The organism is Streptomyces mashuensis, assembly GCF_014654785.1.
GTDB classification, from domain to species: Bacteria; Actinomycetota; Actinomycetes; order Streptomycetales; family Streptomycetaceae; genus Streptomyces; species Streptomyces mashuensis.
In genome coordinates this window covers 57,672-170,431 of the sequence record NZ_BNBD01000012.1, presented here as the reverse complement: position 1 = coordinate 170,431, position 112,760 = coordinate 57,672, and the positions used below count along the sequence as shown (strand labels likewise).

Annotated in this window: 105 protein-coding genes, 1 tRNA gene and 1 pseudogene (1 of these 107 only partly in view); 37 read left to right on the top strand and 70 right to left on the bottom strand. The window is 73.2% G+C overall.

Annotated elements, in window-relative coordinates; all coding sequences use genetic code 11:
• Positions 1-280, bottom strand: partial view of a Ppx/GppA family phosphatase gene (locus tag IE305_RS25365; protein ID WP_190132059.1) — the beginning only. It extends 653 nt beyond the left edge of the window; only the first 280 of its 933 coding nucleotides appear in the window; it begins with the start codon at positions 278-280; its stop codon lies beyond the left edge, outside the window.
• A 45-nt stretch (positions 281-325) separates the two neighbouring features.
• Here IE305_RS25365 and IE305_RS25360 point away from each other — a divergent pair, with 45 nt between their 5' ends.
• Entirely contained in the window at positions 326-1,168 is an 843-nt protein-coding gene (locus tag IE305_RS25360; protein ID WP_190132058.1) for a DUF3109 family protein, read from the top strand.
• A gap of 19 nt (positions 1,169-1,187) precedes the next feature.
• On the opposite strand, the gene IE305_RS25355 is transcribed toward IE305_RS25360, so the two are convergent.
• Positions 1,188-3,206 carry a BACON domain-containing protein gene (locus IE305_RS25355; protein WP_190132057.1) on the bottom strand — a complete coding sequence of 673 codons (2,019 nt, stop codon included), beginning with the start codon at positions 3,204-3,206 and terminating at the stop codon, positions 1,188-1,190.
• 239 nt (positions 3,207-3,445) lie between these two features.
• Between IE305_RS25355 and radA the strand changes: the two genes are divergently transcribed.
• The gene (gene radA, locus IE305_RS25350; RefSeq protein ID WP_190132056.1) at positions 3,446-4,876 is read left to right on the top strand and encodes a DNA repair protein RadA; all 1,431 of its coding nucleotides are present in this window, start codon (positions 3,446-3,448) and stop codon (positions 4,874-4,876) included.
• A gap of 148 nt (positions 4,877-5,024) precedes the next feature.
• Complete coding sequence (disA, locus tag IE305_RS25345; RefSeq protein ID WP_190132055.1) at positions 5,025-6,149, top strand: DNA integrity scanning diadenylate cyclase DisA; 1,125 nt, start codon at positions 5,025-5,027, stop codon at positions 6,147-6,149.
• Between the two features lie 72 nt (positions 6,150-6,221).
• Here disA and IE305_RS25340 read toward each other — a convergent pair whose 3' ends face one another.
• On the bottom strand, positions 6,222-7,052 hold the full coding sequence (locus IE305_RS25340; protein ID WP_190132054.1) for a hypothetical protein: 831 nt from the start codon (positions 7,050-7,052) through the stop codon (positions 6,222-6,224).
• A gap of 94 nt (positions 7,053-7,146) precedes the next feature.
• Positions 7,147-7,707 carry a pyridoxamine 5'-phosphate oxidase family protein gene (locus IE305_RS25335; RefSeq protein WP_190132053.1) on the bottom strand — a complete coding sequence of 187 codons (561 nt, stop codon included), beginning with the start codon at positions 7,705-7,707 and terminating at the stop codon, positions 7,147-7,149.
• An 86-nt stretch (positions 7,708-7,793) separates the two neighbouring features.
• Here IE305_RS25335 and IE305_RS25330 point away from each other — a divergent pair, with 86 nt between their 5' ends.
• The 5 genes from IE305_RS25330 (at position 7,794) to cseC (ending at position 12,196) form a co-directional block, all read left to right on the top strand.
• Positions 7,794-8,696 carry an iron-sulfur binding domain-containing protein gene (locus IE305_RS25330; protein ID WP_190132052.1) on the top strand — a complete coding sequence of 301 codons (903 nt, stop codon included), beginning with the start codon at positions 7,794-7,796 and terminating at the stop codon, positions 8,694-8,696.
• A gap of 220 nt (positions 8,697-8,916) precedes the next feature.
• Positions 8,917-9,471, top strand: a complete 555-nt coding sequence (locus IE305_RS25325) for a SigE family RNA polymerase sigma factor (protein WP_190132080.1) — start codon at positions 8,917-8,919, stop codon at positions 9,469-9,471.
• Entirely contained in the window at positions 9,459-10,136 is a 678-nt protein-coding gene (locus IE305_RS25320) for an LppP/LprE family lipoprotein (RefSeq protein WP_229891517.1), read from the top strand. The genes IE305_RS25325 and IE305_RS25320 overlap by 13 nt, the downstream gene beginning before the upstream one ends.
• A gap of 6 nt (positions 10,137-10,142) precedes the next feature.
• Positions 10,143-10,853 (top strand): two-component system response regulator CseB, encoded by a 711-nt coding sequence (gene cseB / locus IE305_RS25315; protein ID WP_190132051.1) that lies wholly within the window; start codon positions 10,143-10,145, stop codon positions 10,851-10,853.
• 41 nt (positions 10,854-10,894) lie between these two features.
• Positions 10,895-12,196: a two-component system sensor histidine kinase CseC gene (gene cseC / locus IE305_RS25310; protein ID WP_190132050.1), complete on the top strand. Its 1,302-nt coding sequence runs from the start codon at positions 10,895-10,897 to the stop codon at positions 12,194-12,196.
• 30 nt (positions 12,197-12,226) lie between these two features.
• On the opposite strand, the gene IE305_RS25305 is transcribed toward cseC, so the two are convergent.
• Positions 12,227-12,961 (bottom strand): M23 family metallopeptidase, encoded by a 735-nt coding sequence (locus IE305_RS25305; RefSeq protein WP_190132049.1) that lies wholly within the window; start codon positions 12,959-12,961, stop codon positions 12,227-12,229.
• Between the two features lie 316 nt (positions 12,962-13,277).
• Between IE305_RS25305 and IE305_RS25300 the strand changes: the two genes are divergently transcribed.
• A complete protein-coding gene (locus tag IE305_RS25300; RefSeq protein ID WP_190132048.1) occupies positions 13,278-13,592 on the top strand; it encodes a trypco2 family protein in 315 nt (104 codons plus the stop codon).
• Between the two features lie 3 nt (positions 13,593-13,595).
• Entirely contained in the window at positions 13,596-16,877 is a 3,282-nt protein-coding gene (locus tag IE305_RS25295; protein ID WP_190132047.1) for an NACHT domain-containing protein, read from the top strand.
• Positions 16,878-16,969: 92 nt separating this feature from the next.
• On the opposite strand, the gene IE305_RS25290 is transcribed toward IE305_RS25295, so the two are convergent.
• Positions 16,970-19,495, bottom strand: a complete 2,526-nt coding sequence (locus IE305_RS25290; RefSeq protein ID WP_190132046.1) for an ATP-dependent Clp protease ATP-binding subunit — start codon at positions 19,493-19,495, stop codon at positions 16,970-16,972.
• A 499-nt stretch (positions 19,496-19,994) separates the two neighbouring features.
• Here IE305_RS25290 and IE305_RS25285 point away from each other — a divergent pair, with 499 nt between their 5' ends.
• Complete coding sequence (locus IE305_RS25285) at positions 19,995-20,720, top strand: SCO3374 family protein (protein ID WP_229891516.1); 726 nt, start codon at positions 19,995-19,997, stop codon at positions 20,718-20,720.
• On the opposite strand, the gene IE305_RS25280 is transcribed toward IE305_RS25285, so the two are convergent.
• The 12 genes from IE305_RS25280 to IE305_RS25225 form a co-directional block, all read right to left on the bottom strand.
• A complete protein-coding gene (locus IE305_RS25280) occupies positions 20,699-21,034 on the bottom strand; it encodes a histone-like nucleoid-structuring protein Lsr2 (RefSeq protein WP_190132044.1) in 336 nt (111 codons plus the stop codon). The two genes, IE305_RS25285 and IE305_RS25280, sit on opposite strands and share 22 nt — an antisense overlap.
• 161 nt (positions 21,035-21,195) lie before the next feature.
• On the bottom strand, positions 21,196-21,714 hold the full coding sequence (locus IE305_RS25275) for an amino-acid N-acetyltransferase (protein WP_190132043.1): 519 nt from the start codon (positions 21,712-21,714) through the stop codon (positions 21,196-21,198).
• A 9-nt stretch (positions 21,715-21,723) separates the two neighbouring features.
• A complete protein-coding gene (locus IE305_RS25270; RefSeq protein ID WP_190132042.1) occupies positions 21,724-22,119 on the bottom strand; it encodes a BlaI/MecI/CopY family transcriptional regulator in 396 nt (131 codons plus the stop codon).
• Positions 22,120-22,242: 123 nt separating this feature from the next.
• On the bottom strand, positions 22,243-22,428 hold the full coding sequence (locus IE305_RS25265; RefSeq protein ID WP_190132041.1) for a hypothetical protein: 186 nt from the start codon (positions 22,426-22,428) through the stop codon (positions 22,243-22,245).
• Positions 22,429-22,605: 177 nt separating this feature from the next.
• A complete protein-coding gene (locus IE305_RS25260; RefSeq protein WP_229891514.1) occupies positions 22,606-23,193 on the bottom strand; it encodes a hypothetical protein in 588 nt (195 codons plus the stop codon).
• A 124-nt stretch (positions 23,194-23,317) separates the two neighbouring features.
• Complete coding sequence (locus tag IE305_RS25255) at positions 23,318-23,674, bottom strand: hypothetical protein (protein ID WP_190132039.1); 357 nt, start codon at positions 23,672-23,674, stop codon at positions 23,318-23,320.
• Positions 23,675-23,832: 158 nt separating this feature from the next.
• A complete protein-coding gene (locus IE305_RS25250; protein WP_190132038.1) occupies positions 23,833-24,630 on the bottom strand; it encodes a type III pantothenate kinase in 798 nt (265 codons plus the stop codon).
• Complete coding sequence (gene nadC, locus IE305_RS25245) at positions 24,630-25,673, bottom strand: carboxylating nicotinate-nucleotide diphosphorylase (protein ID WP_190132037.1); 1,044 nt, start codon at positions 25,671-25,673, stop codon at positions 24,630-24,632. The genes IE305_RS25250 and nadC overlap by 1 nt, the downstream gene beginning before the upstream one ends.
• The gene (locus tag IE305_RS25240; RefSeq protein ID WP_190132036.1) at positions 25,670-27,415 is read right to left on the bottom strand and encodes an L-aspartate oxidase; all 1,746 of its coding nucleotides are present in this window, start codon (positions 27,413-27,415) and stop codon (positions 25,670-25,672) included. The genes nadC and IE305_RS25240 overlap by 4 nt, the downstream gene beginning before the upstream one ends.
• Positions 27,412-28,329 (bottom strand): pantoate--beta-alanine ligase, encoded by a 918-nt coding sequence (gene panC / locus IE305_RS25235; protein ID WP_190132035.1) that lies wholly within the window; start codon positions 28,327-28,329, stop codon positions 27,412-27,414. The genes IE305_RS25240 and panC overlap by 4 nt, the downstream gene beginning before the upstream one ends.
• The gene (locus IE305_RS25230) at positions 28,326-29,246 is read right to left on the bottom strand and encodes a Rossmann-like and DUF2520 domain-containing protein (RefSeq protein ID WP_229891512.1); all 921 of its coding nucleotides are present in this window, start codon (positions 29,244-29,246) and stop codon (positions 28,326-28,328) included. The genes panC and IE305_RS25230 overlap by 4 nt, the downstream gene beginning before the upstream one ends.
• A gap of 57 nt (positions 29,247-29,303) precedes the next feature.
• Positions 29,304-29,513, bottom strand: coding sequence for a hypothetical protein (locus tag IE305_RS25225; RefSeq protein WP_190132034.1), 210 nt, complete (start codon positions 29,511-29,513; stop codon positions 29,304-29,306).
• A 105-nt stretch (positions 29,514-29,618) separates the two neighbouring features.
• Here IE305_RS25225 and IE305_RS25220 point away from each other — a divergent pair, with 105 nt between their 5' ends.
• A complete protein-coding gene (locus IE305_RS25220) occupies positions 29,619-30,731 on the top strand; it encodes a DUF5937 family protein (protein WP_190132077.1) in 1,113 nt (370 codons plus the stop codon).
• An 18-nt stretch (positions 30,732-30,749) separates the two neighbouring features.
• Here IE305_RS25220 and IE305_RS25215 read toward each other — a convergent pair whose 3' ends face one another.
• Together IE305_RS25215 and IE305_RS25210 are read right to left on the bottom strand one after the other, a co-directional pair.
• On the bottom strand, positions 30,750-31,424 hold the full coding sequence (locus tag IE305_RS25215) for a response regulator transcription factor (RefSeq protein ID WP_190132033.1): 675 nt from the start codon (positions 31,422-31,424) through the stop codon (positions 30,750-30,752).
• Positions 31,425-31,486: 62 nt separating this feature from the next.
• Positions 31,487-32,683 (bottom strand): sensor histidine kinase, encoded by a 1,197-nt coding sequence (locus IE305_RS25210; protein WP_190132076.1) that lies wholly within the window; start codon positions 32,681-32,683, stop codon positions 31,487-31,489.
• 134 nt (positions 32,684-32,817) lie between these two features.
• Between IE305_RS25210 and IE305_RS25205 the strand changes: the two genes are divergently transcribed.
• Positions 32,818-33,858 (top strand): SAM-dependent methyltransferase, encoded by a 1,041-nt coding sequence (locus IE305_RS25205; RefSeq protein WP_190132032.1) that lies wholly within the window; start codon positions 32,818-32,820, stop codon positions 33,856-33,858.
• Positions 33,855-34,997, top strand: coding sequence for an NADH-quinone oxidoreductase subunit D (locus tag IE305_RS25200; RefSeq protein ID WP_190132031.1), 1,143 nt, complete (start codon positions 33,855-33,857; stop codon positions 34,995-34,997). The genes IE305_RS25205 and IE305_RS25200 overlap by 4 nt, the downstream gene beginning before the upstream one ends.
• 81 nt (positions 34,998-35,078) lie before the next feature.
• Here the strand turns inward: IE305_RS25200 and IE305_RS25195 are convergent, their stop codons facing one another.
• The 4 genes from IE305_RS25195 to IE305_RS25180 all read right to left on the bottom strand — a co-directional run bounded on the left by IE305_RS25195 (position 35,079) and on the right by IE305_RS25180 (position 38,591).
• Positions 35,079-36,098, bottom strand: a complete 1,020-nt coding sequence (locus tag IE305_RS25195; protein ID WP_190132030.1) for a hypothetical protein — start codon at positions 36,096-36,098, stop codon at positions 35,079-35,081.
• Positions 36,099-36,205: 107 nt separating this feature from the next.
• A complete protein-coding gene (locus IE305_RS25190; RefSeq protein ID WP_190132029.1) occupies positions 36,206-37,171 on the bottom strand; it encodes an ABC transporter substrate-binding protein in 966 nt (321 codons plus the stop codon).
• Complete coding sequence (locus IE305_RS25185; protein WP_190132028.1) at positions 37,168-37,866, bottom strand: ABC transporter permease; 699 nt, start codon at positions 37,864-37,866, stop codon at positions 37,168-37,170. The genes IE305_RS25190 and IE305_RS25185 overlap by 4 nt, the downstream gene beginning before the upstream one ends.
• Positions 37,866-38,591: an ABC transporter permease gene (locus IE305_RS25180; RefSeq protein WP_190132027.1), complete on the bottom strand. Its 726-nt coding sequence runs from the start codon at positions 38,589-38,591 to the stop codon at positions 37,866-37,868. The genes IE305_RS25185 and IE305_RS25180 overlap by 1 nt, the downstream gene beginning before the upstream one ends.
• Positions 38,592-38,743: 152 nt before the next feature.
• Here IE305_RS25180 and IE305_RS25175 point away from each other — a divergent pair, with 152 nt between their 5' ends.
• Positions 38,744-39,901 (top strand): ABC transporter ATP-binding protein, encoded by a 1,158-nt coding sequence (locus IE305_RS25175; RefSeq protein ID WP_190132026.1) that lies wholly within the window; start codon positions 38,744-38,746, stop codon positions 39,899-39,901.
• 9 nt (positions 39,902-39,910) lie between these two features.
• Here IE305_RS25175 and IE305_RS25170 read toward each other — a convergent pair whose 3' ends face one another.
• The 6 genes from IE305_RS25170 to IE305_RS25145 form a co-directional block, all read right to left on the bottom strand.
• Entirely contained in the window at positions 39,911-40,402 is a 492-nt protein-coding gene (locus tag IE305_RS25170; protein WP_190132075.1) for a DUF3180 domain-containing protein, read from the bottom strand.
• A 78-nt stretch (positions 40,403-40,480) separates the two neighbouring features.
• Positions 40,481-41,074, bottom strand: a complete 594-nt coding sequence (gene folK, locus IE305_RS25165) for a 2-amino-4-hydroxy-6-hydroxymethyldihydropteridine diphosphokinase (protein ID WP_190132025.1) — start codon at positions 41,072-41,074, stop codon at positions 40,481-40,483.
• Positions 41,071-41,430 (bottom strand): dihydroneopterin aldolase, encoded by a 360-nt coding sequence (gene folB / locus IE305_RS25160; RefSeq protein ID WP_229891511.1) that lies wholly within the window; start codon positions 41,428-41,430, stop codon positions 41,071-41,073. The genes folK and folB overlap by 4 nt, the downstream gene beginning before the upstream one ends.
• 248 nt (positions 41,431-41,678) lie before the next feature.
• Complete coding sequence (locus IE305_RS25155) at positions 41,679-42,179, bottom strand: nuclear transport factor 2 family protein (RefSeq protein WP_190132023.1); 501 nt, start codon at positions 42,177-42,179, stop codon at positions 41,679-41,681.
• The gene (gene folP, locus IE305_RS25150; RefSeq protein ID WP_190132022.1) at positions 42,176-43,072 is read right to left on the bottom strand and encodes a dihydropteroate synthase; all 897 of its coding nucleotides are present in this window, start codon (positions 43,070-43,072) and stop codon (positions 42,176-42,178) included. The genes IE305_RS25155 and folP overlap by 4 nt, the downstream gene beginning before the upstream one ends.
• A 149-nt stretch (positions 43,073-43,221) precedes the next feature.
• A complete protein-coding gene (locus IE305_RS25145) occupies positions 43,222-45,075 on the bottom strand; it encodes a phosphatidylglycerol lysyltransferase domain-containing protein (protein WP_190132021.1) in 1,854 nt (617 codons plus the stop codon).
• 169 nt (positions 45,076-45,244) lie between these two features.
• Here IE305_RS25145 and IE305_RS25140 point away from each other — a divergent pair, with 169 nt between their 5' ends.
• Entirely contained in the window at positions 45,245-46,357 is a 1,113-nt protein-coding gene (locus IE305_RS25140; RefSeq protein WP_190132020.1) for an alpha/beta hydrolase, read from the top strand.
• A gap of 119 nt (positions 46,358-46,476) precedes the next feature.
• On the opposite strand, the gene folE is transcribed toward IE305_RS25140, so the two are convergent.
• From folE to dacB, 6 genes are all read right to left on the bottom strand, one after another.
• The gene (folE, locus tag IE305_RS25135) at positions 46,477-47,082 is read right to left on the bottom strand and encodes a GTP cyclohydrolase I FolE (RefSeq protein ID WP_190132019.1); all 606 of its coding nucleotides are present in this window, start codon (positions 47,080-47,082) and stop codon (positions 46,477-46,479) included.
• A 141-nt stretch (positions 47,083-47,223) separates the two neighbouring features.
• The gene (ftsH, locus tag IE305_RS25130; RefSeq protein ID WP_190132018.1) at positions 47,224-49,251 is read right to left on the bottom strand and encodes an ATP-dependent zinc metalloprotease FtsH; all 2,028 of its coding nucleotides are present in this window, start codon (positions 49,249-49,251) and stop codon (positions 47,224-47,226) included.
• A gap of 288 nt (positions 49,252-49,539) precedes the next feature.
• Entirely contained in the window at positions 49,540-50,079 is a 540-nt protein-coding gene (gene hpt, locus IE305_RS25125) for a hypoxanthine phosphoribosyltransferase (RefSeq protein ID WP_190132074.1), read from the bottom strand.
• Between the two features lie 75 nt (positions 50,080-50,154).
• On the bottom strand, positions 50,155-51,234 hold the full coding sequence (gene tilS, locus IE305_RS25120) for a tRNA lysidine(34) synthetase TilS (protein WP_190132017.1): 1,080 nt from the start codon (positions 51,232-51,234) through the stop codon (positions 50,155-50,157).
• Between the two features lie 228 nt (positions 51,235-51,462).
• Entirely contained in the window at positions 51,463-52,593 is a 1,131-nt protein-coding gene (locus IE305_RS25115; protein ID WP_190132016.1) for an Rv3626c family coenzyme F420 biosynthesis-associated protein, read from the bottom strand.
• 149 nt (positions 52,594-52,742) lie between these two features.
• The gene (gene dacB / locus IE305_RS25110) at positions 52,743-54,206 is read right to left on the bottom strand and encodes a D-alanyl-D-alanine carboxypeptidase/D-alanyl-D-alanine endopeptidase (RefSeq protein WP_229891510.1); all 1,464 of its coding nucleotides are present in this window, start codon (positions 54,204-54,206) and stop codon (positions 52,743-52,745) included.
• Between the two features lie 83 nt (positions 54,207-54,289).
• On the opposite strand from dacB, the gene IE305_RS25105 reads away from it, so the two are divergent.
• Entirely contained in the window at positions 54,290-54,787 is a 498-nt protein-coding gene (locus IE305_RS25105) for an inorganic diphosphatase (protein ID WP_190132073.1), read from the top strand.
• 84 nt (positions 54,788-54,871) lie between these two features.
• On the opposite strand, the gene IE305_RS25100 is transcribed toward IE305_RS25105, so the two are convergent.
• Together IE305_RS25100 and IE305_RS25095 are read right to left on the bottom strand one after the other, a co-directional pair.
• On the bottom strand, positions 54,872-56,536 hold the full coding sequence (locus IE305_RS25100) for a threonine/serine exporter family protein (protein ID WP_373311742.1): 1,665 nt from the start codon (positions 56,534-56,536) through the stop codon (positions 54,872-54,874).
• Between the two features lie 115 nt (positions 56,537-56,651).
• Positions 56,652-57,878 carry a DedA family protein gene (locus IE305_RS25095; RefSeq protein ID WP_190132072.1) on the bottom strand — a complete coding sequence of 409 codons (1,227 nt, stop codon included), beginning with the start codon at positions 57,876-57,878 and terminating at the stop codon, positions 56,652-56,654.
• Between the two features lie 257 nt (positions 57,879-58,135).
• On the opposite strand from IE305_RS25095, the gene IE305_RS25090 reads away from it, so the two are divergent.
• Positions 58,136-58,504, top strand: a complete 369-nt coding sequence (locus tag IE305_RS25090; RefSeq protein ID WP_190132013.1) for a YbjQ family protein — start codon at positions 58,136-58,138, stop codon at positions 58,502-58,504.
• An 8-nt stretch (positions 58,505-58,512) separates the two neighbouring features.
• On the opposite strand, the gene IE305_RS25085 is transcribed toward IE305_RS25090, so the two are convergent.
• Positions 58,513-59,271 carry a MerR family transcriptional regulator gene (locus tag IE305_RS25085; RefSeq protein ID WP_190132012.1) on the bottom strand — a complete coding sequence of 253 codons (759 nt, stop codon included), beginning with the start codon at positions 59,269-59,271 and terminating at the stop codon, positions 58,513-58,515.
• 113 nt (positions 59,272-59,384) lie between these two features.
• Between IE305_RS25085 and IE305_RS25080 the strand changes: the two genes are divergently transcribed.
• Positions 59,385-59,912 carry a GNAT family N-acetyltransferase gene (locus tag IE305_RS25080; RefSeq protein ID WP_190132011.1) on the top strand — a complete coding sequence of 176 codons (528 nt, stop codon included), beginning with the start codon at positions 59,385-59,387 and terminating at the stop codon, positions 59,910-59,912.
• Positions 59,906-60,241 carry a YnfA family protein gene (locus IE305_RS25075; protein ID WP_190132010.1) on the top strand — a complete coding sequence of 112 codons (336 nt, stop codon included), beginning with the start codon at positions 59,906-59,908 and terminating at the stop codon, positions 60,239-60,241. Before IE305_RS25080 ends, IE305_RS25075 begins: the two co-directional genes overlap by 7 nt.
• A gap of 13 nt (positions 60,242-60,254) precedes the next feature.
• On the opposite strand, the gene IE305_RS25070 is transcribed toward IE305_RS25075, so the two are convergent.
• The 4 genes from IE305_RS25070 to IE305_RS25055 all read right to left on the bottom strand — a co-directional run bounded on the left by IE305_RS25070 (position 60,255) and on the right by IE305_RS25055 (position 64,080).
• Positions 60,255-60,851 carry a PadR family transcriptional regulator gene (locus tag IE305_RS25070; protein ID WP_190132071.1) on the bottom strand — a complete coding sequence of 199 codons (597 nt, stop codon included), beginning with the start codon at positions 60,849-60,851 and terminating at the stop codon, positions 60,255-60,257.
• A 75-nt stretch (positions 60,852-60,926) separates the two neighbouring features.
• Positions 60,927-61,487, bottom strand: a complete 561-nt coding sequence (locus IE305_RS25065) for a DinB family protein (RefSeq protein ID WP_190132009.1) — start codon at positions 61,485-61,487, stop codon at positions 60,927-60,929.
• A gap of 163 nt (positions 61,488-61,650) precedes the next feature.
• Complete coding sequence (locus tag IE305_RS25060; RefSeq protein ID WP_190132008.1) at positions 61,651-63,108, bottom strand: aldehyde dehydrogenase family protein; 1,458 nt, start codon at positions 63,106-63,108, stop codon at positions 61,651-61,653.
• Between the two features lie 108 nt (positions 63,109-63,216).
• Positions 63,217-64,080 (bottom strand): Sco1979 family transcriptional regulator, encoded by an 864-nt coding sequence (locus tag IE305_RS25055; RefSeq protein WP_190132007.1) that lies wholly within the window; start codon positions 64,078-64,080, stop codon positions 63,217-63,219.
• A gap of 317 nt (positions 64,081-64,397) precedes the next feature.
• Between IE305_RS25055 and IE305_RS25050 the strand changes: the two genes are divergently transcribed.
• A complete protein-coding gene (locus IE305_RS25050) occupies positions 64,398-64,895 on the top strand; it encodes an ATP-binding protein (protein ID WP_190132006.1) in 498 nt (165 codons plus the stop codon).
• Between the two features lie 9 nt (positions 64,896-64,904).
• On the opposite strand, the gene IE305_RS25045 is transcribed toward IE305_RS25050, so the two are convergent.
• The 4 genes from IE305_RS25045 to rpmG all read right to left on the bottom strand — a co-directional run bounded on the left by IE305_RS25045 (position 64,905) and on the right by rpmG (position 67,052).
• A complete protein-coding gene (locus IE305_RS25045) occupies positions 64,905-65,144 on the bottom strand; it encodes a DUF397 domain-containing protein (protein WP_190132005.1) in 240 nt (79 codons plus the stop codon).
• Between the two features lie 188 nt (positions 65,145-65,332).
• Positions 65,333-65,605 carry a 30S ribosomal protein S18 gene (rpsR, locus tag IE305_RS25040; protein ID WP_190132004.1) on the bottom strand — a complete coding sequence of 91 codons (273 nt, stop codon included), beginning with the start codon at positions 65,603-65,605 and terminating at the stop codon, positions 65,333-65,335.
• Positions 65,606-65,697: 92 nt separating this feature from the next.
• Positions 65,698-66,882 (bottom strand): CobW family GTP-binding protein, encoded by a 1,185-nt coding sequence (locus IE305_RS25035; protein WP_229891506.1) that lies wholly within the window; start codon positions 66,880-66,882, stop codon positions 65,698-65,700.
• 5 nt (positions 66,883-66,887) lie between these two features.
• Complete coding sequence (gene rpmG, locus IE305_RS25030) at positions 66,888-67,052, bottom strand: 50S ribosomal protein L33 (protein ID WP_190132003.1); 165 nt, start codon at positions 67,050-67,052, stop codon at positions 66,888-66,890.
• A 62-nt stretch (positions 67,053-67,114) separates the two neighbouring features.
• Between rpmG and rpmB the strand changes: the two genes are divergently transcribed.
• The 4 genes from rpmB to IE305_RS25010 all read left to right on the top strand — a co-directional run bounded on the left by rpmB (position 67,115) and on the right by IE305_RS25010 (position 69,588).
• Positions 67,115-67,351, top strand: a complete 237-nt coding sequence (rpmB, locus tag IE305_RS25025) for a 50S ribosomal protein L28 (RefSeq protein ID WP_190132002.1) — start codon at positions 67,115-67,117, stop codon at positions 67,349-67,351.
• Positions 67,351-67,653, top strand: a complete 303-nt coding sequence (rpsN, locus tag IE305_RS25020) for a 30S ribosomal protein S14 (protein WP_190132001.1) — start codon at positions 67,351-67,353, stop codon at positions 67,651-67,653. Before rpmB ends, rpsN begins: the two co-directional genes overlap by 1 nt.
• 311 nt (positions 67,654-67,964) lie before the next feature.
• Positions 67,965-68,993 carry a rod shape-determining protein gene (locus tag IE305_RS25015; RefSeq protein WP_190132000.1) on the top strand — a complete coding sequence of 343 codons (1,029 nt, stop codon included), beginning with the start codon at positions 67,965-67,967 and terminating at the stop codon, positions 68,991-68,993.
• Between the two features lie 139 nt (positions 68,994-69,132).
• The gene (locus tag IE305_RS25010; RefSeq protein ID WP_190131999.1) at positions 69,133-69,588 is read left to right on the top strand and encodes a tellurite resistance TerB family protein; all 456 of its coding nucleotides are present in this window, start codon (positions 69,133-69,135) and stop codon (positions 69,586-69,588) included.
• 126 nt (positions 69,589-69,714) lie between these two features.
• Here IE305_RS25010 and IE305_RS25005 read toward each other — a convergent pair whose 3' ends face one another.
• A complete protein-coding gene (locus tag IE305_RS25005; RefSeq protein WP_190131998.1) occupies positions 69,715-70,812 on the bottom strand; it encodes a type III polyketide synthase in 1,098 nt (365 codons plus the stop codon).
• A 233-nt stretch (positions 70,813-71,045) separates the two neighbouring features.
• On the opposite strand from IE305_RS25005, the gene IE305_RS25000 reads away from it, so the two are divergent.
• The 3 genes from IE305_RS25000 (at position 71,046) to IE305_RS24990 (ending at position 73,434) form a co-directional block, all read left to right on the top strand.
• Entirely contained in the window at positions 71,046-71,855 is an 810-nt protein-coding gene (locus IE305_RS25000) for a thioesterase II family protein (protein ID WP_229891504.1), read from the top strand.
• A gap of 68 nt (positions 71,856-71,923) precedes the next feature.
• Positions 71,924-72,694 (top strand): glucose 1-dehydrogenase, encoded by a 771-nt coding sequence (locus tag IE305_RS24995; protein WP_190131996.1) that lies wholly within the window; start codon positions 71,924-71,926, stop codon positions 72,692-72,694.
• A gap of 113 nt (positions 72,695-72,807) precedes the next feature.
• Entirely contained in the window at positions 72,808-73,434 is a 627-nt protein-coding gene (locus IE305_RS24990; protein WP_190131995.1) for a ScbR family autoregulator-binding transcription factor, read from the top strand.
• Between the two features lie 75 nt (positions 73,435-73,509).
• Here IE305_RS24990 and IE305_RS24985 read toward each other — a convergent pair.
• The 10 genes from IE305_RS24985 to IE305_RS24940 all read right to left on the bottom strand — a co-directional run bounded on the left by IE305_RS24985 (position 73,510) and on the right by IE305_RS24940 (position 89,819).
• A tRNA-Thr gene (locus IE305_RS24985) sits at positions 73,510-73,583 on the bottom strand.
• Between the two features lie 105 nt (positions 73,584-73,688).
• On the bottom strand, positions 73,689-75,290 hold the full coding sequence (locus IE305_RS24980) for an alpha/beta hydrolase (protein WP_190131994.1): 1,602 nt from the start codon (positions 75,288-75,290) through the stop codon (positions 73,689-73,691).
• A gap of 309 nt (positions 75,291-75,599) precedes the next feature.
• Complete coding sequence (locus IE305_RS24975; RefSeq protein WP_190131993.1) at positions 75,600-76,811, bottom strand: DNA polymerase III subunit delta'; 1,212 nt, start codon at positions 76,809-76,811, stop codon at positions 75,600-75,602.
• Between the two features lie 108 nt (positions 76,812-76,919).
• Positions 76,920-80,153 carry a dTMP kinase gene (tmk, locus tag IE305_RS24970; RefSeq protein WP_190131992.1) on the bottom strand — a complete coding sequence of 1,078 codons (3,234 nt, stop codon included), beginning with the start codon at positions 80,151-80,153 and terminating at the stop codon, positions 76,920-76,922.
• Positions 80,154-80,318: 165 nt separating this feature from the next.
• On the bottom strand, positions 80,319-83,177 hold the full coding sequence (gene topA, locus IE305_RS24965) for a type I DNA topoisomerase (RefSeq protein WP_190131991.1): 2,859 nt from the start codon (positions 83,175-83,177) through the stop codon (positions 80,319-80,321).
• A gap of 361 nt (positions 83,178-83,538) precedes the next feature.
• Entirely contained in the window at positions 83,539-85,083 is a 1,545-nt protein-coding gene (locus tag IE305_RS24960) for a DUF7059 domain-containing protein (RefSeq protein WP_190131990.1), read from the bottom strand.
• A 130-nt stretch (positions 85,084-85,213) separates the two neighbouring features.
• Entirely contained in the window at positions 85,214-85,798 is a 585-nt protein-coding gene (locus IE305_RS24955; RefSeq protein ID WP_190131989.1) for a small secreted protein, read from the bottom strand.
• 291 nt (positions 85,799-86,089) lie between these two features.
• Positions 86,090-88,510: a sodium-translocating pyrophosphatase gene (locus IE305_RS24950; protein WP_190131988.1), complete on the bottom strand. Its 2,421-nt coding sequence runs from the start codon at positions 88,508-88,510 to the stop codon at positions 86,090-86,092.
• A gap of 340 nt (positions 88,511-88,850) precedes the next feature.
• Entirely contained in the window at positions 88,851-89,321 is a 471-nt protein-coding gene (locus IE305_RS24945) for an ATP-binding protein (RefSeq protein ID WP_190131987.1), read from the bottom strand.
• Positions 89,322-89,477: 156 nt separating this feature from the next.
• Positions 89,478-89,819, bottom strand: a complete 342-nt coding sequence (locus IE305_RS24940; RefSeq protein ID WP_190131986.1) for an STAS domain-containing protein — start codon at positions 89,817-89,819, stop codon at positions 89,478-89,480.
• A 54-nt stretch (positions 89,820-89,873) separates the two neighbouring features.
• Between IE305_RS24940 and sftH the strand changes: the two genes are divergently transcribed.
• Positions 89,874-92,330 carry a DEAD/DEAH box helicase gene (gene sftH / locus IE305_RS24935; protein WP_190131985.1) on the top strand — a complete coding sequence of 819 codons (2,457 nt, stop codon included), beginning with the start codon at positions 89,874-89,876 and terminating at the stop codon, positions 92,328-92,330.
• Here the strand turns inward: sftH and IE305_RS24930 are convergent.
• From IE305_RS24930 to ssd, 7 genes are all read right to left on the bottom strand, one after another.
• The gene (locus IE305_RS24930; protein ID WP_190131984.1) at positions 92,327-92,695 is read right to left on the bottom strand and encodes an Rv3654c family TadE-like protein; all 369 of its coding nucleotides are present in this window, start codon (positions 92,693-92,695) and stop codon (positions 92,327-92,329) included. The two genes, sftH and IE305_RS24930, sit on opposite strands and share 4 nt — an antisense overlap.
• Positions 92,673-93,026, bottom strand: a complete 354-nt coding sequence (locus IE305_RS24925) for a TadE family type IV pilus minor pilin (RefSeq protein WP_190131983.1) — start codon at positions 93,024-93,026, stop codon at positions 92,673-92,675. The genes IE305_RS24930 and IE305_RS24925 overlap by 23 nt, the downstream gene beginning before the upstream one ends.
• Complete coding sequence (locus tag IE305_RS24920) at positions 93,013-93,249, bottom strand: DUF4244 domain-containing protein (protein WP_190131982.1); 237 nt, start codon at positions 93,247-93,249, stop codon at positions 93,013-93,015. Before IE305_RS24920 ends, IE305_RS24925 begins: the two co-directional genes overlap by 14 nt.
• 120 nt (positions 93,250-93,369) lie before the next feature.
• The gene (locus IE305_RS24915; protein ID WP_190131981.1) at positions 93,370-94,200 is read right to left on the bottom strand and encodes a type II secretion system F family protein; all 831 of its coding nucleotides are present in this window, start codon (positions 94,198-94,200) and stop codon (positions 93,370-93,372) included.
• Between the two features lie 23 nt (positions 94,201-94,223).
• Positions 94,224-95,207: a type II secretion system F family protein gene (locus tag IE305_RS24910; protein WP_229891500.1), complete on the bottom strand. Its 984-nt coding sequence runs from the start codon at positions 95,205-95,207 to the stop codon at positions 94,224-94,226.
• Positions 95,204-96,361 (bottom strand): TadA family conjugal transfer-associated ATPase, encoded by a 1,158-nt coding sequence (locus IE305_RS24905; RefSeq protein ID WP_190131980.1) that lies wholly within the window; start codon positions 96,359-96,361, stop codon positions 95,204-95,206. The genes IE305_RS24910 and IE305_RS24905 overlap by 4 nt, the downstream gene beginning before the upstream one ends.
• On the bottom strand, positions 96,358-97,470 hold the full coding sequence (gene ssd / locus IE305_RS24900; RefSeq protein ID WP_229891498.1) for a septum site-determining protein Ssd: 1,113 nt from the start codon (positions 97,468-97,470) through the stop codon (positions 96,358-96,360). Before ssd ends, IE305_RS24905 begins: the two co-directional genes overlap by 4 nt.
• Positions 97,471-97,922: 452 nt before the next feature.
• Here ssd and IE305_RS24895 point away from each other — a divergent pair, with 452 nt between their 5' ends.
• Positions 97,923-98,819 (top strand): HAD family hydrolase, encoded by an 897-nt coding sequence (locus IE305_RS24895; RefSeq protein WP_190131978.1) that lies wholly within the window; start codon positions 97,923-97,925, stop codon positions 98,817-98,819.
• A 307-nt stretch (positions 98,820-99,126) separates the two neighbouring features.
• On the opposite strand, the gene IE305_RS24890 is transcribed toward IE305_RS24895, so the two are convergent.
• On the bottom strand, positions 99,127-99,963 hold the full coding sequence (locus IE305_RS24890) for a Fic family protein (protein ID WP_190131977.1): 837 nt from the start codon (positions 99,961-99,963) through the stop codon (positions 99,127-99,129).
• Positions 99,964-100,064: 101 nt separating this feature from the next.
• On the opposite strand from IE305_RS24890, the gene IE305_RS24885 reads away from it, so the two are divergent.
• Positions 100,065-101,057, top strand: coding sequence for an ATP-binding protein (locus tag IE305_RS24885; RefSeq protein WP_190131976.1), 993 nt, complete (start codon positions 100,065-100,067; stop codon positions 101,055-101,057).
• Here the strand turns inward: IE305_RS24885 and IE305_RS24880 are convergent.
• On the bottom strand, positions 100,945-102,261 hold the full coding sequence (locus tag IE305_RS24880) for a polysaccharide deacetylase family protein (RefSeq protein WP_229891496.1): 1,317 nt from the start codon (positions 102,259-102,261) through the stop codon (positions 100,945-100,947). The two genes, IE305_RS24885 and IE305_RS24880, sit on opposite strands and share 113 nt — an antisense overlap.
• Before the next feature lie 664 nt (positions 102,262-102,925).
• Here IE305_RS24880 and IE305_RS24875 point away from each other — a divergent pair.
• The 6 genes and pseudogenes from IE305_RS24875 to IE305_RS24850 form a co-directional block, all read left to right on the top strand.
• Positions 102,926-103,735 (top strand): annotated as a pseudogene (locus IE305_RS24875) (carbonic anhydrase); the annotation flags it as partial.
• A 212-nt stretch (positions 103,736-103,947) separates the two neighbouring features.
• Positions 103,948-105,921 carry an acetate--CoA ligase gene (gene acs / locus IE305_RS24870; protein WP_190131975.1) on the top strand — a complete coding sequence of 658 codons (1,974 nt, stop codon included), beginning with the start codon at positions 103,948-103,950 and terminating at the stop codon, positions 105,919-105,921.
• Positions 105,922-106,182: 261 nt separating this feature from the next.
• The gene (nhaA, locus tag IE305_RS24865; protein ID WP_190131974.1) at positions 106,183-107,580 is read left to right on the top strand and encodes a Na+/H+ antiporter NhaA; all 1,398 of its coding nucleotides are present in this window, start codon (positions 106,183-106,185) and stop codon (positions 107,578-107,580) included.
• A gap of 104 nt (positions 107,581-107,684) precedes the next feature.
• Positions 107,685-108,143, top strand: coding sequence for a phage holin family protein (locus IE305_RS24860; protein WP_190131973.1), 459 nt, complete (start codon positions 107,685-107,687; stop codon positions 108,141-108,143).
• On the top strand, positions 108,140-109,150 hold the full coding sequence (locus tag IE305_RS24855) for an alpha/beta fold hydrolase (protein ID WP_190131972.1): 1,011 nt from the start codon (positions 108,140-108,142) through the stop codon (positions 109,148-109,150). Before IE305_RS24860 ends, IE305_RS24855 begins: the two co-directional genes overlap by 4 nt.
• 168 nt (positions 109,151-109,318) lie before the next feature.
• Positions 109,319-109,528, top strand: coding sequence for a hypothetical protein (locus IE305_RS24850; protein WP_190131971.1), 210 nt, complete (start codon positions 109,319-109,321; stop codon positions 109,526-109,528).
• Positions 109,529-109,589: 61 nt separating this feature from the next.
• Here the strand turns inward: IE305_RS24850 and IE305_RS24845 are convergent, their stop codons facing one another.
• The 3 genes from IE305_RS24845 to nth all read right to left on the bottom strand — a co-directional run bounded on the left by IE305_RS24845 (position 109,590) and on the right by nth (position 112,669).
• Positions 109,590-110,795, bottom strand: a complete 1,206-nt coding sequence (locus IE305_RS24845; RefSeq protein WP_190131970.1) for a MarP family serine protease — start codon at positions 110,793-110,795, stop codon at positions 109,590-109,592.
• Positions 110,796-110,864: 69 nt separating this feature from the next.
• Positions 110,865-111,743, bottom strand: coding sequence for an NUDIX hydrolase (locus IE305_RS24840; protein WP_373311740.1), 879 nt, complete (start codon positions 111,741-111,743; stop codon positions 110,865-110,867).
• Positions 111,744-111,808: 65 nt separating this feature from the next.
• Entirely contained in the window at positions 111,809-112,669 is an 861-nt protein-coding gene (gene nth, locus IE305_RS24835) for an endonuclease III (RefSeq protein ID WP_373311739.1), read from the bottom strand.
• Positions 112,670-112,760: the final 91 nt, after the last annotated feature.

The window sequence follows — 112,760 nt, the reverse complement described above, 5'->3', positions numbered from 1 at the left end:
CGAGCAGCGCGTCGGCGTTGGACGCCTCGCGGACGGCGGAGGTGGCGAAGGGCAGGACCTCCTCGACGCCCTTGTCCTCGGCGGCGCGCAGGGCGTCGCCGAGCACGCCGATCAGGCGCTCTATGCCGGTGTCGCTGATCGCCCCGTCGTCGTCGAGGAGCTCCGCGAGGCGCAGTTCGGCCTTGTGGGAATGGGCGGGCAGCGGCCGGGCACCGGGGTGGGCGTCGACCACCAGCAGGTGCACCGTGTTCGAGCCCACGTCGAGGACACCGAGTCTCATGGCCTGAACGCTACTGCGACGGGTGCGGCCACTTAGGCTTGAGGGGTGGCGAAGACGAAGAAGGCCAAGCAGGACAAGTCCGGCATCAAGGCCGGCAAGAAGGGCACGCAGCCGGCGGACGCGCCGGGCGCGCCGGGCGTTCCCGACGAAGTCGGGCTCGACTTCGCCCGCGCCTGGGTGGAGTTCCCCGACCCGGCGGACGACGAGCAGGTCTTCCGCTGCGACCTGACGTGGCTGACCTCCCGCTGGACGTGCGTGTTCGGCAGCGGCTGCCAGGGCATCAAGGCGGGCCGGGCCGACGACGGCTGCTGCACGCTGGGCGCGCACTTCTCCGACGAGGAGGACGAGCAGCGGGTGGCGGGGCACGTGGCCCGGCTCACGCCGGACGTGTGGCAGTTCCACGACGTCGGCACGGACTCGGGCTGGACACAGCTCGACGAGGACGACGGCGAGCGGCAGACGCGCCGCTGGAAGGGCTCCTGCATCTTCCAGAACCGGCCGGGCTTCGCGGGTGGCGCCGGCTGCGCGCTGCACATCCTGGCGCTCAAGGAGGGCCGCGAGCCGCTGGAGACCAAGCCGGACGTCTGCTGGCAGCTGCCGGTGCGGCGCACGTACGACTGGATCGACCGGCCGGACGACACCCAGGTGCTGCAGATCAGCATCGGCGAGTACGACCGCCGGGGCTGGGGCCCGGGCGGCCACGACCTGCACTGGTGGTGCACGTCGGCGCGGTCGGCGCACGGCGCCGGGAAGCCGGTGTACGAGTCGTACCGGGCGGAGCTGATCGAGCTGATGGGCCCCGCAGCCTACGACCGGCTGGTGGAGCTCTGCCAGGAGCGCATGGCGTCGCTGCTGCCGATGGCGCCGCACCCGGCCGACCCCCGCTGAACGCCCGCGTCAGCCGCCCTCAGCCGGCCGGCGGTGCCGAGGAGGGCGGCGGCGTCTGCGGCGGCAGGGCGGCGGCGGACGGCGTAGGGGCGGGGGAAGGAGCGGTGCGGGGGCCGGCGCCCCGGCCCTCGATCGTCACCACGGTGCCGCCCGGCGCGATGGCCACGCGCGCGCTCCACGGCCCGGCCGGTTCGCAGGAGCGGTCGACGCTGACGGTGACGGTCACGGACTGACCCGGGCGCAGTACGCCGCCGGGCTGGCTGATCCGCAGCCACGGCACGCCGGCCGACATCGACCAGCTGACGGGCTCGCCGCCGCTCGCGCTGAGCGTGATGACGGTGTCCGGGCCGCTGGGCTGTGCCTCGACGGTCAGCCGGCCGGGACCGCGGCCGGGCGGTGCGGCCGGCGGCATGGTCGTGGCGCCGGGCGCCGGGGCCGCGCCGGGGGCGCCGCGCACCGGTACGGGTCTGCCGTCGGGGCCGAGCACGGCGACGGACAGCTCGGGCGGGTGGTGGCCGAGGGCGGCGCCGGAGCCGGGGGCCGGCGGCCCGCCCAGAGTGGGGCGCCGGCCGCCGCCCGGCTCCCCGTAGTACGGCCCGTAGGGATCGGCGTACGGGTCCGCGTGCGGGTCGGGGTACGCGCCCTGGGGGTGGCCGGCCTCATGGGGGCTGCCGCCGAGGCTGTCGGGATCGGTGGCCGACATGGGGGCGCCCTCGTGGCCCTCGCCGAACGGCAGGCCGCGGTACGCGGCCCACAGGGCCAGGACGGGCGCGGCGACGACGGTGGCGACGACTGTGGTCGTCAGGGCGCGGCTGCGCAGGAGCCCGCGGCGTGCGCCGCGGTCCTTGGGAGCGACGGGGAAGCCGGTGCGGTCGAAGCGCGGGGTGGCGCGTGCCGGGCTCCCGCGCCGGCGCGCGGGGCGCGGGCCCAGGGCGGACAGCATGGCGGCGTGCACGGCGCCGCGGGGGGCGCGCAGTACGGGCAGGGCCGCGGTGGACGCGGTGGTGCCCGGCCACGGCTCGCCGGCGGTGGTGCGCTCGGCGGTGCGGCGGCAGTCGGCGCAGTCGTCGACGTGGCGGACGAGTTCCCGGCGCAGGGTGGCGCCGAGCAGCACCTGTTTGTCGCCGGCGAAGCGGCCCACGACCGGGCAGCGGCCGGACTCTACGACGGCGAGGGCGATGCGGGTGCGCTCGACCTCGCAGGCGGCGCTGGAGAGCAGGGCGCGGGTGGCGTCGGGGTCGAGGCGGAGGACGGCGGCGACCTCGTGCGGGGCGAGACCGTGGCGGACGGCGAGTTCCAGGGACTCGCGCTGCTCCGGGGTGGTGCCGGCGGCCTCCGGCCAGGCGAGGAGGGCGAGGGCGGCACCGGAGTCGGAGCCGGCGACGGGGTCCTTACCGGTACCGCGGCGCGCTGGTGGGCCGTCGCCTTCCGGACCGCCCTCCGGACCGCCCTCGGGCTCATCCTCGGGGCCGGGACCGGGGTCCGTGCCGCTGCGGGTGCGGGTGCGGCCTTTGCCGCGCGCCGGTGGTGCGGCAAGGCGTCGTAGGCATTCCCAGCGCGCGAGGGCGTACAACCAGGCGCGCAGGTTCTCCTCGGCCGCGGGGGCGCGCTCGGCGCGCCGCTCGGCGAGGGCGAGCGCCTCGCCCAGGGCGGCGACGGCGGCGTCGTGGTCGCGCAGGACGGACAGGCAGTACGTGAAGAGGCCGTCCAGGTGGGCCTCGTAGGGCGCGGACGGGGTCTGCACGAGTGTGTCGTCGACGAGCGTCCCGTGGTCGTCGTCGTGGTCGGCGGAGCCCGGGTGCGCGACCTCGGCGGCGAAGGCGACGGTGTCGGCGAGCGCGGCCCCCACCGCCTGCGTACGGGAGGCGTCCGTATGCGGCGGGTGGAGGGAGTGGTGGTCGGGTTCGTCGGCGGCTTCGGCGGTGGGGGCGGGGGCGGCGGGGTCGACGACCGGGGGGCGGGCCGCGCTCGGCGCACTGCTGGGTGCGCGGTGCGCGCCGGTGGCATGCGTGGGGGGCTCGGGCCTGCTCGTCATCATCCCGGCGAAGGTAAGCGGGCTGTAGGAGCCCGTTCGCCCTGCCCTCGTAGCTTTAGCCCATACGGGTGAAGCTGTCCCTCGAAGGGGGACAGGAACCGGTCGCTCCGCAGCGTTGTCGCGCAATGGGCGCCGAGTCGTCACGGAGTTGCCGCGCAGTTGCCACGGAGTCGTCCACGGCGAGGGCCGGCCCGGCCGCCGGGGCCGGACGCGTTGTCGGACCCCACCGCTACGGTGTCCGCATGGCTGCTGCCCGTACCTCCCGCTCGTCCGCCAAGGACCGGCCCTCCTACCGCTGCACCGAGTGCGGCTGGACCACCGCCAAGTGGCTCGGCCGCTGCCCCGAGTGCCAGGCGTGGGGAACGGTCGAGGAGCACGGCGTGCCCGCGGTCCGTACGACCACGCCCGGCCGCGTCACCAACGCCGCGCTGCCCATCGGGCAGGTCGACGGCCGGCAGGCGGCCGCGCGCTCGACGGGCGTGCCCGAGCTGGACCGGGTGCTGGGCGGCGGCCTCGTGCCCGGCGCCGTGGTGCTGCTGGCCGGCGAGCCGGGCGTCGGCAAGTCCACGCTGCTGCTGGACGTGGCCGCCCGCGCCGCCACCGACGAGCACCGCACCCTGTACGTCACGGGCGAGGAGTCGGCGAGCCAGGTGCGGCTGCGCGCGGACCGCATCGGCGCGCTCTCCGAGCACCTGTACCTCGCCGCCGAGACCGACCTGTCCGCCGTCCTCGGGCATCTGGACGCGGTCAAGCCGTCGCTGCTGATCCTCGACTCGGTGCAGACCGTCGCCTCCCCCGAGATCGACGGCGCGCCCGGCGGCATGGCCCAGGTGCGGGAGGTCGCCGGCGCGCTGATCCGCGCCTCCAAGGAGCGCGGCATGTCCACGCTGCTGGTCGGGCACGTCACCAAGGACGGCGCGATCGCCGGCCCCCGCCTGCTGGAGCACCTGGTCGACGTCGTGCTGCACTTCGAGGGCGACCGGCACGCGCGCCTGCGCCTGGTGCGCGGCGTGAAGAACCGCTACGGCGCCACCGACGAGGTCGGCTGCTTCGAGCTGCACGACGAGGGCATCACCGGTCTCGCCGACCCCAGCGGCCTGTTCCTCACGCGCCGCTCCGAGCCCGTCCCCGGCACGTGCCTGACGGTCACCCTGGAGGGCCGCAGACCGCTGGTGGCCGAGGTGCAGGCGCTCACCGTCGACTCGCAGATCCCCTCGCCGCGCCGCACCACCTCCGGCCTGGAGACGTCGCGCGTGTCGATGATGCTGGCCGTGCTGGAGCAGCGCGGCCGGATCAGCGCCCTGGGCAAGCGCGACATCTACAGCGCGACGGTGGGCGGCGTGAAGCTGTCCGAGCCGGCGGCCGACCTGGCCGTCGCGCTCGCCCTGGCCAGCGCGGCGAGCGACACTCCGCTGCCGAAGAACCTGGTGGCCATCGGCGAGGTGGGGCTGGCCGGCGAGGTGCGGCGCGTGACGGGCGTGCAGCGGCGGCTGGCCGAGGCCGCGCGCCTGGGCTTCACGCACGCCCTGGTGCCCACCGACCCGGGCAAGGTGCCCGACGGCATGCGGGTGCTGGAGGTGGCCGACGTGGGCGATGCGCTGCGGGTCCTGCCGCGGCGGCCGCGGCGCGAGAGCCGGGGCGAGGAGGCCGGAGCGTCGAGGACAGCCCCCTAATAGGCTGGGCGCCAGTAGACTTTGCCCTGGTCCCGCCCGTCCGTACGCACCGACGCACACGAAACGCGCCAGCTGGACGTCGTGCGCGACGGAGCGCGGGTCGGCCGGACGGCCCGCGGCACCATGACCTTGCGACCGGAGGAGTGCAGTGGCAGCCAACGACCGGGCATCGGGCCCGGGCAGGGCCGGAGGCAGCTCCGGTGCCGACAGCCTGATGCGCGCCTCGCTGAGCGCCGTCGCCCCCGGCACGGCCCTGCGCGACGGCCTGGAGCGCGTCCTGCGCGGCAATACGGGCGGACTGATCGTCCTCGGCATGGACAAGACCGTCGAGTCGATGTGCACGGGCGGCTTCGTCCTGGACGTCGAGTTCACGGCCACGCGCCTGCGCGAGCTGTGCAAGCTCGACGGCGCCCTGATCCTCGACAAGGACATCACCAAGATCGTGCGGGCGGGCGTCCAGCTCTACCCCGACGCGTCCATCCCCACCGAGGAGACCGGCACGCGCCACCGCACCGCGCAGCGCGTCTCCATCCAGTCCGGCTTCCCGGTGGTCTCCGTCAGCCAGTCGATGCGGCTGATCGCGCTCTACGTGGGCGGCGAGCGGCGCGTGCTGGAGGAGTCGGGCGCCATCCTGTCCCGCGCCAACCAGGCCCTGGCGACGCTGGAGCGGTACAAGCTCCGGCTGGACGAGGTCGCCGGCACGCTCTCCGCGCTGGAGATCGAGGACCTGGTGACCGTCCGCGACGTCACCGCCGTCTCGCAGCGGCTGGAGATGGTGCGCCGCATCGCCACGGAGATCGCCGAATACGTGGTCGAGCTGGGCACCGACGGCCGGCTGCTCTCCCTCCAGCTGGACGAGCTGATCGCCGGCGTGGAGCCCGAGCGCGAGCTCGTCGTACGGGACTACGTGCCCGAGCCCACCGCCAAGCGCACCCGCACGGTCGCCGAGGCGCTGTCCGAGCTGGACTCGCTCACCCACGCCGAACTGCTCGAACTGCCCATCGTGGCGCGGGCCCTGGGCTACAGCGGCTCCCCCGAGACGCTCGACTCGGCCGTGTCGCCGCGCGGCTACCGGCTGCTGGCCAAGGTGCCGCGGCTGCCGGGCGCCATCATCGAGCGGCTCGTGGACCACTTCGGCGGGCTGCAGAAGCTGCTGGCCGCCAGCGTGGACGACCTGCAGACGGTCGACGGCGTCGGCGAGGCCCGCGCCCGCTCGGTCCGCGAGGGCCTCTCGCGCCTGGCCGAGTCCTCGATCCTGGAACGGTACGTCTGAGAAGACCTGCCTACGGGTGAGGGGCCCGCGCTGCGCAGCGCGGGCCCCTCACCCGTATCCGTACGGACCGGCTCAGCCCTGTTCCAGGGCGAACTCCGTGCGCTCGGTGACGCCGCCGACCTTCACCTCGACCCGATAGGTGCCCGGCCCGGCGGCCGCGCCCGGCGCCGGCGTGCCGCACTGCGGGGCGCTGCGCCGGCGGTCCCACTCCAGGGTCCGCTTGGTCTCGCCGGAGCCCGGCAGCTCGATGAGGACGGCGCCCCGGCCGCGCGGGCAGTCGTCGGAGGCCCAGACGTGCTCCTCGCCCTTGCTGTCGGTGATCTTCAGCAGGGCGGCGGCGGAGCCGAAGTCGACCTTGCAGGCGCTGCTGCCGGAGTTCTTCACGACGAGCTCGAACCGGGGCTTCTCGTCCGGCTTGTAGGCGTCCTTCACGCTGCGCACGCTGATGCGCACGTCGCCCGGCGAGCAGTCGGGCAGGGTCGAGCGGGCCACCGGGGCACGGCCGTCGCCGGTCACCGCGATGCCCGCTCCCCCGCCGAACCCGATGGCGGCGCTGCCGCCCGCCGTCCCGGCGCCGCCCGCCCCGCCGGAACCGGCACCGCCGCTCCCCGCCTGGGCACCGCCGGAGCCCGCGCCGCCACCGCTCGCGGAATCGCCGCGGCCGCCCGGCCGTTCGCTGATGTGCGGCCCCGAGGGTGTGGGCCCCGGCGTGATGGTGGACTGCGACGGGCCCTTGGCGTCCGTGCTGTCGTCCTCACTGCCGCTCGAGCCCCCGTCACCACCCAGGGTGAGCAGCCACAACACCAGCACCACCAGAAGCACGAGCAGGCCAACCGCAACTGCCCTCCGCCGCCAGTAGATGGAGGAGGGAAGCGGCCCGATCGGATTGCGCAGAGATCCCACGCGAAGACTCTACGAGAGATCGGACGGGGGACCAGCCAGTACCCGCCGTAGGGGTGCCTGGTTTTCCCATCATCTGCCCGGTGCCGGGCACCGGCTACGCGCTCTGCGGTGCCGCCGTGCCCGTCCGTGACCACTCCGACTTGTGGCCGAAACCCCGTCCGTTGTCGACGAGTCGGAGCCAGTCGGGCCGCAGCTCCCACAGGTCGGTGCGTTCGACGGCCTGCCGGAGGCGGTCGTCCGCGGCCACGTAAGGGAAGCGTTCCGTGTAGGCGTGCCAGGCGGATTGACGTTCCGTCCCCTGCAACAGGCGGCAGCGGCCGCGCCCCTGTACGCCCGTCAGTTCCGTCCACTGCTGTCCGTCGCGCTGCACGGTGAAGGCCACGCGCGCGTGCCCGGGGCCCTGCGCCAGGGCGCGGCCGTGCCGGGTCGTGGCGGAGGTGACGAACACCAGGGCGGGCGCCTGCCACACGTTCCGGCCGCCGTCACCCTCCGTGCCGGGGAGTGCGGCGTGGACGGCGTACAGCACCGCGCACGCCTGCGGGCCGTCCTCGTCGGCGTAGGCGAGGGTGAGCGTCGTATGGGCCTCCAAGGCCGCCTGGATGAGGGGCCCGGGGCCGCCGGTCGTTCCGTTGCCGTTGCCGTTGCCGTCCGTCATGGCACCCAGCCTAGGACGGGCCGTCCCGCCCCTTCCTGCCTGCGCGTTTCGCCGGGGCTCGGGGGCCGTGCCAGGATCGGAGCGCCATGACAGTCACCGCCGCCGCCCAGCAGACGTCCGCCCTCCTCCACGCGCCCGTGATCGACTGGTTCGACGCGCACGCGCGCGACCTCCCCTGGCGCCGTCCGGAGACCGGCCCGTGGGGCGTGATGGTCAGCGAGTTCATGCTCCAGCAGACGCCCGTCAGCCGCGTCCTGCCGGTCTACGAGCAGTGGCTGGCGCGCTGGCCCAGCCCCGCCGCCCTGGCGGCCGAGGCGCCGGGCGAGGCGGTGCGCGCCTGGGGCCGGCTCGGCTACCCGCGCCGTGCGCTGCGGCTGCACGCCGCCGCGACGGCGATCACCGAGCGGCACGGCGGCGAGGTGCCCAGCGACCACGGCGCGCTGCTGGCGCTGCCCGGCGTCGGCGAGTACACGGCCGCGGCGGTGGCGTCGTTCGCGTACGGGCAGCGGCACGCCGTCCTCGACACCAATGTGCGCCGGGTCTTCGCCCGCGCCGTGACGGGTGTGCAGTACCCGCCGAACGCCACGACCGCCGCCGAGCGCCGGCTGGCGCGCGAACTGCTGCCCCAGCGCGAGCCGGTGGCCGCGCGCTGGGCGGCGGCCACGATGGAGCTGGGCGCACTGGTGTGCACGGCTCGTACGCCCGCGTGCGGAAGCTGCCCGATCGCCGACCGGTGTGCCTGGCGCGCCGCCGGTTCGCCGGCCCACGACGGTCCGCCGCGCCGCGGCCAGACGTACGCGGGCACGGACCGCCAGGTGCGCGGCAAGCTGCTGGCCGTGCTGCGCGAGGCGGTCGCGCCGGTGCCGCAGGCCGCACTGGACGCGGTGTGGGACGAGCCGGTGCAGCGCGCCCGCGCGCTGGACGGACTCGTGGCCGACGGGCTGGTGGAGCCGCTGGACGACGGCACCTATCGACTGCCACTGACGTAGGGCCGGGGGCCGTTCCGCCTCTGATACGAAACGGACAGACCCCTCTTGACCGATCTTTCCCACCGGTATCGCCGCCGCTGTTACACAACCTATGGACAGCTGTGCACCAGCCGACGGGCTGATGCACATCACGTCGCAACAGCGTCTCCGTAGCGTCCTCCCCGTGCTGGAGGACCACCAGCGTGGCACGGGGAGCGCAAGCGGAATGGAGGCTGCGAGTATGGCCAGCAGCGGCAAGGTTCTGGACTTCGAGGAGTACGTTCGCAACCGTCAGGACGCCCTGCTGCGCAGCGCCCGGCGCCTGGTTCCGGACCCCATCGACGCCCAGGACCTCCTCCAGACCGCCCTGGTCCGCACCTACGGCCGCTGGGAAGGCATAGCGGACAAGTCGCTGGCCGACGCCTACCTGCGCCGTGTCATGATCAACACGCGCACGGAGTGGTGGCGTGCGCGCAAGCTGGACGAGGTCCCCACCGAGCAGCTGCCCGACGCCAGCGTGGAGGACGGCACCGAGCAGCACGCCGACCGCGCGCTGCTGATGGACATCCTCGGTGTGCTCGCGCCCAAGCAGCGCAGCGTCGTCGTCCTGCGACACTGGGAGCAGATGAGCACGGAGGAGACCGCGGAGGCGCTCGGCATGTCCACCGGCACGGTCAAGAGCACCCTGCACCGGGCCCTGGCCCGGCTGCGGCAGGAGCTGGAGAGCCGTGACCTCGACTTCCACGCCCTCGAGCGCGTCGACCGGGGGCGGGAGCGGGAACGGTGCGCGGCCTGAAGGACGCCGCCGGCCTACGGCCGGCGCTGATCACCGGTGGCGCGGTCACTGCGATGGCCGCTGCCGCCGGTCTTCTGCTTGCCGGGTGCGGGGCGAGCAGCGAGGGCGTGCGCAAGGAGGGCCCCGCGCAGACCCAGTCCGCGGCCAAGTCGCCGAGCCGGGCGCCGTCCGCGAGCGCCACGCCGGTGCAGGTGAAGATCGACGCGATCAAGCTGATCAAGTCGGACCCCAAGGTCAGCGACCAGATCAAGAAGAACCTCAAGCCGTGCGTCAAGGACCAGTACCCGGTCGACGTCACCTACGGGCAGCTCACCGGCTCGTCCCGGCCCGACGTCGTGGTGAACGTGCTGACGTGCGGCGACTCGTTCGGCATCGGCTCCTACGTGTACCGTCCCCGGGAGAACGCCCAGGGGGACGGCCCCCAGGCGTACGAGAATGTGTTCACGGCCGAGCAGTCGCCCGTCTACGCGGACATCGACCGCAAGGAACTGACGATCACCCGGCAGGTCTACGGGCCCGGTGACGCCGTCTGCTGTCCGTCGGGCGAGGACGTCGTGACCTACGAGTGGTCCGGCGACACGTTCAAGGAGACGGGCCGTACGCACACCGACTACAACAAGGTCGGCAACACCGGCAAGGTACCGAGCGAGGGAACGGAGGGCTGAGGGCGCGTGGCCGATACGCATGTGCTCTTCGTCGAGGACGACGACGTCATCCGCGAGGCGACCCAGCTCGCGCTGGAGCGCGACGGCTTCGTCGTGACGGCGGTGCCGGACGGCCTGGCGGGGCTGGAGAGCTTCCGCGCCAAGCGGCCGGACATCGCGCTGCTCGACGTCATGGTGCCGGGCCTGGACGGCGTGAGCCTGTGCCGCCGCATCCGTGACGAGTCCACCGTCCCCGTGATCATGCTGTCGGCGCGGGCCGACTCCATCGACGTCGTGCTCGGCCTGGAGGCCGGCGCGGACGACTACGTGACCAAGCCCTTCGACGGCGCCGTGCTCGTCGCCCGTATCCGCGCCGTGCTGCGCCGCTTCGGGCACGCCAGCGGGCCGAACGGCGCGGCCCCGGCCGCCGAGCAGCCGGAGGCCATCGGCGCCGGCGTGCTGCGCTTCGGCGACCTGGAGGTCGACACCGAGGGCATGGAGGTCCGCAAGGGCGGCCGGCCCGTCGCCCTCACCCCCACCGAGATGCGGCTGCTGCTGGAGTTCTCCGCCGCACCCGGCACCGTCCTCTCCCGCGACCGGCTGCTGGAGCGGGTCTGGGACTACGGCTGGGGCGGCGACACGCGCGTCGTCGACGTGCACGTGCAACGGCTCCGCGGAAAGATCGGCCAGGACCGCATCGAGACGGTCCGCGGCTTCGGCTACAAGCTCCGGGGCTGATCCGCAGCTCATGATCATGGTCGTGTCGTGGTGATCGCCCCGTGGTGAAGCTCGCTCTCCGCAGTGGCCTGCGCTGGAAGGTCAGCCTGGCGATCGCGGGCGTGGGCGCACTCGTCGCGGTCGCCCTCAGCCTCGTCGTGCACAACGCGGCACGCGTGTCGATGCTCAACAGCAGCCGCGACCAGATGGACGACCGGGTGCAGATCGCCCAGCGGTACTACGAATCCACCGGCGGCAAGCTCATGCTGCGCGCCAAGGTGGACGACCCGGCCCTGCCCAAGCCCCTGCGCGAGGCCGCCGACCTGGGCCTGCGCGCCACGTACCTCCAGGACAGCGGCAACGGCGCCCCCGAGGTGTGGGCGTCCACGCCGCTGCGCAACGGCAAGATCCTCTCGATCCACACGCGGTTCAAGGACCGCTACGACATCCTCAACGACCTCGACCGCGCCCTGATCATCGGCTCGGTGTCCGTGGTGCTCGGCGGCACCGCGCTCGGCATCCTCGTCGGCGGCCAGCTCTCCCGGCGGCTCCGCAAGGCCGCCATGGCGGCCCGCAAGCTCGCCGACGGCGACCCGGACGTCCGCGTGCGCGACGCCATCGGCGGACGCGTACGGGACGAGACGGACGACCTGGCGCGCGCCGTCGACGGCATGGCGGAGGCGCTGCGCGACCGGCTGGAGGCCGAGCGGCGCGTCACCGCCGACATCGCGCACGAGCTGCGGACGCCCGTCACGGGCCTGGTCACGGCGGCCGAGCTGCTGCCCCCCGGCCGCCCCAGCGAGCTGGTCCGCGACCGCGCGCAGGCCATGCGCACCCTGGTCGAGGACGTCCTGGAGGTCGCCCGGCTCGACGGCTTCGCCGAGCGCGCGGAAATGCAGGACATCGAGCTGGGCGAGTTCGTACAGCGCCGGGTGCGCACGGTGGCGCCGGAGGCGCGCATCACGGTCGCGCGCGACGCGTACGTGTCGACGGACCCGCGCCGGCTGGAGCGCATCCTCATGAACCTGCTGGCCAACGCCGCCAAGCACGGCCGCGGGCCGGTGGACGTGACGGTGGAGGGCCGGGTCGTACGGGTCCGTGACCACGGCCCCGGCTTCCCCGAGGAACTGCTGCGCGAGGGCCCCAGCCGCTTCCGCACGGGCAGCAAGGACCGCGCGGGCAAGGGCCACGGCCTGGGCCTGACGATCGCGGTCGGCCAGGCCCGCGTCCTGGGCGCACGGCTCACGTTCCGCAACGCCGACCCGGAGACCGAGGGCGGCACGGGCGCGGTGGCGGTGCTGTGGCTGCCCGAGTCGTCACCGACGAGCACGGGCAGCTTCCCGATCATCCAGGTGCCGGACTAGGCACCGGGCGGGCCTTTGCGGGACTGGTGGTCAGAGGTTCTGGCCGTGGTCCTTCATGAAGCCCATGGGCTCGACGGCGGTGCCGTAGTTCGGGGTGGTGCGGATCTCGAAGTGCAGGTGGGGACCGCTGGAGTTGCCGGTGGAGCCCGACAGGGCGATCTCCTGGCCAGTGGTCACGGTCTGGCCGACGGTGACGTTCACCTGCGACAGGTGCGCGTACTGCGAGTACGTGTTGTCGTCGTGCTTGATCACGACGGCGTTGCCGTAGGCCGGGCCGTCGCCACCACCGTTGGGACCGGCCTTCACGACAGTGCCGCCGTGGACGGCCATGACCGGCGTACCGGAGTTCACGACCAGGTCCTGGCCGCTGTGCTTGTTGATCCACATGTTGCCGGACTTGCCGAACGGCTGACCGACGGCATACCCGGCGACCGGCGCCACCCAGGCGTCGGCACGGCTGCGCGACGCCTCGGCCTTCGCCCGGGCCTCCTCGGCCCGCTTGGCGGCCTCGGCACGCGCCTTCTCGGCAGCAGCCTGCTTCTCCTTCTCGGCCGCCTTCAGCTGCGTCTCGGCCTGCGCCTTGACCGTGTCGCCGAGCACGGCGTGCGGCGCGATCGCGGCCAGGGAAGACGGTGCAGCGACGTCCGCGGCGAGCGCGACCCCGGAACCCAGCACGACCGACGCCCCGACCCCGACGGCCGCGAGGGCGGCGACACGGGTACGGGTGGTCTTGCTCGGCTCACGGAAAGCGGTGCGCATCGTCATTCGGAAAAACCTCCAGGCATGAACAGGCCCCGGCTGCGCGCCGGGGTCGCCATTCCTTGGTACCGAGTGGTGGGAGGGGTGTCGAGAAGGGGAATTACGAGGGGGGTTAGTAACGATCTAAGGCCGTTCGGGTCGGTGACTTCTCCTATTCGCTGCGGCAAAGGGCGCCATGGGGAGGAAGGGGGATGAACTATCGGTGGTCGTAGCGGCGGAAACCCCTGTGGGCGGTGTCACGCGATACGGCCCGGAGGGCCGGGGCTCGGCGGTACGCTCCGTGCAGCGCACGCGCACGGTGCGTGCAGGAGGGGGCTGGGGGATGTTCGACGACATCGAGCTGTCGGAGGCGGTCCGGGCGATCCGCGACGGGCTGACGAGCGCGGCGGCCGCGGGGGCGGAAGAAGCTTTGAGCTTCGAGGTCGGGGAGATCTCGATGGAGTTCACGGTCGAGCTGCGCCGGGACGCGAAGGCCAACGGCGGCGTGAAGGCATGGGTGATCGACGCGGGCACGGAGGGCTCCCGGGGGTCGACGCGCACGCACAAGGTGGCGTTCACGCTGACGCCGAAGGACCGGCGGACGGGAGAGGGCTGGAAGGTCGGCAACGACCGGCCGGCGGGGATCTCGGGGTTCTGAGCGGTGGCGTCGCCACTGTCGGTGGAGGACCGGGTCGTCGCGGTGCTCGGGGAGCAGCAGGGCAGTGGGGTGCTGCTGACGCCGCGGCTGGTGCTGACGAGCGCGCATGTGGTCGGCGGGAGGCCGACGGCCGAAGTCGCCCGCCCAGGCGGCGAGGGGCTGACGGAATGCGAGGTCGTCTGGCGATACCAGGGCCACGAATACTTCTTACCGGGTGTTGACGGCGCCCTGCTCCGAGCCGAGGAGAGCCTTCTTCCCGACGAATCTCTCGCCACCATGCGCTGGGGGCGAGCCGGGAGCGAGCCGATACGCGGTTGCCAGGTGCTGGGTTTCCCCCAGGTACAGCGGTACGCCGGCGATCAGCTGGAAGCCGTGCAGATCACCGGGACGCTGACGCCCTTCTCCGGCAAGATTCGAGACCGCTACGTGCTACGCCTCGATCATCAGCCGCCCGAGCCGATAGGAGGGCGGTCCCCCTGGGCGGGGCTGTCCGGCGGGCCTCTCTTCGCCGGGGAGGTGCTGCTCGGGACAGTCGTCTCGGACGCCGCAGGGTGGAACCACTCCGCGATCGAGGCAAGCCCGCTGAGCACTCTCCAGCAGCATCCCGGCTTCATACTGGCCATCGGGCGGAAGGTCCCCCTGCTGGACACGGTCCGTTCCGTCCACCCCGCCGACCGCCCCTACGAGGCCCAGTACGCCAAGGCCCTCACCTCCCACTACAGCCGCATGGAGATCTTCGGCCTGGACGAACTCGGCGCGAACGAGAACGACTGGGACCTCGACACCGCGTACTTGAGCCTGGAGGCCCGGTCCGCCGAGGACGACGACCCGCCTCACCACCGCACCCAGCGGATCGAGGACCTCCTCGCCTCCCGCCCGCGGACGCTCCTACGCGGCGAGGCGGGCGCCGGCAAGACGACGCTGGTGTGGTGGCTCGCCTCGCATGCCGCCCGCGGCACCCTGCCAGAGGCGCTGGAGCCGCTGAACGGCCTGGTTCCCTTCGTCGTACCGATGCGCAGCCTTGCTGCTCAGGGCATCACCGCTCCCACGCCGGCCCAGCTGCCGACGGTCGCGCAGCTGCCGCTGGACGCGCCGCCTGACGGCTGGGCGGGACGGGTGCTGGAGGACGGCCGGGCACTGCTGCTCGTCGACGGCATGGACGAACTGCCGCAGCGCGACCGCGCCCCGGCGCGGAAGTGGCTGACCGGCCTGCTGCGCATGTACCCGGACACGCGGTGCCTGGTGACGGTACGGCCCCAGGCCGTCGAGCAGAACTGGCTGGGGGCGGAGCGCTTCGAGGAGCTACGGCTGCTGCCGATGAGCGACGTGGACATCCAGGCGTTCGTTGCCGCCTGGCACGAGGCGGCGCGCCTGGAGTACGCCGGCATGCGCGACCGGCAGCGGGCGAAACGCGAGCAGGCCCGCCTGACGGCACTGGAGATGGAGCTCGGCCAGGAGTTCCACCGCAACGCCGTCCTGCGCGACCTGGCCCGTACGCCGCTCCTCTGCGCCGTCATCTGCGCGCTGCACCGCCGCCGCAGCGGCTTACTGCCGCGCACGCGCCACCAGCTGTACGAGGCGGCCCTGTCGATGCTGCTGGGCGACCGGGACGCGCACCGCCGTATCCAAGCGCCGGAGGGCATCGAGCTGACCGTCGAGGAGGGGCAACAGCTGCTCCAGCGCATCGCCGTCTGGCTGGTGCGCAACGGACGCGCCGAGCTGTCGCGGCAGCAGGCCTTGCGGCAGGTCGGCCTCGCCATGAAGGGGCTGCGGAAGGTGCGCGAACAGGGTGCGCCCGAGGCCGTGCTCACACATTTGCTGAACCGAAGCGGGCTGCTTCAGGAACGCACGACGGGCTCGCTGCAATTCATTCACCGCACCTTCCAGGACTTCCTCGCCGCGAAGGAATTCAAGGACAGTGATTCGCTGGGCGAATTGCTGAGCCATGCGGGCAACGAGCAATGGCAGGACGTCATTCGCCTGGTGATCGGGCACTGCGGCCGGCGTGAGGCCCAAGGGGTCGTCGACGATCTGATGGCTGCGGCGGACAAGGCGCCCGGCCGCGAGGAAGAGTGGCCCCTGCGGGTCCTGGCCGCAGAGTGCGCGCAGGCCGCGCCATACGTCGACGAGGAGCAGCACGACGCCGTCTGGGGCGGGCTCAGGGCCCTCTGCCCGCCGCTGAGCGACGAGGAGGCGGGTTACCTGGCGTCGCTGGGCCCGGACGTCCTGCCGGTCCTGCCGGGCCCCGAGGACGTGTCGGCGCCGTGGTCAGCCCTGCTGACCGTTCGCGTCCTCGGGAGGCTCGGGGACCCAGCCGTACCGCTGCTCCGGCGCTATGGGCAGCATCCGGAGCCGGGAGTGCGCCACGAGGTGGTGGAGCAGTGGGCGGCGATGGACCTGGAGACGTACGCCCGCGACGTCCTGGCCGGCATACGGCTCGACGACATCGAGGTACTCGTACCGTGCCGGGCAGCGCTCGCCCATCTGCCTCTTCTCGGTCCGACGCCGGACGTGGTACTCCGCGAGAACCAGACCTCCGACGACATTCGCCGGGGTCTTCGGGGCCGGGCACTGGTATCGCTGTCGCTGCTGTACAACGCCGACCTCACCGATCTGGAGTTCCTGCGCGACCACCCCGAACTGCAGATGCTGAGGATTCTCTTCTCGTCCGAGGTGCTCGATGCATCGGCCATGACCGTGCCGACGTTGCGCCATCTGCACATCTCCCTCGAAAGCTTTTCGGCGGGCGCGCTCCATGTCCTTCCTGCCCTGCGGCACCTCACGCGGCTCAGCGTGATCCCGCGCGCCGACGGAAAACTTCCGCCGGCCCATCCGGGCGTGGAGGAGCTGGTCGTCGAGAACGGATTCGACCCGGTGGAGCTCGACGGCATCGACGAATGGCGGGGGCTTCGGCAAGTACGCCTCGATTCGCCCTTGGCGTCCTCGGACGATCTCGGGGTCTTGGCCGCACTTCCCGCACTGCGCGTACTGCGGTTCCCACTCATGGACGTCCGCGACCTGGAAACGGCCGACGGCTTTCCTGGCGTCCGGCACCTCGCTGTGCAAATCGCCGGTAGCACGGGGGTCCTGGACGAAAGGCTGTTCCGTGCCTTCCCCGGATTGCGCGAGCTCGGGCTCGCGGCCGTCGGTCGCGCCAAGATCGTGCTCGACCTGACTCGCCACCCCGACCCGTCCGCCCGGCTCGACGTGACCGTCCCGTCGTTGTTCGACTTCACCGTCCTCGGCGCCGACCGTTTCGGCGACCGCCTCACCATCAAGCGCTGAACCCGGACCGCCGAAAAACAAAGCCGGCCCCGGAATCGTCTCCCAACGATTCCGGGGCCGGCCCGTACTGCTCAGTCCCTACCGACTACCGCTCACGCGTCCTTGGACAGGTTGGGCCCCGCCCCACCCGCCGCGGACTCGACCGGCGGGGTGTCCGGCAGAGCGGACTTCTCCTCGCCGCGGAAGGTGAACTTCTTCTCCTCGCCTTCGCCCTCCGTGCCGACGACCACGATGTGGCCCGGGCGGAGCTCGCCGAAGAGGATCTTCTCGGACAGGACGTCCTCGATCTCGCGCTGGATGGTCCGGCGGAGCGGGCGGGCGCCCAGGATCGGGTCGTAGCCCTTCTTCGCCAGGAGCGCCTTCGCGTCGCCGCTGAGCTCGATGCCCATGTCGCGGTCCTTCAGGCGCTCGTCCACCTTGGCGATCATCAGGTCGACGATCTGGATGATGTCGTCCTGCGACAGCTGGTGGAAGACCACCGTGTCGTCGACACGGTTGAGGAACTCCGGCCGGAAGTGCTGCTTGAGCTCTTCGTTGACCTTCGCCTTCATCCGCTCGTACCCGGTCTTGACGTCGCCCTGGGCGGCGAAGCCCAGGTTGAAGCCCTTGGAGATGTCCCGGGTGCCGAGGTTCGTCGTCATGATGATGACGGTGTTCTTGAAGTCGACCACACGGCCCTGGGAGTCGGTCAGGCGACCGTCCTCCAGGATCTGGAGCAGCGAGTTGAAGATGTCCGGGTGGGCCTTCTCGACCTCGTCGAAGAGGACGACGGAGAACGGCTTGCGGCGCACCTTCTCGGTGAGCTGGCCGCCCTCCTCGTAGCCCACGTAGCCGGGCGGGGAGCCGAACAGACGCGAGACGGTGTGCTTCTCGCTGAACTCCGACATGTCGAGGGAGATCAGCGCGTCCTCGTCGCCGAAGAGGAACTCGGCGAGCGTCTTGGACAGCTCGGTCTTACCGACGCCGGACGGGCCGGCGAAGATGAACGATCCGCCGGGGCGCTTGGGGTCCTTCAGGCCCGCACGCGTGCGCCGGATGGCCTGGGAGAGCGCCTTGATGGCGTCCTTCTGGCCGATGACGCGCTTGTGCAGCTCGTCCTCCATGCGCAGCAGGCGGGAGGACTCCTCCTCCGTCAGCTTGAAGACCGGGATGCCGGTGGCGGTGGCGAGGACCTCGGCGATCAGGTCGCCGTCGACCTCGGCGACGACGTCCATGTCGCCGGCCTTCCACTCCTTCTCCCGCTTGGCCTTCGCGGCGAGCAGCTGCTTCTCCTTGTCGCGGAGGGAGGCTGCCTTCTCGAAGTCCTGGGAGTCGATCGCGGACTCCTTCTCCCGGCGGACGTCGGCGATCTTCTCGTCGAACTCGCGGAGGTCCGGCGGCGCGGTCATGCGGCGGATGCGCATCCGGGAGCCGGCCTCGTCGATGAGGTCGATGGCCTTGTCGGGCAGGAAGCGGTCGGAGATGTAGCGGTCGGCCAGGGTGGCGGCCTGGACGAGGGCCTCGTCCGTGATGGAGACCCGGTGGTGGGCCTCGTAGCGGTCGCGCAGACCCTTGAGGATCTCGATCGTGTGCGGCAGCGACGGCTCGGCGACCTGGATGGGCTGGAAGCGGCGCTCGAGGGCGGCGTCCTTCTCCAGGTGCTTGCGGTACTCGTCGAGCGTGGTGGCGCCGATGGTCTGGAGCTCGCCGCGCGCCAGCATCGGCTTGAGGATCGACGCGGCGTCGATCGCGCCCTCGGCGGCGCCCGCACCGACCAGCGTGTGCAGCTCGTCGATGAACAGGATGATGTCGCCGCGGGTGCGGATCTCCTTGAGGACCTTCTTCAGGCGCTCCTCGAAGTCACCGCGGTAGCGGGAGCCGGCGACCAGGGCACCCAGGTCGAGGGTGTAGAGGTGCTTGTCCTTGAGGGTCTCGGGCACCTCGCCCTTGACGATGGCCTGGGCCAGGCCCTCGACGACGGCGGTCTTGCCGACACCGGGCTCGCCGATGAGGACCGGGTTGTTCTTGGTACGGCGGGACAGCACCTGCATGACCCGCTCGATCTCCTTCTCGCGCCCGATGACCGGGTCGAGCTTGGACTCACGGGCGGCCTGGGTCAGGTTGCGGCCGAACTGGTCCAGGACGAGCGAGGTCGAGGGCGTGCCCTCGGCCGGGCCGCCGGCCGTGGCGGCCTCCTTGCCCTGGTAGCCGGAGAGCAGCTGGATGACCTGCTGCCGCACCCGGTTCAGGTCGGCGCCCAGCTTGACCAGGACCTGGGCGGCGACGCCCTCGCCCTCACGGATCAGGCCGAGCAGGATGTGCTCGGTGCCGATGTAGTTGTGGCCGAGCTGGAGGGCCTCGCGGAGCGACAGCTCCAGGACCTTCTTGGCACGGGGGGTGAAGGGGATGTGGCCGGACGGGGCCTGCTGGCCCTGGCCGATGATCTCCTCCACCTGCTGGCGGACCGCCTCGAGCGAAATCCCGAGGCTCTCCAGGGCCTTAGCGGCGACACCCTCACCCTCGTGGATCAGGCCCAGGAGGATGTGCTCGGTGCCGATGTAGTTGTGGTTGAGCATCCGGGCTTCTTCCTGAGCCAGGACGACAACCCGCCGCGCACGGTCGGTGAACCTCTCGAACATCGTTAATCGCTCCTCAGAGCGGTCAGGCAGTAAGGGGTCGGTCCCCTCCCTGTCCTTCCGCATGCTAGTCCCGCAGGACGGGACAGCTCATTCCAACTGCCGACATCCGTCCGGATCACCCCCGCGCCGGCGGGGAAATCTGCTGCCGAACAGCCGACATCTCCTCCAACCCGATGGTGGGAGACGATGTTCCCGCAGGCCAGGCAGATACGCGCACCACCACTACGCCGATGGCGAACGCCCGCTTGACCCGGCACGCGACCCCCCGGCTCCGCCACCACCCCGGTGACGTGCCGATTGCCGCGCTGCACCGCCTCTTCTCACGGGGAATGTCCTACCCGTGGGCACCGACACTCCATGCGGTGCGGGCCCCGCGCCTCCGCTACGGGCGAACACCGTCGCGCCGTACGGAGCGTCCGTGCGCCCCGGCGTCCTATACGCAGCGTGCCCAACTATCCACAATGCGTAACCTCTTGGGCCTTCCGCAGTTGCACCGTTCATGACGGTAGTCCTCCCGCGCCCGGCCCGCCCCTTGGACGACCCGCCCACCGGGCCTCCCGTACCGCCGCCGTCCCCGCCGGCGGCGGGTTGTCCGCACCGCCGGCGCGCGTGGCGCCAGTGGTACGAATGTGTGCTCGGCTGGCCGACCGGGCCCACGGCCGGCGGGCGGCCGCTGGAGCTGCTCACCGGGGTGCGCTTCGACGCCCTGGGGTTGCCCGCCGGAGCGGGCTTCGCGGTGCTCCGGCGCGTCCGGGCGACGGGCCCGGTCGCCCTGGACCGGCGCCGTCGCGAGCTGTGGTTCCTGACCGCCGTGGGCACGGCGGAGGAGGTTCCCGAGCTGCTCGGCTGGCTCGACTGGGGCGGGGTGGCGCTGGAGCTGACGGTGCTGGGGCCGGGCGGCCGGATCGTGGCGCCGGCGCCCGTCACGGACGGTCCGGGGCCACGGGAGCCGTACGGCCCCGTGCGGGCCGCGGAGGCCGTGTGGGTACGGCCTCCCTGGCCGGGGGACGACCTGGAGCCGACGCTGCCGGTGACGGGCCTCGGAGGCGGCCGGGGCGCCCCCGACCTCGTACGGCTCGTGGGCGCGGCGGCCACCGAGTGCCACCGGGCACGGCTGCTGCGCGCCGCGGGGGCGCGCAGGGGTCAGCTGCCGGGAGGGCTTCCGCGGGGCCGTCCGTCAGGACGCCCGGGAAGAGCCGGTGATCAGGCGTTGGCCTTCTCGTAGGCTTCCTTGATCTCGGCGGGGACCCGGCCACGGTCGTTGACGTTGTAGCCGTTCTCCTTGGCCCAGGCACGGATCTTGGCGGTGTCCGGGCTGGAGGCGGTGGCGCGGGGGGCCTTGCCGCCACGGGTCGTGGCGCGGCCACCGGTGCGACGAGCGGCCTTCACGTAGTCCTGGAGCGACGCGCGCAGCTTGTCCGCATTCTTCGTGTTGAGGTCGATCTCGTACGACTTGCCGTCCAGAGCGAACGTCACCGTCTCGTCGGCCTCGCCGCCGTCGAGGTCGTCGACAAGAAGGACCTGAACCTTCTGCGCCACGGGGGATTCCTTTCATCGGCGAAAAGGGATTACGGAGGAATAGCAAACCGCCTTTCCCGGAAAAACACAAACCCCCCGGAAGGTTCAGCCCGCCTTCCGCCTGGGAACGATGGCTTCCGGGCGCGCCCGATAGGGGCGCGATTCGGACATAGGGACCGCGGTCACAGATGTAGAAGCATCCGGCTGTTGCCAAGGGTGTTCGGCTTCACTCGTTCGAGGCCCAGGAACTCGGCAACGCCCTCGTCATAGGAACGCAGCAGCTCGCCGTAGACATCACTGTCCACCGGGGTCTCTCCGATCTCGACGAAGCCGTGCTTGGCGAAGAAGTCGACTTCGAAGGTGAGGCAGAAAATGCGCCGTACGCCGAGCCAGCGCGCCGTGCGCAGCAGCTTGTCGAGGAGCAGGTGGCCGACACCGGCACCGCGGACCGCCGGGTCGACGGCCAGGGTCCGGACCTCGGCCAGGTCTTCCCACATCACGTGCAGGGCGCCGCAGCCGACGACGGTGCCGTCCTCGTCCCGTTCGGCCACCCAGAACTCCTGGATGTCCTCGTAAAGCGTCACCGTGGCTTTGTCGAGGAGGATGCGGTCGCGGACGTAGTGGTTGATGAGCCGGCGGAGGGCGGGCACATCGCTGGTCCTGGCCCTGCGGACGGTGACGGCATTACTGAAGGCGGACATGCGGGGACGCTATCGCCCCGGCGCGCCCTGGGTCTCGTCGGGACCGTCGAGTTGCGCGACGCGGATGGCGTCGCGGAGGGCTTCCCGTTGTTCGGCCGACATCATGCCGAAGAAGGCCACGAGTGCGGCGGCGGGGTTGTCGCTGAGCGACCATGCTTCGTTCATCAGTGCGGCCGAGTAGGCGGCGCGGTTCGAGACGGCCTCATATCGATAGGCGCGGCCTTCGGCTTCCCGCCGCAGCCAGCCCTTCTGATACAGGTTGTCCATTACGGTCATCACGGTCGTGTAGGCGATCGACCGTTGCTGCTGAAGGTCTTCCAGGACTTCCCGGACGGTCACCGGCCGGTTCCACTCCCACACACGCGTCATCACCGCGTCTTCCAGGTCACCCAGGCGTCGAACCACACGCGAATAATAGTGGGAGATGTCTTGAATGCCGGTTTATCGGGCAGCCCGGACAGCAAAAAGGGCGTACGTTCCGCGGGAATGCTCCCGGGTCCGTACGCCCCGTCGTCGGCGCGGCCCGCGTCAGGCCGTGGCGCCGCCTTCGGTGGTCTGCTGCCGGGCGGCCTCGGCACGGGCCAGCGCGGCGTCCACGATGGCGTCCTCCTTGGCCTTGTTGGCGCCACCCTGGCTCTTGACGATCGTCACGACCAGCGCGGTGAAGGCCACCGCCATGACCACGGGCGGGACCAGCGCGGCGACATAGTCCATGGCCGTCGGCTCCTTCGGATCGGTTGCACGTCCCGTCCAGCGTACGCGGGCCCGTGCGGCGCGCCGCGGAAGGGCCCGGCCCGGAGGGCGCGTGCCGCCGTCCGGGCGCGCCCGACGTGCGGGCACGGCTCCCGAAGGGTGCCGGACGCCCGCCGGATGCGGGCGCCCTTCCCCGTGCTACCGCGCGCCGGAGGCGCTCACCCCACGCACCCGCCCGGCCGCCGGCGGCGGGGCGGGCTTGCGGCGGGGCGGGAAGACCTCGCCCGGCGTCGGGATCGGCCGGTCGGGGCGCGGGGCCGCGGGCGACGGGGAGGCGGGGGCCGGGGAGGGTGCGGCCGGGGAGGGCGCGGCCGGCTTCTCCGCCGGGGCGGGGCGGGGGTCCGGGCGCGGGGCGGGGCCGGCGGCGCGCGGGGCCGCCACCGCGGCCACCAGGCGTTCGCACCGCCGGAGCAGCGCGCGGCGCCGCTCGGCCTCCGGCTCGCTGCCGGCCACGGTGCACAGGCCGCGGACCGCCGTCAGGTCTTCCGCGGTCGGCCGGAAGCCGTCGTCCAGGGCGTCCTCCAGGCGGCGCAGGTAGCCGGCGTCCGCTCCGGGCAGAGCACGGCGGTAGCGGTCGAGGTCGGCCCGGAGGAAGGCGCGCAGCCTGCCGCCTTCGCGCTCCGCCTCGGCCACGGCCGCGGCGAGGCGACAGCAGTCGCGTGCGTCGCGGGCAGCGATGTCGAGGGCACGGCGCAGCACGCGCAACTCGTCCGCGCTGAACGCCATGCCGCCACAGGGTCCATAGGGCATCGGCATGGGGCGACTTTACGCACAGAACGGACAAAATTCGCTCAGCGACGCATGGAATGCGTCATATGAACTCATATGACGCGCGGAGACCACTCAAGGGTCAGTGCTCCCGCCGACGCGACAGCACGCCCAGCGCGATCACGCCTGCCGCCAGGACCGTGCCGGACGTCGTGGCCAGCAGCAGCGTCCCCGACGCCGCCCGCCCGGCCGTCCCACCCGGCACACCGCCCCCACCGTCACCGCCGTCCCCGTGGCCGACAATCTCCACCTGGACCGGGGCCGTGTCGTTGCCCGCGTCCGGGCCCGGCACCGGACGCTCGTACGCCGGACCGACCACCGGATGCGACGGCTGCGACGCCCGAGGCCACTGCAACGCCTGTGGCCTCTGCGGCGGCTGCGCGGCGGCCGGGCCGGCCGCCGGGCCCAGCCACGCCGCCAGCACGAGCGCAGCCGTCACCGCACGCCACGGCCTCCGCCGCGGTGTCCGCCCGCCGTTCATCCGTCCGCCCCACCCCGGCACCCCGGCCCTCGTACCGACAGTTCTGTCCGTTCCCGCTCGACAGCAGTCAGGACAGCCGGGGTCGCCGGTTGGTTGCCTTCCGGGGTGACGGGCTTTCAGCCACGTCCGACGTTGCGCTCGTAGACCAGGCGCAGGCCGATCAGCGTCAGCCAGGGCTCGTGCGCGTCGATGACCGACGCCTCGCCCAGCACCAGCGGGGCCAGGCCGCCGGTGGCGATGACGGTCACCTCGTCCGGGTCCTCCGCCAGCTCGCGCGCCATGCGGTTGACGACGCCGTCGACCTGGCCCGCGAAGCCGTAGAGGATGCCCGACTGCATGGCCTCCACGGTGTTCTTGCCGATGACGCTGCGCGGCCGGGCCAGCTCGATCTTCCGCAGCTGGGCGCCCTTGACGCCCAGCGCCTCGGTGGAGATCTCGATGCCGGGCGCGATCACGCCGCCCACGTACTCGCCGCGCGCGCTCACGGCGTCGAACGTCGTGGCCGTGCCGAAGTCGACCACCACGCACGGCCCGTCGTACAGCTCGGCGGCCGCGACCGCGTTGATGATGCGGTCCGCACCGACCTCCTTGGGGTTGTCCATGAGGATCGGCACCCCCGTCCGCACGCCCGGCTCGACCAGGATGGCGGGCACGTCGCCGTAGTAGCGGCGGGTCACCTCGCGCATCTCGTGCAGCACCGAGGGCACGGTGGAGCAGATGCAGATGCCGCCGATGCCCTCGCCCAGCTCCTCGCCCAGCAGCGGGTGCCGGCCCATCAGGCCCTGGAGCAGGACGGCCAGTTCGTCGGCCGTGCGGCGCGGGTCGGTGGAGATGCGCCAGTGCTCGACGATCTCCTCGCCGTCGAAGAGGCCCAGGACCGTCTGGGTGTTCCCGACATCGATGGTCAGCAGCATCAGCCGCGTCCTCCCTGCTCGGTCTCCTCGCGCAGGTCCAGCCCGATGTCGAGGATCGGCGAGGAGTGCGTGAGCGCCCCGACCGCCAGGTAGTCGACGCCGGTCTCGGCGTACGCGCGGGCGTTGGCCAGCGTCAGGCGGCCGGACGACTCCAGCACCGCGCGGCCCGCGACGAGCGCCACGGCCTCGCGGGTCTCCTCGGGCGTGAAGTTGTCGAGCATGATCACGTCGGCGCCCTCGGCGAGCACCGGCGGGATCTGGTCGATGCGGTCCACCTCCACCTCGATGGGCAGGTCGGGGAACTCGCGCCGGACGGCGCGGAACGCCTCGGCCACGCCGCCCGCGGCCACCACGTGGTTGTCCTTCACCAGCGCGGCGTCCGACAGCGACATCCGGTGGTTGACGCCACCGCCGCAGCGTACGGCGTACTTCTCCAGGGCGCGCAGTCCCACCGTCGTCTTGCGCGTGTCGCGCACGGCGGCGCCGGTGCCCTCCAGGGCGTCGGCCCACGCGCGCGTGGCGGTGGCGATGCCGGACAGGCGGCACAGCAGGTTGAGCATGCTGCGCTCGGCGGTGAGCAGGTCGCGGGTGCGGGTGCGGACGGTCAGCAGCTTCTGGCCGGCGGTGACCCGGTCGCCGTCCTCGACGTGCCGCTCGACCTCGAAGACGTCGGTGCACACCACCGAGAGGATCGCCTCGGCGACGCGCAGCCCGGCCACCGTGCCGGCCTCGCGGGCGGTGAAGTCGCCGGTGGCCACGGCGTCCTCGGGGATGGTGGCGACCGAGGTGACGTCGACGCCGCCGTCGAGGTCCTCCTCGATGGCCAGGTGGGCGAGGTCCTCGATCTGCAGCGGGTCCAGGCCGGCCTCGGCGAGCAGGCCCGCCAGGTCCGGGTCGAGGCCGCACTCGAACGCGTCGGCCCCGAACTCCCCCTCGGCCGCGCAGCCGCAGGCCTCGCCGCAGCCGGCGGGGGCCTCCGCGCCGGCGGTCTCCTCACCGGCACGGCCGATCTGGTGCACAGGGCGGTCGTCGTGGGTGCTCACGCTGTTCTCCTCGGGGACGCGGCCGGTTCGGCGGCGGGGGTGACGGGCGGGAAGGCGGCCGAGCCGGTGGCGGAGACCGCGAGGCCGCCGTCCCCGTCCAGGGTGACCAGAAGGTGACGGCGCCAGGCGGCGTCGTCGCGCTCGGGGTGGTCCTCGCGCCAGTGGCAGCCGCGGGTCTCCTCGCGGCGCAGCGCGGCGTCGACCAGCGCCCGGGCCACGAGCAGCAGGTTCGTGGTCTCCCACGCCCCGGTGCCCGGCTCGGCGCCGGAGCGGGAGCCGGCCCGGGCCTCGGCCTCCGCGCGGAGCCGGTCGAGCTCGGCGGCGGCCTCCAGCAGGCTCTTCTCGGAGCGCAGCACGCCCGCGCCGTGCGTCATGACGCGCTGGATCGTGATCCGCTCGGCGGGATCGACGAGCGGTACGGAGGGGCCGGCGGCGGCCACCGGGGCGCCGGGCGCGGGGGCGCCGGGCGCGGGCTGCGGCCCGGCGGCGGTGCTGCCCGCGGCGGTGATGTCCGTGGCGATGCGCTCGGCGTAGACCAGGCCCTCCAGCAGCGAGTTGGAGGCGAGCCGGTTGGCGCCGTGCACGCCGGTGCAGGCGACCTCGCCGCACGCGTACAGGCCGGGCACCGTGGTCCGGCCGTGCAGGTCGGTGCGGACGCCGCCGGACGCGTAGTGGGCGGCGGGCGCGACGGGGATGGGCGCGGTCACCGGGTCGATGCCGTGCGCGCGGCAGGCAGCGAGGATCGTGGGGAAGCGCCTGGCCCACTTCTCCGGGCCGAAGTGGCGGGCGTCGAGGTACATGTGCTCGGCGCCCTGCTCGCGCATGCGCCGCATGATGCCCTTGGCGACGATGTCGCGCGGCGCCAGCTCGGCGAGTTCGTGGGCGCCCACCATGAAGCGGTGGCCGCCGGCGTCCACGAGGTGGGCGCCCTCGCCGCGCACCGCCTCGGAGACCAGGGGCTGCTGGCCCTCGGCGTCGGGGCCGAGCCACAGCACGGTGGGGTGGAACTGCACGAACTCCAGGTCGGAGATCTCGGCTCCGGCGCGCAGCGCCAGCGCCACGCCGTCGCCGGTGGAGACGGCCGGGTTGGTGGTGGCGGAGAAGACCTGGCCCATGCCGCCCGTGGCCAGCACGACCGCTCCGGCGCGGACGGCGCCGACGCCGTCCTGCTCGCCCTCGCCCATGACGTGCAGCGAGACGCCGGCGGCCCGGCCGTCGGCGTCCTTGAGCAGGTCGAGCACGAGAGCGTGCTCAATGGTCGAAATCCCGGCGTCCCTCACCGCGTCGACCAGGGCGCGGGATATCTCGGCGCCCGTGGCGTCGCCGCCGGCGTGGGCGATGCGGTTGCGGTGGTGGCCGCCCTCGCGGGTGAGGAGGATCTCGCCGCTGTCGGCGTCGGTGTCGAAGCGGGCGCCGGTGGCGATCAGGCGGCGCACGGCGTCGGGGCCCTCGGTGACCAGGGTCCGTACGGCCTCCTCGTCGCACAGGCCGGCGCCGGCCACGAGGGTGTCGTCCAGGTGCTGTGCAGGGGTGTCGCCCTCGCCGAGGGCGGCGGCGATGCCGCCCTGGGCCCAGCGGGTGGAGCCGTCGTCGAGGAGCGCCTTGGTGACGACGGTGACCTTGGCGCCGGCCGCGGCGCAGCGCAGCGCCACGGTGAGGCCGGCGACTCCGGAGCCGATGACGACGACGTCGGCGTCGACCGTCCAGCCGGGGGCGGGCGCGGTCAGGCGTATGCCGCTCATCGCCGCGCCCCGGTGGTCTCGGCACTGTCCACGTCGTTGTCCGGGGCGTCGGCGGAGCGGCCGAACTCCAGGCGGACGTTGTCGATCAGGCGCGTGGTGCCGACGCGGGCGGCGACGGCCAGGACGGCCTCGCCGCGGTGGCCCTCGGGGACCTCGGTGAAGTCGGACGGGTCGACGAGGGCGAGGTAGTCCAGCTCGACGGGGGGCGTCGCCCCGGCCGCCTCGTGCAGCACGACGTGCGCGGCGTGGCGTACGGCGGCGGGGCCGAGCTCGACCACGTTGTGCCCGGCGAGCAGGGCGCGGGAGAGCTCCAGCGCGGAGGCCCGGTCGGCCGGGGAGAGGTAGCGGTTGCGGCTGGAGAGGGCGAGCCCGTCGGGCTCGCGGACGGTGGGCACGCCGACGATCTCCACCGGGAAGTTGAGGTCCTGCACCATGCGGCGGATCAGGGCGAGCTGCTGCGCGTCCTTCTCGCCGAACAGGGCGACGTCGGGCGCCGTCAGGTGCAGCAGCTTGGCGACGACGGTGAGCACGCCGTCGAAGTGCCCGGGGCGGAAGGCGCCCTCCAGGCGCTCCCCCATGGGGCCGGCCGAGACGCGCACCTGCGGTTCGCCGCCGGGGTAGACCTCCTCGACGGAGGGCGCGAACACGGTGTCCGCGCCGGCCCGCCCGGCGATCTCCAGGTCGGCGTCGAGGGTGCGCGGGTAGCGGTCGAGGTCCTCGCCGGCGCCGAACTGGAGCGGGTTGACGAAGACGGTGACGACGACCTGCCCGTCCGGGCCGGCCAGCTCGCGAGCGGCGCGCACCAGGGTGGCGTGGCCCTCGTGCAGGGCGCCCATGGTCATCACGACGGCACGGCGGCCGGTGCGGGGCAGGTCCCGCAGCTCCTGTGCCGTACGGGTGAGCCGGGTGGTCACGAGTCTCCTCCGTCCGCGAGGACGCCGAGCAGGTCCTCCGCCAGTTCGGGCTTGAGCAGGCCGTGCGCCAGGGCACGGTCCGCGGTGGTGCGGGCCATCGCCAGGTAGCCGGCGACGGCCTGGGGGGCGTGGGCGCGCAGCTCGGCCACGTGGGCCGCGACGGTGCCGGCGTCGCCGCGGGCGACGGGGCCGGTCAGGGCAGCGTCGCCGCTGCGCAGGGCGTTGTCCAGGGCGGCGCCGAGCAGCGGGCCGAGCATGCGCGCGGGGTGGGTGACGCCGGCGGTGGTCAGCAGCTCCATGGCCTGGGCGACGAGGGTGACGAGGTGGTTGGCGCCCAGGGCGAGGGCCGCGTGGTACAGCGGGCGGGCGGACTCCTCGACCCACTCGGGCTCGCCGCCCATCTCGATGACGAGCGCCTCGGCGGCCAGCCGGAGCTCCTCGGGGGCGGTGACGCCGAAGGAGCAGCCGGCCAGGCGCTGGACGTCCACGGGCGTACCGGTGAAGGTCATGGCGGGGTGCAGGGCCAGGGGCAGGGCGCCGGCGCGCGTGGCGGGGTCCAGGACGGCGGTGCCGTGCCGTCCGGAGGTGTGCACGAGCAGCTGGCCGGGGCGGACGGCGCCGGTGCCGGCGAGCCCCGCGACGAGGCCGGGCAGGGCGTCGTCGGGGACGGTCAGCAGGACGAGCTCGGCGTGGGCGAGGACCTCGGCGGGCTCCATGACGGGGACGTCCGGCAGGAGGGCCGCCGCGCGCCGCCGGGAGGCGTCGGAGACGGCGGAGACGGCCACCGGCCGGTGTCCGGCGAGCTGCAGGGAGGCCGCCAGGGCGGGGCCGACACGGCCGGCGCCGACGACGCCGACGGTGAGCCGGGCGGGGCGGTCCTGCGGGCTCGGGTGATCGGGGGACTGCTGTGCGTTCACGCGGCGGGATGCCTTCCGTTCCAGTCCGCGGGGGTACCGGACGATTCACCGGCCATGCTACGCGAGGACGTCGAGGCCCTTCCTGTTCGTCCCGGGGCTGTGGAAAACCTTGGTACCAAGGGCGTTGCGGACGATCCGGCGGAACGCCCACCAGGTGCGGAGCTCCCGTACGAGCCGTATGTCGCCCGTCCCGGGCGCCGGGGGCGCGGGCCGGTCGTGGTGAGCGGCGCGGTACACGTCGAGGAGGTGCTGCTGGGTCGCGGTCATGTCTCCACGGTGCGACCGCCGGCCCGGACCGGCCACATGGATTGACGGGGACCGTCAATCGGCGGCCCGACCTGCATGACAGCACGGCACGATGACCCCATGAGCGTGGACATCGACATCACGGGGCTCCCGCCGGAGCGCATCGTCTTCGCCCCCTCGCCCCTGGCCGAGCTGGGCATGACCCTGCACGCCCTGGCCGAACCGGCACACCACCCCGGTCTGCACGGCTGGGTCACGGCCACCGGGTCGGCGCTCGCCCCCGACCTCGCCGACCGGCTCTGCGAGGCGGACTTCCTGTGGCGGACCACCTTCTCCGACCTGATGATGCCGTACGCCGGGCTGAGCGACTGGTCGGCCCAGCCCTGCGCCACGCTCGCCGAGGAACTCGACCTGCTCGACCGGCTGAACGACGAGGCGTTCGTGAAGGCCGCCCTGGAGTTCACCTGCTCCGCCTACGCCCGGGACGTGTCCCCGCTGACCGACCCCGGCACGCGCGCGTGGGCGCTGGAGATGGCCGCCGCCCGCGGCCCGCGGCAGATGGCGTTCACCAAGCGGCTGCTGGCCGACCCGCCGCACGTCCGGACCTGGCTGCGGCAGCTGTTCGAGGACTGCGACGAGGCGTTCTTCGCCGCAGTCTGGCAGCGCACCCGCGTCGGCCTGGCGGCGGACGCCCGGCACAAGACGGAGCTGCTGCGGCGCAAGGGGCCGGCCGAGGCCCTGACGGCCATATCGCCGGCCGTGACGCTGGAGCAGCACGAGAACAGCACCCGCATCCGCGTCGACAAGATGTCGACCGGCCGCACCACGGCCCTGGACCCGGCCACCGGCCCGGGGCTGACGTGCGTCCCCACCTCCTTCGGCTGGCCGCACCTGATGGTGCTCCACGCGCCCGGCTGGCGGCCGGTCGTCCACTACCCGGTCGCGGGCCCCGAACTGCCGCGGCCCGCCTCCGTCGACCTGCTGAAGCAGCGCTTGGAGGCGCTGTCCCACCCGCTGCGCATGCGGCTGTGCCGCCAGCTCGCGCGGACCCCGCACACCACCGGTGAACTGGCCGACGCCTGCAACGTGAGCGCCCCGGAGGTCTCCCGCCACGTCGCCGTACTGAAGAAGGCGGGCCTGATCACCACCCGCCGGCGCGGCCGCTACGTGCTGCACCAGCTGGACCTCACAACGGTGGCCCGGCTGGGCAGCGACTTCCTGGAGACGGTGCTGCGGTGAGGGCGGCGCAGAAGAGGGTCAGTGGTTGCCGCCGGCGCGCACCAGGCCGCTCTCGTACGCCATCACCACCACCTGCACCCGGTCGCGCAGCCCCAGCTTCGTAAGGATGCGGCCCACGTGCGTCTTCACGGTGGCCTCGGAGAGCACCAGCCGGGCGGCGATCTCGCCGTTGGACAGGCCCTGGGCCACCAGCAGCATCACCTCGCGCTCGCGGTCGGTGAGACGGGCCAGCTCCGCGGTGGGGTGCTCGGCCTTGCTGCTCGGCAGCATCGGCGTGAAACGGTCCAGGAGGCGGCGCGTGGTGCTGGGCGCCACCACGGCGTCGCCGCTGTGCACCGCCCGGATCGCGCCCAGCAGCTCGGCCGGCGGCACGTCCTTCAGCATGAAGCCGCTGGCGCCCGCCTTGAGCGCCGAGAAGGCGTACTCGTCGAGGTCGAAGGTGGTCAGGATGAGCACCTTCGGCGGGTGGGCGGCGGCACAGATGCGGCGGGTCGCCTCCACACCGTCCAGCCGCGGCATGCGGACGTCCATCAGTACGACGTCCACGGGCGTGCCCCCGGCCAGCACCTCCAGGGCCTCCAGGCCGTCCCCGGCCTCGGCGACGACCTCCATGTCGGGCTGGGCCGCGAGCACCATGCGGAAGCCGGTACGGAGCAGGACCTGGTCGTCCACCAGGAGAACGCGAATCGACATGCGGGGTGCCTTTCGGAGGGGAGGGGGAACGGGAATCGGTGGTGCCTCGGGTCCGGCCGGGGTCAGCCGCCGGGCTTGATCGGCAGCAGCACGCTGATGCGGAAGCCGCCGCCCGGCCGCGGCCCGGCGTCCAGGGTGCCGCCGATCATGCCGACCCGCTCCCGCATGCCGATCAGGCCGTGGCCCCGGCCGTCCGCGCCGCCCGACGCGTACAGCTCCTGCCCGGCGCCCCGGCCGTCGTCCTCGACCAGCAGCCCCAGGCCGTCGTCGAAGTACGTCAGGCGCACGCTCGCGCCGACGTCCGGGCCACCGTGCTTACGGGTGTTGGTCAGCGCCTCCTGCACGATGCGGTAGGCGGTCAGCTCCACACCGCTGGGCAGCGGGCGCGGCGCGCCCTCGATCTTGAAGTCCACGGGCAGGCCGGCGCCGCGCACCTGCTCGACCAGGTCGCCGATCTGCTCGACGTCGGGCTGCGGCACGTACTCGCCGCCGCCCTCGGCGCTGTCGTCGGTGCGCAGCACACCCAGCAGGCGGCGCATCTCCGCCAGCGCCTGGCGGCCGGTGCTGGAGATCGTCTGGAGCGCCTGCCGGGCCTGCTCGGGCGAGGCGTCCATCACGTAGGCGGCGCCGTCGGCCTGCACCACCATCACCGAGACGTTGTGCGCGACGACGTCGTGCAGCTCGCGGGCGATCCGGGCGCGCTCGGCCGTCACCGCGATCTGGGCCTGCTGTTCGCGCTCCTTCTCCAGCCGCGCCGCCCGCTCCTCCAGCTGGGCCCAGTACGCGCGGCGGGTGCGCACCGAGTCGCCCAGCACCCAGGCGAGCACGAACGGGACGGTGACGAAGGCCGTGCCCAGCATGCCCTTGCTCAGCGACTCGCCGGGCGTGGGCCAGCGCGCGGCGGCGAGCCACGGCGCCAGCAGCCCGCCGACCAGCGCGAACCGCGAGGACCAGCGGGCCCCGCTGGACGCCACCGTGTAGATGATCACCAGCATGGCGAAGTCGGCCAGGTTCGGCCCGATGCCGGCGGCCAGCTGCACCAGGCCCGTGCCCGCCGAGAGCAGCAGCATCCGCTCCGGCATCCGCCGGCGCAGCGCGATCACCGTGCACTGGGCGAGGGCCACGACCGTCTTGCCCGCCGCCGACCCGGTGCCCGCCCCGTCCGCAATGGTCAGCAGACTCAGCGCCAGCAGCAGGAACGCCCAGAAGGCGTCCACACCGGTGGGGTGTCTGCGGAGGAAGTCGTAGAGGCGCTGCACGTCACCCAGCGTAGGCATGCGGGGTCCGCCCGGGGGTCACCCCGGCGGTCGATCCGGTCGCCGGGCTTCTACTCCCCAAGGTGGAGAGACCGGGTGAGGGGCCCCGTCCCCTCCGCCCGCCTACCGTGGGGCCCATGACGAGCAGCACGAACGGGACCGGCCGCGCGTACGGCACCGGTGCGGCGGACGGCGCGCGGACCTGGCGCGCGGCCGCCCAGGACGCCCTCTACGGCCCCGACGGCTTCTACCGGCGCCCCGAAGGCCCCGCCGGTCACTTCCGCACCTCCGTCCACGCCTCCCCGCTCTACGCCTCCGCGGTGGCCGAGCTGCTGTGCCGGGTGGACGCGGCCCTCGGGCACCCCGCCGAGCTGGCGTTCACCGACATGGGTGCCGGGCGGGGCGAGCTGGTGACGGCCGTCCTGGCCGCCTGCCCGCCTGCCACGGCGGCGCGGCTGCGCCCGTACGCGGTCGAGCTCGCGGACCGGCCCCAGGGCCTGGACGAGCGCGTGACCTGGCTGGACGCTCCCCCGCGCGACGTGACGGGCCTGCTGTTCGCCAACGAGTGGCTCGACAACGTCCCCGTCGACGTCGCCGAGACCGACGGCACCGGCACGCCCCGCCAGGTCCTCGTACGGCCCGACGGCGAAGAACTGCTGGGCGACCCCGTGTCGGGGGCGGACGCCGCCTGGCTGGAGCGCTGGTGGCCGCTGGAGGGCGCGCCGCCCGGCTCGCGCGCCGAGATCGGGCACCCGCGCGACACCGCCTGGGCGGCCGCCGTCGGCGGGCTGCGGGCCGGGCTCGCGGTCGCCGTGGACTACGCCCACGACCGTGCCTCCCGCCCGCCCTTCGGCACCCTCACCGGCTTCCGCGAGGGCCGCGAGGTACGTCCCGTCCCGGACGGCGGCTGCGACATCACCGCGCACGTCGCCCTCGACGCCTGCGCCGGGCCGGGCGCCGTCCTCACCACCCAGCGCCGGGCCCTGCGCGCCCTGGGCGTGGACGGCACCCGGCCGCCCCTGTCCCTGGCCGGCACCGACCCCGCCGCCTACGTACGGGCCCTGTCCTCCGCCGGCGAGGCGGCGGAGCTGACGGCTCCGGCGGGGCTGGGCGGATTCGGGTGGCTGGTGCAGCCCGTCGGCGACGCCTGCGCCGCGGCTGCGAAACTGGTGTCATGACGGAGACGACAGTCGGCATCGGCGGCGCGGCGGAGAGCACCGACATGGTGCTCAACATCGGCCCGCAGCACCCGTCCACCCACGGTGTGCTGCGGCTGCGCCTCGTCCTGGACGGCGAGCGGATCAAGGACGCCGAGCCGGTCGTCGGGTACATGCACCGCGGCGCCGAGAAGCTCTTCGAGGCGCGCGACTACCGCCAGATCGTCATGCTCGCCAACCGGCACGACTGGCTGTCGGCGTTCTCCAACGAGCTCGGCGTCGTCATCGCCGTGGAGCGCATGCTGGGCATGGAGGTGCCCGAGCGCGCGGTGTGGCTGCGCACGCTGCTGGCCGAGCTGAACCGGGTGCTCAACCACCTGATGTTCCTCGGCTCCTACCCGCTGGAGCTCGGCGGCATCACCCCCGTCTTCCACGCCTTCCACGAGCGCGAGCAGCTCCAGACGGTCATGGAGGAGGTCTCCGGCGGCCGGATGCACTACATGTTCAACCGGGTCGGCGGCCTCAAGGAGGACCTGCCGGCCGGCTGGACCGGCCGCGCGCGGGAGGCCGTCGCCTCGGTGCGCTCCCGGATGGACGTCTACGACCGGCTGGTGCTCGGCAACGAGATCTTCCGCGGCCGCACGCGCGGCGTGGGCGTCCTCTCCCGCGAGGCCGTGCACGCCTACGGCGTCAGCGGCCCCATCGCGCGGGCCTCGGGCGTCGACTTCGACCTGCGGCGCGACGAGCCGTACCTGGCGTACGGCGAGCTGGGCGACGTGCTCAAGGTCGTCACCCGCGAGGAGGGCGACTGTCTCGCCCGCTTCGAGTGCCTGCTGGAGCAGACGCACAACGCGCTGGAGCTGGCGGAGGCCTGCCTGGACCGGCTGGCCGACCTGCCGCCGGGCCCGGTCAACCAGCGCCTGCCCAAGGTGCTCAAGGCCCCCGAGGGCGCCACGTACGTCTGGACCGAGAACCCCCTCGGCCTCAACGGCTACTACCTCGTCTCCAAGGGCGACAAGACGCCGTACCGGCTGAAGCTGCGGTCGGCCTCGTTCAACAACATCCAGGTGCTGACGGAGCTGCTGCCGGGGACGCTGGTGGCGGACATGGTGGCGATCCTGGGGTCGATGTTCTTCGTGGTCGGGGACATCGACAAGTAGACGGGCGAGGAACGACGGAGCGCCCGTGGACGGAAGGTTCCGTCCACGGGCGCTCCGTCATCCCGTCAAGCCGTCATGCCGTCACGAGATGGCGCTGCGCAGGTCCGCCACGTCGATCTGCTCGGTCTCGTCGTGCGCGGTGAGGTCTATGACCTCCTCGGCCGGCTCCAGCGCTGCCGCGGCTCCCTCGGCCTTCGCGTCCGCCCGGGCTCCTTTGGCGACGGCCAGCGCCTCCTCGCCGACGACGTCGGCGAGGTCCTGCTCCTCGACAGGGGTGGCCACGGCCTTCTTCTGCTTCTCCTTCTCCTTCGCCTCCTTGGCGGCGTTGCCGAAGAAGTCGAAGGGTCCCTGCGGGACGGCCCGCACCGGGCGCGGCACGGCGGGGGTGACGGGTGCGGCGGGCGCTGCGGCGGTGGCCGGTGCGGAAGCGGGTGCGAGGGCCTTACGCGCGGCGGGAGCGGACGCAGGCACGGGCGCGGCCTTGGCGGCGGGCGCCGGCTTGCTGCCGGGCGCAGGCTCGGCGGCGGCGGCCGCCTGCTCGGCGGCGTTGCGCTCCAGGGCACGCAGGGCGTCGGCCGCCCGGCGGTACGCGTCGCCGCCCAGGCCACCGGCGGCCGCTTCCAGTTCCTTGCCGGTGCCGCCGAGGGCCGCGGCCTTCTCCAGCAGCCGGCGGCGCTCCAGGGCGCTGGCGCGGCCGGTCTCGGCGGCGGCGTAACGGCGCAGCAGGTCGGCGTGCTCGGTGCGCAGGCGGGCGAGCTCGGCGCGCTTGGAGCGCAGCTTGGCCTCCAGACGGGTGCGGGCGAGACGGGTCTCCTCGAGATCCGTCTCCAGCTCCGCGATGCGCTCCTCGGTCTTCCACTCGTCGCGGGTCCGGGCGGCGGTGAGCTGCGCGACGCGCTTGCCGGCGGCGCGGTCCCAGCGGCGCATCATCACGGAGCCGACCACGGTGGCCGCGGCGGCGGCCACGGCGAGCGCGCGGACGACGGCCGGTTCGCCCACCACCAGCGCCCCGGCGGCACTGGCGACGGATGTCGCCGCGACCGCGAGCGGGGGAAGAAGCCGGTGCAGGGGTGCGGAATGGCGGTGGCGTCCTCGTGGCATGGCCTGAAACTTACCGTGCGTTGCCGCGGGCGTGTGACTCCCCCACCAAACTCTTCCGTTGATCTTACTTCTCTTCCCTGTTCTCCTCCCTCTTCTCTCCTCGTTCGTCACTTCGTCAACAACCGCTTCTCCTTGAGGTAGCGCGCGGCGACATCCGCGGGCTTGAGCCGCAGCGCGTCGACCTTCTTGTTGAGTTCCATCAGATCGGCCGTGGTCAGCACCCGGTTGAGCCGTCCGAGGGCCTCGGCGACCCGCCGCGAACCCGCCTTCTTCTCATTCACCACGGGCAGCACGTTGTCGGAGTTCTGGAGCTTCTTGTCGTCCTGCAGAACCACCAGCCCGAACTGCTTCAGCGTGGCGTCCGTGGTCGTGGTCAGCAGCAGCTGCGCCCGGCCGTCCTTGACCGCCTGCTTGGCCTGCGGGCTGCCGACCTCCAGCGGTTCCACCCGGGAGACCGCGATGCCGTACGTCTTCTCCAGACCCGGTTTGCAGAAGGGCCGCACCCTGCATTCGTCACCGGCCGCGAGCGTGACCCGCTGATGGGACTTTCCAAGATCGGAAAGCGTCTTGAGCTGGTGTTTCCTGGCGAACTCGGCGGTAACGGCAAAGGCGTTCTGGTCCACCGCGCGGCCCGGGTCGAGGACCTTCAGCCCACGTGGCCCGGCGAGTTCCCGCAGGGCCTTGACGGTGACCTCGGGGTCGGGCGAAGCGACCTGCGGTGCGTCCTTGCCGTTCTGCTTCTTGTTGAGGAATTCGGCCAGCGTGGCGGCGTACTCCGGCACCACGTCGATCTGCCCCGACTCCAGGGCGGGCTCGTAGAGCTCGCGGGCGTCGACCGTACGGATCGTCGTCGCGTACCCGGCGTCCCGGAGCAGCCCCGCGTACAGCTCCGCGAGCACCTTGGACTCGGTGAAGGCCGCCGAGCCGACGACCACCGACGCCCCGCCCTCGCGCGCGCCGGACTTCTCCAGGCTGTCCCCGGCGCACGCGGTCAGGCCCGCCGCCAGGGCCAGCACGCCGGCCACCGCCCCCGTGGCGCGTACGGTCCGCGCGCGGCGCGGCTTCCCCGTCATCGGCCCCTCCCCGCCCGTATCCCTGCCCGTATGCCTGCCCGCATCGGGTCCAGCAGCCGCTGGAGCAGCACGAACACGCCCTCCACCAGCAGGGCCAGCACGGCCACCAGCAGGGCCCCCGCCACCACCTGCGCGGTGTCGGTGAGCCGGAAACCCGCCGTGATGATGCGGCCCAGCCCGCCGCCGCCGGCCAGGGCGGCCAGCGTGGCCGTGCCCACGACCTGGACGGCGGCCGAGCGTATGCCCGTGGCCAGCAGCGGGAAGGCCAGCGGCAGCTCGACCCGGGCGATCACCTGACCGCCCGTCATCCCCATGCCCCGCGCCGCCTGGACCATGTCCCGGTCCACTTCCCGCATGCCCACGTACGCGTTGGTGAGCAGCGGGGGTATCGCGAAGAGGACGAGGGCGAGCACCGTGGGCAGCGAGCCGTACGAACCGAGCGGGCCGAGCACGAGCAGCACCAGCACCGCGAAGGTCGGCACCGCCCGGCCGGCGTTGGCCAGGTTGACCGCGAGCGCACCGCCCTTGCCCGTGTGGCCGAGGACGACGGCCACCGGCAGCGCCACGGCGCAGGAGATGAGCAGGCACGCGGCGGTCAGGAACAGGTGCTCGCCGAGCCGGTGCCAGACGCCGTCCGGGCCGGACCAGTGCGAGGCCGTGGCCAGCCACTGCCACGTGCGCGAGACGACGTCCATCAGACGGCCACCGCCTTCTCCTCGGCGCGGGCCCGCCCGCGGCGGCCCGCCCGGCCCCGGCCGGCCCGTGTCCACGGCGTCAGCAGCCGCTGCACGAGCAGCAGCGCGAGGTCGGCGAGCACCGCCAGCACCACGCACAGCACCGAGGCGGTGAGCACCTCGGCCTTGAAGTAGCTGTTCTTGCCCTCGAGGATCAGGTTGCCCAGGCCGCCGTAGCCGATGATGGCGCCCACGGTGGTGAGCGAGATGGTGGAGACCGTGGCGATCCGCAGACCCGCCATCAGGGAGGGGAGCGCCAGCGGCAGTTCGACGGCGAACAGCAGCCGCAGCGGCCCGTAGCCCATGCCGCGCGCCGCCTCCCGCGCCTCCTCCGGCACGCCGGCCAGGCCCGCCAGGATGTTCCGCACGAGGATCGTCAGTGCGTAGAGCACCAGGCCCGTGATCACGACGGCCACCGACAGGCCGTACATGGGCACCAGCAGCGAGAACATCGCCAGCGACGGGATCGTGTAGAGCACGGTGGTGGCGCCGAGGACCGGGCCGGCCAGGCCCCGCCACCGGCGGGCCAGCAGCGCCAGCGGGAAGGCGACCAGGACACCGATGGCCACGGACGCGGCCGTGATGCCGATGTGCTGGAGCACGGCGTCCGTGAGCTCCTGGCCGCGGGTGCGCACGTATTCGCCGCAGATCCAGGCATTGCTGATCAGGCAGCTCTCGCCCGCCATCCGTGCCTCCCTCCCCCTTGGCTTCACGGTCGGTCACCAGCGACCCTAACCCGGGGCACTGACATTCGCCTCCGGCGCGTTCGACCGCCACGCCCCGGCCGGCGGCCCCGGCACCGGCACGCGCGCGGCGGCTCCGGCCACAATGGGGAACCATGATCCGATTCGAGCACGTCACCAAGCGCTACGCCGATGGGACCACCGCGGTGGACGACCTGTCCTTCGAGGTGGCGGAGGGCGAGCTGGTCACGCTCGTCGGACCGTCCGGGTGCGGCAAGACCACCACGATGAAGATGGTCAACCGGCTGATCGAGCCGACCGAGGGCCGCATCCTCGTGGACGGCGAGGACATCGCCGCGAGCGACCCCGTCGAGCTGCGCCGCCGCATGGGCTACGTCATCCAGCAAGTCGGGCTCTTCCCGCACAAGACGGTGCTGGAGAACACCGCCACCGTCCCCCACCTGCTGGGCTGGCAGCGCAAGAAGGCCCGTGCGCGGGCGGCCGAGCTGCTGGACCTCGTGGGCCTCGACCCGTCCGTGTACGGCGACCGCTACCCCTCCCAGCTCTCCGGCGGCCAGCGGCAGCGGGTCGGCGTGGCACGGGCGCTCGCCGCGGACCCGCCCGTCCTGCTGATGGACGAGCCCTTCGGCGCCGTCGACCCGGTGGTGCGCGAGCGGCTCCAGACCGAGTTCCTGCGGCTCCAGTCGCAGGTACGCAAGACCGTGCTGTTCGTGACCCACGACATCGAGGAGGCCGTCCGGCTCGGCGACCGCATCGCGGTCTACGGCCAGGGCCGGATCGAACAGTTGGACGCGCCGGCCGTCGTGCTCGGGGCCCCCGCCACCCCGTACGTCGCCGACTTCGTCGGCGCGGACCGCGGCCTGAAGCGGCTGTCGGTCACCCCCGTACGGGCCGAGGACCTGGAGCAGCCGCCGGTGGTCCACCTGGACGACAGCCTCACGGCCGCGGCCCTGGTGCTGGACACGGAGGGGGCGCGCTGGGCCGTCGTCCTGGACGACGCGGACCGCCTGCACGGCTGGGTGTCGGCGGAGGCCGTCGCCTCCGGCACCCCGGCCGGCGGCTCCGGCACCGTACGGGACCACGCGCGGCGCATGGACGCCTGGCTGCGGCCCGGTGCCTCGCTGAAGCAGGCGTTCAGCACGATGCTCCAGCACGACGCCGGGTGGATCGCCGTGCTCGGCGGCGAGGACGCGGACCACTTCCTGGGCGTGCTGACGCCCGGCAAGCTGCACGAGGCGCTGCGGCGCAGCCTCGGGTCGGACGCGGAGGTCCAGTCGGTGGCGGGCGCCTAAAGGGCGGGATCAGGCGCGGGCGGCGCCCGCGCCGTGGTTCTCGTCGTCGTCCTCGGGCAGCTTGCAGACCCGCTCCAGGAACAGGGCGGCCGCTATCACGCCGGCCGCCGCCAGCACCGAGGCGCCGGCGGCGATCGCCTGGTCGCGGTGGGCCGGCACGTCGATGCCGTCGGCCAGCAGGAAGACGGCGACGCCGCCGTACATGCCCGCCACCAGGGCCGCGACCAGCGCACTGGCCTGGCCGAAGACCACCGCGCGGGCGGCCAGCAGCGGGTCGACGCCCTTGGCGCCGGGCCGGCGCTCGCGCTGGGCCCGCAGCCGCGCCCGCAGCGACAGGGCCGTCGCGAAGAGGACGACGGCGATCACCGCCAGCACGATCGGCGCCGCCACCGGCACGCTGGGCAGCGTGCCGAAGGCGTCCCACAGCCGGGCCGCGCCCCACGAGAGCACCCCGGCCGCGGCGAACAGGCCGAGCAGCACCCCGATCCGAAGTTGCTTCACCGAGCCGTCGCCCCTCATCGCCTCATCGTCGTTCGGTCCACATGTCCGTGCCCGCGGGCCCCTCCACGGGGCCAACGGTTACTCCGGCAGTCGCAGTTCCAGGTCGGTGCGCACCGCCACGCCCTCGCGGCCGACCGAGGCCAGCAGCTCGGCCACCGGGCCGCGGCCCGGGACGACGGCGTCCGGGTCCACGTCGTGCCACGGCACGAGGACGAAGGCCCGCTCGTGCGCCCGCGGGTGCGGCAGCGTGAGCCGCGGGTCGTCGGAGACGACGTCCTGGTAGGACACGATGTCCACGTCCAGGGTGCGCGGGCCCCAGCGCTCGTCGCGGACGCGCTCGAACGCCTCCTCGATCGCGTGCCCCCGCTCCAGCAGGGAGTCCGGCGGCAGGGTGGTCTTCACCAGCACCACCGCGTTGTAGTACGAGGGCTGGGAGCCGGGCTCCACGCCCCACGGCTCGGTCTCGTAGACCGGCGAGACGGCCTTCACGCGGAGGCCCGGGGTGTCCTCCAGCGCGTCGATCGCCCCCTGGAGCGTCTCCAGGCGGTTGCCCAGATTGCTGCCGATGGAGATCACGGCGCGCTTGGGGTTGCTCAGGGTGACATCGGCGGCGTCCACGCGCTCCACCACGGAGGCGGGCACCGGCTGCACGGTCGGGTCGCTGCTGCTCATACTCGGCTCCGGGTGATAGTGATCGTCACGTCGTCGAAGGGAACGGTGATCGGGGCGTCGGGCTTGTGGACGGTGACCTCCACCTGCTGCACGGCCTCGTGCTTCAGGCACGCGCCGGCGATCCGCTCGGCCAGCGTCTCGATGAGGTCGACGGGCTCGCCTTGGACGATCTCCACGACCTCCTCCGCGACCACGCCGTAGTGCACCGTCTTCGTGAGGTCGTCGTCCGCCGCGGCCGGCCGGGCGTCGAGGCTCAGCACCAGGTCGACGATGAAGGTCTGGCCCTCCTCGCGCTCCCGCGGGAACACCCCGTGGTGGCCCCGGGCCTTCAGGCCGCGCAGCGCGACACGATCCACACGAATCACTCCAGCTTGTCGTCGGTATGGGGGCGCGCCGGCCGGTGCCGGCGCATCGCCCGCTCCTGCCCTCGGCCGGGTCGCCCGCCTTCGAATCTACCTGCGAGCACCGACAGCGCCCGCCCGCGGGTACCGCGCCGCCTCGCGCCGCGCCTACCCGAAGATCCTCCGGTCCACCCCTACCCGCGGTCCGTGCAGCTCGAACGAGTGGTCCCCCACCCTCACCCCGACGTGTGCAGAACGCGAGGTCAGGCGGTCGCCGAGGGGCCCTCGCCGTCCCCGCCGTACTCGCCGCCGTACTCGTCCTCGTCCTCCTCGTCCTCGGCGGTCAGCACCGGCGATCCGTGGTGGGACCAGACCTTCCACTCGTCCCCGGAGCGGCGGAAGACGTTGGTGGCCACCACCAGCTGGCCCACCAGCGGGCCCAGCTCGCCCTCGGCCTCGGCCGGGCCGCCGCTGAGGATGTTCTCGGTGCAGGTCACCAGCGCCGTGTCGCCCGCCACCGACACCTCGACGTCGGTGAGGAAGAACTGGATGTAGTCGGTGCTGGCCATGATCAGTGCGTACGAGCGCAGGACCTCGCTGCGGCCCCGCAGCACCGGCCAGCCGGGGTGGACGCAGGACACCTCGGAGCCCGGCTCGTTCAGCCACAGCCGCTCCATGGCGGCTGTGTCGCCCTGCTCCATCGCCTCGTAGAGGGCCGTGTTCGCCAGCTCGACCCGCTCGCTGTCCGTCCGGGCGGTGCTCACTCGGCCCCCTCGGCGCCCGCCGCGGCCGCGGCCGCCGCCTCGACGGCCCGGACCACCCGTACGGCGTCGGCGCTGGCCCGCACCTCGTGGACCCGTACCGCCCAGGCGCCCTCGCGGGCGGCCAGCGTGCTCACCGCCGCGGTCGCGGCGTCCCGTTCCCGGGCCGGCGGCGGGTCGCCCTCGGGGCCGGCCAGGACCCGGCCGAGGAAGCGCTTGCGGGAGGCGGCCACCAGCAGCGGCAGCTCCATCGCCCGGCGGAACCGGTCCAGCTGGGCGACCAGGGCCAGGTCGTGGGGGGCGTGCTTGGCGAAGCCCAGGCCGGGGTCGACCACCAGGCGGTCCGGGGCAATGCCCCCGTCGACCACCGCGTCCACCCGCCGGCGCAGCTCGTCGACGACCTCGCCGGTGACATCGGGGCCGTAGACCGCGCGGCTGTTCATGTCGGCGCTGAAGCCGCGCCAGTGCATGACCACGAAGGGGACGCCCGCCGCCGCGACGACGGGGACCATCGCCGGGTCGGCCAGTCCGCCGCTGACGTCGTTGACCAGCGTCGCGCCCGCCGCGACGGCGGCCTCGGCGACCGAGGCCCGCATGGTGTCCACGGACACCACCACGCCCTCGCCGGCCAGCTCGCGGACCACCGGGACGACGCGGCGCAGCTCCTCCTCCTCGTCGACCCGGACGGCGCCCGGCCGGGTGGACTCGCCGCCCACGTCGACCAGGTCGGCACCGGCGGCGGTGAGCTCGAGGCCCCGTTTGACGGCCAGGGCGGTGTCGAACCAGTGGCCGCCGTCGGAGAAGGAGTCGGGCGTGACGTTCACCACACCCATGACCGCGCAGCGGTCCCACTCGGGCAGACCGACCGGCCCCATACGGCCGCGCAACGTACTCATGCTCCCAGCCTAGGGCGTGGGGCGGGGACGGCACCGCCCGCCCGGGAGGGGGCCGCCCGGTGCCGCCCGGGGGCGCGCACCCGGCGCGTACGGGCGGGAAGCGCCCTCGTACCGCGCCGCGCGCCCCTCGGGCGGGCGTGTGCGCCGCGTCAGGCGGCGCGCGTGACCTCGCTGTGCGCCGTCACATTGTCGTCGTCGTGCTCGCACGGCTTCTGCGCGCGGGACCGGCGCAGGCCCAGCCGGGGCAGCGTCAGGAAGCCCTCGGCCTGCATCATCGCGAAGCCGATGCGCGGCAGGTCCCGGTTGTTGGGGAACACGATGAAGCGCGGCTCCCAGCGCGGCCGGAACTTCTCGTTGAACTTGTACAGCGACTCGATCTGGAACCAGCGCGAGAGGAACAGCAGCACCGCGCGCTGCACGCGCACCACCGGGCCGGCGCCCAGCTTGCCGCCGCGCTCCAGGGCGGACCGGAAGAACGCGAAGTTCAGCGACATCCGGGTGATGCCCATGTCCGGCGCGGCCTGGAGGAAGGCGACGATCAGCAGTTCGTTCATGCCCGGGTCGGCGCTGCGGTCGCGCCGCATGAGCTCCAGGGACATGCCGTCCTTGCCCCACGGCACGTAGTGCTGCATGGCCCGCAGGTCGCCGAAGGGCAGGTCCTCGCCCTCCTCCGGGTCCTTGTGGGCGGTGGCGATGATGGCGTCCAGGTCCTTCGGGTCGCCGATCCGGCCGAGCGCCATGGAGAAGCCGCGCTCCTCCTCGGTGTCGCGCCAGGCGTTCGCGGCCTTCTGGACGACCGCCAGCTCCTCGGGGTCCAGCTCGCTGACGCGCCGCACCTTGGTGGTGTAGCCGTTGCGCTCGATGCGCTTGACCATCTGGCGGACGTTGCGCATCGCACGGCCGGACAGGCTGAAGTCGGCCACGTCAACGATGGCCTCGTCGCCCATCTCCAGCGCGTCCAGGCCCGTCTCGCGGGTCCAGACCTCGCCACCGGTCTCGCTGCAACCGGCGACGGCGGGGGTCCAGGAGTGCTTCCTGGCCAGCTCCATGAACTGCTCGATGGCGCCGGGCCAGGCCTCGACGTCACCGATCGGGTCACCGCTGGCCAGCATCACGCCGGAGACCACGCGGTAGGAGACGGCGGCCTTGCCGGACGGCGAGAACACCACGCTCTTGTCGCGGCGCAGCGCGAAGTGGCCCAGCGAGTCGCGCTCGCCGTGCTTGGCCAGCAGCTCGCGCAGCCGGTCCTCGTCCTCCTCGGTGAGGACGGCGGCCGGGTTCTCCGGACGGAAGGCCAGGTAGGCGGTGGTGCCGACGGTCAGCAGGCCCAGCGCGCCCAGCGAGTAGCCGACGACGTAGTCGACGCCGCCCGTGTAGCGGACCGAGCCCTCGAAGCCGAACAGGCCCCACAGGACGTGCTCGATCTGCTCGCGGACCGGCGGGTCACCGATCATCTGGTCGGGGTGGGAACCGACGATCACCCAGCCGAGGGCGAAGCTGATGCCACCCATGATGATGAAGTTCGCCAGCGCCTTCCAGCGGCTGCGCGGGTCCGGCAGCGCGGAGAAGGCGCTCTTGTGCCGCAGCAGGTAGGCGAAGAGCAGCAGCGACAGCACGGCGCCCACGTACGAGTGCCGGTAGATCAGCTGCGCCGCCGCGCCGATGGGCAGCACGAACACGGCGGCGATCCACGCGCGGGTCTTCGCGCGCTTCAGGCCGTGGGCCAGCATGAGCAGCAGGATGCCCATGATGATCGAGCCGGCCGCGGCCAGCTGGGTCACCGTGCCGGGCAGCACCTCTGCCCAGTGGTGCACCTTGCTCCACCGGAAGCGGGGGATGACTCCGGCCGCGATGTCCGCGAGCCCGATGAGCGCCCCGACCGTTCCGACGACGGCGGGGACGCGCTCAGGCTTCGGCCCCTTGGCGATACGCGCAAGCCCCGACAACCACTTGGATCCCGAAGGAACCTCATCGGACTTTTTGCCATCTACCCTGACAGACATCTCTTCCCGTCGTCCTGTCGAGTGGGTCTGCGCCATTCGGCGGCAGCACCCGTGCAATGTGCGCCCTGTAGGACGACGGTTTCGGGATTGAGGTTCCGTGGGGGGCCGAGCCCGGAAAGAAGTAACCATTCCGCGACTCCTCGCCGGGTCGCTCGGCAGAAAGCACCTCATGGGTCTCACCAGCATGCCGGTACTACTGCTCGCCATAGCGGCCGCGGTAGTCCTGTTCGCACTGACCATCTGGCTCTGGCCCCGGCTGGGCAAGAAGAGCGTCGGCTCCCTGCTGGCCCGGGTCGGCATGATGCTGGCCACGCAGCTGGCCCTGTTCGCCGCGATCGGCCTGTGGGCGAACCAGTCGTTCGGCTTCTACGGCTCCTGGGCCGACCTCTTCGGCCAGGTCAAGAACGAGGGCGTGGTCGTGGACCACAGTGCCGGGGCCAAGCGGGTGCAGGTGGTGGGCACCCAGGCCGTGAAAGTGCCCCGCGGCAATGTGCCCCGGGTGGGGGGCAAGATCGAGAAGCTGAACATCATGGGCCCCGAGTCCAAGATCAGCTCCCCGGCGTACGTCTACACCCCGCCGGAGTACTACCAGCCGCAGTACGCGGACAAGAAGTTCCCCGCCTCCGTCGCGCTGACCGGCTACCCGGGCACCGCGGAGGCGCTGATCAAGGGCCTCGACTATCCGGTGCGGGCGCACAAGCTCGCCAAGGAGAAGAAGATGCAGCCCATGATCCTGGTGATGATGCGGCCCACCGTCGCCCCGCCGCGCGACACCGAATGCATGGACATACCCAACGGCCCCCAGACCGAGACGTTCTTCGTCAAGGACCTGCGGAAGGCCATTTCCGAGCAGTACCGCGTCGGCACCGAGGCGAAGAGCTGGGGCATGATCGGCGACTCGACCGGCGGCTACTGCGCCCTGAAGATGGCGATGCGCCACCCCGACGCCTACAGCGCCGCCGCTTCCCTCTCCGGCTACTTCAAGGCCCCGCAGGACCCGACGACCGGCTCCCTGTTCGGCGGCAGCAAGCAGCTCGAGAACGAGAACGACCTGATGTGGCGGGCGAAGAACAAGCCCCTCCCGCCGGTCTCGCTGCTCGTGACCAGCAGCAAGAAGGGCGAGCACAACTACAAGGACACGCTGAGGTTCATCGAGCTGACGGCGAAGCACCCCACCCGGGTCTCCTCGATCATCCTCGACAGCGGCGGTCACAACTTCAACACCTGGCGCCGTGAGCTGAACCCCACCCTCAAGTGGATGGCCGGCCGCCTCTCCGCCTGACGGCGGACCCCGCAGCACCACACGGCAGAGAACTTCCGGGCCCGCCCCTGCGCGGGCCCTACGCATATGCCCCCGGCGTTAACCGGGGGCATTCTTGCGTTCAGCGGCAGCGGTCGGCCTCAGCGCGCCATGATCAGGCTCATGGCCTCGGCCCGGGTGGCCGCGTCGCGCAGCTGGCCGCGGACCGCCGAGGTCAGCGTCTTCGCGCCCGGCTTGCGGATGCCGCGCATGGACATGCACATGTGCTCGCACTCGACGACCACCACGACGCCGCGCGGCTCGAGGATCTCCATCAGCGAGTCGGCTATCTGGGTGGTGAGGCGCTCCTGCACCTGCGGGCGGCGGGCGTAGACGTCCACCAGCCGGGCCAGCTTCGACAGGCCGGTGATCTTGCCGCTGGTGGACGGTATGTAGCCCACGTGCGCCACACCGTGGAACGGCACCAGGTGGTGCTCGCAGGTGCTGTACACCTCGATGTCGCGGACCAGCACCATCTCGTCGTGGCCCAGGTCGAAGGTCGTGGTCAGCACGTCCTCGGGCTGCTGCCAGAGACCGGCGAAGATCTCCCGGTACGCCCGCGCCACCCGGGCCGGGGTCTCGCGCAGCCCCTCGCGGTCGGGGTCCTCGCCCACTGCCAGCAGCAGCTCGCGCACGGCGGCTGCGGCGCGCTGCTCGTCGAATACGCCGATGGTGGGTGCGGCGTCCAGCGTCACCGGGTCGGTCATGGGCTCTGCCTCAGTTCTGTCGTCCTTCGTGGGCGCATCGGCGCGGCGCCGGAAAGCGCAATGCCGCGCCCCCAGGCTAAAACCTGGGCGGCGCGGCATTCATTCCGGGCCTCCCGGGGCCCGAGGGGCCCCGGGGACGGCTCAGCTCTCCGGCGTGCTCGGCGTGTCCTTCGGCAGGTCGACCGTGTCCACGGTGGCCGCGCCGTTGTTGCTCGCGGCGTTGTGGCTCGGGGTGAGCTCCTTGGGCGAGAGCACCGGCGGCCGGCTGGAGGGCGTACGGCGCGAGGAGCCGGTCCACGCGGGGCGGGCCGGGCGCTTCACGACGTGCTTGAAGATCTCGGCGATCTCCTCCTTGTTCAGCGTCTCCTTCTCCAGGAGCGCCAGCACCAGGTTGTCGAGGATGTCGCGGTTCTCGACGAGGATCTCCCACGCCTCGTTGTGGGCGTTCTCGATCAGCTTCTTGACCTCTTCGTCCACCAGCGCGGCGACCTCTTCGGAGTAGTCGCGCTGGTGGGCCATCTCACGGCCCAGGAAGGGCTCGGAGTTGTCGGAGCCGAACTTGATCGCGCCCAGGCGCTCGGTCATGCCGTACTGGGTGACCATCGCACGGGCCGTGGCCGTGGCCTTCTCGATGTCGTTGGCCGCACCGGTGGTCGGGTCGTGGAAGACCAGCTCCTCGGCCGCGCGGCCGCCCAGCATGTAGGCCAGCTGGTCGAGCATCTCGTTGCGCGTGGTCGAGTACTTGTCCTCGTCCGGCAGCACCATCGTGTAGCCCAGGGCACGGCCGCGGGACAGGATGGTGATCTTGTGCACCGGGTCGGAGTTGGGGCAGGCCGCCGCGACCAGGGCGTGTCCGCCCTCGTGGTACGCGGTGATCTTCTTCTCCTTCTCCGACATGATCCGGGTCCGCTTCTGCGGGCCGGCCACGACGCGGTCGATCGCCTCGTCCAGCATGTGGTTGTCGATCAGCTTCCGGTCGCTGCGGGCCGTGAGCAGCGCGGCCTCGTTCAGCACGTTGGACAGATCGGCACCGGTGAAGCCGGGGGTGCGGCGGGCGACGGCGGCCAGGTCGACGTCGGGCGCGACCGGCTTGCCCTTCTGGTGGACCTTGAGGATCTCCAGACGGCCCTGCATGTCCGGGCGGTCGACGGCGATCTGCCGGTCGAAGCGGCCGGGGCGCAGCAGCGCCGGGTCGAGGATGTCGGGCCGGTTGGTGGCCGCGATGAGGATGACGCCGCCCTTGACGTCGAAGCCGTCCATCTCGACGAGCAGCTGGTTCAGGGTCTGCTCGCGCTCGTCGTGACCGCCGCCGAGGCCCGCGCCGCGGTGCCGGCCGACGGCGTCGATCTCGTCGACGAAGACGATGGCGGGGGCGTTGGCCTTGGCCTGCTCGAACAGGTCACGGACCCGGGAGGCACCGACACCGACGAACATCTCGACGAAGTCGGAGCCGGAGATCGAGTAGAACGGCACACCGGCCTCGCCGGCCACGGCGCGGGCCAGCAGCGTCTTGCCCGTACCGGGCGGGCCGTACAGCAGCACGCCCTTGGGGATCTTGGCGCCGACGGCCTGGAACTTCGCCGGCTCCTGCAGGAACTCCTTGATCTCGTGGAGCTCCTCGACGGCCTCGTCCGCACCCGCCACGTCGGCGAAGGTGGTCTTCGGCGTGTCCTTGGTGATCAGCTTGGCCTTGGACTTCCCGAAGTTCATGACCCGGGAGCCGCCGCCCTGCATCTGGTTCATCAGGAACAGGAAGACCACGACGATGAGCACGAAGGGCAGCAGCGACAGCAGGACGCCGATGAACGGGTTCTGCTTCGAGGTCGAGACGTCGTAGCCGTCGGGCAGCGTGCTCGGGTCGTCGTCGTCGGCCTTGGCCTGGAGGTCCTTGGAGATCTCCACGCCCTGGTCGCCGATGTAGTTGGCCTGGACCTTGGAGCTGCCCTTGATCTTGACGCCGCTCTTGAGCTCGACCTTGATCTTGTTCTCGTCGCCGGTCGTCAGCTCGGCCGACTTGACCTGGTTCTTGTCGATCGCGTGGACGACCTGGCTGGTGTCGACCGACTTGTACCCGCCCGACGAGCCGACGACCTGCATCAACACGACCACGGCGAGGACGGCCAGCACGATCCACATGACCGGCCCACGGAAGTAGCGCTTCACGTCCATCCATACGGGGCGAAGTGCGCCCCGTCCCTCCTGCCACAGTGAGGCACGGCCACCCCGGAGGGGGTGCCTGTGCGTGCGGTGTCCTGCTCGACCTTGAAATTGCTAGAAAGGCTGACCTTCGGACGGTACCCCAGCATTGTCACCCGACGACGCCGCGGACGGTCAAAAAACCCGCCCTCTCCCTGCTCCAACGGCGGGACGACGACATCGGTTCCCCGCCGGGGCACGGACCGCGCGCCGGCTCGCGGCACCCGGTCCGCCGCGCGCGGTCCGAAGGGAACGCGCTGCTCAGCCGCCGTAGACGTGCGGCGCGAGCGTGCCCACGAAGGGCAGGTTCCGGTACTTCTCCGCGAAGTCGAGACCATAGCCGACGACGAACTCGTTCGGGATGTCGAACCCGACCCACTTCACGTCGATGTCGACCTTGGCCGCCTCCGGCTTGCGCAGCAGCGTCATCACCTTCAGCGACGCGGGCTCGCGCGAGCCGAGGTTCGACAGCAGCCAGGACAGCGTCAGGCCCGAGTCGATGATGTCCTCGACGATCAGGACGTGCTTGCCCTTGATGTCGGTGTCCAGGTCCTTGAGGATCCGCACCACGCCGGAGGACTGGGTGCCCGCGCCGTAGGACGACACGGCCATCCAGTCCATGGTGACGGGGGTGGACAGCGCGCGCGCCAGGTCCGCCATCACCATCACGGCGCCCTTGAGGACGCCCACGATGAGCAGGTCCTTGCCCGCGTACTCCGCGTCGATCTCCGCGGCCAGCTCGGCCAGCTTCGCGTCGATCTCTTCCTTGGTGATGAGCACCGACTTCAGGTCGGTGCCCATGTCCTTCTCGTCCACCCGCGCCACTCTCGCTCGTTCACGACTCGTCCGGTCTGCGGGGCCGGCGCCCGAACCGCATCAGCCCTGCCGGAGGACCAGTCTGCCACCCTGCCGCCGGACCGCCACGCGCCCGGGCAGGTTGATGGCGCCCTGACCGCGCCAGGAGGTGATCAGCCGGTCGACCTCCTCCAGGTGCCGGGCGAAGAGCGAACCGGCCGGCGAGCCCGCAGCGATGGCGGCGCGGCGCAGCACACGGCGGCGCACGGCGGGCGGGAGGGCGTAGAGCTTGGCGACCTCCAGGTCGCCGGAGTCGTCCCGCACGGAGGGCTCGACGGCGGCGGCCCAGGAGTCGAGCGCGTCGGCGTCGTCGCGGGAGAGCTGGGCCGTCCGGGCGAGGGCCTCGACGACGCCCTTGCCGAGGGCCTTCTCCAGGACCGGCAGGGCTTCGTGCCGGACCCGGGAGCGGGTGTAGGCCGGGTCGGCGTTGTGCGGGTCGTCCCAGACGGGCAGGGACTGGACCAGGCAGGCCTTGCGGGCCGTCTGCCGGTCGAGGCCGAGGAAGGGCCGGCGGTAGCGGCCGCCGGTGCCGGAGGCGGTGGCCATGCCGGAGAGGGACCGGATGCCGGAGCCGCGGGCGAGGCCCAGCAGGACCGTCTCTGCCTGGTCGTCACGGGTGTGGCCGAGCAGGACGGCGGCGGCGCCGTGCCGTTCGGCGGCCGCGTCGAGGGCGGCGTAACGGGCGTCGCGGGCGGCGGCCTCGGGGCCGCCGGCGCGGCCGACCTCGATCCGCACCGACTCGACGGGGTCCAGGCCGAGCGCGCGCATCCGGCTGACGACCTCGGCGGCACGGGTGTCGGACCCCTCCTGGAGGCCGTGGTCGACGGTGATCCCGCCGGCCCGGACGCCGAGCCGGGGGGCTTCGAAGGCGAGGGCGGAGGCGAGCGCCATGGAGTCGGCGCCGCCGGAGCAGGCGACGAGGACGAGCGGGGGGCGGCCCGCGGTGGCGGCGGGGGCCGCGGAGCAGGAGGGGCCGGAGGAGCAGGAGGGGGACGGGGCGGGGGGCGCGGCGGGCGAGGTGGGCGGCGCCATGGTCAGGACGTCGTGGAGGACGCGGCGAACCGCCAGGCGTATCGCCGCGACCGCGGGGTGTGGACCCATGTCCGTGTGTCCAATCGTTCCATCGGGTGGGGGTGGGGGCCGCAGGCTGCCGCAGACGACCCGCGAGCCCGAGCGTCCGTCACGCTCTGTGCGTAGATGGTGACAGAGACGAGCCTTTACCCGAGCATCGCACGCCCACCCTTGGCACACGGTCCCTCGGACGGGTGATTACGGGAGCGTTCATCCGGAACGGGACCCGCCGGGGTCGTCCACGAGTCGCCCCCGGGGTCAGGCACCCGGCTTTCCGTGCACCCGTGCGACCCATTCCGCGGGTTTGGCGATCTCGGCCTTGGTGGGCAGGGTGTTGGGCGACGTCCAGACCCGGTTGAAGCCGTCCATGCCGACCTCGTCGACCACCGCCCGCACGAACCGCTCACCATCACGGTACTGCCGCAGCTTCGCGTCGAGGCCCAGCAGCTTGCGCAGCGCCACGTCCAGGCGGCCGGCGCCGGAGGCGCGCCGCTTCTGGAACTTCTCCCGGATCTCGGCCACGGTCGGGACCACCTGGGGGCCCACCCCGTCCATCACGTAGTCGGCGTGGCCCTCCAGCAGCGACATCACGGCCGTCAGCCGCGCGAGGATCTCCCGCTGCGCGGGCGTCTGGACCAGCTCGACGAGGCTGCGGCCCTCGCCCTCCCCCTGCTGCTCCCCCGTCCGTCCGCCCGCCCACGACTGCACGGCCTCCCGGAGCCGCTCCAGCAGCGTCGCCGGGTCGACCTCCGTCTCGGCGAGGAACGCCCGCACCTCGGACTCCAGGTGGTCGCGCAGCCACGGCACGGCGGTGAACTGCGTGCGGTGCGTCTCCTCGTGCAGGCACACCCACAGCCGGAAGTCGTGCGGCGCCACGTCCAGCTCGCGCTCGACGTGCACGATGTTGGGCGCCACCAGCAGCAGCCGGCCGCCGCCGTTCGCCGAGCCCGGCAGCTCGCGCGTGACCGGCGCGAACGTCTCGTACTGACCCAGGACGCGCGAGGCGAGGAACGACAGCAGCATCCCCAGCTCCACGCCGGTGACCTTGCCGCCGACCGCGCCGAGCACCGCGCCTCCGGGCACCCCGGAGCGGCGGCCCTGCATCTTGTCCAGCAGCGGGCCGAGGACCGTGCGGAACCCGGCCACGTTGGCCCGGATCCAGCCGGGCCGGTCGACCACCAGGATGGGAGTGTCGGCCGTGCCCTCCCCCGGCGTCATCCCCGTGAACGCCCGGACGTGCTCCTCCGACGCCCTGGCGTGCGTCCGCAGCTCCGCGACCACGGCCCGTGCCTCGTCCCGTCCGACCTCGGGGCCCGGGCGCACCAGCCGAGTGGCGGTAGCCACGGCGAGCTTCCAGTCGACCATCTCCGTACCACCGACGCTCGTCATGCCTTCACCGTACGTGCTCCCCCCGCCGCGGGGCCCCCACTTGTGGGCCACGGTCCGGCCGGCCGGACCACGGTCCGGCCGGCCGGGGCACGCGCGGCCGGTGCGGCGGGAGCGCCGCCCGGCGCACGCCGCCGTGCGGCCGTGCGGCCTCAGCGCGGGGCGGTCAGGGCGGAGGCCAGCCGGTCCAGGGCGCCCTGGGCGGCGTCGGGGGACGTGGTGGCCGTGGCGAGGAACGCGAACGCCAGGATCCGGCCGTCCGGCGAGAGGGCCGTGCCGGCCAGGGCGTTGACGCCCGTCAGGGTGCCCGTCTTGGCGCGCACCACCGCGCGGCCGGCCGCGTCGCGCCGGTAGCGGTCCCGGAGCGTGCCCGTGAAGCCGGCCACCGGCAGGCCCGTCAGCACCGGCCGCAGCTGCGGCCGCGCCGGCTCGGCCGCGCGGGCCAGCAGCCGCGCCAGGAACTCGGCGCTGACCTGGTCGGCGCGGTCCAGCCCGCTGCCGTCGGCGATCCGTACACCGTCCATGGGCAGGCCGAGGGCGGCCAGCCGGGCGGTGACGGCCCGTGCGGCGCCCTCGAAGCTCGCGGGCTGCCCGGACGCCAGCGCCGTCTGCCGCGCCAGCGCCTCCGCGATGTCGTTGTCGCTGTTGGTCAGCGCCCGCTCGACCAGGGTGGCCAGGGGCGGCGAGGAGACGGCCGCCAGTGGCCGGGCGGCCGCGTCGGCGCGGCCCTCGGCGGGCTCCCCGTCGACCTGCACCCCGCGCTCCCGCAGCAGGGCCGCGAAGGCGCGCGCGGCGTCCACGGCGGGGTCGGCGGTGCGGTCGGCGGGGCCCTTGGCCGAGTCGTCGAGCCGGCCCTCGTCCACCATGAGGGCGCTGACGGGCGCGATGTTCTCGTTGGGGCCGATCACGTGCAGGGCGGGCCCGGCGTAGCGAGAGGCGTCGTACAGGACGTGGGTGCGGGCCGGCCCGCCGTCGTGCCCGCGCAGGGCCTGCGCCGTGGCATCCGCCAGGTCGCGCAGGGCGGCGGGGCGGGGGCCGGGGCCCTCCTGGGGGCGGGCCGTCAGGGTCGGGTCGCCGCCGCCCACCAGGACGACGCCCCCGTCGGGGCCGGTGACGACCTTCGTCTCGATGCGGTGCTCGGGGCCCAGCGCGGCCAGTGCGGCGGCGGCCGTCGCCAGTTTGACGGTGGACGCGGGCGTCCTCGGAATGCCTTCCTCCGCTCCGTACAGTCGCTCACCCGTCGCCACGTCGACCACGGCGGCCGCGGGCCCGGGCCCCAGCGCAGGGTCGTGCAGGAGCGGCTCCAGGGCCGCTCCCAGGTCCCCCGGCGGCCGGGCGCCGCCGCGCAGCGTCCCCAGGACGGGCGGCGCGGTGACCGCCCCACGCCCCGCGCCGGCACCCCCGCCACCCGCGTGACGTGCGAGGGAGACGGCAGCGGCGTGGTCCCGTTCGGCCTTACGCTGACCTCCGTCCCACGGACCGGCGACCGCCGCCGCACCCGCCGCGAGGGCCACTCCGGCCGCGGTGGACACGGCGACGAACCGCACGGTCCCGCGCCGCGGCGCAGGGGCGTCCCGCCACCAGCCGATCAGCCACCGTCCGGCCTCAGGCACCACGGACCAGCCCCTTTCGCCACCACACAGCTGCGTGGGGGACACTTAATCACCAGACGAATGTGTTGATCATGAAGGAGCCACCCGTGGAGTTCGACGTCACCATCGAGATCCCGAAGGGTTCGCGGAACAAGTACGAGGTGGACCACGAGACCGGTCGCATCCGTCTGGACCGCCGTCTCTTCACGTCCACGAGCTACCCGGCGGACTACGGCTTCGTCGAGAACACCCTGGGCGAGGACGGCGACCCGCTGGACGCCATGGTCATTCTCGACGAGCCGACCTTCCCCGGCTGCCTCATCAAGTGCCGCGCCATCGGCATGTTCCGCATGACGGACGAGGCCGGCGGCGACGACAAGCTGCTGTGCGTCCCGGCGAACGACCCGCGCGTGGAGCACCTCCGCGACATCCACCACGTGTCGGAGTTCGACCGCCTCGAGATCCAGCACTTCTTCGAGGTCTACAAGGACCTCGAGCCGGGCAAGTCCGTCGAGGGCGCCGACTGGGTCGGCCGCGCCGAGGCCGAGGCCGAGATCGAGGCGTCCTTCAAGCGCCTGGAGGCCGCGGGCGGCTCGCACCACTGAGCACCTGAGCGCATCGGTGCACTGAGCACATCGAGTGCACCGAGCGCATGAGAGGCATGACGCGCGGCTTCCGGCCCCACTGGGTCAGAAGCCGCGCGTCCGCTTCGCCGCCCGGCGCAGCGCGCCCTCGCCGGGCACCTTGAGGAACATCCGCGCCATCTCGGACCCCAGGTTCACCCCGATGGCGATGGCCAGCGCCAGGGCGGCCGCCCGGGTGAGGCTGGCCATGCCGGTGTTCATCTCGTTCCGCGCGAAGTTCAGCAGCGCGAAGTACATGGCGCTACCGGGCAGCAGCGGCCCGATCGCCGCCGTGACGTACGGCAGCGCCGACGTGTAGTGGTAGCGCGACAGGAGCTGGCCGAAGAGGCCGACCAGGCCGGCCGCCACGGCCGTCGCCGGTACGGGGTCCAGCCCCGCGGTGTCGGCGAGCGCCCCGTACACCACCCAGGCCACCCCGCCGTTGAGCGTGGCCATCAGCACGGTGTGACGTTCCTGCTGGAGCAGCACCGCGAAGGCGAAGACCAGCAGCATGGCCGCGACGATCTGGACGACCGGCCGCTCCTGGCGCTGCAACGCCGCCTCCGGGGAGAGCGCCCCGCCGCCGACGTGCACGCCCCCGTAGAGGACGATGAGCACGCCGCAGACGATGCCCACGATCAGGTAGACGACCTCCAGCAGCCGGGCCGCCGCCGTGATGTAGAAGCCGGTCAGGCCGTCCTGCACGCCCGCCACGAGGGCCCGCCCGGGGAGCAGGGCGAACAGCCCACCGGTGATGACCGCCGACGCCTGGACGTGCGCGTGGCTGGCGCTCAGCGCCACGCCCATCGCGGCGGGCGGCATCGCCGCCGCCACGAACTGGTAGAACTCCGGCAGTCCCCGCCCGGCCGCCAGCCAGGCCAGCCGGTCGCCCAGCATCGCCCCGGCCGCCGCCGCCAGGAAGACGACGAGGCCGCCCCCGACGAGGAGGCTCGCCCCGCCCGCCAGCAACCCCGACGCCATCGTCAGGGTCCACCCCGGGTAGGGGTGGCGGTTACGGCGTATCTCGGCGAGGCGGCGGTACGCCTCCTCCAGGGTGAGCCCCTGGGTGGTGATGTCGTGGACGAGCCGGAAGACGGCCGACAGCCGGGTGTAGTCGGTGCCGCGCCGCCGCACCGTACGGCTCGCGGTGACGGGGTCCTCGACGAGCGACGGCTGGTAGCTGACCGACAACAGGGTGAAGGTCACGGTCGGCTCGCAGCGCCCCAGGCCGTACGCGTGCGCCACGCCGAACATGGCCGCCTCGACGTCCTCGGCGCCCTCACCGCCCGCGAGCAGCAGCTCGCCGATGCGCAGCGTCAGGTCGAGCACGCGCGGAACGGGCAGCCCCGCCTCCTCCTGCTTCGCCGGGCGCTCCGGCATCGGCCGCTCGGCCAGCGGCATGCGCAGCATCGTGCGCATCCGGTCCTGCCAGGGCGCTTCCTTGGTGAGGCTGACCTGGGGGATGCCGTGGGGCGGCGTGAAAGCGGGATGGACGGCGCCCGACGGCGGGGTGAAGGCCGACCCCTCGGGCTGCGCCTCCTCCGGCCCGGGCCCGATCCCCTCGGGCAGCGCGAACTCGGACGTCGGGTGCTCGTCCTCCGGCGGCGCCGGCAGCGGCACTCCCAGCGGCGGGGTGAAGGCGCTGTGCGCCTCGTCGGACTGCGGCTTCCGGTCCCGGTCCTCGTCCGACTCCGGGTCGTACCTGCCGCCCCGCTGCCGATCCGCCACCACGTGCTCCTCGTTAGCCCCTCGTGCTACGGCCACCATGCCTGATCAGCCGTTCGAGTGCGCAGTGGGGGTACGAGAAACGGAGGGCCCGGCTCCAAGCCGGGCCCTCCGTGTGCGTTCAGCGCCGGGCGTGCCGCCCGCGCGACCCGGGCGGCCGCTCGTCGCCGGGGCCCTCTCCGGGAGCCTCCCCGAACCAGGACCCACCGCCGGCCGGCGCCGCCGGGGACTCCGGCTGCACGTAGGGGGCCTGCGCCTCGGGCGCGGGGGCGGGAGTGGGAGCGGGAGTGGCGGGCGGGGTGCCGTAGTGGCCGTACGCGGCGGGGGGCTGCTGCGCGTAAGGCGCGGCCGGGTACGGCTGCGGGGCGGGCGCGTGGCCCTGGGCCTGACCCTGGCCCTGGCCCTGGCCCTGGCCCTGGTAGTACTGCGGCGGGGTGCCGTTGCCGTAAGGAGCGGGGGGCTGCTGGCCGCCGTAAGGGGCGCCCTGCGCGCCGTAAGGGGCCGGCTGCCCGTAAGGGGCCTGGGGCTGCCCGTAAGGGCCAGGAGCGTACGGCTGCTGCTGCCCGTACGCGGGGGCCGGCTGCGGCTGCGGCTGCGGCTGCGGCTGCGGCTGCGGCTGCGGCTGCGGCCAGTCGAAGTCGAACGGGTCGGGCTCGGCAGCCCCCGCAGCGGCTTCCGCTTCCTCTTCCGCTTCGTACTCCGCCGCCTCTGCCGCGCCCTCCTTCTTCGCCTTGGAACGGGCGCGCAGGAACTCCACCACGATCGGCACCACGGAGACGAGCACGATGGCGATGAGCATCGCCTCGATGTTCTTGCGGACGAACTCGATGCTGCCCAGGGACGCGCCGAGCACCGTGACACCGGCGCCCCACAGCAGACCGCCGACCACGTTGAAGATCAGGAACGACCGGTAGTTCATCCGGCTCACGCCGGCGATGATCGGCGTGAACGTGCGGATGATCGGGACGAACCGGGCGAGGATCAGCGACTTCGGGCCGTGCTTCTCGAAGAATTCATGGGCCTTCTCCACGTTCTCCTGTTTGAAGAGGCGGGAGTCGGGGCGCCGGAACAGCGCCGGCCCCACTTTCCGCCCGAAGAGGTAACCGGCCTGGTCGCCCAGGATCGCCGCGAGCACGATGAGCGTGCACACCACCCACAGCGGATAGTCGTTCAGCTGGCCGGTCGTCACGAGCAGACCGGTCGTGAAGAGCAGGGCGTCACCCGGCAGGAAGAAGCCGATCAGCAGGCCCGACTCGGCGAAGACGATGGCCAGGACGCCGATGAGGCCGAATTTGCCGATCAGGAAGTCGGCGTCCAGCCACTGGGGGCCGAGCGCGAGCGTGGTCAGGGTCACGGAGTGATGGCTCCTGGGTCGAGGGCCAGGCTCGTGTGCGAGGCCCGGGCACAGGCGGAAGAGGCGGCGCGAGGCCCCAAGGTATCCCCCAAGCTACCAACGTCACGGGGGGCCGACCGGTTCCAGAGCGCTCCCGTACGGGCCCGCGACGGCCCCCGCGTCCGTACGCCGGACAGCGCAACCCCGGCGCCCTGGAGTGCGTCCCGGACGGCGAAGGGCAAAACTGCACAGACAAGACGGAGGTGGGTGCAATGGGCATCGAGGAGTTCGGCGGCGGTCAGCACGAGAAGTCGGATGTGCTCGTGGTGACGACCAACGACATCCCCGGCTACCGGGTCGACCGGGTCATCGGCGAGGTCTTCGGGCTGACCGTGCGCTCCCGGCACATCGGCAGCCAGATCGGCGCGGGCCTGAAGTCCCTGATCGGCGGCGAGCTGCGCGGCCTCACCAAGACCCTCGTCGAGACCCGCAACCAGGCCATGGAGCGCCTGGTCGAGCAGGCCCGCGCCCGGGGCGCCAACGCGGTGCTCATGTTCCGCTTCGACGTGACGGAGGCCGCCGACGTCGGTACCGAGGTCTGTGCCTACGGCACCGCCGTCGTCGTCTCCCCGCACGCCTGAGCCGCGGCTCAGGCCCTGCGCACCGCGTTCGCGAGGATCGCGTCCCGCAGGTAGACGGCCAGGCCGGGGCGGACCGCGTCGTACGTCGCGGTGAACCGCTCGTCCGCGACGTACATCTCGGCGAGCCCGGTGTGGGCCTCGTAGGGGCAGTCGTAGCAGAACGCGCCGATCTGCTGCCGGTGCTCCTCGGCGAGGTCCATGGCCTCCTCCGACTCGGGCGGGGCCCCGGAGTCCATCAGCGCGGCCAGCCGCCGGTTCAGCCCGTCGGCGGCCGCCTTGATGCGCAGCCAGTCCTCCTTGCCGTACGCGGCGGTACGGCGCTGCGACTCGGCGTAGGCCTCCGTGCCGCCCCAGCGCCGCTCCGCCTCGGCGGCGTGCGCGTCGGGGTCGAAGTCGCCGAAGACCTCGAACTTCTCCTCCGGCGTGAGGTTGATGCCCATCTTCCGTGCCTCCATGGTGTGTGCGACGGCGGCGGCCATCCGCTGGAGCCGCTCGATCCGGCCGGTCAGCAGCTCGTGCTGCCGACGCAGGTGCGCCACCGGGTCGGCGTCCGGGTCGTCCAGCAGCACCGCCACCTCTTCGAGCGGAAAGCCGAGCTCCCGGTAGAACAGGACCTGCTGCAACCGGTCGAGGTCCGCGTCCTCGTACCGCCGGTGCCCGGCCCGGCTGCGCCCGGACGGCCGGAGCAGGCCGATCTCGTCGTAGTGGTGCAACGTGCGCACGGTCACCCCGGCCACGGCGGCCACCTGCCCGACGGAGTAGCTCATGGCGTTCCGCTCCCTTCCTGTGCACACCCCACGGTGAGGGCTCACGCGGCGTGAGGTGCAAGCCGGCGTAATCCGCTGTCCGCACCCGGCCCGCGAAAGCTAGTCTCCGGCGCATGCCGGACATATGGATCGAGCCGTGGGCCGAGCGCGACCTGGAGCTGCTGCGCCGGGTCAATACGCCGGAGATGAAGCAGCACCTGGGCGGGCCGGAGACGGACGAGCAGGTGCTGGCCCGGCACCAGCGGTACCTGGCCATGCCGGCGGCGGGGACGGGCGTCATGTTCAGCGTCCGGCTGGGGCCGCGGGGCGATGCGGCCGGCACCATCGGCTACTGGGACCGGCTCTGGCAGGACCGGCCGGTGCACGAGACCGGCTGGAGCGTCCTGCCGGAGCACCAGGGGCGCGGCATCGCGGCCGCCGCCGCGCTCGCCGTCGTGGAACGGCTGCGCGGGGAGCGCCGGCTCCGGTATCTGCACGCCTTCCCGTCGGTGGGCAACCCGGCGTCGAACGCGGTCTGCCGCCGGGCCGGGTTCACGCTCGTCGGGGAGTGCGACTTCGAGTACCCGGCGGGCAGTGGTCACCTCCTGCGCAGCAACGATTGGCGTCTCGACCTGGAAGGCGGCACGCTGCCGCCATGCTGATCGCTCGTTCCGTCGCCCTGTTCCTCGTCGCCGCGCTCCTGGAGATCGGGGGCGCGTGGCTGGTGTGGCAGGGGCTGCGGGAGCACCGGGGGTGGGCGTGGGTCGGTGCGGGGGCCGTCGCCCTCGGGCTGTACGGGGCCGTGGCCACCTTCCAGCCGGACGCGCACTTCGGCCGCATCCTGGCGGCCTACGGCGGGATCTTCGTCGCCGGCTCGCTCGTGTGGGGCATGGTCGCCGACGGCTACCGGCCGGACAGGTACGACGTCGTGGGCGCCCTCGTCTGCCTGGCCGGCATGGCCGTCATCATGTACGCGCCGCGCGGCCGCTGAGGGACCCGGCCCGTCACTCCACGTCCGACGTGGCGATCCCCGCCCACGGGTCGCCCTCGCCCGCCATGACGTACGCGCCGCTCTCCAGCCGTTCGATCAGGCCGCGCGTCCACGCGGCGTCGCTGTCGGCCGTGTGCACCCACATGCCCATGATCTCGGCGATGTGGCCCCAGTCCTCGTCCCCGCCGGGCGTCCAGTGGCGGTGGATGTCGGCCCGCCACTCCTCCAGCGCGGCCAGCCGCTCCCGGAGCAGCGCGACCGCCTCGGCGCGCGGGAGGTCGACGACGAAGCCCACGGCCGCCGTCAGCACGTCGACCTTCTGCCCCACCGAGCGGAGCGCGGAGCGCAGCAGCGCGAAGTACTCGTCCTCGCCCGCCTCCGTCAGCTCGTACTCGGTGCGCGGCGGCCCGCCGGCCTCGCTGGGCGCGACGTCGTGCGCGAAGAGCAGGCCCTGGCCGGCCATGGACTTCAGCGCGTGGTAGATCGACCCCGGCTTGGCGCTGGACCACTGGTGCGCGCCCCACAGCTCCAGATCGCCCCGCACCTGGTACCCGTGGGCCCGTCCGTGGCGGCGCACCGCGCCCAGCACCAGCAGCCGGATGGCCGACACCGCCGACATCTCCGCCTCAGTCCCCTCGCGCCCGGTCTCTCCCGACGCGGCCCAGACTAGGGCGTCCCGTGCGCCCTAGGCGTCCCGCGCCTCCCCGGACGCCGCGCGCTCCTCGGCCACCAGCTCGAACGCGGTCTTCCCGTCGAGCGACTCCCGTATGACGTCGGCGTGGCCGGCGTGCCGGGCGACCTCCTCGATCAGGTGGAGCATCACCCACCGCATCGAGACGCGTGAGGACGGCGGGAACCACGGCGCCTCCGGCAGCGCGAACGTGTCCTCCAGGCTGGGCGCCTCCTTGAGGAAGCGCTCGGTCTCCGCCGCGACCTCCTCCCAGCGGGCGAGCAGCACCGGAATGGTCTCGCCCTCGCCCGCCAGGAAGCTCTCGTGCCAGTTGGACTCGTCGCGGGGCACGGCCGGCGGCAGCCCCTGGGCGCGGCGCACCCAGCTCTGCTCCGTCTCGACGACGTGCTTGAGCAGGCCGGAGAGCGACAGCTCGCTGGCGCTCGGCCGGGTGGCCGCCTGCTCGTCGGTCAGGCCGAGGACCGCGCGGCGGAGGCCGCCACGCTGGGCCTCCAGGAAGGCCAGCAGGGTGCCGCGCTCGTCCGAGGGGTCCTGCTCGATCACATGAGTGGGCATGGCGCATGCCTTTCATCGGTCCGGCCGCCCCCGTCCGGCGACCTCATGGCTCCACCGTAGATCGGCATTAGGCCGGATCGCGCCCTAATGAGCCCCTGAAAGCCCCCTGATCGGCCCCCGAGACGACCCCGGCATCAGCCCCGGAGCCCGGCCCGACGCAGCGTCAGAACGGGAACCTGCTCCGCCCGTGCTGAATCGAGATCCACTTCGTCGTCGTGAACGCCTCCAGCATCGACTCGCCGTTCAGCCGCCCCACACCCGAGTGCTTCTCGCCGCCGAACGGGACGATCGGCTCGTCGTGCACCGTCGCGTCGTTGACGTGGATCATTCCGGTCTCGACGCGCTTGGCGAACCGCACCCCCCGCTCCACGCTGCCCGTGTGGACCGCGCCGCTCAGCCCGTAGGGGGTGTCGTTCGCCAGCCGCAGGGCCTCGTCCTCGCCGTCGAAGGGGATGATCAGCGCGACCGGGCCGAAGATCTCCTGCCGGAGGATCGCGGAGTCCGCCGGCACGCCGGTGAGGACCGACGGGCCGACGAGGTTGCCGTCCGTCGCGCCGCGTACGAGCGCCGTGGCGCCGTCCGCGACGGCCTGCTCGACGAGCGTGGTGATCGCCTCCGCCTGCCCGGAGTTGATGAGGGGGCCGATGTGCGTAGCCGGGTCGCCTGGGTCTCCGACCTTCAGGGCCCGCACTCTGGCGGTGAACTTCTCCGTGAACTCGCGCTCCAGGGAGCGGTCGACGAGCACACGGTTGGCGGCCATGCAGACCTGGCCCTGATGGATGAAACGGCTGAAAACCGCCGCGTCGACGGCGTAGTCGACGTCCGCGTCGTCGAGCACGATCAGCGCGCTGTTGCCGCCCAGCTCCAGGATCGTCCGCTTGAAGTGGGACGCGGCGACGGTGGCGACGTGCCGCCCGACCTTGTCCGAACCGGTGAAGGAGATGACCTTCGGCACGGGGTGCTCTATCAGCGCGTCACCTATCTCGGCGATGTCGGTGACGACGACGTTGAGCACACCGGGCGGCAGCCCGGCCTCCTCGAACACGTGCGCCACCAGGCCGCCGCCGCACACCGGTGTGTTCTGGTGCGGCTTGAGCACGACCGCGTTGCCCAGCGCCAGCGCCGGCGCCACCGACTTGACGGACAGCAGGAACGGGAAGTTGAAGGGGCTGATCACCCCCACCACCCCCACCGGCACCCGGTAGAGCCGGTTCTCCCGCGTGTCGTCCGGCGACGGCAGGATGCGGCCCTCCGCGCCCAGCGCCAGGTGGATGGCCTCCCGCAGGAACTCACGGGCCAGGTGCAGCTCGAACGCCGCCTTCAGGGCCGTGCCGCCGCACTCCGCCGTGATCGCGGCGCTCAGCTCCGCCTCGCGCTCGTCGATGATGCGCAGCGCCCGCTCGAAGACGAGCCGCCGCGTGTAGGGGTTCGTGCCCGCCCAGCCCGGCTGGGCCCGCTCGGCGGCACGGTACGCCTCGTCGATCTCCTTGCCGGTGGCCACCGTGATCGAGGCCAGCTTCTCCCCGTCGTACGGGTTGAAGTCGACGATGTCCCACGAGCCGCTGCCGGCCCGCCACTCGCCGTCGATGTACTGGTGGGCCAGCTGGTCGAAGTACGACATGCGCCATCCCTGTCTGCGTGGGGGCCGAGTGGTCTGCGCACGGCGGGGCGTCCGACGGCGCCCGCAACGCTGTGCGTTGCCCTGTCGGGACGTCATCGTACTGATGTGTCACAGGAGTTGAAGGAGACGACCGATGAGGGAGCGACTCTCGGCCGGGGAGAGGCTGTCCGCGTGCAGCCGCTCCATCGCCCGCTCGTACTGGGCCACTTCCTCACCCTTGTCCAGGTACAGCGCCCCCGTGAGCTGCTCCAGGTAGACCACGTCGGACAGGTCCGACTCGGGGAAACGGAGCATGGTGAACGCCCCGCTCTCGCCCGCGTGCCCGCCGTGCGCGAACGGCATGACCTGGAGCGTCACGTTCGGCTGCTCGGAGATGTCGAGGAGGTGCTGGAGCTGGTCCCGCATGACGGCCGCGTCGCCGTACGGGCGGTGCAGCGCCGCCTCGTCCAGGACGGCGTGGAAGCGTGGCGCCCGCTCGGAGAACAGCAGCTTCTGCCGCTCCATGCGCAGCGAGACACGCCGCTCGACCTCCGCCTCGTCCGCCTTCGGCTGGCCGCGCACGACGACGGCGTGGGCGTACCCCTCGGTCTGGAGCAGGCCGTGCACGAACTGCACCTCGTAGATCGAGATGTGCGACGCGGCACCCTCCAGGCCCACGTACGTCTGGAACCAGCTGGGCAGCACGTCGCCGTAACTGTGCCACCAGCCAGCGACGTTGGCCTCCCGGGCCAGGCCGAGCAGCGCCTCGCGCTCGGCGCCGTCGGTGACCCCGTACAGGGTGAGCAGGTCCTCGACGTCGCGCGCCTTGAAACTCACCCGGCCGAGCTCCATCCGGCTGATCTTGGACTCGGAGGCCCGGATCGAGTACCCGGCCGCCTCACGGGTGATGCCGCGCGACTCGCGCAGCCGCCTGAGCTGCGAGCCCAGGAGTATCCGCCGTACCACCGAACCGCTCGACTCGTTCGTGGCCATGGTGCGCCCCTTCCCCTTCCGGTTCCGTTCCGGTCGTACCGCATCCGCACCTTCCTGGGGGCGACCCCCGCTGCCCCTGGCGCCGAAGTCTGCCACCTCCGGGGCCCCCTACGGGAAGGTCCGGAGTCCCGGACCGGCCACGGGTGGAGGTGCTACGGCGCGGGACGTAGGGAGAATTGCCCGCCAACCCGCGTGCGCGCCCCCAAATCCCCCTCGTGCACGTGCATCTGCCCTTGCATCCGCCCCGCGCATTGGGAACCATGGTGCTCGCACACGTGCACGCCACGTCACGCCCTCGATTGCCAGGAGTGCCTCGGATGGGTACCGAAGGATCGACTGTGCTCTCTCCCTTATGGCGAGAGCTTCCTCCGATCGACTCATCCGCCGACTCCCTCTCGGCATCGTGCCTGCTCCCATCGCGGTACGAAGCGGTCGGCGGCGCGCGGAGCTTCATCAGAGCCACACTCGGCCAGTGGGACCTCGGCAACCTCTTCGACGAGGTCGCCCTGGTCGTGTCGGAGCTGGTGACCAACGCCCTGCGCTACGCCGTGCCGGATACCGCCGCAGGACCGGAGCACGAGCCACCGGTACGCCTCCAGCTGATGCGCTGGACGACACGGCTGGTGTGCGCGGTACGCGATCCGAGCGAGGCCGGACCCGTCGCGGGCGAGGCCGGCACCGGGGACGAGTGCGGGCGCGGGCTGTTCCTGGTGGAGCAGTTCAGCGACGCCTGGGGCTGGCACCCCCTGGCGGCCACGGCGGGCCCGGTGCGGGGCAAGGTGGTCTGGGCGCTGTTCCGCCTGCCGCGCGACTAGATCACGGGGTTAGTCGCGTATCAGGTAGTCGAATTCACCGTCTTTGATCCCCAGCAGCATCGCTTCGATCTCTGCGGGGGTGTAGACGAGCGCCGGGCCGTCCGGGTGGCGGGAGTTGCGCACGGCGATCCCGCCACCCGGAAGCTTCGCGAACTCCACGCAGGAACCCTGGGAGTTCGAGTACCGGCTCTTTCGCCATACGACATCGTGGATGTCCGAGGCGGCCATGCCGTTGTACGCCTGGGGCACTGGACCCTCCCGGATCATTGCAGGGGGCACCCTCTTTCCCCGGACTTCTCTGAACAGGGTTTCGAGGATGGCAACTGCACCGGATCATAGCCGCGTTCATGTGCGCATGCATGAGCCGATGCACGTGCACTCAGGGTGTTCCCGCCACTACGAAACGGCGCCCGCGCCCTCTTCGTTCCGTGCGCTTCTCAGCCCTTCCTGCCGGAAGCCGCACGTCCGGCGGCCGGCCCCGCGGAATACGGAAGCAGCGCCATCTCCCGCGCATTCCTGATCGCACGCGCCAGGCGGCGCTGCTGTTGCACCGTGACACCCGTCACGCGACGACTGCGGATCTTCCCCCGGTCAGAAATGAACTTCCGGAGAAGATCGGTGTCCTTGTAGTCGATGTACGTGATTCCGGCGGCGTCGAGGGGATTGCGGCGCGGCTTGCGGTTCTTGCGCCGCGCGGGGTCGGTGGGCACGGGTGGTTCCTTTCCGCGGAGGGGTGGGGAGGGGAGGGAACGGCCGGGAAGACGGCCGGATTCGCGTGGTGGCGGGGACGGGGAGCGGCGGGTCAGGAGACCGGGGCGAGGAGTTCGTCGAAGGCGGGCGGGAGGTGGCGCCAAGCGGCCGGCCCGCCCGCGTACTCGGCATCGGTCAGCAGGCAGGAGCCGAGCAGCTCACGGAGCCCGTCCGTGTCCAGGCCGGGCGCGGTGAACGTGAGGTGCTGCCCGCGGTCGCCGTGCTCGGGGTGCCAGTCCAGGGCGGCGGCCACCCGGCGTTCGGCGGGCACCATCTCCCAGGCGGCCTCGGGCAGCGCCGCGAGCCAGGGACCGGCGTTCTCCACGCACAGCGCGCCGCCGGCGGCGTCCCAGGCCAGCAGCGTGTCCGGCCGGTCGGCCAGCCAGAACCGCCCGCGGCTGCGGGCCGCCGCACAGGTGAGGTCCTCCAGGGCCGCGTACAGCCGGCCGGGGTGGAAGGGCCGGTCCGCGCGCCAGACGAGCGTGGCGACGCCGTGCTCGCGCGCCTCCTGGGGCAACAGGGCGCAGGCCGGGTGCGCGCGGGCGGCGGCGGCCTCGGTGTCGAAGCCCCCGAAGGCGGCTGCGACCAGGTCCACCGAGCCGGCCCGCACCTGGCGTGCGGCGGGGGCCGTCTGGGCGAGCAGGGCGTGGTCGGCGGGTTCCGCGGCCTCCGGGCCGTCGGCGAGGGCGAGCACCGAGACGTACTCCACCTGCCGGGCGAAGGTGTCGCCCACCGTGCGCCGGTCGCTCACCGCGACCGCGAGTCCCGTCTCGGCGAGGTCGTCCCCGCAGGCCAGGTAGGGCAGGACGAACGCGGGGTCGACGGCCGTGAGGACGCCGGTGAGGCGGAAGCCGCTGCCGCCGCCCGCGCCGTGGGCGGCGACGGCCTCCGCCACGCCCCGCGGCTCGACGGAGTCCCACAGCTCCACGACGGCCAGCCGGCAGACGCCGGTGTCCGCCAGACGGCGCAGCTCGGGCAGCAGGTCCTCACGCAGGGCGCAGCAGCCGCAGCCGTTGACCAGGGGGACGTCTGCGGCGCCCAGGGCGCGGAAGCGGTCGCGGACGGTCCGGCGGACCGTTTCGGCGCCCGGTGGCACGGCGAGGTCGTGGTGCAGGGCGAGGCTCCCCGGGACGGTCTCCAGCAGGCGCTGGACGACCGCCGCGCGGGCGTCCGCGTGCAGGCCGCCGACGAGGACGACGGGCAGGGGGCCGCGGCCGGCCGGGCTCACTGCGTTCACGGCACTCAGCGCTCCTCGCGGAAGACGACGTGCCGGCCGGCCACCGGGTCGAACTTGCGGAGTTCCAGCCGTTCGGGGTCATTACGGCGGTTCTTGCGGGTGACGTAGGTGTAGCCGGTCCCGGCGGTGGACCGGAGTTTGACGACGGGGCGTAGTTCGTTGCGGGCCATGGCCGGTACTATACAGAAACGGTTTCCATTTTCATTAACGAGCTTCCGAGGAGGTGCCGACCGTGGCAGCACACTGCCAACTGACGGGCCGGCGGCCGGGCTTCGGCAACACGGTCTCCCACTCGCACCGGCGTACCGCCCGCCGCTTCGACCCCAACGTGCAGCGCAAGCGCTACTGGCTGGCGAGCGAACGGCGCCATGTGCGCCTCACGCTGAGCGCCAAGGGGATCAGGACGGTGGACGCCATCGGCGTCGAAGCGGCGGTCGCACGGATCCGCGCGCGAGGGGGACGGGTCTGATGGCGAAGAAGAGCAAGATCGTGAAGAACGAGGCGCGACGGATCACGGTCGCGCGGTACGCGGCGCGGCGCGCCCTCCTGAAGGCGGTCGTCCGCTGTCCGGGTACGCCGCCGGAGGAGCGCGAGGCGGCGCAGCGCGCGCTGTGCCGGCAACCGCGCGACGCGAGCGCGACGCGTGTACGCAACCGTGACGCGCTGGACGGCCGCCCCCGCGGCTGCCTGCGCGCCTTCGGCCTCTCCCGCATCAACGTCCGCGCGCACGCCCATGCGGGGTTCCTGCCGGGGGTACGGAAGGGAAGCTGAGCGAAGGGGGGCGGGGGCGCCCCCGGCCCCCTCCCCTACCCCCATCCCTACCCCCGCCGCGCCCATGAGGCGCAGGTCAGACCCATTGTCAGACCCCGGTGGCAGACTCACTCGCGTGACGCCGGCCGAGACGGGCGACGGGGGTGTTCGCCTCGGCCGGGCGTCGCGTGTCCCTGACGGGACGTCACCCCCTGCTCCCCCGGGCGGCTCATTTCAGCGGGCACCCCGGCGCGCCGCCTTGCACGATGGCCGCAGGGCCCTCGGCGGCCCGACCACCCGCGCACGACCGCACCACCAGGGCAGGACACCCGATGACCCTCAGCCTCGAACAGTTGCGCCGCTGCACCGTCGCGGTGGACCTCGGCGCCGCCAGGACACGCGTCTACGTCAAGGACGAAGGGCTGGTCGTGGACGAACCCAGCCTCGCCGCCGTGAACACCCGCACCGGCTCCCTCATCGCCGTGGGGACCCTCGCCGGCGGCATGGCCGGCCGCACGCCCGGCCACATCCGCGTCGTCCGCCCCATCTCCGGCGGCACCGTCGTGGACATCGACATGGCCCAGCGCATGCTGCGCTTCCTGGTCAACGACAAGATCCGGCGCGCGTGGCGGCGCAAGCCCATGCTGCGCGCCGCCGTCTGCCTGCCGCACGACGCCGAGCCCATCGCCCGGCGCGCCGCCGTGGAGGTGCTCAGTGCGCTCGGCACGCGCCGCGTGGAGCTGGTGGACACGCTCATCGCGGCCGCCGTCGGCTGCGGCCTGCCCGTCGAGCAGCCGGAGGCGACAATGATCGTCGTCTGCGGCGCGGCCTCCACCCAGGTGGCGGTGCTCTCCCTGGGCTCCATCGTGGCGGCCGAGAAGGTGCAGGTGGGCGGGGACGCCATCGACTACGCCGTGATCCAGCACCTGCGCAGCGAGCACGAGCTGATGCTGCCCTCCCAGGGCCTGCACCCCCTGCACCTGGCGCTCTTCGACCCGGCCCGGATGGGCACGGAGGCGGAGGTGCGCGGCCGGGACGTCGCCACGGGCCTGTCCCGTACGGTCCTGGTCAACACCGCACACGTCCGCGAGGCCATCCACACCCCGCTCACCGCGGTGCTGGACGCCATCGGGCGCGTGCTGCGCGAGTGCCCGCCCGACCTGGTGGCCGACCTCGCCGAGCGCGGCGTGATGCTGGCGGGCGGCAGCGCGATGCTGCCGGGGCTCGACACCATGATCGAACAGGCGACCGGCATGGTCGTGCGCATCGCCGACCAGCCCGACATCTGCTCGGTGCTGGGGCTCGGGGCGATGATGGAGGGACGGATCAGGCCGATGAGCCTGGACGCGCTGTCCGGCTGAAGGCGGTGCTGTTCGGGTGAAGGGGGCTCAGCCGGGAGCTCTCACGCCACTTCTCACCGATTTCATCCACTTGGGAACTTCTTTACCCTCCTGCACCGTTCTCCCCGTGCACCCGAACAGCACGAGGAGAGGGACGCACATGGCGCTCTGGGACCGGCTCAAGGAATCGGCCACGACGATGCAGGGCCAGCTGGTGGCGAAGAAGAACGACCTGAAGAGCGGGGCGTTCCGCGATGCCAGCATGGCGATGTGCGCGCTGGTGGCGGCCGCAGACGGCACCGTGGACGCCTCGGAGCGGCAGCGCGTCGCCTCGCTCATCGCCACCAACGACGTGCTGCGGAACTTCCCCGTCGACGACCTCCAGGCGCGGTTCAACGACTACTGCCAGAAGCTGGCGACGGACTTCGACTTCGGCAAGGTCAGCGTCCTGCAGACCATAGGCAAGGTGCAGAAGAAGCCGACCGAGGCCCGTGCCGTGGTCCAGATCGGCATCGTCATCGGTGGCGCCGACGGCAACTTCGACAAGGACGAGCAGGCGGTGGTCCGCGAGGTCTGCTTCGCGCTGGGCATCAACCCGGCGGAGTTCGACCTCTGACGGTCCGGGTGGCCGGCCGGCCGGCCGCGGGACGCCGGACGCCTCGCCCGGCTCACCCGCCGCCGCGCGCGGGCCGGCGGCCACGGCCCCGTACCCGGGTGCCGTGGCCGCCGGCCGGCCCGCCCGTCACACGGTCTGTGCCGCCGCCTCCCGTCCCATGCGGTCGCCGTCCTCCGCCGCGCCGATCCACGTGCCGAGGGCGATCTCGGCCGTGATGCCCGGGCCGAAGCCCGCGATGATGCCGCGCGCCCGGTCCTCCGCGCCGCCCTCCAAGAAGAGACGTTCCAGCGCGTCGAAGATGACCGCGCTGGCGATGTTGCCGCGCTCGGTGAGCGTGTCCCGGCTGTAGCGGAACGTTTCTGGAGGCAGTCCGAGGTACCGCCCCAGGTCGTCCAGAATGCGCGGCCCGCCGGCGTGGACGATGTAGAAGTCCAGCTCGGAGACGTCCCATTGGTGGGGCTCGGCCATGTCGCGCATGGCGGGCGCGAGCATCGCCATCGTGCCGGGGACCCGCTTGTCCAGGAGGAAGTGGAAACCGGTGTCCCGGACCCCGTAGGAGATCCACGACTCGGTGTCCGGCACCAGGTGCGAGCCGTTGCGCTCGATGCGCACCCCCGCGCCCCCCTCGCCCCGCACCACCGCCGCCGCCAGGGCGTCGCCGAAGAGGCCGTTGGAGAGGAGGTTCCCGACGCCGAGGTCGGTCGGCTGATAGAGCAGCGAACAGAATTCGCACGCCACGATCAGCACGTTCGCCCCCGGGTAGGCACGGCAGAAGTCGTGCGCCCGGTTGATCGCCGCCCCGCCGGCGGCACAGCCCAGCTGGGCGATGGGCAGCTGACGGGTCTCGTTGCGGAAGTCCATCGTGTTGATCAGCCAGGCAGTCATCGAAGGCATCATGAAGCCTGTACAGGACACGTACACGATGAGATCGATGTCACGCGCCGTCAGCTCGGCGTTGGCCAGGGCGCGCCGGACCACGTCCGGCACGCGCGCCTTGGCCTCGCGTTCGTAACGGGCGTTACGCACGGTGAAGCCCGGATGTTTCAGAGTGTCCTCGATGGGCTGCACCAGATGCCGGGTCTGTACCCCGGTATTGCCGATCAGCCGGAGGGCCAGTTCCAGTTGCGGATGATCGGCGTGCAGCGTGCGCGCGAGCTCCAGGGTCTCCTCCCTGGTGATCACGTGCTCGGGGACGGCGATGGCCGGTCTGCACAGTGTCGCCATGACGGCCTCCCAGTCGCGTAGGTCTCGACACCTGCTCAGGGCCGCCAAAATGGCGTGCCAGCTTATGTCCAGTACATGCCGCATTGCGGGGCACGCCACACATATGCGCTGAAAGTTCACTCAAAGGACGGAATTGGACTGTTCTGCGGAACCTCGTCCCCCGTGACCCTTCCGGGACGCCCGCGCCACCACGGAAGATGGTCTTCACCTACGGAGACACGAGGAGACACTCGGTGAGCAGAACATGGTTCCGCCGCTTCGGTACGGGCCGCCGGGACGGCATACGCATCGTCCTCTTCCCGCACGCCGGTGGCTCGGCCAGCGCCTATCTCGCCCTGTCCCGCACCCTCACCCGGACGCCGGCCGGCACCGGCGGCGTCACCGCGGACCCCGCGGACGTACCGGACGTGGTGGCCGTGCAGTACCCGGGGCGGCAGGACCGTCATCACGAGCCCGCCTACGACGACATCGGCGCGCTCGCCGACCGGCTGACCGAGGAGGTCATGCCGCTGACGGACCGTCCGTTCGCCTTTTTCGGCCACAGCATGGGCGCCGTCCTCGCCTACGAGGTCGCACGCCGCCTCGAACAGCGCTCGGCACCCACACCGGAGCGCCTCTTCCTCTCCGCGCGCTCCGCCCCGCGGGCCACGCCCCGCGAACAGGACCAGGTCGGCTCGGACGAGGAGCTGCTGGAACGGATGCGCCGCCTGGGCGGCACGGCCGCCGGCATCTTCGACGAGCCCGAGCTCCTCGCCCTGGCCATGCCCGCGCTCCGCGCCGACTACCGCGCCGTCGGCTCGTACGCCTGGACGCCCGGCGCACCCCTGAACATCCCGTTCACCGTGCTCGTCGGCGACAGCGACCCGGTGGTCACCGTCGAGGGCGCCCGCGCGTGGCAGGGCTTCTCGGCCGCCCGCTGCGAGGTGCGCGTCTTCCCCGGCGGCCACTTCTACCTCGACGACCACACCCCGGAGGTGGCCGAGCTGATCGAGCGCACCCTGGGCGTACCGCGCCGGGAACCCGCGCCCGACCTGCGCGCGTGACCTGCGCCTGACCTGCGCCCGGCCATCCGGCCTCCACACCGGCCGCCCCGGCTGGCAAACTCCCGATCATGACGCAAAATCATCTTCTTTTCGGCAAAGTCGCTTTGGTCACCGGGGCGAGCAGCGGCATAGGCGCGGCGGCCGCCCGGGTCTTCGCGCGCGAGGGCGCGAAGGTCGTGCTGGCCGCCCGCCGCGAGGACCGGCTGGCCGGCCTGGTCGGGGAACTGCGCGAGGCCGGTGCCGAGGCCGCGTACGTGGTCGCGGACGTCGCCCGCGCGGAGGAGGCCGAGGCGGCCGTGGCGTTCGCCGTCGAGCGGTACGGACGGCTGGACGCGGCCTTCAACAACGCGGGCATCGGCGGCGACCGCACACCGCTGCACCTGATGGGCGACGACGTCTTCGACGCCATCATGGACACCAACGTCCGCGGCGTGTGGAACTGCCTCCGCCCCGAGATCGCCGCGATGCTCGAACACGGCGACGGCGGCAGCATCGTCAACAACGCCAGCGTGGGCGGCCTCGTCGCCATCCCGGCCGCCGCGCCGTACGTGGCCTCCAAGCACGCGGTGGTCGGCCTGACCCGGGCCGCCGCCGACGAGTACGCCCGCGACCGCATCCGCGTCAACGCGGTGGCCCCCGGAACCACCCGGAGCGAGATCACCGTCGACTGGTTCGCGCGCAACCCGGGCCTGGAGGAGATGGTCCACGGCATGACCCCGCAGGCCCGCACCGCCGACCCGGAGGAGATCGCCGAGGCCGCCGCGTGGCTGCTCAGCGACCGTTCGCCGTTCCTCACGGGCGTCGTGATGCCGGTGGACGGCGGCTTCGTCAACCAGTGACGCGGGGCCCCGCCCCGGCGGCGGCACCCGGGGCGCGCCGCTTCGGAATTCCGGCTTCCAGCGGGCACGATGGCTCCACCGTGACGGGCGCGGACAGGCAAGGAGGGCTCCCCGTGGCGCAGCAGGAGCGCGCCGTCCGCACCCGGCGGGCGATTCTGGAAGCGGCGGGACACGTCTTCGACGCGCACGGGTACGAAGCGGCCACCATCGCCCAGATCCTGGAGCGCGCCGGCGTGACGCGCGGGGCCCTCTATTTCCACTTCTCCTCCAAGGAGGACCTCGCGCGCGGCGTCCTGGCGGAGGCGGTGACCACCGAGGGCCTGCTGCCGCAGCGCTTCAAGCTCCAGGAACTGGTCGACGCCTCGCTGCTCCTCGCCCACCGCCTGCCCCGCGAGCCGCTCCTGCGCGCCTCGATGCGCCTCTCGGTGGACCAGCGGGCCCGCGCGATGTTCGGCACGAAGTGGCCGGACTGGATCGCCGTCGCCGAACGCCTCCTCACCGAGGCCGAGCACAACGGCGAAACGCTCCCGCACGTCTCCCCCGCGGACACCGCCCGCCTCCTGGTGGCCGCCTGGACGGGCGTCCAGCTGGTGGCCGAGGCGGTCCCGCGCGACGAGGAGCTGGTCGACGAGATCACCCGCCTCTACCGCCTCACCCTCCCCAACATCGCGGTCCCGGGCGTCATGGCCAGCCTCGACGTGGCCCCGGACCGCCCTTTGCGCCTGGGAACGAGCAGTTGACCGACCGGAGCGGCGTCAGCCCGTACACACCACAAAGCCCAGGTCATCATTGGGCGATGACCTGGGCTTTCGGGGAGCCACCTGCGGGATTCGAACCCGCGACCTACGCATTACGAGTGCGTTGCTCTGGCCAACTGAGCTAAGGTGGCGCGCTGCCTGCGCCTGACGGCATCAGCAGCGGGGCCAAGTCTACAGGGTCGTGCGGGGTGCTCCGTACACGCGCCCGCCCGGGGGCGGGCGGGCGCTCGTGGAGGTCAGGTGCAGCGGCGCTGGGCCGGGGGGGCGGTGGTGGTGAGGAGGTAGTCGTTGATCGCGGAGTCGACGCAGGAGCTGCCGCGGTTGTAGGCCGTGTGGCCGTCGCCCTCGTACGTCAGCAGGCGCCCGGAGGACAGCTGGCCGGCCAGGCCGCGGGCCCAGCGGTAGGGGGTCGCCGGGTCGCGGGTGGTGCCGACGACGAGGATCGGGGCGGCGCCGCGCGCGGTGATGCGGTGCGGGCCGCCGGTGGCCTTGACGGGCCAGTAAGCGCAGGTCAGCGCGCCCCAGGCGAAGCTCGTACCGAAGGCGGGGGACGCCTTCTCGAAGGCGGGCAGCGCCCGCCGGACGCCCGCCGGGCTGCGGAAGGGCGGGGCCTGGTCGAGGCAGTTCACGGCCGAGTTGGCGGCCATCAGGTTGGTGTACGAGCCGTGCTCGTCGCGCTCGTAGTACGCGTCGGAGAGGCGGAGGAGCAGGGCGCCGTCGCCGTTCTGGGCGTCGTTCAGGGCGCGCCGCAGCAGGGGCCAGGCGGCCTGGTCGTACATGGCGGAGATCACACCGGTGGTGGCCAGGCTCTCGGTGAGGTCGCGTCGGGTGCCGGTGGGCAGCGGCTGGGAGTCGAGCTGGTCGAAGAACGCCTTGAGGCGGGTGCCCGCCACGCCGGGACCGCCGCCGGCGAGCGTGCAGTCCTCGTGCTCGGCGCAGTCCTCGGCGAAGGACTCGAACGCGGTCTGGAAGCCGGCCGTCTGGTCGCGGTTGACGCTCTGCGCGTCCAGGGAGGGGTCCAGTGCGCCGTCGAGGACGAGCCGCCCGACGCGCGAGGGGAAGAGCCCGGCGTAGGTGGCGCCGAGGAACGTGCCGTAGGAGGCGCCGACGTAGTGCAGCTTGTCGTCGCCGAGCACGGCACGGAAGAGGTCCATGTCGCGGGCGGCCTCGACCGTGGAGACGTGCCGCAGCAGCCGCCCGGAGCGCGCGGCACAGCCGTTCGCGTACTCCCGGTAGGCGGCCACCAGCCGGCGCACCTCGGCGTCGTCGTCGGGGGTCTGGTCGACCTGCGCGAACTCGTCCATCCGCGCGTCGGACAGGCAGGTGACCGGCTCGCTGCCGGCCACGCCGCGCGGGTCCATGGCGACCATGTCGTAGCGGGCGCGCACGGACCGCGGGTAGCGGGTGCCCGCGAAGGCCTGGAGGAAGCCGACGGCCGAGCCGCCCGGCCCGCCCGGGTTCACCATGAGCGAGCCCAGCTTCGCCCCCGGCCCGGTGGCCTTTTTGCGGGAGACGGCGAGCTTGATGTCACCGCCTCGGCGCGGGGCGGCGTAGTCGAGGGGCGCGCGCAGGGTCGCGCACTCGAACCCCGCGCGCTTGCCGCCGCACGAGTGCCACGCGAGCTTCTGCCCGTAGTACCGGCGCAGGGCGGCCGGCACCGCGGTGGGCAGCGGGCGCAACGGCGGGGCCGGAGAGGCGGCCGCCGCCGCGGAGCCGGCGACTCCGCCGGGTTCCGGCGCTCTGGCCGGCACGGCGTCCGCGGGCACCACGGCGGAGAGCAGCAGGGCGGCGGCCGCGGCGAACGTGCCGGAGCGGCGGAGCAGGCGGGTGGAGTCCATCGGCTGGTCCCTCGGTGACGGCTGACGGGAGGACCCGCGCGTGCCGCACGACGCCGGGGGTGACGCCGCGGCATACCCGTACACCGGGCATACGCATACATACGACATGCGGACATGCGGACATGACGACATGCGTAGGACTACGCGGGCATACGGAGCGTATCCGGGCGGATACCCGAGTTGGCCAGCCTTGGCGGCGACGGGACCTCGTACGAGTGAGGAATCACCCAACCTGCGGTGTGCCCGGCTCCGCGCGTACTACTCACGCGCGTTACTCACGCGAGGCCGTTCACCGCGCACGGCGGGCTCTCAGCCCGCGCGGAGGGCGACCGTCATGGCCTCCACCGCGAGCAGCGGCGCCACGTTGCGGTCGAGCGCCTCGCGGCAGGCCACGATCGCCTCGATGCGGCGCAGCGTCTGCTCGGGGCGCGAGGACGAGGCGACGCGCTGCAACCCGTCGTACACGTCGGTGTTGGCCGGCTGGACGCCCGCGCCGAGCTGCATCGCCAGGACGTCGCGGTAGAAGCCGGCCAGGTCGGTCAGGGCCAGGTCGAGGCTGTCGCGCTGGGTACGCGTGGCCCGCCGCTTCTGCCGGTCCTGGAGCTCCTTCATCACGCCGGCGGTGCCGCGCGGCAGCCGGCCGCCGCTGCCGGAGGCGGCGCCCAGCGCCGCCCGCAGCTCCTCGGTCTCCTTGGTGTCGACCTCCTCGGCGACCTGCTTGGCGTCCTCCGCCGCGGCGTCGATCAGCTCCTGTGCCGCCTTCAGGCAGCCGCCCAGGTCCGCCACGCGCAACGGCAGCTTCAGCACCGCCGCGCGCCGCGCCCGCGCCCGCTCGTCCGTGGCCAGCCTGCGGGCCCGCCCGATGTGGCCCTGCGTGGCGCGGGCCATCTGCGCGGCGAGCTCCGGCTCGATGCCGTCGCGACGGACGAGGACCTCGGCCACCGCGTCCACCGGGGGCGTCCGCAGCGTCAGGGACCGGCACCGGGAACGGATCGTGGGCAGCACGTCCTCCAGCGACGGCGCGCACAGCAGCCACACCGTGCGCGGCGCGGGCTCCTCGACGGCCTTCAGCAGGACGTTGCCGGCGCCCTCGGTCAGCCGGTCGGCGTCCTCCAGGACGATCACCTGCCAGCGCCCGCCGGCGGGCGACAGCTGCGCCCGCCGCACCAGGTCACGCGTCTCCTTGACGCCGATCGACAGCAGGTCCGTACGGACGATCTCCACGTCGGCGTGCGTGCCCACGAGGGAGGTGTGGCAGCCGTCGCAGAACCCGCAGCCCGGGCCGGACACCGCCCGGTCGGGGCTGACGCACTGGAGCGCGGCGGCGAAGGCCCGCGCGGCGGTGGCCCGCCCGGAACCGGGCGGGCCGGTGAACAGCCAGGCGTGCGTCATGCGCGAGGCCCCGGCCTCGGCCAGGGGGTCGGCCGCGGCGGCCGTGACGTACGCGTCGGCGTCCCGCGCGGCCGCGGCGAGCTGCTCGCTCACCCGTTCCTGGCCGACCAGGTCCTCCCACACCGCCATACGTCCCGCCTCCGCACTCTCCGTCCGCGGCTACCCATTGTGGGCCACGGCACCGACAGGGCGGTCCGCTTCGGGGCGCCGCCGCCGTCCGCACGCCCCCGGCGCGGGCTACTCCCGCCCGCGCTCCTCGCCCGCCCCGCGCTCCTTGCGGGGGCCGAGCAGGTCGTCCGTCAGGGTGGGGGCGTCGTCCGCCCATTCCGGTCTGCGGCGCGGGCGGCGCGCCGAGCGCCCCCGCGGCTCGTCCGCCGGCTCCGCCTCGACCTGCGGCAACTGGCGCGTCTCGGCCTCGTCCTGCGGCAGCCTGCGGCTCCCGGACTCGTCCTGCGGCGGGGCCTCCGGGCGGAACAGCCAGTCCGGCACCCGGTCCGCCGGGTTCTCCGCACGCGCCGCCCGGTCCGGCTTCGGCAGGACCGCGGTCTCCTCAGCGTCCGAACCGGCCGGCGCTGGCTCCATGCCCCACGTGACGCGGTGCGCCGGGCCACCCGGCCGCACCTGCGGCATCGGCGGCGGCGTCGACGGCACCGGCGGCACCGGCGGGAGCACCGCCGTCTCCTCCGAGTCCGGGTTCGCGTCCACGCGCGCGTGCTCCACGGTCGGCGCCTCGTCCTCGCCGTGCGCCGGCAGCCGCGCCGTGTCCGCGTTCATGCCCGTGGTCGTGTCCGTGGCCGTGTCCGTACCGGCCGGGGCCGGCGTCTCCACGGTCGGGGCGTCCGCCGCAGCAGCACCGGCCGACGCCTCGGCCTCGGCCGCCAGGCGCGCCCGCTCGGCGGCGAGCAGGGCCTCCTCCGCCTTGCGCTGCTTCTCGCGGCGACGCTCCTCCGCCTCGGCGCGCAGCCGCGCCTCCTCCTCGGCCTCCTTGCGCAGCCGCTCCTGCTCGGCGGCGTGCGCCCGCTCCTCGGCCTCGCGGCGGCGGCGCTCCTCCTCCGCCTGACGGCGCGCTTCCTCCGCGCGCCGGCGCGCCTCCTCCGCTTGGCGCTCCTCCTCGCGGCGCCGCGCCTCCTCGGCCTCGCGCCGCTTGCGCTCCTCTTCCTCCCGCTTGCGCTGCTCCGCCTCGGCCCGGAGCTTCGCCAGCTGCTCCTGGCGCTCGCGCTCCAGGCGGGCCTCCTCGGCCTTGCGGGCGGCCTCCTCCTCGGCCTTGCGCAGCGCCTCCGCCTCGGCGGCCTTGCGGGCCTCCTCCTGCGCCTTCCGCTCCGCCTCCGAGAGCGGCAGCATCTGGTCGAGCCGGTGCCGTACGACCGTGGTGACGGCCTCCGGCTCCTGGCCGGCGTCGACCACCAGGTAGCGCGCCGGGTCGGCGGCCGCCAGCGTGAGGAAGCCGGTGCGCACCCGCTGGTGGAACTCGGCGGGCTCCGACTCCAGCCGGTCCGGCGCCTCGGTGAAGCGCTCGCGGGCCGTCTCCGGGGAGACGTCGAGCAGCACCGTCAGGTGCGGCACGAGGCCGTCGGTCGCCCAGCGCGAGATGCGGGCGATCTCCGTCGGCGACAGGTCGCGGCCGGCGCCCTGGTAGGCGACGGACGAGTCGATGTAGCGGTCGCTGATGACGACCGCGCCCCGCTCCAGCGCGGGCCGCACCACGGAGTGGACGTGCTCGGCGCGGTCGGCGGCGTACAGCAGCGCCTCGGCCCGGTCGGACAGGCCGGCGGAGGCGACGTCCAGCAGGATGGCGCGCAGCCGCTTGCCGATGGCCGTGGCGCCGGGTTCGCGCGTGACGACGACCTCGTGGCCCTTGCCGCGGATCCACTCGGCGACGGCCTGCACCTGGGTGGACTTGCCGGCCCCGTCGCCGCCCTCGAAGGCGATGAAGAAGCCGGTGGGGGTGGTGCCCTCGGTGGGCCCGGCGTCCCGCAGGACGTCCATCAGGTCGCGGTGGAAGGGCACGCCGTGCCGGTCGTCCGTACGGCCCAGCACCAGCGCGCCCACCGGCAGCAGCAGGGCGCCGACGAGCATCAGGACGAAGGACGCGCCGCCGTGCGCGAAGACGAAGTCGCCCTCCTGCATGCGGTGCGGCCCGATGACCGCCGCGAGCAGCGGCGCCACGAGGGCGCCGAGCGCGACGGCCACGCGCACGACCGCGTGCAGGTGGTCGGTGGTGCGGGCGCGGCGGCTCTCCTCGGTCTCCTGGTCGAGCAGCCCGTGGCCGATGCCGGCGACCAGTCCGGCGCAGACGCCGGCCGTCAGCAGGAGCAGCAGCACGGTGGTCGCGTCCGCGACCAGGCCGGCGACGAGCAGCGCCGCACCCGTCAGGGCGAGGGCGAGCGCCAGCAGGCGGCGCCGGGAGAAGCCGGGCAGCACCTTCCGTACGGCACGGATGCCGGCGACCGGCCCCCCGCTCAGTGCGAGCACGAGCAGCCCGAAGGCGACCGGGCCGCCGCCCAGGTCGACCGCCTCCAGCACCGCCACGCCGACGGCCGCGGCGACCGCGGCGGCCACGGCCGCGCACGCCAGGACGAGCACCGGAATGGCACCCGTACGGCCCTTGTCGGGCGTGCCCTGCGCGCCCTTGGGGCGGCGCAGCCCCTCCAGCGGCGAGTGGGCCCGCGGCGCCTTGGCGCCGCCGGCCGGGGTGGGCAGCTGGAGGGCGTACAGCACGGCTCCGGAGGCGGCGAACAGGCCGGCCGCCAGGTACGAGCCGAGGGCCGCCTGGTGGTCGTGGAACCAGTCGATCCCCGAGCCGAAGAGGTTGCTGACCAGCGTCACGGCCAGCAGCGCCAGCGCGGCGACGGGCAGCGAGACGAACGTGGTGCGCAGCGACAGGCGGCGCAGTGCGGCGTGGTGGTCGGGCAGCGGCCGCACCGCGTCGCCCTCCGGCGGCGGGGCGGGCAGCAGTGCGGGGGCCACGCCGTCCTTGGCGACGGTCCAGACGCGTTCGGCGACGCCGGCGACGAAGGCCGTCACCAGCAGGCAGGCCAGGGCGTTGTCCGGTGTCCAGTCGGTCCAGGTGGGAGCGACGGCCAGCAGCGCCAGCCGCACCCCGTCCGCGCCGATCATGGTCCAGCGGCGGTCGAGGGGGCCGGCGGGCGCCAGCAGCCCGGACAGCGGGCCGAGCAGGACGGCGCCGAAGAGCAGCGTGGCGAGCAGCCGCGCGCCGACGACGGCGGCCACGGCGAACGCGGCACCGCGGTACCCCCCGCCGAACGCCGCCGAGCCCACGGCCGCCTGGAGCGCGAGAACGAGCAGCACGAGAACGGCGAGGGCGTCTCCGACCCCGCCGGCGAACTGGGCGTTCCACAGCCGCCGGAGCGGACGGAAACGCAGGAGGGCTCGTACGGCACGCTCGCGGGAGTCCGCGGCCAGTGCTCCTGCTGTGGGGCTCTCCCCTGTCGGCTGCTCGACTCGCGTCATCCTGCCAGCCTATCCGGAACGCCCGGATACCGGACCTCTTGATACGAACACACGAACGAGCGACGCGGGAGCGAACGAGACGCCCGTGCGCCCCTCACTCCCGCGTCGCTCCCGCCGGCACAACCCCGCGCAGCACAACCTCGCGCCGGCGGCTGCCGCCCGCTCCTACTCCGCGTCCGCCGTGGCGGCCGTCGCGGCCGTCTTCTTCGCCGCCGTCTTCTTGGCAGCCGTCTTCGCGGTCGTCTTCTTGGCGGCCGTCTTGCTCGTGGCCGTCTTCTTGGCCGCGGTCTTCTTCGCCGGCGCCTTCTTGGCGGTGGTCTTCTTCGCGGTGGCCTTCTTGGCCGTCTTCTTCGCCGGTCCCTTGGCCCGCTTCTCGGCCAGCAGCTCGTAGCCGCGCTCCGGCGTGATCGTCTCCACGTCGTCGTCCCGCCGCAGCGTCGCGTTGGTCTCGCCGTCGGTGACGTACGGGCCGAAGCGGCCGTCCTTGACCACGACCGGGCGGCCGCTGACCGGGTCCTCGCCCAGCTCCTTCAGCGGCGGCTTGGCCGCGGCGCGCCCGCGCTGCTTGGGCTGCGCGTAGATCGCCAGGGCCTCCTCCAGCGTGATGGAGAAGAGCTGCTCCTCGGTCTCCAGCGACCGCGAGTCCGTGCCCTTCTTCAGGTACGGACCGTAGCGGCCGTTCTGCGCGGTGATCTCCTGCCCGCTCTCGGGGTCGGCGCCCACCACGCGCGGCAGCGACATCAGCCGCAGCGCGTCCTCGAGCGTCACCGTGTCGAGGGACATCGACTTGAAGAGCGAGGCCGTCCGCGGCTTGACCGCGTTCTTGCCCGTCTTCGGCGTGCCCTCGGGCAGGATCTCGGTGACGTACGGGCCGTAGCGGCCGTCCTTGGCGACGATCTGGTGGCCCGTGACGGGGTCCTTGCCCAGCTCGAAGTCGCCGCTCGGCCGCGCGAGCAGCTCCTCGGCGTACTCCACGCTCAGCTCGTCCGGCGCCAGGTCGCCCGGCACGTCGGCCCGCTGGTGGCCCTCCTCGTCCTTCTCGCCGCGCTCCACGTACGGGCCGTAGCGGCCGACGCGCAGCACGATGCCGTTGCCGACGGGGAAGGACGACACCTCGCGCGCGTCGATCGCGCCGAGGTCCGTGACCAGCTCCTTCAGGCCGCCCAGGTGGTCGCCGTCGCCGTTGCCCGCGTCGGCGGCACCGCCCACGGCGCCCTCGGCGCCCTCACCGAAGTAGAAGCGGCGCAGCCACGGCACGGCCTGGGCCTCGCCGCGCGCGATGCGGTCGAGGTCCTCCTCCATGGAGGCGGTGAAGTCGTAGTCGACGAGCCGGCCGAAGTGCTTCTCCAGCAGGTTGACCACGGCGAAGCTCAGGAAGGACGGCACCAGCGCGGTGCCCTTCTTGAACACGTAGCCGCGGTCGAGGATCGTGCCGATGATCGACGCGTACGTCGACGGGCGGCCGATCTCCCGCTCCTCCAGCTCCTTGACCAGCGACGCCTCGGTGTAGCGGGCCGGCGGCTTGGTGGCGTGGCCGTCGGCGGTGATCTCCTCGGCCGTCAGCGCGTCGCCCTCGGCGACCTGCGGCAGCCGGCGCTCGCGGTCGTCCAGCTCGGCGTTGGGGTCGTCGGCGCCCTCGACGTACGCCTTCATGAAGCCGTGGAAGGTGATGGTCTTGCCGGACGCGCTGAACTCGGCGTCACGGCCGTCGGCGGCCCGGCCGCCGATCCGCACGGTCACCGAGTCACCGGTCGCGTCCTTCATCTGGGAGGCGACGGTCCGCTTCCAGATCAGCTCGTAGAGGCGGAACTGGTCGCCGGTCAGACCGGTCTCCGCGGGGGTGCGGAAACGATCACCCGAAGGACGGATCGCCTCGTGCGCCTCCTGGGCGTTCTTCACCTTGCCCGCGTAGACGCGCGGCTTCTCCGGCAGGTAGTCGGCGCCGTACAGCTGCGTCACCTGCGCCCGGGCCGCCGCGATGGCGGTGTCGGAGAGCGTGGTGGAGTCCGTACGCATATAGGTGATGAAGCCGTTCTCGTACAGCTTCTGCGCGACCTGCATGGTGGCCTTGGCGCCGAACCCCAGCTTGCGCGACGCCTCCTGCTGGAGGGTGGTGGTGCGGAACGGGGCGTACGGCGAGCGGCGGTAGGGCTTGGACTCGACCGAGCGCACCGAGAAGGCGGCGCCGGTCAGCGCCTCGGCCAGCGAACGCGCCGTGGCCTCGTCCAGGTGCAGAACCTGGGCACCCTCCTTGAGCTGCCCGTTCGCACCGAAGTCACGGCCCTGCGCGACGCGCCGGCCGTCCACGGCGTACAGCCGGGCGGCGAAGCCGGACGGGTCGCCCGCGCCGACGGAACGGCCCGTTCCGAAGGTGCCGGTCAGGTCCCAGTACTCGGCGGAGCGGAAGGCGATGCGCTCGCGCTCGCGCTCGACGACGAGGCGGGTGGCGACGGACTGCACCCGGCCGGCCGACAGCCGCGGCATGACCTTCTTCCACAGCACCGGCGAGACCTCGTAGCCGTAGAGGCGGTCGAGGATGCGGCGGGTCTCCTGGGCGTCGACCAGCTTCTTGTTCAGCTCGCGCGGGCTGGCGACGGCGGCCTGGATCGCGTCCTTGGTGATCTCGTGGAAGACCATCCGGCGGACCGGGACCTTGGGCTTGAGCACCTCCTGGAGGTGCCACGCGATGGCCTCGCCCTCGCGGTCCTCATCGGTGGCGAGGAAGAGCTCGTCGGAGTCGGCCAGCAGCTCCTTGAGCTTCTTGACCTGGTCCTTCTTGTCGGCGTTGACGACATAGATGGGCTGGAAGTCCGCCTCGACGTTCACGCCGAGCCGGGCCCAGGGCTCGCCCTTGTACTTCGCGGGGACCTCGGCGGCCCCGTTCGGGAGGTCGCGGATGTGCCCGACGCTGGCCTCGACGACGTAGCCGGGCCCCAGGTAGCCCTTGATCGTCTTCGCCTTGGCAGGCGACTCGACGATGACGAGTCGGCGGCCGCCCTGTGCGGTCTCGCTGGTCGGGGACAAGGTTCGCTCTTCTTCCGGTCGGCACTCGGTGTGGGCGTTGTTGCGGCCTCGCTGCGGAGTGTGACGGTACATCCCGCCCCCATGTCAAACGGAGAAAGCCCGCAACGCCACTCGAACGGTAACCCGACAAGCGTCCTGTCTGCCGCCCGGACCGTCACACGCCAGGAGTGGCGGGGGTCCCGCGCGCCCCGCACTCTTGACATGGAACGGACATACAGTCCCGGGGCCGGCCCGGAGCGCCGGCGGCGGCACGGAGGAACATGACGCGAACGTGACCCCTCCGTCCCGCCCTCTCACGAGTCGGCGCGGACCCGGTCCCGGACCGGCCCCGGGCCGACCTCAGCCCGGTCAGCCGGCCCGGTCAGCCCGCGTCCACCGGCGTCAGGAAGCCCTGCTCGACCAGCAGCCTGATCGCCTCCGGCGTCCGGTCCCGCAGCAGCACCGGGTCCTCCCCGACCAGCTGCGCGATCGCGTCGAGGATGCGGCCGGCGGGCAGCGAGCCGTCGCACACGCCCGCGAAGCCCGCCCCCACCGTGTCGACCTTCGTGGCCCTGCGCATACCGCGGTTCTGGCGCAGTACCACGTGCTCCGGGTCCTCCGCGCCCGGCAGCCCGACCTGCTCCTGGAGCACCTCGTCGGCCAGCCGGAAGCGGGTGGCCAGCAGCGCGGCGTCGTCGTGCGTCCGCAGGAAGTCCTGGCGCCGGAAGTGGCCGGTGACCGTCGCGCCGAGCGGCTGCTCGACCGGGTGCGGCCACTCCTCGGCGATCACCGAGGGGCGCCCGGCCCCGCTCTTGCGCAGCGTGATCCAGCCAAATCCGACCGCCTTCGTCCGGCGCGCCTCGAACTCGTCCAGCCACGCGTCGTAGCGCGCCGCGTACTCCTCGGGCCCGGCCCGGTGGTCGCCCGCGTCGCGCAGCCACAGCTCGGCGTACTGGGCGACGTCCTGCACCTCGCGCTGGACGATCCAGGCGTCGCAGCCCTGCGGCACCCAGGACGCCAGCCGCTCCCGCCAGTCCTCGCCCTCGACGTGCTCCCAGTTGGCCAGCAGCTGGCAGTGGCCCCCGTCGTTGAGGTGGGCGGCGGCCCGGCCCACCAGGGTGCGGCACAGGTCGTCGCCGGCCATGCCGCCGTCGCGGTACGTCAGCCGGGCGCCGGGGGAGATGACGAACGGCGGGTTCGAGACGATGAGGTCGTACGTCTCCCCCGCCACCGGCTCGTAGAGCGAGCCGCGCCGCAGGTCGGGCTCCGGCGCGCCGGAGAGCGCGAGCGTGAGCCCCGCCATGCGCAGCGCGCGCGGGTTGAGGTCGGTGGCGGTGACGCGGGTGGCGTGCTGGGCCAGGTGCAGGGCCTGGATGCCCGAGCCGGTGCCCAGGTCGAGGGCGCTCTCCACGGGCGTGCGGACGGTGATGCCGGCCAGCGTGGTGGAGGCGCCGCCGACGCCCAGGACGAGCTCGGAACGCTCCACTCCGGAGGGGCCCGCGGTGCCCCCGGCGATGCCGCCCGCGCCGCCGACGGCGCAGCCCAGGTCGGAGACGATCCACCAGTCCTGGCCGTCGGGGCCGCCGTACGGGCGCACGTCGACGGTCGCCCGTACCGCGTCGTCCCCGTCGGGCACGAGCCAGCCGCCGGCCAGGCAGTCCTCCACCGGCAGGGCCGCCGCGGCGCGCGCCCGGCCGGCCGGGCGCTGCAGCAGGAAGAGCCGGACCAGCGTCTCCAGCGGGCCGTCGCCGCGCGTGGCGCGCAGGGCGGGCACGGTCTCGCCGCGGGCGAGGGCCGCGTAGGCCGGGGCGCCGAGCAGGTCGAGGAGGCCGTCGGCGGTGAAGGCGGCGGCGAGCAGGGCCTCGCGCAGGCGGGCGGTGCGCGCGGGGTCGGCGGTGGGGAGATGCGTCGTACTCACGCGGACCATTGTCGGGGACCACCCGGGGCCCGCCGCGCCGCCGCACGGCACGCCAGGGCCCCTTCCGGGGCCCCGGCCGCAGCCCTGTCGTCCGGGGCCCTGCCGTCGGGGGCCCTGCCGTCCGGGGTCCTGTCCGGCGTCAGGACTTGCTCGGCGTGGCGGGGGCCGCGGGGGACGGCGGGCGCTGGCAGCCGTGCTGCTGGGCCATCGCCTTGCCGACGTCACCGGACTGCAGCTTCTTCAGCGCGTCGTCGCTGCTGTTGCTGAGCTTGAGGATGTCGCTGGCGATGCCGTTGAGCCCGTCGCCGAACTTCCCCTGGTCGCCGGTGTCGAGCTTGTCGATGCGCTGCTTCAGGCCGGTGTAGGCGCTGGAGAGGTCGTTGAGGGCCTTGACCGCGTTCTTCTGGTTCGTCTCGCCGTCCTTGCCCGGCGGCGGGCCGGCCTGCTGGACGGAGGTGGCCAGCGCCTTGTACGCCTCGGCGATGGACTGGAAGGCCGCGGAGTCGCCCTCCTTGATCTTCTTCGAGTCCTGCTCGTTCCGGATGCCGGCGATGGCGACGTTGGCGTCCGTGATTTTCTTCACTTGGGGCTGCATCTGGTCGCAGACCTTCTTGGCCCAGTCGTCGAGCTTCTTCTTCCCGTCGTCGCCGCCACCGCCACAGGCCGTCAACGACAGGACAAGTGCCGCCCCGCCGGACAGTGCAGCCACAAGCTTCTTGTTCACCGGATTGGTCCCTTCAATGGCTCTCGGCCCCGGAACTTACACGGCCGGGTGAGAGGGGTCGCGAGCCGAGTACCCGTTACGCACCCTTTTGTCACTGATTGCAGCAAGGTGGCCGTGGTGTTCACCGCACCGCCCGGCGACCGGGAACCGCCGCCGCGGGGGGCGTACGGGGGCGCGTACCGGGGGGCCGTACGGGGGCGCGCGCATACGTGCGGGGCGCCCGCGGACGAACCGCGGGCGCCCCGTCGGGGTGGTGCGCCGGTCGAGGGACCCGGCCGGTGTGAGGGACCGTCAGGACACCACCGCGGGGTCCGCCGGCTGGGTGGTCCGGCCGGCCTCCTCGCCGTCCCCGCCGACCGCGACACCGCGCCGCTTCGACACGTACACCGCGCCCACGATGACGACGACGGCCAGCGCCGCCACGCCGATCCGCAGGCCCCGGCTGGCGTCGGCACCGTACGAGAACTTCACCACGGCGGGCGCGATGAGCAGCGCCACCAGGTTCATCACCTTCAGCAGCGGGTTGATGGCGGGACCGGCGGTGTCCTTGAACGGGTCGCCGACCGTGTCGCCGATGACCGTCGCCGCGTGCGCCTCGCTCCCCTTGCCGCCGTGGTGGCCGTCCTCCACCAGCTTCTTGGCGTTGTCCCAGGCGCCACCGGAGTTGGCCAGGAAGACCGCCATCAGGGTGCCCGTCCCGATGGCACCGGCGAGGTACGCGCCCAGGGCGCCCACGCCGAGGGAGAAGCCCACCGCGATGGGGGCCATCACGGCCAGCAGGCCGGGCGTGGCCAGCTCGCGGAGCGCGTCCTTGGTGCAGATGTCCACCACGCGCCCGTACTCCGGCTTCTCGGTGTTGTCCATGATGCCGGGGTGCTCGCGGAACTGCCGCCGCACCTCGAGGACCACTGCGCCGGCCGAACGCGACACGGCGTTGATGGCGAGCCCGGAGAAGAGGAAGACGACGGCCGCGCCCAGCACCAGCCCCACCAGGTTGTTGGGCTGCGAGATGTCGAGACTGAGCCCCAGCGAGTCGGTCCTGGCGTGCACCTCGCCGATCGCGGTCCCGATCGCGTCGCGGTACGAGCCGAACAGCGCCGACGCCGCGAGCACGGCCGTGGCGATGGCGATGCCCTTGGTGATGGCCTTGGTGGTGTTGCCCACCGCGTCGAGGTCGGTCAGGACCTGCGCGCCGGCGCCCTGGACGTCGCCGGACATCTCGGCGATGCCCTGCGCGTTGTCGGAGACCGGGCCGAAGGTGTCCATCGCGACGATGACACCGACGGTGGTGAGCAGGCCCGTGCCGGCCAGGGCCACGGCGAACAGCGCCAGCATGATGGAGGTGCCGCCCAGCAGGAACGCGCCGTAGACGCCGAGGGCGATCAGCACCGCCGAGTACACCGCCGACTCCAGGCCGACGGAGACACCGGCGAGGACGACGGTCGCGGGGCCGGTCAGGGAGGTCTTGCCGATGTCGCGCACGGGTCGCCGGCTGGTCTCGGTGAAGTAGCCGGTGAGCTGCTGGATGAGCGCGGCGAGCACGATGCCGATGGCCACGGCCACCAGCGCCAGGACGCGCGGGTCGCCGTCGTGGCCCTTGAGGGCGTCGTCGATGCCGGTCAACGCGGCATAGCTGGACGGCAGGTAGGTGTAGACGGCCACCGCCACGAGGACGAGGGAGACGACCGCCGAGACGAAGAAGCCACGGTTGATGGCGGTCATGCCGCTGCGGTCGCCGCGGCGCGGCGCCACGGCGAAGATGCCGATCATCGCCGTGAGGACGCCGATGGCGGGCACGAGGAGCGGGAACGCCAGGCCCGAGTCGCCGAAGGCGGCCTTGCCCAGGATCAGCGCGGCGACGAGCGTGACCGCGTACGACTCGAACAGGTCGGCCGCCATCCCGGCGCAGTCGCCCACGTTGTCGCCGACGTTGTCCGCGATGGTGGCGGCGTTCCGCGGGTCGTCCTCGGGAATGCCCTGCTCCACCTTGCCGACGAGGTCGGCGCCCACGTCGGCGGCCTTCGTGAAGATGCCGCCGCCCACCCGCATGAACATCGCCAGCAGCGCCGCGCCGAAGCCGAAGCCCTCCAGCACCTTGGGCGCGTCGGCGGCGTAGACGAGGACGACGCAGGAGGCGCCCAGCAGGCCCAGGCCCACGGTGAACATGCCGACCACACCACCGGTCCGGAACGCGATCTTCATCGCACGGTGGGAGGCGGACCGGGTGTCCGGAGCCTGGGCGGGCTGGTCCGCTCCCTCGGTGGTGCTTCCGGGAGTGGTCGCCTCACGGGCCGCGGCGGCCACGCGCACATTGCTGCGCACCGCCAGCCACATGCCGATGTAGCCGGTGGCCGCCGAGAACAGCGCCCCGACGAGGAAGAACAGCGAACGTCCCCAGCGCTGCGCCCAGTTGTCCGCCGGCAGGAGCAGCAGGAGGAAGAACACGACGACGGCGAAGACGCCGAGCGTACGCAGCTGTCGGGCCAGGTAGGCGTTGGCCCCCTCCTGGACCGCCGCGGCGATTCTCCTCATGGCCGGGGTGCCCTCGCTCGCCGAGAGCACCTGTCGCACCAGTACCACCGCCACCACCAGTGCCGCGATCGCCACCGCCGCGATCACCGTCACCAGGGTGCGGTCCCCACCGGTCAGCTCGACCGCGAGGGAATTGTTCCCAGTGAAGTTCACCTGTTCAGGGGTGAAGTGCCCCGCCATTCGTCCTCCCTGACGTTTGGCACATGGGCGCGCAGCCGGACCGCGACCGCGGAACAGCCGCCACGCTCAGGCGTCCTGAGCTCAAGATGGACGGATTGTAGGGAGCATGACGAGGCCGCGACAGAGCGCGGCAAACGGAATGAGCCTTTTCAAGTGAGGGCTGGTTCCGGCCCGCCTTGGGGCCGCCCTTGCGGGCTCTTGGGGGAATGCCGGAATCCCGGTCCTGCCGCCGACCGCACAGCCGGCCGCACCGCCGGCCGAGGACGACCGCGGACCGTCACAGGACACTTTCCGGACTACTGCGGGCGGGTGACACCGGCCGGTACCGGCCGCTGCGGCGTCAGGCCGCTTCGGGCGCCGGCGTCGTAGGCCAGCTCATCCGGATCAGCCCGCCGGACTCACCCGCCGTCACCTCGACGTCGTCCACCAGGCCGCTGATCACGGCGAGACCCATGTCGTCCTCGCCGCCGAGCACGCCCTCCTCGGGCACGGCCTCGCCCCGCGGGGCGCCGGAGGCGGCACCGGCCGCGGCGGACAGCGCGGCCGCCACGGCGGCGGGCCGCGGCGCGTCGTCGGCGACCTCGATGGAGAACTTCTTTTCGTCCTCGGTCAGGACGACCCGGACCGGGGTGGAGATCCCGTGGCTCGCGTGCAGGCCGACCGCGCGCGAGCATGCCTCGCCCACGGCGAGCCGCACCTCGTCCAGCACGGCCTCGTCCACCCCTGCCCGGCGCGCCACGGCGGCCGCCACGAGCCTCGCCGTGCGGACGTGCTCGGGAAGGGCGCTGAAGAGCAGTTCGACGGTGGCCATGCCATCCCCCTCAAAGTCGTACGTCCCCCCGCCCCGCAGCCGGGACGGGGCGGACCCGCGCAGGGGCCGGACCACGACCGGCCCCGGTGTCCCGGCGTGACGGTCGCGTCGGGCGGCGGCCGCCGGACGCCCGGCCGCCGGTCACCCGTCCGGCCGTCAGTCGGTCGCCGCCACGGCGTCGTCGACGGAGGTGTGGATCGGGAACACCTTGGTCAGACCGGTGATCCGGAAAATCTTGAGAATGCGCTCCTGGTTGCAGACCAGGCGGAGCGAGCCCTCGTGGGCACGCACACGCTTCAGGCCACCGACCAGGACGCCGAGCCCGGTGGAGTCGAGGAAGTCGACGCCCTCCATGTCCACGACGAGGTGGTAGTTGCCGTCGTTGACAAGCTCGACCAGCTGCTCCCGCAGCTTGGGCGCGGTGTACACATCGATCTCGCCACCGACGCGGACAACCGTGCGGTCACCCAGGGTCTCGGTCGACAGGGACAGGTCCACGGATCCTCCAGCACCTTGCATCGAGCGGTCGCCCCCCATGGATCGGCAGCCGCGATGGCATTCAATCACTTACCGGCGGGCGTGCACGACGCCTTGGCGCCATTGTCCGTCATGCCGGTGACACACTCGGTGTCGATGGCCAACGATCAACTCCCGCCGCAGGCGGGCGTACATCCCGCTCCCCGGACCGTCCTCGACCGACTGGCCGCCGGGCCGAGCCGGGCTGCACGCATCACTCATACGGAGCACTTGCCCCCTCGTCCCGGACGTCATGCCCCCTGGCCGGAGAAGATCCGCCCGGAGGTGATCGACGCCATCCGTACGGCCGGCATCGACCGTCCGTGGGCCCACCAGGCCGCCACCGCCGAGCACGCCCTGCGGGGCTCCTCGGTCGTCGTCGCCACCGGCACGGCCTCCGGCAAGTCGCTCGCCTACCTCGCGCCCGTGCTCAGCGCCCTCCTGGACGGCTCCGAGGCCCCGAACGGGCGGGGCGCGACCGCCCTGTACCTGGCCCCCACCAAGGCCCTCGCCGCCGACCAGCGCCGCGCCGTACGCGCCCTCGCCGCGCCCCTGGGCACCGCCGTACGGCCCGCCGTCTACGACGGCGACACCCCCGTCGAGGAGCGCGAATGGGTACGGCAGTACGCCAACTACGCGCTGACCAACCCCGACATGCTGCACCGCTCGATCCTGCCCTCCCACCCCCGGTGGGCCTCCTTCCTGCGCGCCCTGCGCTACGTCGTCGTCGACGAGTGCCACACCTACCGCGGCGTGTTCGGCTCGCACGTCGCCCAGGTGCTGCGCCGGCTGCGGCGGCTGTGCGCCCGCTACGGCTCCGCCCCCGTCTTCCTCCTCGCCTCCGCCACCGCCTCCGAGCCCGCCCAGGCCGCCGGACGGCTCACCGGCGTGCCCGTCACCGAGATCACCGACGACGCGTCACCCCGCGGCGAACTCGTCTTCGCCCTCTGGGAACCTCCTCTCACCGAGCTCCACGGCGAGCGCGGCGCCCCCGTCCGCCGGACGGCCACCGCCGAAACGGCCGACCTCCTCACCGACCTCACCGTCCAGGGCGTCCGCACCGTCGCCTTCGTCCGTTCCCGGCGCGGCGCCGAGCTCATCGCGCTGATCGCCCAGGAACGCCTGGCCGCCGTCGACCGCTCCCTCCCCTCCCGCGTCGCCGCCTACCGCGGCGGCTACCTGCCCGAGGAACGCCGCGCCCTCGAGCGCGCCCTGCACACCGGCGAGCTCCTCGGCCTCTCCGCCACCTCTGCCCTGGAACTGGGCGTCGACGTCGCCGGCCTCGACGCCGTCCTCCTCTCCGGCTACCCCGGCACCCGCGCCTCCCTCTGGCAGCAGGCGGGCCGCGCCGGCCGCACCGGCCGGGGCGCGCTCGCCGTCCTCGTCGCCCGCGACGACCCGCTGGACACGTACCTCGTCCACCACCCCGAGGCCCTCTTCCAGCGGCCCGTCGAGTCCACCGTCCTCGACCCGGACAACCCCTATGTGCTGGCCCCGCACCTCTGCGCGGCCGCCGAGGAACTCCCCCTCACCGAGGCCGACCTCTCCCTCTTCGGCCCCGAGGCCAGCACCGTCATCGCCCAGCTGGAGGCCCGCAAACTGCTCCGCCGCCGGGCCGCCGCCTGGCACTGGACACGCCGGGAACGCGCCGCCGACCTCACGGACATCCGCGGCGAGGGCGGCCGGCCCGTCCAGGTCGTGGAGGAGGGCACCGGACGGCTCCTGGGCACCGTCGACGCCTCCGCCGCCCACTCCACCGTCCACGAGGGCGCCGTCCACCTCCACCAGGGCCGCAGCTACCTCGTACGCCGCCTGGACCTGGAGGAGTCCGTCGCCCTGGTCGAGCAGGCCGACCCGCCCTACTCGACCACCGCGCGCGACACCACCGCCATCTCCATCCTGGAGACCACCACCGAGGTGCCGTGGGGCCCCGCCCGCCTGTGCTTCGGCTCCGTGGAGGTCACCAACCAGGTCGTCTCCTTCCTCCGCCGCCGGCTCATCACCGGCGAGGTCCTCGGCGAGTCCAAGCTGGACCTGCCGCCCCGCACCCTGCGCACCCGGGCCGTGTGGTGGACGGTCACCGAGGACCAGCTCGACGAGGCCCGGATCGCCCCCGAGGCCCTCGGCGGCGCCCTGCACGCCGCCGAACACGCCTCCATCGGCATGCTCCCCCTCTTCGCCACCTGCGACCGCTGGGACATCGGCGGCGTCTCCGTGCCCCTCCACCCCGACACACTGCTGCCCACCGTCTTCGTCTACGACGGCCACCCCGGCGGCGCCGGCTTCGCCGAGCGCGCCTTCCACACCGCCGCGAGCTGGCTGCGCGCGACCCGGGAGGCCATCGCCGCCTGCGAGTGCGAGGCGGGCTGCCCGTCCTGCATCCAGTCCCCCAAGTGCGGCAACGGCAACGACCCGCTGAACAAGAGGGCGGCCATCCGCCTCCTGACCCGCCTCCTGGCCGGCGCCCCCACCGAGGAGCCCCCCGCGCCCTAGTCCGCCCCTCCGTCCGGGGGCCCGGCGCGGGACCGGACGGTGACCCCGTACGGGCCGGCCCGGGCCTCCGCGGCGACCTCCGCCGTCTCGCCGGTCACCGCACACCGCACCACCCGGGCCCGCTGGGCCGCCGCCACCTGCCGGGCGAGCCCGCAGGCGTGCCGCTTGCCCAGAAGGGCGTGGTCCGCGGCCGCCAGCGCCGCCAGGTCCGCCGCGCCGCCCGCCCGGTGCCGGACGACCACCGCCTGTGCCATGGCGAGCACGGCCAGGAACACCGCGCACAGCGCCGCCGCCGCGAACGCCACCCACACCGTCGCCGAGCCCCGGTCCCTTCTCCCGCCGTCACTCCACCGTGTCCTCCGCAAGGGCCACCGCCTCTCCCGTCAGCCGCACGGCGAGCGGTCCGGGCCCGGCGGCCCGGGCCTCCACCCGGACCCGCACCAGATCCCCCTCCCGGGCCACCCCGACCCGCGCGCCGGGCGGTGCCGCCGAACGCGCCGCCGCCACGGCCGCCGCCGGCGGGTCCGACCGGGCCGCGGCCCGTGCCCCCGCACGGGCCGCGTCCACACACTGGATCTGCGCGGCGGCCGCCATCAGGCCCCAGATCAGCGCCAGGCCGAGGAGCGTCAGCACCGGCAGCACCACCGCCGCCTCGGCCGTCACATAGCCGCCGTCGTGCTCCTCAGAAGGTCGCATGGAGCGCCTTCACGATGAGCTGTTGCAGCGCGGCGCTCACGGGCCCGCTGGTCACCACCTTGTAGAGCACGGCCGCCAGCGCACAGGCGGCCAGCGTCCCCACCGCGTACTCGGCGGTGCTCATCCCCGCGTCGTTCCGGGCCGCGCGCGCCCAGCACTTCAGGCACCGGCCCCACCGGGCCCCCACCACGCGCTTCCCCACCCGAGCTGCTGCTTCTGCCATGACTGTTCCCCCTTGATCCGTTGATGCGTCTTGATCTGTCTCAATCTGTCTTGAGCCGTCTTGAGACGTGGGTCCTCCGGGCCTGCCGGCCCTCGTGTCCCCGTCGCTCACCGCCGTTGCTCACCCGCCCTTCATCAGCCCTCCCCCGAGTCCGACGACCACCGGCACCACCCCCACCGCGAGGAACGCGGGCAGGAAGCACAGCCCGAGCGGGGCCGTCGCCAGGACTCCCGCACGTCGGGCGCGCACGGCCGCCGACCTGGCCTGGGCGGCTCTCAGCCGGTCCGCGAGCCGCGCCATGGGCTCGACCGCCGGGACTCCGGTGGCCTGCGCCCGTTCGAGACACCGGGCCGGCGCCCCGGCGCCGGGCAGGCTGCCGAGCCGTCCCCAGGCCACGGCCGGGTCGCCGCCGAGCCGGACCTCCGCGGCGGCCCGGGCGAGCCCGGCACCCACGGGGCCGCCGAGCGACACACCGACCGCTTCCGCCGCCTCCCGGGGGCCGGCGCCCGCTGCCAGACAGGCCGCCAGCAGATCGGCCGCCAGCGGCAGTTGCTGCTGCACCACCTCGGCGGGGGCTTCCCGTGCCGCGCGTCTTTCGGCCTGCGCGCGCAGCCACCGGCGCCGCACACCCCACCCGGCACCCGCACCGGCCACGCCCCCGAGGACCCCGCCGAGCATCCCGCCCAGCAGCAGACCGGCGCCGCACACCAGCACCGCCCCGCGCCGGCCCTCCGTCAGGGCATCGATCCGGCGCTGCCGAGCCCTCGGCCGCGCGACCGGCGTCGTCCTGTCGAGGAGTGCCGCCGCGCGGCGACGCACCGTGCGCCGGTGCCGGCCCCTCCCCCCGGTTGCTCCGGCTCCTCCAGCTCCTGCCGCGGCCGCCCGCACGCACCACACGGCGAGCGCGGCCAGAACGACGAGGACCACTGCCCACAGACTGTGGACAAACATCCCGTCCACTTCCCCCTCCCCCTTCATGTCCACGAACCCTTCTCCGGGCCCTTCTCCGGCTTCTGTGGTTTCTGCGGCTTCTCCGCCGCCCGGACGATCCGCCCGGTCCATGCGATGCCCACGCTCTCCAGCAGCCCGCCCACGACGAGACAGCCGAGCCCCGGCGCGGTGTGCAGCAGGACCCCGAGCGGCCGGGCGCCCAGCGCACTGCCCATCAGCAGGGCCAGCAGCGGCAGCAGGGCGAGCATCACGGCCGTGGACCGCGTACCGGCCAGTTGCGCCCGGAGGTCGTCCCGTTGGTCGCGCTCGGCGGCCAGCGCGGCACCGACCCGCTCCAGCCCGGCGGCCAGTCCGGCTCCCCCGTCGACCGCGACCCGCCAGCACGCGGCGACGCCGACCAGACCTTCGGCGCCCGGCCGCTCCGCGGCCTTCCGCAGCGCCTCCGGCACGTCGCCGCCGAACCGCGCCGCGGCCACCACCGCGGGCCACTCCGGGCCGAGTCCGGGTGCGGCCACACCTGCGACCGCCTCGCCGGGCTGGCGCCCGGCGCGGAGCTCGCCCGCCACCGTGCCGCACAGGTCGACGACGGCCGACTCGCAGGCCTCGCGTTCCCGCCGGTGCTGTCGTGCCGCCAGCCACCGCCGGGCGAGCGGCACCGCCAGGGCCCCGGCGACCAGCGGCAGCGCCGAGTCGCCCAGCCACGCCACGGCGGCCCCGCCCGCGACGCAGAGCAGCTCCCGCCGCGCGACCGCCTCACGCCGCACCCACCGGACGATCCGCAGCACCCGGACCGGCCGGACCGGCCACGCACCCGGCCACCCGCCGGGCTCCGCCGCTCCACCACCCGCGAGCAGCAGCCGGGCGCGCCGCACGCCTCGGCCGGGCCAGGCCGGCACTCCCGCGACCGCCGCCGCACCCAACAGCAACACCGCGAACACCGCGGCCCCCTGCGCCGACCACGGCGGCACACCCACCGGCACCGACGCCACCCCGCCCGCCCCCGTCACGACGTCCGCCTCCCCCGGCCGCACAGCGCCCCGAACCGGGCCCAGGCGGGGCCGCGGACGAAGCCGGAGGCGCCCCACAGGGCCGCCGGCACCGTGGTGACGAATCCGGCGGCGTCCCGGTCCAGGACGTGCACCTCGGCGACCCTCCGTTGTCCGCCGTGGTCCCGCACCATGTGGATCACCACCGACAGGGCTGCCGCCAACTGGCTGTGCAGCGCGGCCCGGTCGAGCCCGGCGGTGGAGCCCAGCGCCTCCAGCCGGGCGGGCACGTCCGCGGCCGCGTTGGCGTGGACGGTCCCGCAGCCGCCCTCGTGGCCCGTGTTGAGGGCGGCCAGCAGGTCGGTGACCTCCGGGCCGCGGACCTCGCCGACCACGAGGCGGTCGGGCCGCATCCGCAGCGCCTGGCGCACCAGGTCGCGCAAGGTCACCAGGCCGGTGCCCTCCTGGTTGGCGGGGCGGGTCTCGAGGCGGACCACGTGCGGGTGGTCGGGACGGAGCTCGGCCGAGTCCTCGGCGAGGACGATCCGTTCGTCGGGGGCGACCAGGCCGAGCAGGCTCGACAGGAGGGTCGTCTTGCCCGAGCCCGTGCCGCCGCTGATGACATAGGAGAGGCGGGCGTCGAGCACGGCCGCGAGCAGTCGCCGGCCGCCCGGCGGCACCGTGCCCGCGGCCTCCAGCTCCGCCAGGGTGAACGCCCGGGGCCGCACCACGCGCAGGGACAGGCAGGTCGACCCGACGGCGACCGGGGGCAGCACGGCGTGCAGCCGGGTGCCGTCGGGGAGGCGGGCGTCCACCCAGGGCCGCGCGTCGTCCAGCCGCCGGCCGGCGATGGCGGCGAGGCGCTGGGCGAGCCGACGCACGGCGGTCGCGTCGGGGAAGGTGACGCCGGTGCGCCGCAGCCCCGTACCGCGGTCCACCCACACCTGGTCGGGGGCGGTCACCAGCACGTCGGTCACGTCGGGCTCGGCGAGCAGGGGCTCCAGCGGGCCGGTGCCGACCAGCTCGGAGCGCAACCGCGCGGCCTCGCCGAGGACTTCGGCATCGCCCAGCAGCCGCCCTTCGTGGCGCAGGGCCTCGGCGACGCGCGCCGGTGTCGGTTCGGCGCCGCTTTCGGCGAGTCGCCGGCGGACCGCGTCAAGCAGGGCGGTGCTCATGCCGGCTCCCCCTGCTGTCGTTCGGCGAGGGCGTGGGTCCAGAACGCGGTGCTGAAGCGGGCCAGCGGTCCGCGCTCGGCGGCGCCCGGCGGGCGGCCCGCGCTCACGTCGTCGGCGAGGTGCGGCTCGGCCGGCAGCTCCCCGGCCAGGGGGACGCCCAGCAGGCGCGCGACCTCGGGGCCGTCCATACCGGTGCCGAACGGGCCGCGCACGACTGCGCGGACGTCCCTCATCAGCAGGTTCAGCACGGAGGCGACCCGGTGGGAGGCGGCCAGCGCCCGTAGTTCGGCCGGGACCACGACCAGGCCGAGGTCGAGCTGGCCGATGGCTTCGACCGCCGTGTCGTCGAGCCTGCGCGGCAGGTCGACGACGACCACGCCGCCGCGCCGGCGGGCGGCCGCCAGCACGGCCCGCATCGCCTCCGGCGGGACGGCCGCGCAGTCGCCGCGGTCCCAGCTGAGGACGCGCAGGGCGTGGACGGAGGGCAGGGCCTCTTCCAGCGCCTGGGCGGCGACTCTGCCGCGGGAGCCGGCGAAGGCGGGCCAGCGGAGGCCGGTGGCCTTCTCGCCGCCGAGGAGGACGTCGAGTCCTCCGCCGAGCGGGTCGCCGTCGATCAGCATGGTGCGTTCTCCGGCGCGGGCCGCGCCGAGGGCCAGGGCGCACGCGAGTGTGCTCGCCCCGGCGCCGCCGCAGCCGCCGACCACGCCCACGGTGAGCGCGGGCCGGCCGACTCCCTCGGCCGCGTCGGCGATGCGGTCGACGAGCCAGTTCTCGTGGCCGGGCAGCAGGGCGACGTTCGCCGCTCCGATGCCGACGGCGCGCTGCCAGACACCGGCGTCGTCCGCGTCCTTGCCGACGAGCACCACCCCCTCCCGGCGCGGGACGCCGTACAGCCGCCCCGCGCAGTCGTCGCCGACGACGACCAGCCGTGCGCCGTCCCAGTCGCGGCCGCGCACGGCCGTGCCGTGCGCCACCCGCGGCACGGCACCGGCCGCCGCGCACAGGCGGAGCAGGTCGTCCAGCAGTCCCTCGTCCTCCGTGAGGATCAGCGGCCCGTTCTGCGGGCCGTCCACGGAAGCGGGGCAATCGGATGTCCTCGATCCGGTCACGGTCTCCTCCCCTCTCACTTCGCGCTCGCGCATCCGCACATCGCGGAAGTCGCGGGGAAACACGGTGGAGTGGGCCCGGTAAATCGTGGGGATCTTGGTCGAAAACTGTGGACAACTCGCCGGTTGTGAATATCCCGCTCACCTATACCGGTGACTTCCGCTGCGCAGCCTGTTGATTACGCTGCGTAACGGGTATGAAGGGGGCGGGTCCGGCGCTCGTCGCGGCGCACAGAGGAGGGGAGGTCCCGATGGCGACCACCGAAACGCATCCGGACATGCGACGACCCCCGCCGGGGGGGAGAGCGGGGGTCGTCCCCACGGCCGACTCGGGGGGGGGGGAGGAGTCGGGCCGGGTTAGACACGGTCGCGAACGATCCGTGACTTCCATGGTGTACCCGAGAGGCTTCTCAGGCAAACCCACACGCCTCAGCTTACGCCGAATGGAGGGCCCTATGCTCAGCGGAGTGGAAAACCACTCCTTGCCTCGCACCGCCGCGTTCTTTGATCTGGACAAGACGGTCATTGCGAAGTCGAGCACGCTCACCTTCAGCAAGTCGTTCTACCAAGGCGGCTTGATCAACAAGCGCGCGGTGTTGCGCACCGCATACGCACAGTTCGTCTTCCTCGCCGGCGGCGCCGATCACGAGCAGATGGAACGGATGCGGCGCTATCTCTCGAGTCTCTGCCGCGGCTGGAATGTCCAGCAGGTCCGGGAGATCGTCGCCGAGACCCTGCACGAACTCATCGACCCGATCATTTACGACGAGGCGGCCTCCCTCATCGAGGAGCACCACACCGCCGGCCGCGACGTGGTGATCGTCAGCACCTCCGGGGCCGAGGTCGTCGAGCCCATCGGCGCCCTGCTCGGCGCGGACCGCGTCGTGGCCACGCGCATGGTCGTCGAGGACGGCCGCTTCACCGGGGACATCGAGTACTACGCCTACGGCCCCACCAAGGCGGAGGCCGTCAGGGAGCTGGCCGCGTCGGAGGGGTACGACCTCTCGCGCTGCTACGCCTACAGCGATTCGGTGACGGACATCCCGATGCTGGAGTCCGTCGGCCATCCGCACGCCGTCAATCCCGACCGCGGGTTGCGGCGGGAAGCGGCCGCACGCGGCTGGCCGATTCTCTCCTTCAGCCGGCCGGTCCGCCTGAAACAACGCATTTCCGCGCTCTCCATGCCGTCCCGGCCCGCACTCGTGGCCGCGGCGGTCGCCGCCGCGGCGGCGACCGCCGGACTGATGTGGATGGCCGGCCGGCGCAGGGCCGCACTGACCGCAATGCCCGCCTTTGCAGCCAAAAGCAAAGAAGTGCAGCCCAGGCTTCCGGTTGTGCCACGACAGGAGTAGAAAGGAGTTAACGGCCCGCGAGACCAGGACATCCGCGAGGAAGCCCTCACGCACCAAGGCCCCACGGACCGCACGCACGAATACCGGGCACCCACGCGACGCCGACCCGTCGATTACGGGCCAGCCGCACCAGGTGGCGGGCGAAGTACCCGGCCTGATGGGCGAAAAATCGTGCACGCTTGGTAACCCGGTGGACGTGCCAGCGGCGGTACCGCAGTTCACGGGTACCGCCGCAACCCTTGTCCGGACGCCCCGCGCCCCGGCTGGCCACTCCGGCGCATCCGGCCGCTGTCCGGCCGTTCCGGCTTCAGGCCGCGCCGCGCTGCAGCGCTTCGCACACGGCCGTGCTCTCCCGCGCCCCGAGCTCCACCGCCCGGCCGCAGTGCGCGATCCAGGCCGCCACACCCTCCGGCGTCCCCGACACGTAGCCCTCCAGCGCCGACCGGTACGCCTCCCGGCCCTGCTCCGCGTGGCCCACCTCGGCGGGGCAGACCGACTTGGGGTCCAGTCCGCTGCCCACGAGCACGATCCGTTCGGCCGCGCGGGCCACCAGCCCGTTGCAGGAGCGGAAGGGGCGCAGCGCCAGCAGTTCTCCGTGCACCACCGCGGCGGTCACCAGCGCCGGCGCCCGGCTGCCGGCGATCAGCAGCGACGCCAGCCCTTCCAGCCGCCCGGCGACCTCGTCCGCCGAGGGCAGCGGCGCACCGTCCGGCGCCGGCACGTCCTGCGGGTCGTCCACCGTTTCGCCGGGCAGCCGGGGCCGGCCGACCGCCTCGTCCGGCCGGTCTCCCCCCGCGGCGAGCAGGTGCAACCGCGCCAGCACCCGGAGCGGCGACTGTCCCCAGACGCTGAGCAGTTGGCCCGCCTCGGCGGTCAGGCGCAGGGCGGCACCGATCGTGCGCGGTTCGCCCCCGGTGCTGAAGTCGGTGCGGCGGCGCACCTCCTCCAGGGCCCAGTCGGCGCCGGAGAGCGCCGCGGAGCCGCGGGCGCCGCGCAGCGCGGCCTCGGAGGTGATCTCGGTGCTGCGGCGCCGCATCACCCGGTGGCCGTACACCCGGTCCACCGCCTTGCGCACGGAGTCCACGGAGTCGGTGACGCCCGGCAGTGCGGCCAGGGCGGCGAGCGGATCGGCTGTCGTACTCATGGGCACGACCCTACGCATCCGGAGTTAACACCCCTCGAAAGAGTGGTTCTCTTCACTCACGTCTCTCACTCAGCGCACCCTGACACCTACTCTTGGTGAATATGAAGATCGCTTTCGTGGGGAAGGGCGGCAGCGGCAAGACCACGCTGTCCTCTCTGTTCATCCGCCACCTCGCCGCCGGCCGGACCCCCGTCCTGGCCGTGGACGCGGACATCAACCAGCACCTGGGCGCGGCGCTGGGGCTCGACGAGGCGGAGAGCGCCGCCCTGCCCGCGATGGGTGCGCGACTGCCGCTGATCAAGGAGTACTTGCGGGGCGCCAACCCCCGTATCCCGGCCGCGGAGACCATGATCAAGACGACGCCGCCCGGGCAGGGTTCACGCCTGCTGCGCGTCGTCGAGGACAACCCGGTCTACGAGGCGTGCGCCCGCCCGGTGCGGCTGGACGACGACGCCTCGGTCCGGCTGATGGTCACCGGCCCGTTCACCGATGCCGACCTCGGCGTGGCCTGCTACCACTCGAAGGTGGGCGCGGTGGAGCTGTGCCTGAACCACCTCGTCGACGGGCCGGGCGAGTACGTGGTGGTCGACATGACGGCCGGCAGCGACTCCTTCGCCTCCGGCATGTTCACCCGCTTCGACATGACGTTCCTGGTGGCCGAGCCCACCCGCAAGGGCGTCTCCGTCTACCGCCAGTACAAGGAGTACGCGCGGGACTTCGGCGTCGCGCTGAAGGTGGTGGGCAACAAGGTGCAGGGCGACGACGACCTGGACTTCCTGCGTGCCGAGGTGGGTGAGGACCTGCTGGTCACGTTCGGGCACTCGGACTGGGTGCGCGCCATGGAGAAGGGGCGCCCGCCGCGGTTCGAGCTGCTGGAGGAGGCCAACCGCCGGGCGCTGGAGACACTGCGCGGGGCGGCGGACGCGTCGTACGAGCGGCGGGACTGGCGGCGGTACACCCGCCAGATGGTGCACTTCCACCTCAAGAACGCGGAGAGCTGGGGGAACGCGAAGACCGGCGCCGATCTGGCCGCGCAGGTCGACCCCTCCTTCGTCCTGGACGAGCACCTGCTGGCCGCCCCACAGCCCGTCTGAGCGTGGCCCAGCCGCCGGGCGGCGTCCTGCCGACCTCCAGCTCGCGCAGCGCGGCGAGGACCTGGGGGTCCTGGGCGTCGAGCCAGTCGGCCAGCTGTTTGAACGACACGCAGCGCACGTCCGGCTTGGTGCACACGGTCCTGATGACGCTTTCGACCGCGCGCATGTACGCGCCGCCGTTCCACGACTCGAAGTGGTCGCCGATGAACAGCGGCGCACGGTTGCCCTCATAGGCGCGGTCGAAGCCGGCCAGGAGCGCGTCGCGCATCTGGCGCCCCCGGAATCCCCACACCTCGCTCCGTGAACCTCGGGTGCCGCGCGGGGAACCGGACTGGTTGGCCAGGAAGTTGTAGTCCATGGAGAGCATCTCGCCGTGGCGGCCGGGGACGGGTACGTCCTGGAGGGGGAAGTCCCAGAGCCCCTTCAGCCGGCGGGGCCAGACCTGCCGTCCCCCGGCCGAGCTGGCGTCGTAGCGGAAGCCCATGTCCTTGGCGGCCGTGACGAGATTGCGCTGGCCCAGCAGGCAGGGAGCGCGGCCGCCGACGAGCTCCTTGGCGTAGTCGAAGGGCAGGGGCGGCTCGTTCTTCAGCCCGCTGTTGGTCTTCCAGTGCTGCACGAAGGAGACCGCCTGGCGGATCTCGCTCTTCCACTCCTCGGCGGACCAGGTGCCCACACCGCGGTCGCGGCCGCAGAAGTGGCCGTTGAAATGGGTGCCGATCTCGTTGCCCTCCAGCCAGGCGGCGCCGGCCTGGGCCGCGGTGGCACGGACGCCCCCGACGTCGTTGAAGCCGATGTCCGAGGAGCCGGCGGGGTGCCGGGGCGGGTGGTAGAGGTGCCGTTTGGTGTCAGGGAGGAGGTAGACGCCGCTGAGGAAGTAGGTCATGGTCGCGTGGTACTTCCTGCCGACCTCGCGGAAGTGGGAGAACAGCTTCTGGCCGTCCTCGCCCGCGCCGTCCCAGGAGAAGACGACGAACTGCGGCGGCCGTTCGCCGGGGGCGAGCCTGCGGGGCCGCGGCTGGAGCGGCTGCGGGCCCGTGTCGGCGGTGGAGCCGTCGCCGATGAGCCGTACGGGGCGCCGGGCGTTGGGGTCGGCGGCCTCTCCCGCCCGGCCGCCCTGCGCCGCGTCGCCCGCACAGCCCGTCGCGCCGGTCGTCAGGGCCAGGGCCGTCAGCCCGCCCAGCGCGATCCTCCATGTCGCAGCCACCGCCACCGCAGCCACCTCGCTCTTCCGTGCTCAGCCGCTGGAGCCGGCCGGCGTCCGGGCCGCCGGGCGCCGGGCCACGGCCACCGTGGCACGCGGGCCTGGCATGCCCCGTGCAGGACAGGCGGAAAAACATACTTTTCACCGCTTCGAGCGAACGATCCCCGCGGACCCTTCAAAAGACCTTTACCCAGCATTACGATTCCATTACTCAGCGTTGACGATGGGCGCATCTGCGCGCCCCACACCGCCGTCCGCGCCGCCGTACCCACGTCCGCCTTCCCCTGCGGTCCCGGCCGCCCCCACGAAGACGGGAACGACCATGCCCGCTCAGCCGACCCCGGCCCCCCTCACCCCGCAGGACACCGCCCCGCAGGGCAGCACCGCGCGGCCGCCACGCCGCCGCGCCCTGCGGGCCCTGAGACTGGACCCGTCCGCCTCGGCCCTGCTCTTCCTCTTCACCGTGCCGCTCGCCCTGGGCATCGCCCTCACTGCGGGCGCGTCGCTGCGGGAGGCGTTCGGCACCGCGTTCGCCGTCGGGGTCGCCGCCGGCCTGACCGGCGGGTCGGCCGTCGTCCGGGCCACGGCGTACGGGGTGCTGCGCCGCGCGGGCAACGCCCTGCCGGCCGCGGACCGCCGTCCGCTCCGCCTCCGCCGCGGCGCCGCGCGGCCGGGCGCGACCGTCCACACCAGGAGCGACTGCCGGCCGTGGACGCCCTGGCGGCACCACCACTGCGTCCGGCAGCAGTCCGCCGCCGGCCCCGACGAGGCACCCGACGCGCCGGCCCAGCTGCTCGGCGGCGTCATCGCGTTCCAGCGCGAGACGGCGCCCCTGGTCCGCGAGGAACTGGCCCGGCTCGCCCGCGAGGGGCAGCGCCCCGGGCAGCTCTTCCTCACCTGCGCCGACTCCCGCCTCGTCACCAGCATGATCACCAGCAGTGGCCCCGGCGACCTGTTCACCGTGCGCAACGTGGGCAACCTGATGCCGCCGCCCGGCAGCGGCACCGGCTGCGACTCCGTGGCCGCCGCCGTGGAGTACGCCGTCGAGGTGCTGAAGGTCGGCAGCATCACCGTGTGCGGCCACTCCGGCTGCGGCGCCATGCAGGCCCTGCTGGAGATGGCCGCCTCCCCCGCCGGCCACGGCCTCGCCCCCGCCGACCAGACCCCCCTCTCCCGCTGGCTCCGCCACGGCCGCCCCAGCCTCGCCCGGATGCAGCGCATCGGCCACCTCGGCCGCGGCGAGGTCGCGCTCGCCGAGCGGCCGGTCGCCGACGACGCCGAGCGGCTGGCGCTCGTCAACGTCATGCAGCAGCTGGACCACCTGATGGCCCACGCCTGTGTCGCCCGGCGGGTGGCCGAGGGGGCCCTCCAGCTCCAGGGCATGTACTTCCACGTGGGCGAGGCCCAGGCGTACGTCCTCGACCGCCGCTCCCGTACGTTCACCGCCGTCCGGCCGGGGGTGCTCCATGCCGCCTGACCCGGCCCCGTACGCGCCGCGCGGCGCCCGCACACCCGTACGCCCCGCGCACACGGTGCACCGCACCACCCCCTCTGACCTCGGACGACCTCCGCGGCAGCCGCCCTGACACAGGTCTAAACCAGAATTGGCCGACACCCCTTGTCAGGGCGCACTCCGGGCTGATGAGCTAGGGCCGGGACGCAACGGGCCCCCTGGGAAAGGGAGATGTCGTGAGCAACGAAAGCCTGGCCAGCCTCTTGAAGGAGGAGCGCCGCTTCGCACCGCCCGCCGCTCTGGCCGCCGAGGCCAACGTCACGGCAGAGGCGTACGAGCAGGCGCGGGCCGACCGGCTGGGCTTCTGGGCCACCCAGGCCCGCCGGCTGTCGTGGGAGACCGAGCCCACCCAGGTCCTGGACTGGTCCGACCCGCCGTTCGCCAAGTGGTTCGCCGACGGCCGGCTCAACGTGGCGTACAACTGCGTCGACCGCCACGTGGAGAACGGCCATGGCGACCGGGTGGCCCTGCACTTCGAGGGCGAGCCGGGCGACACCCGGTCCCTGACCTACGCCGACCTCCAGCGCGAGGTCTCCAAGGCCGCGCACGCCCTCACCGAGCTGGGCGTGCAGGCGGGCGACCGGGTCGCCATCTACCTGCCGATGATCCCCGAGGCGGTCGTCTCGATGCTCGCCTGCGCGCGCATCGGCGCCCCGCACTCGGTGGTGTTCGGCGGCTTCTCCGCCGACGCCCTCGCCACCCGCATCCACGACGCCGACGCCCGCGTCGTGATCACCGCCGACGGCGGCTACCGCCGCGGCAAGCCCTCCCCGCTCAAGCCCGCCGTGGACGAGGCCCTCACCCGCCCCGGCACCGAGAACGTCCGCAGCGTCCTCGTCGTCCGCCGCACCGGCCAGGAGGACCTCGCCTGGACCGAGGGCCGCGACGTGTGGTGGCACGACCTCGTCGACCGCCAGCCCGAGCAGCACACGCCCCAGGCGTTCGACGCCGAGCACCCGCTGTTCATCCTGTACACCTCGGGCACCACCGGGAAGCCCAAGGGCATCCTGCACACCACCGGTGGCTACCTGACCCAGACGTCGTACACCCACCACGCCGTCTTCGACCTCAAGCCCGAGTCCGACGTCTTCTGGTGCACCGCCGACGTCGGCTGGGTCACCGGCCACTCGTACATCGTCTACGGGCCGCTCAGCAACGGCGCGACCGAGGTGCTCTACGAGGGCACCCCCGACACCCCGCACCAGGGCCGCTGGTGGGAGATCGTCCAGAAGTACGGCGTGACGATCCTCTACACCGCGCCCACCGCCATCCGCGCCGCCATGAAGTGGGGCGACGACATCCCGGCCAAGTTCGACCTGTCCAGCCTGCGCGTCCTCGGCTCCGTCGGCGAACCCATCAACCCCGAGGCGTGGGTCTGGTACCGCAAGCACATCGGCGCCGACGCCACGCCCGTGGTCGACACCTGGTGGCAGACCGAGACCGGCAGCATCATGATCAGCCCGCTGCCCGGCGTCACCGAGGCCAAGCCCGGCTCGGCCCAGGTCCCGCTGCCCGGCATCGCGGCCACCGTCGTCGACGACGAGGGCAACGAGGTGCCCGACGGCGCCGGCGGCTACCTGGTGCTCACCGAGCCGTGGCCGTCCATGCTGCGCACCATCTGGGGCGACGACCAGCGCTACCGCGACACGTACTGGTCCCGCTTCGCCGGCCGCTACTTCGCCGGTGACGGCGCGAAGAAGGACGAGGACGGCGACATCTGGCTGCTCGGCCGCGTCGACGACGTCATGCTCGTCTCCGGCCACAACATCTCCACCACCGAGGTCGAGTCGGCGCTCGTCTCGCACCCCAAGGTCGCCGAGGCGGCCGTCGTGGGCGCGAAGGACCCGCAGACCACCCAGGCCATCTGCGCCTTCGTCATCCTGCGCGGCGGCCAGGAGCAGGGCGCCGACGAGGCGGGCCTCGTCGAGGAGCTGCGCGCCCACGTCGCCAAGCAGCTCGGCCCGATCGCCAAGCCCAAGCGCATCCTGCCCGTCTCCGAGCTGCCCAAGACCCGCTCCGGCAAGATCATGCGGCGGCTGCTGCGCGACGTGGCCGAAAACCGGGCCCTGGGCGATGTCACCACCCTCACCGACGCCTCGGTCATGGACCTCATCCAGGCCAAGCTCCCGGCCGCCCCCTCCGAGGACTGACAGGACACCATCACGGGCCGACGGCCGGGCCGGACCAGGAAGGACCAGGTCACCGGCCCTCCACCGGCCCGCTCCGCCACGTGCCGCCATGAAGGGCGCCCGGCTTCCCGCCGGGCGCCCTTCACTCTTTCCGGTTAAGGTAAGTACCTGTCGCATCAAAATCGCGACAAGAATCAAGGGCGCGCCGGGAAGTCTGGTCGGCACTCACACACGCCTACGCGTGTGTTCCAGTCAGCTGCCGACGCCAGGAGGTCCATCACCGTGGCCGCGCCCCAGAACCGCCGTTCCGTCTTCCTCGGCAGGCTGCCCCTGCCCGAACGGAACTACCTCGCGGACGCGCTGCGCACCGAGACCACCGGCGGCGTCCTGCTGCTCGTCGCCGCCGTCACCGCGCTGATCTGGGCGAACACCCCGCTGCACGGCAGCTACGAGACGGTGCGCTCCTTCCACCTCGGCCCCGCCGCGCTCGGCCTGGACCTCAGCCTGCAGCACTGGGCGGCCGACGGCCTGCTCGCGGTCTTCTTCTTCGTCGCCGGCATCGAGCTCAAACGCGAACTCGTCGCCGGCGAACTCCGCGACCCCAAGGCCGCGATCCTGCCCGTCGTCGCCGCCCTGTGCGGCATGGCCGTGCCCGCCCTCGTCTACACGGCGGTCGCCACCACCGGCGGCGGCTCCCTGGGCGGCTGGGCCGTCCCCACCGCCACGGACATCGCCTTCGCCCTCGCCGTCCTCGCCGTCATCGGCACCGCCCTGCCCTCGGCCCTGCGTGCCTTCCTGCTGACCCTCGCCGTCGTCGACGACCTCTTCGCGATCCTCATCATCGCCGTCTTCTTCACCTCGAAGCTGAACTTCGCGGCGCTCGGCTTCGCCGTCGTCGGCCTCGCCGTCTTCTGGCTGCTCCTGCGCAAGGGCGTACGCGGCTGGTACGTCTACGTACCGCTGGCCGTCGTCAACTGGGCGCTCATGTACAACAGCGGCGTGCACGCCACCATCGCCGGCGTCGCCATGGGGCTCATGCTGCGCTGCACGCGCCATGAGGACGAGGAGCACTCCCCCGGCGAGCACATCGAGCACCTCGTGCGCCCCCTGTCGGCGGGCCTGGCCGTCCCCCTCTTCGCGCTCTTCTCCGCCGGTGTGGCCGTGACCGGCGGCGCCCTCGCGGACGTGTTCACCCGGCCCGAGACGCTCGGCGTCGTCCTCGGCCTGGTGGTGGGCAAGGCCGTCGGGGTCTTCGGCGGCACCTGGGCCGCGGCCCGCTTCACCCGCGCCGAGCTCAACCCCGACCTGAAGTGGCCCGACGTGCTCGCCGTGGCCGCCCTCGCCGGCATCGGCTTCACCGTCTCGCTCCTCATCGGCGAGCTGGCTTTCGGCGACGACGCCGTGCTCGCCGGCGAGGTGAAGGCCGCCGTCCTCGTCGGATCGCTGACAGCCGCCGTCGTGTCGGGCGCCCTCCTCAAAATGCGCGACAACAAGTACAAGAAGCTCACCGCCGACGAGGAGCGCGACGAGGACGAGGACGGCATCCCCGACATCTACGAGGAGCACAACCCCGAGTTCCACCTGCGCATGGCCGCGAAGTACGAGGCCCGGGCCGCCGAGCACCGCAGGCTGGCCGAGCTGGCCGCGGGCCGCACCACCCAGGACGACGGCCGGGCATGATCTGAGAGTCTTTACGCGCGACGTCCTTGGCGGGCATACCTGCCGTGACGGGCATACCTGCAAAGAAGAAGCCGAAGACGATGAGGACGATGAGGGAGCAGCCGATGAGCGCAGCCGACGACGGCGCGAACCGCAGCCTCGGCCAGCTGGTGGCCCAGGCCACCACCGAGCTGTCCGCGCTGGTGCACGACGAGATCGCACTGGCCAAGGCCGAGCTGCGCGAGGACGCCCGCCGCGTGGGCATCGGCGGCGGCGCCATCGCCGCCGCGGGCGTCCTGGCGCTGTTCTCCCTGCCGGTGCTGAGCTTCGCCGCGGCCTACGGCATCCACAACCTGGGCCTGGGCCTGGCCTGGTCGTTCCTGATCACCGGTGGCGCGTTCCTGCTGCTGGCGGCGGCCCTGGGCCTGCTGGCCGTGGCCAAGTTCAAGAAGATCAGCAAGCCGGAGAGGAGCATCGCGTCCGCCCGCGAGACGGCCGCCGTGCTCGGCACCGTCAAGCCGCACCCGCGATCCGCCGCTGCCGCGGGTCCGGCGGACGCATCTGTGACACGCTCGTCCGTATGACGGTGCCCGAGACCCCAGAAGCGCCCGCGTCCCCCGGCTCCTCCGACCGGCCCGCGCCACCCGGCCCGCCGGCCGCGCCGGGCCAGGGGCCGGCGACGGCCGCCTCGGTCGTCCGCCCGGAGGGGCCGTGGACCCACCGCGAGGTGGCGGCCAACGGGGCTCGGTTCCACATCGCCGAGACGGGGCAGGGCCCCCTGGTGCTGCTCCTGCACGGCTTCCCGCAGTTCTGGTGGACGTGGCGGCACCAGATGACGGCGCTCGCCGAGGCGGGCTTCCGCGCGGTGGCCATGGACCTGCGCGGCGTGGGCGGCAGCGACCGTACGCCCCGCGGCTACGACCCGGCCAACCTCGCGCTCGACGTCACCGGTGTGATCCGCTCGCTGGGCGAGCCGGACGCCGCGCTGGTCGGGCACGACCTGGGCGGCTACCTGGCGTGGACGGCCGCCGTGATGCGGCCCAAGCTCGTGCGCCGGCTGGTGGTCTCCTCGATGCCGCACCCGCGCCGCTGGCGGTCGGCCATGCTGGCCGACCCGCGGCAGAGCGCCGCGAGCGCCCACATCTGGGGCTTCCAGCGGCCCTGGCTGCCCGAGCGCCGGCTGGTCGCCGACGACGCGGCGCTGGTGGGCCGGCTGATCCGGGACTGGTCCGGGCCCCGGCTCCCGGACGACGCGGCGGTGGAGACGTACCGCCTGGCCATGACGATCCCCTCCACCGCGCACTGCTCGATCGAGCCGTACCGCTGGATGGTGCGGTCCATGGCGCGCCCCGACGGCGTCCAGTTCAACCGCCGTATGAAGCGGCCGGTGCGCGTCCCCACGCTGCACCTGCACGGGTCGCTCGATCCGGTGATGCGCACCCGTTCCGCCGCGGGCTCCGGCGAATACGTGGAGGCTCCCTACCGCTGGCGGCTCTTCGACGGCCTGGGGCACTTCCCCCACGAGGAGGACCCGCTGGCCTTCTCCTCGGAGCTGATCAGCTGGCTCAAGGACCCCGAACCGGACCGGTAGGGGGACGGAGAGAGCGGGTGCCGGCCGCCACGCGCGCGTGCCGCCGTCCGCCACAGGGGCCTGCTGTCCGCCACAGGAGCCCTGCCGTCCGCCACTTGCCCCGCGCATAGGCCAATTGCGGGGCCCAGGGGCGATTACCGACCGCGGGCCCCGGGCAGAGCTTCAGGTATGGGCTGGACGCACGACTACCGTGACCTGACTCAGGAGCGCGCCACCGAGGCCGACGCCTCGCTGGCGGTGACGGAAGGACCCGACCGGGACGCCTGGGGCGAGCACCGGCCGCGGGGCGGTCCCGACCCCCGCATGGGCATTCCGCGCATCCTCCACCGCCGCGCCCGCTGGGTGTCGGCCCGCCTGCGCCACCCACGCAGCCGCTGAGCCGCCCGCCCTACGGGGCCCGCGGCGGCCCTCCGGCAGCCCTGTAGGCCCCCTGGGGGCCTTACAGGGCGCAGCTCTGGGTGTTGACCCGCGCCGAGGCCGTACGGCCCTCCACGGCGTCCCCACGCACCTCGGCGGCCGTCAGCGCATACCCCGTGTCGGGGTCGTCGAGGGACTTGGCGAACACCACCCCGTAGACCTCGCCGTCGGGCGTCAGCAGCGGGCCGCCGGAGTTGCCCTGCCGGACGGTGGCGTAGAGCGAGTACACGTCGCGGCGCACGTTGCCGCGGTGGTAGATGTCGGGCCCGCCCGCCTGCACCCGGCTGCGGACGCGCGCGGCCCGCACGTCGTACGAGCCGTTCTCCGGGAAGCCCGCCACGATGGCGTCCTTCCCGCTCCGCGCGTCGTCCTCGGCGAACCGCAGCGGCGGGGCCTTCAGCGCGGGCACGTCGAGCACGGCGATGTCGCGCTTCCAGTCGTAGAGCACGACCTTCGCCTCGTAGGCCCGCCCCTCGCCGCCCACCTGCACGGTCGGCTCGTCGACCCCGCCGACGACGTGGGCGTTGGTCATCACCCGGTGCGGCGCGAACGCGAAACCGGTGCCCTCCAGCACCTTCCCGCAGCTGGGGGCATTGCCGACGACCTTGACGATGCTGTGCCGGGCGGCCTCCGTGACGGGGCTGCCGGCCAGCTCCGGGTCGGGCGGCGGCACGGGCGTGATGGGCTCGGCCGAGAACGGCGCGAAGACCTGCGGCAGGCCGTTCTGCGCCAGCACCTTGGTGAAGCCCGTGAACCAGGTCCGGTTCCTGGCCTCCTCCGGCAGGACGGCCGTGACCCCCAGCAGCACCTTGGAGCTGCGCACCTCCTTGCCGACGGACGTCAGCGAGGCGTTGGCCAGCAGCGCGCCGATCAGCCACGCGACCAGCAGCATCGCCATGACGTTGACCAGGGCGCCGCCGGTGGCGTCCAGGGCGCGGGCAGGGGACCAGGTGATGTGCCGGCGCAGCTTGTTGCCGAGGTGGGTGGTGGCCGCCTGGCCGACCGACGCGCAGAGGATCACGACGGCCACCGCGCCGATGGCCGCGAGGCCGCCGGGCTCGCTGCCGTCCGTCACGTTGTCCCACAGGATCGGCAGCCCGTAGAGGGCGGCCAGGCCGCCGCCGAGGAAGCCGGTCACGGAGAGCACGCCCACGACGAAGCCCTGGCGGTAGCCGAGCACGGCGAACCACACGGCGGCGACCAGCAGCACGATGTCCAGCACGTTCACCGAAAAGATGCCTCGCCTTGCAGTCGTCGCCGTCACGGCCCCGCGGGGAGGGGCCACCGTCTCATGCCGTCAGGAGCGCGCGTCGAGGGGGACCTCCCGCTCCCGGTCCCAAGGCCGCTCCCAGCCGGCGTAGTGCAGGATGCGGTCGATCACGCCCGCGGTGAAGCCCCAGACGAGCGCCGGGCCGACGCGGAAGGCGGGGCCGCGGTGGCCGCTCGGGTGGATCGCCATCGCGCGGTACCGCGGGTCGGTGAGGTGGGCGACCGGGACGGTGAAGACCCGGGCCGTCTCCTGCGGCGAGACCGGCGCGACGGGGCTGGGCTCGCGCCACCACCCCAGGACGGGGGTGACGACGAAGCCGCTGACGGGGATGTACAGCCGCGGCAGCACGCCGAAGACCTGCACGCCGGACGGGTCGAGCCCGGTCTCCTCGCGGGCCTCGCGCAGGGCGGCCCGTACGGGGCCGTCGCCGTCCGGGTCGCCGTCCTCCGGGTCGAGGGCGCCACCGGGGAACGACGGCTGGCCGGCGTGCGAGCGCAGGGTGCCGGCCCGCTCCAGGAGGAGCAGCTCGGGGCCCTGCTCGCCCTCGCCGAAGAGGACGAGCACGGCCGACTGCCGGCCGCCGCTCTCGGGCGGCAGGAAGCGGCTGAGCTGGTGCGGCTGGACGGTCCGCGCGGCACGGGCGACGGGTTCGAGCCATTCTGGGAGGCCCTGGTCGGTGACCTGGACGGGGGCGCCCTCGGGGCTCTCCGTACGGCTCGCACCGGCCGTACGGGGCGTGTCGCGGGTCGCGTCGCCGGCCGTGTCGCGGGCCGTGTCGCGGGCCGTGTCGCGGGCCGTGTCGTCGGCCAGGTCGCGGGTCGTGCCGCCGGCCAGGTCGCGGGCCGTGTCGTCGGCCAGGTCGCGGGTCATGTCACTGGTGGTGCCGCTGGTGGTGCCGCTCCTCATGCTTCTCCCCCGGTCGTCCTCGGCCCGCACGCGGGCGCGTGCGCGGCGGTCCGGCGCGCGGCCCGTCACACGTCTCCCAGCGGCGGCGCGGCCGGGCCAGGGAAGTCCGGCGGCGGCTTGAGCCGCTGGCCCGGCTTCCCCGCCAGCTCGTACTTCAGCAGCTTCTTCGCCTTCTCCGGGTCGGTCTCGCCCTCCCCGAAGGACGGGCAGAGCGGGGCGATGGCACAGGCGCCGCAGGCGGGCCTGCGGGAGTGGCAGACGCGGCGGCCGTGGAATATCACCCGGTGCGAGAGCATCGTCCACTCGCTCTTGGGGAAGAGCGCGCAGACCTCGGCCTCGATCTTCTCGGGCTCGGTGGCGTCCGTCCACCTCCAGCGCCGCACCAGACGGCCGAAGTGCGTGTCGACCGTGACGCCCGGGACGCCGTAGGCGTTGCCCAGGACCACGTTCGCGGTCTTCCGGCCCACGCCGGGGAGCGTGACCATGTCCTCCACGCGGCGGGGCACCTCGCCGCCGAACCGGTCGCGCAGCGCCGTGGACAGGCCGATCAGGGAACGGGCCTTGGCGCGGAAGAAGCCGGTCGGCCGGATGATCTGCTCCAGCGTCTCGGGGTCGGCCGCCGCCATGTCCTCCGGCGTGGGGTACGCGGCGAACAGCGCCGGTGTCGTCTGGTTCACCCGCAGGTCGGTGGTCTGGGCGGACAGGACGGTGGCCACGAGCAGCTGGAACGGGTTCTCGAAGTCCAGCTCGGGGTGGGCGTACGGGTAGAGCTCGGCGAGCTCCCGGTTGATCCGGCGCGCACGGCGCACGAGCGCCGTTCTGGACTCCTCGCGGGCGCCCTTCGCGGCCGGGGCGCCTGCCCCGGCAGCCGACGATCCGGACCCCTTCGCGGCATTTGCCCTCTTCGCCACGGGCCGTTCGCCCACAGCGGAATCGCGAGACGGAGTCACCCTTCCGGCCCCCTTGCCCTGCGCTCTCACCGGCCTATTGGACACCCGGCAAGACTACGGCCCGGCA

Excerpts from the sequence above, each read along its gene's own strand:
- rpsN (WP_190132001.1), top strand. The coding sequence starts at position 67,351 with ATGGCGAAGAAGAGCAAGATCGTGAAGAACGAGGCGCGACGGATCACG.
- IE305_RS25285 (WP_229891516.1), top strand. The coding sequence starts at position 19,995 with ATGACGGTAGTCCTCCCGCGCCCGGCCCGCCCCTTGGACGACCCGCCC.
- IE305_RS24915 (WP_190131981.1), bottom strand. The coding sequence starts at position 94,200 with ATGTTTGTCCACAGTCTGTGGGCAGTGGTCCTCGTCGTTCTGGCCGCG.
- IE305_RS25200 (WP_190132031.1), top strand. The coding sequence starts at position 33,855 with ATGACGGAGACGACAGTCGGCATCGGCGGCGCGGCGGAGAGCACCGAC.
- IE305_RS24885 (WP_190131976.1), top strand. The coding sequence starts at position 100,065 with ATGAAGATCGCTTTCGTGGGGAAGGGCGGCAGCGGCAAGACCACGCTG.
- IE305_RS25075 (WP_190132010.1), top strand. The coding sequence starts at position 59,906 with ATGCTGATCGCTCGTTCCGTCGCCCTGTTCCTCGTCGCCGCGCTCCTG.
- IE305_RS25325 (WP_190132080.1), top strand. The coding sequence starts at position 8,917 with ATGGCCAGCAGCGGCAAGGTTCTGGACTTCGAGGAGTACGTTCGCAAC.
- IE305_RS25080 (WP_190132011.1), top strand. The coding sequence starts at position 59,385 with ATGCCGGACATATGGATCGAGCCGTGGGCCGAGCGCGACCTGGAGCTG.
- IE305_RS25055 (WP_190132007.1), bottom strand. The coding sequence starts at position 64,080 with ATGGCCACGAACGAGTCGAGCGGTTCGGTGGTACGGCGGATACTCCTG.
- IE305_RS25050 (WP_190132006.1), top strand. The coding sequence starts at position 64,398 with ATGGGTACCGAAGGATCGACTGTGCTCTCTCCCTTATGGCGAGAGCTT.
- IE305_RS25250 (WP_190132038.1), bottom strand. The coding sequence starts at position 24,630 with ATGCTGCTGACCATCGATGTCGGGAACACCCAGACGGTCCTGGGCCTC.
- IE305_RS25175 (WP_190132026.1), top strand. The coding sequence starts at position 38,744 with ATGATCCGATTCGAGCACGTCACCAAGCGCTACGCCGATGGGACCACC.
- IE305_RS25275 (WP_190132043.1), bottom strand. The coding sequence starts at position 21,714 with ATGTCCGCCTTCAGTAATGCCGTCACCGTCCGCAGGGCCAGGACCAGC.
- tmk (WP_190131992.1), bottom strand. The coding sequence starts at position 80,153 with ATGACGCGAGTCGAGCAGCCGACAGGGGAGAGCCCCACAGCAGGAGCA.
- IE305_RS25225 (WP_190132034.1), bottom strand. The coding sequence starts at position 29,513 with ATGACCGCGACCCAGCAGCACCTCCTCGACGTGTACCGCGCCGCTCAC.
- IE305_RS25300 (WP_190132048.1), top strand. The coding sequence starts at position 13,278 with ATGTTCGACGACATCGAGCTGTCGGAGGCGGTCCGGGCGATCCGCGAC.
- IE305_RS24895 (WP_190131978.1), top strand. The coding sequence starts at position 97,923 with ATGCTCAGCGGAGTGGAAAACCACTCCTTGCCTCGCACCGCCGCGTTC.
- tilS (WP_190132017.1), bottom strand. The coding sequence starts at position 51,234 with ATGGGTCCACACCCCGCGGTCGCGGCGATACGCCTGGCGGTTCGCCGC.
- IE305_RS25085 (WP_190132012.1), bottom strand. The coding sequence starts at position 59,271 with ATGAGCTACTCCGTCGGGCAGGTGGCCGCCGTGGCCGGGGTGACCGTG.
- IE305_RS25215 (WP_190132033.1), bottom strand. The coding sequence starts at position 31,424 with ATGTCGATTCGCGTTCTCCTGGTGGACGACCAGGTCCTGCTCCGTACC.
- IE305_RS25335 (WP_190132053.1), bottom strand. The coding sequence starts at position 7,707 with ATGACGGACGGCAACGGCAACGGCAACGGAACGACCGGCGGCCCCGGG.
- IE305_RS25090 (WP_190132013.1), top strand. The coding sequence starts at position 58,136 with ATGGGCATCGAGGAGTTCGGCGGCGGTCAGCACGAGAAGTCGGATGTG.
- folE (WP_190132019.1), bottom strand. The coding sequence starts at position 47,082 with ATGACCGACCCGGTGACGCTGGACGCCGCACCCACCATCGGCGTATTC.
- folP (WP_190132022.1), bottom strand. The coding sequence starts at position 43,072 with ATGAGTACGTTGCGCGGCCGTATGGGGCCGGTCGGTCTGCCCGAGTGG.
- IE305_RS24920 (WP_190131982.1), bottom strand. The coding sequence starts at position 93,249 with ATGGCAGAAGCAGCAGCTCGGGTGGGGAAGCGCGTGGTGGGGGCCCGG.
- IE305_RS25180 (WP_190132027.1), bottom strand. The coding sequence starts at position 38,591 with ATGGCGGGCGAGAGCTGCCTGATCAGCAATGCCTGGATCTGCGGCGAA.
- IE305_RS25305 (WP_190132049.1), bottom strand. The coding sequence starts at position 12,961 with ATGACGATGCGCACCGCTTTCCGTGAGCCGAGCAAGACCACCCGTACC.
- IE305_RS24995 (WP_190131996.1), top strand. The coding sequence starts at position 71,924 with ATGACGCAAAATCATCTTCTTTTCGGCAAAGTCGCTTTGGTCACCGGG.
- IE305_RS24850 (WP_190131971.1), top strand. The coding sequence starts at position 109,319 with ATGGGCTGGACGCACGACTACCGTGACCTGACTCAGGAGCGCGCCACC.
- IE305_RS24840 (WP_373311740.1), bottom strand. The coding sequence starts at position 111,743 with ATGAGGAGCGGCACCACCAGCGGCACCACCAGTGACATGACCCGCGAC.
- IE305_RS24925 (WP_190131983.1), bottom strand. The coding sequence starts at position 93,026 with ATGCGACCTTCTGAGGAGCACGACGGCGGCTATGTGACGGCCGAGGCG.
- radA (WP_190132056.1), top strand. The coding sequence starts at position 3,446 with ATGGCTGCTGCCCGTACCTCCCGCTCGTCCGCCAAGGACCGGCCCTCC.
- IE305_RS24945 (WP_190131987.1), bottom strand. The coding sequence starts at position 89,321 with ATGGCCACCGTCGAACTGCTCTTCAGCGCCCTTCCCGAGCACGTCCGC.
- IE305_RS25205 (WP_190132032.1), top strand. The coding sequence starts at position 32,818 with ATGACGAGCAGCACGAACGGGACCGGCCGCGCGTACGGCACCGGTGCG.
- IE305_RS24905 (WP_190131980.1), bottom strand. The coding sequence starts at position 96,361 with ATGAGCACCGCCCTGCTTGACGCGGTCCGCCGGCGACTCGCCGAAAGC.
- IE305_RS25140 (WP_190132020.1), top strand. The coding sequence starts at position 45,245 with ATGGGTCTCACCAGCATGCCGGTACTACTGCTCGCCATAGCGGCCGCG.
- IE305_RS25355 (WP_190132057.1), bottom strand. The coding sequence starts at position 3,206 with ATGATGACGAGCAGGCCCGAGCCCCCCACGCATGCCACCGGCGCGCAC.
- sftH (WP_190131985.1), top strand. The coding sequence starts at position 89,874 with ATGGCATTCAATCACTTACCGGCGGGCGTGCACGACGCCTTGGCGCCA.
- IE305_RS25065 (WP_190132009.1), bottom strand. The coding sequence starts at position 61,487 with ATGCCCACTCATGTGATCGAGCAGGACCCCTCGGACGAGCGCGGCACC.
- rpmG (WP_190132003.1), bottom strand. The coding sequence starts at position 67,052 with ATGGCCCGCAACGAACTACGCCCCGTCGTCAAACTCCGGTCCACCGCC.
- ftsH (WP_190132018.1), bottom strand. The coding sequence starts at position 49,251 with ATGGACGTGAAGCGCTACTTCCGTGGGCCGGTCATGTGGATCGTGCTG.
- IE305_RS24960 (WP_190131990.1), bottom strand. The coding sequence starts at position 85,083 with ATGGTCCGCGTGAGTACGACGCATCTCCCCACCGCCGACCCCGCGCGC.
- IE305_RS25330 (WP_190132052.1), top strand. The coding sequence starts at position 7,794 with ATGACAGTCACCGCCGCCGCCCAGCAGACGTCCGCCCTCCTCCACGCG.
- IE305_RS25145 (WP_190132021.1), bottom strand. The coding sequence starts at position 45,075 with ATGTCTGTCAGGGTAGATGGCAAAAAGTCCGATGAGGTTCCTTCGGGA.
- IE305_RS25115 (WP_190132016.1), bottom strand. The coding sequence starts at position 52,593 with ATGACGAGCGTCGGTGGTACGGAGATGGTCGACTGGAAGCTCGCCGTG.
- IE305_RS25015 (WP_190132000.1), top strand. The coding sequence starts at position 67,965 with ATGACCCTCAGCCTCGAACAGTTGCGCCGCTGCACCGTCGCGGTGGAC.
- IE305_RS24855 (WP_190131972.1), top strand. The coding sequence starts at position 108,140 with ATGACGGTGCCCGAGACCCCAGAAGCGCCCGCGTCCCCCGGCTCCTCC.
- IE305_RS25195 (WP_190132030.1), bottom strand. The coding sequence starts at position 36,098 with ATGCCACGAGGACGCCACCGCCATTCCGCACCCCTGCACCGGCTTCTT.
- IE305_RS24890 (WP_190131977.1), bottom strand. The coding sequence starts at position 99,963 with ATGAGTACGACAGCCGATCCGCTCGCCGCCCTGGCCGCACTGCCGGGC.
- IE305_RS25290 (WP_190132046.1), bottom strand. The coding sequence starts at position 19,495 with ATGTTCGAGAGGTTCACCGACCGTGCGCGGCGGGTTGTCGTCCTGGCT.
- IE305_RS24860 (WP_190131973.1), top strand. The coding sequence starts at position 107,685 with ATGAGCGCAGCCGACGACGGCGCGAACCGCAGCCTCGGCCAGCTGGTG.
- IE305_RS24975 (WP_190131993.1), bottom strand. The coding sequence starts at position 76,811 with ATGGCGGTGTGGGAGGACCTGGTCGGCCAGGAACGGGTGAGCGAGCAG.
- IE305_RS24950 (WP_190131988.1), bottom strand. The coding sequence starts at position 88,510 with ATGGCGGGGCACTTCACCCCTGAACAGGTGAACTTCACTGGGAACAAT.
- IE305_RS25240 (WP_190132036.1), bottom strand. The coding sequence starts at position 27,415 with ATGAGCGGCATACGCCTGACCGCGCCCGCCCCCGGCTGGACGGTCGAC.
- IE305_RS25265 (WP_190132041.1), bottom strand. The coding sequence starts at position 22,428 with ATGGACTATGTCGCCGCGCTGGTCCCGCCCGTGGTCATGGCGGTGGCC.
- IE305_RS24980 (WP_190131994.1), bottom strand. The coding sequence starts at position 75,290 with ATGGACTCCACCCGCCTGCTCCGCCGCTCCGGCACGTTCGCCGCGGCC.
- folK (WP_190132025.1), bottom strand. The coding sequence starts at position 41,074 with ATGAGCAGCAGCGACCCGACCGTGCAGCCGGTGCCCGCCTCCGTGGTG.
- IE305_RS25010 (WP_190131999.1), top strand. The coding sequence starts at position 69,133 with ATGGCGCTCTGGGACCGGCTCAAGGAATCGGCCACGACGATGCAGGGC.
- IE305_RS25190 (WP_190132029.1), bottom strand. The coding sequence starts at position 37,171 with ATGACGGGGAAGCCGCGCCGCGCGCGGACCGTACGCGCCACGGGGGCG.
- hpt (WP_190132074.1), bottom strand. The coding sequence starts at position 50,079 with ATGGGCACCGACCTGAAGTCGGTGCTCATCACCAAGGAAGAGATCGAC.
- IE305_RS25260 (WP_229891514.1), bottom strand. The coding sequence starts at position 23,193 with ATGGCGTTCAGCGCGGACGAGTTGCGCGTGCTGCGCCGTGCCCTCGAC.
- IE305_RS25005 (WP_190131998.1), bottom strand. The coding sequence starts at position 70,812 with ATGGCGACACTGTGCAGACCGGCCATCGCCGTCCCCGAGCACGTGATC.
- IE305_RS25185 (WP_190132028.1), bottom strand. The coding sequence starts at position 37,866 with ATGGACGTCGTCTCGCGCACGTGGCAGTGGCTGGCCACGGCCTCGCAC.
- IE305_RS25060 (WP_190132008.1), bottom strand. The coding sequence starts at position 63,108 with ATGTCGTACTTCGACCAGCTGGCCCACCAGTACATCGACGGCGAGTGG.